The sequence below is a fragment of the Devosia sp. A369 genome (genome assembly GCF_054489345.1).
This window is the reverse complement of the sequence record NZ_JBTMWV010000001.1, coordinates 333,965-443,794: the sequence shown is the minus strand read 5'-3', so window position 1 is coordinate 443,794 and position 109,830 is coordinate 333,965. Positions and strand designations below refer to the sequence as shown.

General features: G+C 62.2%; 118 protein-coding genes, 1 tRNA gene, 2 pseudogenes and 1 riboswitch (2 of these 122 only partly in view). Of the genes and pseudogenes, 61 read left to right on the top strand and 60 right to left on the bottom strand.

Translation table 11 applies throughout. From position 1 onward, the window contains the following. The 3 genes from ACX3OZ_RS02290 to ACX3OZ_RS02280 all read left to right on the top strand — a co-directional run. A protein-coding gene (locus ACX3OZ_RS02290; RefSeq protein WP_459095048.1) for a DUF6468 domain-containing protein crosses the window boundary here: on the top strand, window positions 1–126 show its end. It extends 303 nt beyond the left edge of the window; 126 of the gene's 429 nt are visible here — the last part of the coding sequence; the start codon falls outside the window, past its left edge; it ends in the stop codon at window positions 124–126. Next, window positions 123–1,142, top strand: coding sequence for a MotE family protein (locus ACX3OZ_RS02285; protein WP_459095049.1), 1,020 nt, complete (start codon window positions 123–125; stop codon window positions 1,140–1,142). Before ACX3OZ_RS02290 ends, ACX3OZ_RS02285 begins: the two co-directional genes overlap by 4 nt. Before the next feature lie 107 nt (window positions 1,143–1,249). After that, window positions 1,250–4,627 carry a tetratricopeptide repeat protein gene (locus tag ACX3OZ_RS02280; RefSeq protein WP_459095050.1) on the top strand — a complete coding sequence of 1,126 codons (3,378 nt, stop codon included), beginning with the start codon at window positions 1,250–1,252 and terminating at the stop codon, window positions 4,625–4,627. Here the strand turns inward: ACX3OZ_RS02280 and fliP are convergent. Further along, the gene (gene fliP / locus ACX3OZ_RS02275) at window positions 4,624–5,418 is read right to left on the bottom strand and encodes a flagellar type III secretion system pore protein FliP (protein ID WP_459095051.1); all 795 of its coding nucleotides are present in this window, start codon (window positions 5,416–5,418) and stop codon (window positions 4,624–4,626) included. The genes ACX3OZ_RS02280 and fliP overlap by 4 nt on opposite strands. Continuing rightward, complete coding sequence (locus ACX3OZ_RS02270; RefSeq protein ID WP_459095052.1) at window positions 5,384–6,025, bottom strand: hypothetical protein; 642 nt, start codon at window positions 6,023–6,025, stop codon at window positions 5,384–5,386. Before ACX3OZ_RS02270 ends, fliP begins: the two co-directional genes overlap by 35 nt. 180 nt (window positions 6,026–6,205) lie before the next feature. Here ACX3OZ_RS02270 and flgB point away from each other — a divergent pair, with 180 nt between their 5' ends. The 8 genes from flgB to ACX3OZ_RS02230 all read left to right on the top strand — a co-directional run bounded on the left by flgB (window position 6,206) and on the right by ACX3OZ_RS02230 (window position 13,215). Continuing rightward, a complete protein-coding gene (gene flgB / locus ACX3OZ_RS02265; protein WP_459095053.1) occupies window positions 6,206–6,613 on the top strand; it encodes a flagellar basal body rod protein FlgB in 408 nt (135 codons plus the stop codon). A 12-nt stretch (window positions 6,614–6,625) separates the two neighbouring features. Next, entirely contained in the window at window positions 6,626–7,036 is a 411-nt protein-coding gene (gene flgC / locus ACX3OZ_RS02260; protein ID WP_459103740.1) for a flagellar basal body rod protein FlgC, read from the top strand. Between the two features lie 23 nt (window positions 7,037–7,059). Beyond that, complete coding sequence (gene fliE, locus ACX3OZ_RS02255; protein ID WP_459103833.1) at window positions 7,060–7,392, top strand: flagellar hook-basal body complex protein FliE; 333 nt, start codon at window positions 7,060–7,062, stop codon at window positions 7,390–7,392. A gap of 177 nt (window positions 7,393–7,569) precedes the next feature. Next, complete coding sequence (gene fliQ, locus ACX3OZ_RS02250) at window positions 7,570–7,836, top strand: flagellar biosynthesis protein FliQ (protein WP_459095056.1); 267 nt, start codon at window positions 7,570–7,572, stop codon at window positions 7,834–7,836. A 2-nt stretch (window positions 7,837–7,838) separates the two neighbouring features. Then, on the top strand, window positions 7,839–8,606 hold the full coding sequence (fliR, locus tag ACX3OZ_RS02245; RefSeq protein WP_459095057.1) for a flagellar biosynthetic protein FliR: 768 nt from the start codon (window positions 7,839–7,841) through the stop codon (window positions 8,604–8,606). Window positions 8,607–8,609: 3 nt separating this feature from the next. Beyond that, window positions 8,610–9,692, top strand: coding sequence for a flagellar biosynthesis protein FlhB (flhB, locus tag ACX3OZ_RS02240; RefSeq protein WP_459095058.1), 1,083 nt, complete (start codon window positions 8,610–8,612; stop codon window positions 9,690–9,692). Between the two features lie 563 nt (window positions 9,693–10,255). Continuing rightward, entirely contained in the window at window positions 10,256–12,823 is a 2,568-nt protein-coding gene (gene cckA / locus ACX3OZ_RS02235) for a cell cycle histidine kinase CckA (RefSeq protein WP_459095059.1), read from the top strand. After that, entirely contained in the window at window positions 12,820–13,215 is a 396-nt protein-coding gene (locus tag ACX3OZ_RS02230; RefSeq protein WP_459095060.1) for a DUF2237 family protein, read from the top strand. The genes cckA and ACX3OZ_RS02230 overlap by 4 nt, the downstream gene beginning before the upstream one ends. Window positions 13,216–13,414: 199 nt before the next feature. On the opposite strand, the gene ACX3OZ_RS02225 is transcribed toward ACX3OZ_RS02230, so the two are convergent. The 4 genes from ACX3OZ_RS02225 to araD1 are packed head-to-tail and all read right to left on the bottom strand — an operon-like array spanning window position 13,415 to window position 16,397. After that, on the bottom strand, window positions 13,415–13,903 hold the full coding sequence (locus ACX3OZ_RS02225) for an SRPBCC family protein (protein WP_459095061.1): 489 nt from the start codon (window positions 13,901–13,903) through the stop codon (window positions 13,415–13,417). A 12-nt stretch (window positions 13,904–13,915) separates the two neighbouring features. After that, a complete protein-coding gene (locus tag ACX3OZ_RS02220; protein ID WP_459095062.1) occupies window positions 13,916–14,269 on the bottom strand; it encodes an ArsR/SmtB family transcription factor in 354 nt (117 codons plus the stop codon). 59 nt (window positions 14,270–14,328) lie between these two features. Then, a complete protein-coding gene (locus ACX3OZ_RS02215; RefSeq protein ID WP_459103739.1) occupies window positions 14,329–15,345 on the bottom strand; it encodes an aldo/keto reductase in 1,017 nt (338 codons plus the stop codon). 56 nt (window positions 15,346–15,401) lie between these two features. Next, window positions 15,402–16,397, bottom strand: coding sequence for an AraD1 family protein (araD1, locus tag ACX3OZ_RS02210; RefSeq protein ID WP_459095064.1), 996 nt, complete (start codon window positions 16,395–16,397; stop codon window positions 15,402–15,404). Window positions 16,398–16,686: 289 nt separating this feature from the next. On the opposite strand from araD1, the gene recA reads away from it, so the two are divergent. Together recA and alaS are read left to right on the top strand one after the other, a co-directional pair. After that, a complete protein-coding gene (recA, locus tag ACX3OZ_RS02205) occupies window positions 16,687–17,760 on the top strand; it encodes a recombinase RecA (RefSeq protein WP_459095065.1) in 1,074 nt (357 codons plus the stop codon). A gap of 173 nt (window positions 17,761–17,933) precedes the next feature. Further along, complete coding sequence (alaS, locus tag ACX3OZ_RS02200; RefSeq protein WP_459095066.1) at window positions 17,934–20,582, top strand: alanine--tRNA ligase; 2,649 nt, start codon at window positions 17,934–17,936, stop codon at window positions 20,580–20,582. A 45-nt stretch (window positions 20,583–20,627) separates the two neighbouring features. Here the strand turns inward: alaS and ACX3OZ_RS02195 are convergent, their stop codons facing one another. Continuing rightward, window positions 20,628–21,512, bottom strand: a complete 885-nt coding sequence (locus ACX3OZ_RS02195) for a DMT family transporter (RefSeq protein ID WP_459095067.1) — start codon at window positions 21,510–21,512, stop codon at window positions 20,628–20,630. A gap of 154 nt (window positions 21,513–21,666) precedes the next feature. Then, window positions 21,667–22,053, bottom strand: coding sequence for a PI-PLC domain-containing protein (locus ACX3OZ_RS02190; protein WP_459095068.1), 387 nt, complete (start codon window positions 22,051–22,053; stop codon window positions 21,667–21,669). A gap of 139 nt (window positions 22,054–22,192) precedes the next feature. After that, window positions 22,193–22,406: riboswitch (cobalamin riboswitch) on the top strand. A 110-nt stretch (window positions 22,407–22,516) separates the two neighbouring features. On the opposite strand from ACX3OZ_RS02190, the gene ACX3OZ_RS02185 reads away from it, so the two are divergent. From ACX3OZ_RS02185 to ACX3OZ_RS02175, 3 genes are read left to right on the top strand one after another with little or no spacing between them, the layout of a single operon-like run. Then, window positions 22,517–23,344: an ABC transporter ATP-binding protein gene (locus ACX3OZ_RS02185; protein ID WP_459095069.1), complete on the top strand. Its 828-nt coding sequence runs from the start codon at window positions 22,517–22,519 to the stop codon at window positions 23,342–23,344. Window positions 23,345–23,349: 5 nt separating this feature from the next. Further along, complete coding sequence (locus ACX3OZ_RS02180) at window positions 23,350–24,291, top strand: ABC transporter substrate-binding protein (protein ID WP_459095070.1); 942 nt, start codon at window positions 23,350–23,352, stop codon at window positions 24,289–24,291. 54 nt (window positions 24,292–24,345) lie between these two features. Then, entirely contained in the window at window positions 24,346–25,359 is a 1,014-nt protein-coding gene (locus tag ACX3OZ_RS02175; RefSeq protein WP_459095468.1) for a FecCD family ABC transporter permease, read from the top strand. 56 nt (window positions 25,360–25,415) lie between these two features. Here the strand turns inward: ACX3OZ_RS02175 and ACX3OZ_RS02170 are convergent, their stop codons facing one another. Then, a complete protein-coding gene (locus ACX3OZ_RS02170; RefSeq protein ID WP_459095071.1) occupies window positions 25,416–26,630 on the bottom strand; it encodes an NADP-dependent isocitrate dehydrogenase in 1,215 nt (404 codons plus the stop codon). A gap of 181 nt (window positions 26,631–26,811) precedes the next feature. On the opposite strand from ACX3OZ_RS02170, the gene fabF reads away from it, so the two are divergent. The 10 genes from fabF to ACX3OZ_RS02120 all read left to right on the top strand — a co-directional run bounded on the left by fabF (window position 26,812) and on the right by ACX3OZ_RS02120 (window position 37,710). Beyond that, a complete protein-coding gene (gene fabF, locus ACX3OZ_RS02165) occupies window positions 26,812–28,098 on the top strand; it encodes a beta-ketoacyl-ACP synthase II (protein ID WP_459095072.1) in 1,287 nt (428 codons plus the stop codon). 71 nt (window positions 28,099–28,169) lie between these two features. Then, the gene (locus ACX3OZ_RS02160) at window positions 28,170–28,751 is read left to right on the top strand and encodes a GNAT family N-acetyltransferase (protein ID WP_459095073.1); all 582 of its coding nucleotides are present in this window, start codon (window positions 28,170–28,172) and stop codon (window positions 28,749–28,751) included. Window positions 28,752–28,864: 113 nt separating this feature from the next. Further along, window positions 28,865–29,461, top strand: a complete 597-nt coding sequence (locus tag ACX3OZ_RS02155; RefSeq protein ID WP_459095074.1) for a GNAT family N-acetyltransferase — start codon at window positions 28,865–28,867, stop codon at window positions 29,459–29,461. A gap of 57 nt (window positions 29,462–29,518) precedes the next feature. After that, window positions 29,519–30,325 (top strand): RNA methyltransferase, encoded by an 807-nt coding sequence (locus ACX3OZ_RS02150; RefSeq protein ID WP_459095075.1) that lies wholly within the window; start codon window positions 29,519–29,521, stop codon window positions 30,323–30,325. Between the two features lie 256 nt (window positions 30,326–30,581). Continuing rightward, on the top strand, window positions 30,582–31,820 hold the full coding sequence (locus tag ACX3OZ_RS02145) for an MFS transporter (RefSeq protein WP_459095076.1): 1,239 nt from the start codon (window positions 30,582–30,584) through the stop codon (window positions 31,818–31,820). 171 nt (window positions 31,821–31,991) lie between these two features. Further along, window positions 31,992–32,609, top strand: a complete 618-nt coding sequence (gene rpsD, locus ACX3OZ_RS02140) for a 30S ribosomal protein S4 (RefSeq protein ID WP_459095077.1) — start codon at window positions 31,992–31,994, stop codon at window positions 32,607–32,609. Between the two features lie 173 nt (window positions 32,610–32,782). Next, window positions 32,783–33,859 carry a putative transporter gene (locus ACX3OZ_RS02135; RefSeq protein ID WP_459095078.1) on the top strand — a complete coding sequence of 359 codons (1,077 nt, stop codon included), beginning with the start codon at window positions 32,783–32,785 and terminating at the stop codon, window positions 33,857–33,859. Between the two features lie 66 nt (window positions 33,860–33,925). Next, entirely contained in the window at window positions 33,926–34,792 is an 867-nt protein-coding gene (gene ttcA / locus ACX3OZ_RS02130) for a tRNA 2-thiocytidine(32) synthetase TtcA (protein ID WP_459095079.1), read from the top strand. An 11-nt stretch (window positions 34,793–34,803) separates the two neighbouring features. Then, window positions 34,804–35,607, top strand: a complete 804-nt coding sequence (locus tag ACX3OZ_RS02125) for an inositol monophosphatase family protein (protein ID WP_459095469.1) — start codon at window positions 34,804–34,806, stop codon at window positions 35,605–35,607. Between the two features lie 384 nt (window positions 35,608–35,991). Then, the gene (locus tag ACX3OZ_RS02120; protein ID WP_459103738.1) at window positions 35,992–37,710 is read left to right on the top strand and encodes a DUF6538 domain-containing protein; all 1,719 of its coding nucleotides are present in this window, start codon (window positions 35,992–35,994) and stop codon (window positions 37,708–37,710) included. 576 nt (window positions 37,711–38,286) lie between these two features. Here ACX3OZ_RS02120 and ACX3OZ_RS02115 read toward each other — a convergent pair. The 6 genes and pseudogenes from ACX3OZ_RS02115 to ACX3OZ_RS02090 form a co-directional block, all read right to left on the bottom strand. Further along, window positions 38,287–38,709: pseudogene (locus ACX3OZ_RS02115) on the bottom strand (transposase); the annotation flags it as partial. A gap of 85 nt (window positions 38,710–38,794) precedes the next feature. Continuing rightward, window positions 38,795–39,856, bottom strand: a complete 1,062-nt coding sequence (locus ACX3OZ_RS02110) for an ABC transporter substrate-binding protein (protein ID WP_459103737.1) — start codon at window positions 39,854–39,856, stop codon at window positions 38,795–38,797. Window positions 39,857–39,918: 62 nt separating this feature from the next. Further along, window positions 39,919–41,166, bottom strand: a complete 1,248-nt coding sequence (locus ACX3OZ_RS02105; RefSeq protein WP_459103736.1) for a DUF1501 domain-containing protein — start codon at window positions 41,164–41,166, stop codon at window positions 39,919–39,921. Window positions 41,167–41,189: 23 nt separating this feature from the next. Then, on the bottom strand, window positions 41,190–42,914 hold the full coding sequence (locus tag ACX3OZ_RS02100; protein WP_459103735.1) for a DUF1800 domain-containing protein: 1,725 nt from the start codon (window positions 42,912–42,914) through the stop codon (window positions 41,190–41,192). A gap of 120 nt (window positions 42,915–43,034) precedes the next feature. Further along, window positions 43,035–43,874 carry an ABC transporter ATP-binding protein gene (locus tag ACX3OZ_RS02095; protein ID WP_459103734.1) on the bottom strand — a complete coding sequence of 280 codons (840 nt, stop codon included), beginning with the start codon at window positions 43,872–43,874 and terminating at the stop codon, window positions 43,035–43,037. 2 nt (window positions 43,875–43,876) lie between these two features. Next, complete coding sequence (locus ACX3OZ_RS02090; protein WP_459103733.1) at window positions 43,877–44,758, bottom strand: ABC transporter permease; 882 nt, start codon at window positions 44,756–44,758, stop codon at window positions 43,877–43,879. Window positions 44,759–45,011: 253 nt separating this feature from the next. Between ACX3OZ_RS02090 and ACX3OZ_RS02085 the strand changes: the two are divergent. From ACX3OZ_RS02085 to ACX3OZ_RS02065, 5 genes and pseudogenes are all read left to right on the top strand, one after another. Beyond that, window positions 45,012–45,172, top strand: a pseudogene (locus ACX3OZ_RS02085) (IS481 family transposase); the annotation flags it as partial. A 117-nt stretch (window positions 45,173–45,289) separates the two neighbouring features. Further along, entirely contained in the window at window positions 45,290–45,793 is a 504-nt protein-coding gene (locus ACX3OZ_RS02080; protein WP_459103732.1) for a thermonuclease family protein, read from the top strand. Between the two features lie 20 nt (window positions 45,794–45,813). Then, window positions 45,814–46,572 carry a MotA/TolQ/ExbB proton channel family protein gene (locus tag ACX3OZ_RS02075; RefSeq protein WP_459103731.1) on the top strand — a complete coding sequence of 253 codons (759 nt, stop codon included), beginning with the start codon at window positions 45,814–45,816 and terminating at the stop codon, window positions 46,570–46,572. Beyond that, a complete protein-coding gene (locus ACX3OZ_RS02070) occupies window positions 46,565–47,233 on the top strand; it encodes a hypothetical protein (protein ID WP_459103730.1) in 669 nt (222 codons plus the stop codon). The genes ACX3OZ_RS02075 and ACX3OZ_RS02070 overlap by 8 nt, the downstream gene beginning before the upstream one ends. Continuing rightward, window positions 47,230–47,817 carry a hypothetical protein gene (locus tag ACX3OZ_RS02065; protein WP_459103729.1) on the top strand — a complete coding sequence of 196 codons (588 nt, stop codon included), beginning with the start codon at window positions 47,230–47,232 and terminating at the stop codon, window positions 47,815–47,817. The genes ACX3OZ_RS02070 and ACX3OZ_RS02065 overlap by 4 nt, the downstream gene beginning before the upstream one ends. Before the next feature lie 165 nt (window positions 47,818–47,982). Here the strand turns inward: ACX3OZ_RS02065 and ACX3OZ_RS02060 are convergent, their stop codons facing one another. From ACX3OZ_RS02060 to ACX3OZ_RS02050, 3 genes are read right to left on the bottom strand one after another with little or no spacing between them, the layout of a single operon-like run. Beyond that, entirely contained in the window at window positions 47,983–48,777 is a 795-nt protein-coding gene (locus tag ACX3OZ_RS02060) for a hypothetical protein (RefSeq protein ID WP_459103728.1), read from the bottom strand. Next, window positions 48,774–49,541, bottom strand: coding sequence for a pentapeptide repeat-containing protein (locus tag ACX3OZ_RS02055; RefSeq protein WP_459103727.1), 768 nt, complete (start codon window positions 49,539–49,541; stop codon window positions 48,774–48,776). The genes ACX3OZ_RS02060 and ACX3OZ_RS02055 overlap by 4 nt, the downstream gene beginning before the upstream one ends. Window positions 49,542–49,543: 2 nt before the next feature. Then, window positions 49,544–50,056, bottom strand: a complete 513-nt coding sequence (locus tag ACX3OZ_RS02050; RefSeq protein ID WP_459103726.1) for a c-type cytochrome — start codon at window positions 50,054–50,056, stop codon at window positions 49,544–49,546. Between the two features lie 118 nt (window positions 50,057–50,174). Here ACX3OZ_RS02050 and ACX3OZ_RS02045 point away from each other — a divergent pair, with 118 nt between their 5' ends. Next, window positions 50,175–50,888 carry a hypothetical protein gene (locus tag ACX3OZ_RS02045; protein WP_459103725.1) on the top strand — a complete coding sequence of 238 codons (714 nt, stop codon included), beginning with the start codon at window positions 50,175–50,177 and terminating at the stop codon, window positions 50,886–50,888. A gap of 59 nt (window positions 50,889–50,947) precedes the next feature. Here the strand turns inward: ACX3OZ_RS02045 and ACX3OZ_RS02040 are convergent, their stop codons facing one another. Both ACX3OZ_RS02040 and scpB read right to left on the bottom strand, forming a co-directional pair. Beyond that, the gene (locus ACX3OZ_RS02040; RefSeq protein WP_459103724.1) at window positions 50,948–52,690 is read right to left on the bottom strand and encodes an outer membrane protein assembly factor BamB family protein; all 1,743 of its coding nucleotides are present in this window, start codon (window positions 52,688–52,690) and stop codon (window positions 50,948–50,950) included. A 181-nt stretch (window positions 52,691–52,871) separates the two neighbouring features. Next, the gene (scpB, locus tag ACX3OZ_RS02035) at window positions 52,872–53,318 is read right to left on the bottom strand and encodes an SMC-Scp complex subunit ScpB (RefSeq protein WP_459103723.1); all 447 of its coding nucleotides are present in this window, start codon (window positions 53,316–53,318) and stop codon (window positions 52,872–52,874) included. A 166-nt stretch (window positions 53,319–53,484) separates the two neighbouring features. On the opposite strand from scpB, the gene ACX3OZ_RS02030 reads away from it, so the two are divergent. Continuing rightward, complete coding sequence (locus ACX3OZ_RS02030; protein WP_459103722.1) at window positions 53,485–53,943, top strand: cysteine hydrolase family protein; 459 nt, start codon at window positions 53,485–53,487, stop codon at window positions 53,941–53,943. A 151-nt stretch (window positions 53,944–54,094) separates the two neighbouring features. Then, window positions 54,095–54,781, top strand: coding sequence for a PAQR family membrane homeostasis protein TrhA (gene trhA / locus ACX3OZ_RS02025; RefSeq protein WP_459103721.1), 687 nt, complete (start codon window positions 54,095–54,097; stop codon window positions 54,779–54,781). Window positions 54,782–54,986: 205 nt separating this feature from the next. Here the strand turns inward: trhA and ACX3OZ_RS02020 are convergent, their stop codons facing one another. Continuing rightward, window positions 54,987–55,646 carry an HD domain-containing protein gene (locus ACX3OZ_RS02020; RefSeq protein ID WP_459103720.1) on the bottom strand — a complete coding sequence of 220 codons (660 nt, stop codon included), beginning with the start codon at window positions 55,644–55,646 and terminating at the stop codon, window positions 54,987–54,989. Window positions 55,647–55,778: 132 nt separating this feature from the next. Between ACX3OZ_RS02020 and ACX3OZ_RS02015 the strand changes: the two genes are divergently transcribed. The 6 genes from ACX3OZ_RS02015 (at window position 55,779) to ACX3OZ_RS01990 (ending at window position 61,627) form a co-directional block, all read left to right on the top strand. After that, window positions 55,779–56,837 (top strand): GlxA family transcriptional regulator, encoded by a 1,059-nt coding sequence (locus ACX3OZ_RS02015; RefSeq protein WP_459103719.1) that lies wholly within the window; start codon window positions 55,779–55,781, stop codon window positions 56,835–56,837. Window positions 56,838–57,124: 287 nt separating this feature from the next. Next, window positions 57,125–58,024 carry an ABC transporter substrate-binding protein gene (locus tag ACX3OZ_RS02010; RefSeq protein WP_459103718.1) on the top strand — a complete coding sequence of 300 codons (900 nt, stop codon included), beginning with the start codon at window positions 57,125–57,127 and terminating at the stop codon, window positions 58,022–58,024. A 67-nt stretch (window positions 58,025–58,091) separates the two neighbouring features. After that, window positions 58,092–59,030: an amino acid ABC transporter permease gene (locus ACX3OZ_RS02005; protein ID WP_459103717.1), complete on the top strand. Its 939-nt coding sequence runs from the start codon at window positions 58,092–58,094 to the stop codon at window positions 59,028–59,030. Between the two features lie 44 nt (window positions 59,031–59,074). Continuing rightward, window positions 59,075–59,827, top strand: a complete 753-nt coding sequence (locus tag ACX3OZ_RS02000; protein ID WP_459103832.1) for an amino acid ABC transporter ATP-binding protein — start codon at window positions 59,075–59,077, stop codon at window positions 59,825–59,827. A 58-nt stretch (window positions 59,828–59,885) separates the two neighbouring features. Then, complete coding sequence (locus ACX3OZ_RS01995) at window positions 59,886–61,157, top strand: MalY/PatB family protein (protein WP_459103716.1); 1,272 nt, start codon at window positions 59,886–59,888, stop codon at window positions 61,155–61,157. Then, a complete protein-coding gene (locus ACX3OZ_RS01990) occupies window positions 61,154–61,627 on the top strand; it encodes a RidA family protein (protein WP_459103715.1) in 474 nt (157 codons plus the stop codon). The genes ACX3OZ_RS01995 and ACX3OZ_RS01990 overlap by 4 nt, the downstream gene beginning before the upstream one ends. A 1-nt stretch (window position 61,628) precedes the next feature. Here the strand turns inward: ACX3OZ_RS01990 and ACX3OZ_RS01985 are convergent, their stop codons facing one another. The 16 genes from ACX3OZ_RS01985 to purC all read right to left on the bottom strand — a co-directional run bounded on the left by ACX3OZ_RS01985 (window position 61,629) and on the right by purC (window position 75,304). Further along, window positions 61,629–62,579, bottom strand: a complete 951-nt coding sequence (locus ACX3OZ_RS01985) for a LysR family transcriptional regulator (RefSeq protein WP_459103714.1) — start codon at window positions 62,577–62,579, stop codon at window positions 61,629–61,631. 738 nt (window positions 62,580–63,317) lie between these two features. Beyond that, window positions 63,318–64,571 carry a multidrug effflux MFS transporter gene (locus ACX3OZ_RS01980; RefSeq protein WP_459095080.1) on the bottom strand — a complete coding sequence of 418 codons (1,254 nt, stop codon included), beginning with the start codon at window positions 64,569–64,571 and terminating at the stop codon, window positions 63,318–63,320. A 117-nt stretch (window positions 64,572–64,688) separates the two neighbouring features. After that, a complete protein-coding gene (locus tag ACX3OZ_RS01975; RefSeq protein ID WP_459095081.1) occupies window positions 64,689–65,906 on the bottom strand; it encodes an MFS transporter in 1,218 nt (405 codons plus the stop codon). A gap of 153 nt (window positions 65,907–66,059) precedes the next feature. Beyond that, window positions 66,060–66,395: a Grx4 family monothiol glutaredoxin gene (grxD, locus tag ACX3OZ_RS01970; RefSeq protein WP_459095082.1), complete on the bottom strand. Its 336-nt coding sequence runs from the start codon at window positions 66,393–66,395 to the stop codon at window positions 66,060–66,062. 118 nt (window positions 66,396–66,513) lie between these two features. Then, a complete protein-coding gene (locus tag ACX3OZ_RS01965) occupies window positions 66,514–66,924 on the bottom strand; it encodes an SRPBCC family protein (RefSeq protein ID WP_459095083.1) in 411 nt (136 codons plus the stop codon). Beyond that, window positions 66,921–67,244, bottom strand: coding sequence for an ArsR/SmtB family transcription factor (locus ACX3OZ_RS01960; RefSeq protein WP_459103831.1), 324 nt, complete (start codon window positions 67,242–67,244; stop codon window positions 66,921–66,923). The genes ACX3OZ_RS01965 and ACX3OZ_RS01960 overlap by 4 nt, the downstream gene beginning before the upstream one ends. Before the next feature lie 75 nt (window positions 67,245–67,319). Continuing rightward, window positions 67,320–67,949: an HAD family hydrolase gene (locus ACX3OZ_RS01955; protein WP_459103713.1), complete on the bottom strand. Its 630-nt coding sequence runs from the start codon at window positions 67,947–67,949 to the stop codon at window positions 67,320–67,322. After that, window positions 67,946–68,263, bottom strand: coding sequence for a DUF6665 family protein (locus ACX3OZ_RS01950; RefSeq protein ID WP_459103712.1), 318 nt, complete (start codon window positions 68,261–68,263; stop codon window positions 67,946–67,948). The genes ACX3OZ_RS01955 and ACX3OZ_RS01950 overlap by 4 nt, the downstream gene beginning before the upstream one ends. A gap of 6 nt (window positions 68,264–68,269) precedes the next feature. Beyond that, a complete protein-coding gene (locus ACX3OZ_RS01945) occupies window positions 68,270–68,503 on the bottom strand; it encodes a BolA family protein (RefSeq protein ID WP_459095086.1) in 234 nt (77 codons plus the stop codon). A gap of 87 nt (window positions 68,504–68,590) precedes the next feature. Then, on the bottom strand, window positions 68,591–69,154 hold the full coding sequence (locus ACX3OZ_RS01940) for a hypothetical protein (protein ID WP_459103711.1): 564 nt from the start codon (window positions 69,152–69,154) through the stop codon (window positions 68,591–68,593). A 79-nt stretch (window positions 69,155–69,233) separates the two neighbouring features. Then, on the bottom strand, window positions 69,234–71,471 hold the full coding sequence (purL, locus tag ACX3OZ_RS01935) for a phosphoribosylformylglycinamidine synthase subunit PurL (protein WP_459103710.1): 2,238 nt from the start codon (window positions 71,469–71,471) through the stop codon (window positions 69,234–69,236). After that, window positions 71,468–72,127 carry a Pr6Pr family membrane protein gene (locus ACX3OZ_RS01930; protein ID WP_459095089.1) on the bottom strand — a complete coding sequence of 220 codons (660 nt, stop codon included), beginning with the start codon at window positions 72,125–72,127 and terminating at the stop codon, window positions 71,468–71,470. Before ACX3OZ_RS01930 ends, purL begins: the two co-directional genes overlap by 4 nt. Further along, window positions 72,127–72,795 (bottom strand): phosphoribosylformylglycinamidine synthase subunit PurQ, encoded by a 669-nt coding sequence (gene purQ / locus ACX3OZ_RS01925; protein WP_459095090.1) that lies wholly within the window; start codon window positions 72,793–72,795, stop codon window positions 72,127–72,129. The genes ACX3OZ_RS01930 and purQ overlap by 1 nt, the downstream gene beginning before the upstream one ends. Before the next feature lie 113 nt (window positions 72,796–72,908). Further along, window positions 72,909–73,991 (bottom strand): acyltransferase family protein, encoded by a 1,083-nt coding sequence (locus tag ACX3OZ_RS01920; RefSeq protein ID WP_459103709.1) that lies wholly within the window; start codon window positions 73,989–73,991, stop codon window positions 72,909–72,911. Between the two features lie 284 nt (window positions 73,992–74,275). Next, window positions 74,276–74,518, bottom strand: a complete 243-nt coding sequence (gene purS, locus ACX3OZ_RS01915; protein ID WP_459095092.1) for a phosphoribosylformylglycinamidine synthase subunit PurS — start codon at window positions 74,516–74,518, stop codon at window positions 74,276–74,278. Between the two features lie 21 nt (window positions 74,519–74,539). Continuing rightward, window positions 74,540–75,304: a phosphoribosylaminoimidazolesuccinocarboxamide synthase gene (gene purC / locus ACX3OZ_RS01910; protein WP_459095093.1), complete on the bottom strand. Its 765-nt coding sequence runs from the start codon at window positions 75,302–75,304 to the stop codon at window positions 74,540–74,542. Between the two features lie 222 nt (window positions 75,305–75,526). On the opposite strand from purC, the gene ACX3OZ_RS01905 reads away from it, so the two are divergent. After that, window positions 75,527–75,850: a DUF1476 domain-containing protein gene (locus ACX3OZ_RS01905; RefSeq protein WP_459095094.1), complete on the top strand. Its 324-nt coding sequence runs from the start codon at window positions 75,527–75,529 to the stop codon at window positions 75,848–75,850. Between the two features lie 107 nt (window positions 75,851–75,957). Then, complete coding sequence (locus ACX3OZ_RS01900; protein WP_459095095.1) at window positions 75,958–76,437, top strand: hypothetical protein; 480 nt, start codon at window positions 75,958–75,960, stop codon at window positions 76,435–76,437. Here the strand turns inward: ACX3OZ_RS01900 and ACX3OZ_RS01895 are convergent. From ACX3OZ_RS01895 to rpe, 4 genes are read right to left on the bottom strand one after another with little or no spacing between them, the layout of a single operon-like run. Next, window positions 76,434–76,988 carry an RBBP9/YdeN family alpha/beta hydrolase gene (locus ACX3OZ_RS01895; protein WP_459103708.1) on the bottom strand — a complete coding sequence of 185 codons (555 nt, stop codon included), beginning with the start codon at window positions 76,986–76,988 and terminating at the stop codon, window positions 76,434–76,436. The two genes, ACX3OZ_RS01900 and ACX3OZ_RS01895, sit on opposite strands and share 4 nt — an antisense overlap. Then, entirely contained in the window at window positions 76,985–77,395 is a 411-nt protein-coding gene (locus tag ACX3OZ_RS01890) for a GNAT family N-acetyltransferase (RefSeq protein WP_459103707.1), read from the bottom strand. The genes ACX3OZ_RS01895 and ACX3OZ_RS01890 overlap by 4 nt, the downstream gene beginning before the upstream one ends. Before the next feature lie 4 nt (window positions 77,396–77,399). Beyond that, window positions 77,400–78,731, bottom strand: a complete 1,332-nt coding sequence (gene purB, locus ACX3OZ_RS01885) for an adenylosuccinate lyase (protein WP_459103706.1) — start codon at window positions 78,729–78,731, stop codon at window positions 77,400–77,402. Between the two features lie 30 nt (window positions 78,732–78,761). Further along, window positions 78,762–79,433 (bottom strand): ribulose-phosphate 3-epimerase, encoded by a 672-nt coding sequence (rpe, locus tag ACX3OZ_RS01880; RefSeq protein WP_459103705.1) that lies wholly within the window; start codon window positions 79,431–79,433, stop codon window positions 78,762–78,764. A 631-nt stretch (window positions 79,434–80,064) separates the two neighbouring features. Between rpe and ACX3OZ_RS01875 the strand changes: the two genes are divergently transcribed. Next, the gene (locus ACX3OZ_RS01875) at window positions 80,065–80,799 is read left to right on the top strand and encodes a cytochrome c biogenesis CcdA family protein (protein WP_459103704.1); all 735 of its coding nucleotides are present in this window, start codon (window positions 80,065–80,067) and stop codon (window positions 80,797–80,799) included. A gap of 108 nt (window positions 80,800–80,907) precedes the next feature. Continuing rightward, a complete protein-coding gene (locus ACX3OZ_RS01870) occupies window positions 80,908–82,134 on the top strand; it encodes a GNAT family N-acetyltransferase (RefSeq protein WP_459103703.1) in 1,227 nt (408 codons plus the stop codon). Here ACX3OZ_RS01870 and radC read toward each other — a convergent pair. Both radC and map read right to left on the bottom strand, forming a co-directional pair. Continuing rightward, complete coding sequence (radC, locus tag ACX3OZ_RS01865) at window positions 82,126–82,869, bottom strand: RadC family protein (RefSeq protein WP_459103702.1); 744 nt, start codon at window positions 82,867–82,869, stop codon at window positions 82,126–82,128. The genes ACX3OZ_RS01870 and radC overlap by 9 nt on opposite strands. Then, entirely contained in the window at window positions 82,869–83,702 is an 834-nt protein-coding gene (gene map / locus ACX3OZ_RS01860) for a type I methionyl aminopeptidase (protein ID WP_459103701.1), read from the bottom strand. The genes radC and map overlap by 1 nt, the downstream gene beginning before the upstream one ends. A 127-nt stretch (window positions 83,703–83,829) precedes the next feature. On the opposite strand from map, the gene ACX3OZ_RS01855 reads away from it, so the two are divergent. Both ACX3OZ_RS01855 and gpt read left to right on the top strand, forming a co-directional pair. Further along, a complete protein-coding gene (locus ACX3OZ_RS01855) occupies window positions 83,830–84,606 on the top strand; it encodes a competence/damage-inducible protein A (protein WP_459103700.1) in 777 nt (258 codons plus the stop codon). 118 nt (window positions 84,607–84,724) lie between these two features. Next, window positions 84,725–85,222: a xanthine phosphoribosyltransferase gene (gpt, locus tag ACX3OZ_RS01850; protein WP_459095105.1), complete on the top strand. Its 498-nt coding sequence runs from the start codon at window positions 84,725–84,727 to the stop codon at window positions 85,220–85,222. 10 nt (window positions 85,223–85,232) lie between these two features. Here the strand turns inward: gpt and ACX3OZ_RS01845 are convergent. After that, window positions 85,233–85,316, bottom strand: a tRNA-Leu gene (locus ACX3OZ_RS01845). Between the two features lie 70 nt (window positions 85,317–85,386). On the opposite strand from ACX3OZ_RS01845, the gene ACX3OZ_RS01840 reads away from it, so the two are divergent. Both ACX3OZ_RS01840 and ACX3OZ_RS01835 read left to right on the top strand, forming a co-directional pair. Beyond that, window positions 85,387–85,767, top strand: coding sequence for a RidA family protein (locus ACX3OZ_RS01840; RefSeq protein ID WP_459103699.1), 381 nt, complete (start codon window positions 85,387–85,389; stop codon window positions 85,765–85,767). Then, window positions 85,767–86,057, top strand: a complete 291-nt coding sequence (locus ACX3OZ_RS01835; RefSeq protein WP_459103698.1) for an ASCH domain-containing protein — start codon at window positions 85,767–85,769, stop codon at window positions 86,055–86,057. Before ACX3OZ_RS01840 ends, ACX3OZ_RS01835 begins: the two co-directional genes overlap by 1 nt. On the opposite strand, the gene ACX3OZ_RS01830 is transcribed toward ACX3OZ_RS01835, so the two are convergent. Then, window positions 86,054–86,713 carry an RluA family pseudouridine synthase gene (locus ACX3OZ_RS01830; RefSeq protein ID WP_459103697.1) on the bottom strand — a complete coding sequence of 220 codons (660 nt, stop codon included), beginning with the start codon at window positions 86,711–86,713 and terminating at the stop codon, window positions 86,054–86,056. The genes ACX3OZ_RS01835 and ACX3OZ_RS01830 overlap by 4 nt on opposite strands. Window positions 86,714–86,753: 40 nt before the next feature. Between ACX3OZ_RS01830 and ACX3OZ_RS01825 the strand changes: the two genes are divergently transcribed. Next, entirely contained in the window at window positions 86,754–87,023 is a 270-nt protein-coding gene (locus tag ACX3OZ_RS01825; RefSeq protein ID WP_459103696.1) for a CsbD family protein, read from the top strand. A 55-nt stretch (window positions 87,024–87,078) separates the two neighbouring features. On the opposite strand, the gene ACX3OZ_RS01820 is transcribed toward ACX3OZ_RS01825, so the two are convergent. Continuing rightward, window positions 87,079–87,603, bottom strand: a complete 525-nt coding sequence (locus ACX3OZ_RS01820) for a dihydrofolate reductase family protein (protein WP_459103695.1) — start codon at window positions 87,601–87,603, stop codon at window positions 87,079–87,081. Window positions 87,604–87,659: 56 nt separating this feature from the next. Here ACX3OZ_RS01820 and ACX3OZ_RS01815 point away from each other — a divergent pair, with 56 nt between their 5' ends. The 3 genes from ACX3OZ_RS01815 to ACX3OZ_RS01805 are packed head-to-tail and all read left to right on the top strand — an operon-like array spanning window position 87,660 to window position 89,664. Next, window positions 87,660–88,226: a methylated-DNA--[protein]-cysteine S-methyltransferase gene (locus ACX3OZ_RS01815; RefSeq protein ID WP_459103694.1), complete on the top strand. Its 567-nt coding sequence runs from the start codon at window positions 87,660–87,662 to the stop codon at window positions 88,224–88,226. 2 nt (window positions 88,227–88,228) lie between these two features. Then, the gene (locus tag ACX3OZ_RS01810) at window positions 88,229–88,696 is read left to right on the top strand and encodes a CYTH domain-containing protein (RefSeq protein ID WP_459103693.1); all 468 of its coding nucleotides are present in this window, start codon (window positions 88,229–88,231) and stop codon (window positions 88,694–88,696) included. Window positions 88,697–88,740: 44 nt separating this feature from the next. Next, window positions 88,741–89,664, top strand: a complete 924-nt coding sequence (locus ACX3OZ_RS01805; RefSeq protein WP_459103692.1) for a DMT family transporter — start codon at window positions 88,741–88,743, stop codon at window positions 89,662–89,664. A 5-nt stretch (window positions 89,665–89,669) separates the two neighbouring features. Here ACX3OZ_RS01805 and ACX3OZ_RS01800 read toward each other — a convergent pair whose 3' ends face one another. Further along, entirely contained in the window at window positions 89,670–90,233 is a 564-nt protein-coding gene (locus ACX3OZ_RS01800; RefSeq protein ID WP_459103691.1) for a gluconokinase, read from the bottom strand. Beyond that, the gene (locus ACX3OZ_RS01795; RefSeq protein ID WP_459103690.1) at window positions 90,202–90,972 is read right to left on the bottom strand and encodes an SDR family oxidoreductase; all 771 of its coding nucleotides are present in this window, start codon (window positions 90,970–90,972) and stop codon (window positions 90,202–90,204) included. The genes ACX3OZ_RS01800 and ACX3OZ_RS01795 overlap by 32 nt, the downstream gene beginning before the upstream one ends. Before the next feature lie 197 nt (window positions 90,973–91,169). Here ACX3OZ_RS01795 and gndA point away from each other — a divergent pair, with 197 nt between their 5' ends. After that, on the top strand, window positions 91,170–92,588 hold the full coding sequence (gene gndA / locus ACX3OZ_RS01790; RefSeq protein ID WP_459095116.1) for an NADP-dependent phosphogluconate dehydrogenase: 1,419 nt from the start codon (window positions 91,170–91,172) through the stop codon (window positions 92,586–92,588). Window positions 92,589–92,646: 58 nt separating this feature from the next. Here the strand turns inward: gndA and ACX3OZ_RS01785 are convergent, their stop codons facing one another. The 5 genes from ACX3OZ_RS01785 to ACX3OZ_RS01765 all read right to left on the bottom strand — a co-directional run bounded on the left by ACX3OZ_RS01785 (window position 92,647) and on the right by ACX3OZ_RS01765 (window position 98,568). Then, window positions 92,647–95,061, bottom strand: a complete 2,415-nt coding sequence (locus tag ACX3OZ_RS01785) for an EAL domain-containing protein (protein ID WP_459103689.1) — start codon at window positions 95,059–95,061, stop codon at window positions 92,647–92,649. Between the two features lie 117 nt (window positions 95,062–95,178). Then, complete coding sequence (locus tag ACX3OZ_RS01780; RefSeq protein ID WP_459095118.1) at window positions 95,179–95,661, bottom strand: GNAT family N-acetyltransferase; 483 nt, start codon at window positions 95,659–95,661, stop codon at window positions 95,179–95,181. Beyond that, a complete protein-coding gene (locus ACX3OZ_RS01775) occupies window positions 95,639–96,973 on the bottom strand; it encodes a TCR/Tet family MFS transporter (protein WP_459095119.1) in 1,335 nt (444 codons plus the stop codon). The genes ACX3OZ_RS01780 and ACX3OZ_RS01775 overlap by 23 nt, the downstream gene beginning before the upstream one ends. 134 nt (window positions 96,974–97,107) lie before the next feature. Beyond that, window positions 97,108–98,316, bottom strand: a complete 1,209-nt coding sequence (locus ACX3OZ_RS01770; protein WP_459103688.1) for an FAD-dependent monooxygenase — start codon at window positions 98,314–98,316, stop codon at window positions 97,108–97,110. A 9-nt stretch (window positions 98,317–98,325) separates the two neighbouring features. Then, window positions 98,326–98,568, bottom strand: coding sequence for a zinc-finger domain-containing protein (locus ACX3OZ_RS01765; RefSeq protein ID WP_459095121.1), 243 nt, complete (start codon window positions 98,566–98,568; stop codon window positions 98,326–98,328). A 169-nt stretch (window positions 98,569–98,737) separates the two neighbouring features. On the opposite strand from ACX3OZ_RS01765, the gene ACX3OZ_RS01760 reads away from it, so the two are divergent. The 3 genes from ACX3OZ_RS01760 to ACX3OZ_RS01750 all read left to right on the top strand — a co-directional run bounded on the left by ACX3OZ_RS01760 (window position 98,738) and on the right by ACX3OZ_RS01750 (window position 100,853). Continuing rightward, window positions 98,738–99,496, top strand: coding sequence for an alpha/beta fold hydrolase (locus tag ACX3OZ_RS01760; RefSeq protein ID WP_459095122.1), 759 nt, complete (start codon window positions 98,738–98,740; stop codon window positions 99,494–99,496). Window positions 99,497–99,587: 91 nt separating this feature from the next. Continuing rightward, entirely contained in the window at window positions 99,588–100,424 is an 837-nt protein-coding gene (gene cysE, locus ACX3OZ_RS01755; protein WP_459095123.1) for a serine O-acetyltransferase, read from the top strand. Between the two features lie 210 nt (window positions 100,425–100,634). Continuing rightward, the gene (locus tag ACX3OZ_RS01750; protein WP_459095124.1) at window positions 100,635–100,853 is read left to right on the top strand and encodes a DUF3126 family protein; all 219 of its coding nucleotides are present in this window, start codon (window positions 100,635–100,637) and stop codon (window positions 100,851–100,853) included. A gap of 157 nt (window positions 100,854–101,010) precedes the next feature. On the opposite strand, the gene ACX3OZ_RS01745 is transcribed toward ACX3OZ_RS01750, so the two are convergent. Then, window positions 101,011–101,688, bottom strand: a complete 678-nt coding sequence (locus tag ACX3OZ_RS01745) for a hypothetical protein (RefSeq protein ID WP_459095125.1) — start codon at window positions 101,686–101,688, stop codon at window positions 101,011–101,013. A 120-nt stretch (window positions 101,689–101,808) separates the two neighbouring features. Between ACX3OZ_RS01745 and ACX3OZ_RS01740 the strand changes: the two genes are divergently transcribed. Then, the gene (locus ACX3OZ_RS01740; RefSeq protein ID WP_459095126.1) at window positions 101,809–102,129 is read left to right on the top strand and encodes a DUF6949 family protein; all 321 of its coding nucleotides are present in this window, start codon (window positions 101,809–101,811) and stop codon (window positions 102,127–102,129) included. Between the two features lie 308 nt (window positions 102,130–102,437). Here ACX3OZ_RS01740 and ACX3OZ_RS01735 read toward each other — a convergent pair whose 3' ends face one another. The 4 genes from ACX3OZ_RS01735 to ACX3OZ_RS01720 form a co-directional block, all read right to left on the bottom strand. Continuing rightward, window positions 102,438–103,070 (bottom strand): transglutaminase-like cysteine peptidase, encoded by a 633-nt coding sequence (locus ACX3OZ_RS01735; RefSeq protein ID WP_459103687.1) that lies wholly within the window; start codon window positions 103,068–103,070, stop codon window positions 102,438–102,440. A 142-nt stretch (window positions 103,071–103,212) separates the two neighbouring features. After that, entirely contained in the window at window positions 103,213–103,740 is a 528-nt protein-coding gene (locus tag ACX3OZ_RS01730) for a hypothetical protein (RefSeq protein ID WP_459095128.1), read from the bottom strand. Window positions 103,741–103,794: 54 nt separating this feature from the next. Then, window positions 103,795–104,427: a PilZ domain-containing protein gene (locus ACX3OZ_RS01725; RefSeq protein WP_459095129.1), complete on the bottom strand. Its 633-nt coding sequence runs from the start codon at window positions 104,425–104,427 to the stop codon at window positions 103,795–103,797. 131 nt (window positions 104,428–104,558) lie between these two features. Continuing rightward, on the bottom strand, window positions 104,559–105,212 hold the full coding sequence (locus ACX3OZ_RS01720; RefSeq protein ID WP_459095130.1) for a PAS domain-containing protein: 654 nt from the start codon (window positions 105,210–105,212) through the stop codon (window positions 104,559–104,561). Between the two features lie 179 nt (window positions 105,213–105,391). Between ACX3OZ_RS01720 and ACX3OZ_RS01715 the strand changes: the two genes are divergently transcribed. Beyond that, a complete protein-coding gene (locus tag ACX3OZ_RS01715) occupies window positions 105,392–106,126 on the top strand; it encodes a rhomboid family intramembrane serine protease (RefSeq protein WP_459095131.1) in 735 nt (244 codons plus the stop codon). Between the two features lie 8 nt (window positions 106,127–106,134). On the opposite strand, the gene hisI is transcribed toward ACX3OZ_RS01715, so the two are convergent. Further along, on the bottom strand, window positions 106,135–106,587 hold the full coding sequence (gene hisI / locus ACX3OZ_RS01710) for a phosphoribosyl-AMP cyclohydrolase (protein WP_459095132.1): 453 nt from the start codon (window positions 106,585–106,587) through the stop codon (window positions 106,135–106,137). 35 nt (window positions 106,588–106,622) lie between these two features. Continuing rightward, window positions 106,623–107,246, bottom strand: coding sequence for a GTP cyclohydrolase I FolE (gene folE, locus ACX3OZ_RS01705; RefSeq protein WP_459095133.1), 624 nt, complete (start codon window positions 107,244–107,246; stop codon window positions 106,623–106,625). A 148-nt stretch (window positions 107,247–107,394) separates the two neighbouring features. Between folE and ACX3OZ_RS01700 the strand changes: the two genes are divergently transcribed. The 3 genes from ACX3OZ_RS01700 to thrS form a co-directional block, all read left to right on the top strand. After that, complete coding sequence (locus ACX3OZ_RS01700) at window positions 107,395–107,847, top strand: iron-sulfur cluster assembly scaffold protein (protein WP_459103686.1); 453 nt, start codon at window positions 107,395–107,397, stop codon at window positions 107,845–107,847. Next, window positions 107,847–108,158 (top strand): membrane protein insertion efficiency factor YidD, encoded by a 312-nt coding sequence (gene yidD / locus ACX3OZ_RS01695; RefSeq protein ID WP_459095135.1) that lies wholly within the window; start codon window positions 107,847–107,849, stop codon window positions 108,156–108,158. The genes ACX3OZ_RS01700 and yidD overlap by 1 nt, the downstream gene beginning before the upstream one ends. Window positions 108,159–108,397: 239 nt before the next feature. Then, window positions 108,398–109,830: the 5' portion of a threonine--tRNA ligase gene (gene thrS, locus ACX3OZ_RS01690; protein WP_459103685.1), read on the top strand. 547 nt of this gene lie beyond the right edge of the window; the window shows 1,433 of its 1,980 coding nt (coding positions 1–1,433); it begins with the start codon at window positions 108,398–108,400; the stop codon falls past the right edge of the window.

The window sequence follows — 109,830 nt, the reverse complement described above, 5'->3', positions numbered from 1 at the left end:
ATTGCCAAGATCACCAGCGTCGCCCGCCATAGCCAGACCATCGCGCCGGTCGAGCCGCCCAACAAGGTGCAATCGGCCCTCGAGACGCTGTCGGCCCGCGTTCGCAGCCGTGGAGCTGCCGCGTGACCAAAATTCGCCTGCTGCCGGTCGTCGTCATGGCCATCGCCGCGCTTCTGGTGCTCAAGACTCTGGGTCTGGTCACCAATGGCGGCTATGTGCTGACGGGTGTTGGCGTGGCGCAGGCGGCCGGGGCCAGCACTGACGCCGGGACGACCACCGAGGCCGATCTGACGGTGACCCCGGCGGGCGAGCCCACCATGGAAGACACCAGCCCGACGCTGGCCGATGACGCGCCAACGCTGGGCGCGCCGGCCGAGGCTGGGGAGATTGACGCGGCTTTGGGAGACCTGCCCGCCATCGCCGGGCCCGGGGCTGTGCCGCCGGCGGGGGCGATGAAGGCTTCAGGCGTTTATTGCCGCGAAGCCGATGCCACCCTGACCGAGACCGGCGAACTGATCCTCAAGCCGGTGGCCGGCGAGGATGCGGAGCATGCCGAGCCGGCCGTAGTGCCCGAGGGCAGCTTTGCCAACGCCATGGAAGCCGATTGCCTGCCATCGGGCGATGTGGTGCCGATGCAGCTCGCTGCCAATGGCGGCACCGAGCCGCTGAGCAACGCGTCCGGCACCACCGCGACCGAACAGCAGGTGCTGGAGCGGCTGGCCGCCCGCCGGACCGAATTGCAGCGCTATGAGCAGGATCTGGCACTGCGCTCGTCCATTGTCGATGCTGCCGAGAAGCGCATCGAGGAGCGGGCCGCCACGCTGGCCGCGCTGGAAGCGCAGATTTCGTCTTTGGTCGATCAGCGCACCGAGATGGAGGCGGGCCAGTTCGCCGGCATCGTGGCGATGTATGAAGCGATGAAGCCCAAGGACGCGGCCAAGATTTTCAACAATCTCGACATGGACGTGCTGCTGCGCGTGGCCAAGACCATAGCCCCGCGCAAGATGGCGCCGATCCTGGCGGCAATGGAGCCGGCCCGCGCCCAGGACCTGACGGTCAAGATGGCGGCGCTCGCCGACCGTCCCGCCACGGAGATGACCACGGATGATCTGGCGGCGCTGCCGCAGATCGTGGGTCAGTAAGGCTTTCCCCTTCGGAGTAAGGCGACGTTAAGCCGGGGACGCTAGGGTCGACGCGAGAGTATTGTGTAACCCTCGCGTTTTATGACCCCGGAGCCGAAGGCTTCGCCATGAGACGCGTCAGTGCGTCGGGCGGGCAGAAGCCGGTGAAGACCGCGATCAAGGCTGGTTTGCGGCGCGCGAAGCGGGTCGTGCTGATTGGTGTTGCCTTGGCAACGCTGGGTCTGGTCGTGCCGGCCATGGGCCAGCAGCAGGGCCAGCTCTTTGCCACCCAGGAAGACGGCTATGCTCGGCTGATCCTGAGTTTTCCCGGACGCGACAATCTTCCCAAATATACCATGCGGATCGAAAACGGCGTGCTGTCGCTGGAGTTCGAGGAGCAGGTGGCGGTCATCCTGCCCGATGTCGGCACCACCATGGCGCCGTATCTGTCGGTGGCGCGCATCGACCCCGATGGGAAGGGTCTGCGCATGGGTCTGCGCAAGGCATTCAGTTTCAACCGCATCGAGGCCGGCGAAAAGCTGTTCATCGATCTGCTGCCGAGTGATTGGCAGGGCATGCCGCCGGCGCTGCCGCAGGACATTATCGACGAGCTGGCCGAACGCGCCCGTGTCGCCGCCATTGCCGCCGAACGCCAGCGCAAGGCCGCCGATGTGATCGCGCTCGATCCAAAAGCCGATGTGCGGATCGGGCGCAACCCCACCTTTATCCGCGTGCAGTTCGACTGGACGGTGCCGACCGAGGCCAGTTTTAGCCAGAATGGCGAAACCAGCCAGATCGCCTTTGAATGGCCGGTCGGGGTGGATCTGCGCGATCTGGCGCTGGATCTGCCGCCCGAAGTCGCCGCGGTGGGCAGCACCATCACCGAGGATGGCGCGCTGGTCACGCTGAGCCTGGCCGAAGGGGTGACGCCGCGCTTTTATGAGAATTCGCCGCGCCAATTCGTGCTCGATATCGACATTGCCGGCATCGGCCTGCCCAGCTTCACCGCCGCCAGCCTGGTCGAGGCGCTGGCGGAGGAGCCCGTGCTCGCCAGCAGCGGGCCGGAAAGCGCCGTGGTCGACAAGCTGTTTCCCGGGAGCGCCGCCAAGCCGATCAAGCCCTTTGTCAGCGTGCTCGGCTCGACCGTGCGTGTGGTGTTCCCCTTCGAGCAGGATACGCCCGCCGCCGTGTTCCGCCGGGGCGACACCGTGTGGATGATGTTTGATACCGTGTCCGGCATTCTGCAGCCGGCCGATTCCCAGGAGCTGAATGCACTGGCCAGTGATTTTGCCGTGCTGGCTTCGGGCGATACGCAGGTGGTTCGGGTGGAGCTGTCGCAGGAGCGGCTGGCGACGCTGGGTTCGGAAGGCATGGCCTGGGTGCTCTCGCTCGGCGATATCATGCTGACGCCGACCGAGCCGATCAATCTGAGCCGTCGCCGCGACATGGAAGGCGATTTCGAGATCACGGCGGAAATCATGCGCCCGGCGCGCATCCATGATTTCCGCGACCCGGTGGTGGGTGACCTGCTCAAGGTGGTCACGGCCTATCCGCCGGCGCGTGGCGTGACCCGCTCGCTCGACTATGTCGATTTTTCGGCGTTGCGGAGCGTGCATGGTCTCGTGATCAAGCCGAAATCGCCGGATATCGACATCGCCATCGAAAACGAGCTGGCGGTGATTTCGCAGTCGGGCGGGCTGACGGTCTCGGCCATCGATACGCCACGCAGCATCGGCAGTGGCGTCACCGAAAGCCTGCGGGCCAGCTTTGTCGATCTGCGGGCGCTGGAAGAAAAGGACTATGGTGTCCTCACCAGCCATATCGGGGCGCTGCAGGTGGTGGCCGCCGAAGCCGAGGGGCGCGACCGCGATGTCGCCCGGCTCGAGCTGGCGCAATACTACGTCGCCAATGGCTTTGCCCATGAGGCGCTCGGCGTGCTGGATGTGCTCGAATCCGGCCTCAAGGCCGAGGAACTGACCCGCAAGCTGCGCCTTACCAGGGCGATTGCCGACACGCTGGCCTCACGCCCCGCCGACGCCCTGGGCATCCTCAATGGGACGCTGGGCCAGGAGGTCGATGCCCTGTTGTGGCGGACCATGGCGCGCGCCGATTTCCATGATTTCAAGGGCGCGCGCGCCGACGCGGTCGAGGCTAACAGCATCATCGAGAGCTACCCGCTCTGGGTGCGCAACAAATTCTCCTTTGCCGGTGCCCGTGCCGCCGTCGAGACCAATGACATGGCGCTGGCCGAGCGCTTCATCGACCAGATCGATTTCGCCACGCTCGATCCCGAGCAGGTGAGCCTCTATCATCTGCTCTCCGGGCGGATTGATGAGGGGCGCGAGCGGGTTGCCGAGGCGCTGGACACCTATGGGCAGGTGATCGCCGCCGATATCAGGCCTACCCGCGCCGAAGCCATTTTCCGCACGCTGCGCCTGCTCGACCAGCAGGGCACGCTCGATCTGGCCAAGGCCACCGGCACGCTCTCGGCCGAGGCGCTGTTGTGGCGCGGCAATCCGCTAGAAGCGGAGATGCAGGCGATGCTGGCCGATTTCTATTTCCGCCATGGCGATTATCGGCAGGGCTTTGAAACCGTGCAGCAGGCGGTGGCCAATTACCCGGAAAGCACGCCGGTCAATGCCCTGCGCGACGAAGCGCAGCGTATGTTCGGCGAATTGTTCCTCGATGGCGTCGCCGACTCGCTGGGGCCGGTCGATGCATTGGGCCTGTATTATGATTTCCGCCAGCTGACGCCGCCCGGCGCGCGCGGTGACGAGATGATCCGCAATCTGGCGCGCCGACTGGTGCGGGTGGATTTGCTGGCGCAGGCCGCCGAACTGCTCGAATATCAGCTCGACAACCGGCTGCGCGGTGTGGCCCGTACGCAGATCGCTGCCGATCTGGCCGTCATCTATCTGGCCGACCGCCGGCCGCATGAAGCGATGCGCGTGCTCAATGCCACGCGCCTGCCGGACCTGCCGGAATCGCTGCAGCGCCAGCGCAAAATTCTAGAAGCCCGCGCCATGATCGATGGCGGTCGCGATCAGCTGGCGCTCGACCTGCTGCGCGATATGGATGGCCGCGATACCGCGCTGCTGCGTATCGACGCGCATTGGAAGGCCAAGCGCTATGATCGTGCCGGCGAAATGCTGGAAGCGCTGTTTGCCGACCAGCCGGTCGGCACGCCACTGGCCCAGCCGGTGCGGCTCGGGCTGATCAAGGCGGCGGTTGGTTTCGCCCTGTCAGGCGACAATTTTGGCCTGTCGCGCCTGCGCGCCAAGTTTGGCGACGCCATGGTCGTCACTCCGGAATGGCCGATGTTCGATCTGGTGACCGGGCAGGTCGCCATCACCAGCCTCGAATTCAAGGCGGTGGCCAATCAGGTCGCGGGCGTCGACGGCATCAATGCCTTCCTCGCCTCGTATCGTGACAGCTATGGCGGGGAGGGCGCGCTGGCGCCGCTCAATGCCGCCGAGCCAAAGGCTCGTCTCGCGAGTACCGGCTAACCGCTGACGAAACTGCGCACCAGCGAGCCGGCGACCAGATACCAGCCATCGACCAGCACGAAAAAGATCAGCTTGAACGGCAGTGAAATCACCACTGGCGGCAGCATCATCATGCCCATGCTCATCAGCACCGAGGCGACCACCATGTCGATGACCACAAAGGGCAGGAACAGCAGGAAGCCGATCTCGAAGGCGCGGCGCAGCTCGGAAATCATGAAGGCCGGAATCAGCAGTTGCAGCGGCACCGCCTCGGGGGCGTCCGGCGCCGGGGCGTCGGTCAGGTCGTAGAACAGCGTCAGATCCTGCTCGCGCACATTGTTGCGCATGAATTCATGCAGCGGCGCGCTGCTCAGCTCGAAGGCCTCGGCGATTTCGATTTCGCCGGCCAGCAGTGGGGCGATGCCCTGGTCATAGGATTGCTGCAGCGTTGGCTGCATGACGAAGATGGTGAGAAACAGCGCGAGCGACACCATCACCGAGTTGGGCGGGGCGGTCTGCAGGCCGATGGCGGTGCGCAAGAGGGAGAGCACCACCACGATACGGGTGAAGCTGGTCACCATCACCAGGATGGATGGGGCCAGCGACAGCAGGGTGATCAGGCCGATGATCTGGACGGCGCGCTCGGTGAGCGTGGTGTCGTCACCGAAATCGATCGACACATCCTGCCCCAAGGCAAGGCTTGGAGTCAGCGCCAGCAGGGCCAGCGCAACGAGACCAGCATAGGGTGCCAGCCGCCGCAATCGCGACGGAGCCGCCTCAGTTCCGGTGAGCCTCGTTATTGTCTTCGACAAGGTCGGTGCCTTCTACGTCACGCCGCGCCTTGTCCTCTTTAGCTGAGTCGGCGGCTGGCATGACGGGAGGCGCAGAGTTTTCCGGGGATACTGGCATTTCCGTGTCGCTGACGGGGCGCAGCAGGCCGGTATGGCGCAGCGACAGGTGGGCGCGCTGGTTCAGCGGCTGACCGCGTTCACGCAATTGATCGACCACCGTGCCGGTCGGTTCGACGGGCGCAACAACGGTCGGCGCCGGGGCAGGGCTGGCCTTGACCGGCTTGCGCGTCGCCACCATCGGGATCGGGCGGCGGGTCGGCTGGGCTGCCGGGGCGTCTGCCACGGCAATGCCGGTTTCCACCACCAGATCCTGCGCGCCGCCGGTCAGAATGAGATGCTCCACATTGTCGCGCCGGATGATCAGCAATTGCCGCTTGGGATCGAGCGCCAGCGAATCCACCACCGCCAGCCGCCGGTTGCGGCCGCGCGTAACATTGCCGGAGGCCTTGGCCAGCAGCTTGAGCAGCCACAGCACCAGCACGATGGCGACGACGACGGCGCCAAGGGCAAAGACAGCAGTCAGGACAGTATTGCCCGAACCACCGAAGAGGCTGGTGATGAACGTCATATCGGCTCCAAATTCAGATTCGCCCGACTCCGGGCGGCATATCTTGCCTATCACATCTGGCGAATGTGCAGAATGCGAGGCTGAAACTGCCGTAACCCGCGTCGGTTAACGCTTGATTAACCATAGGTCGGCAAGAATTGCCCATCGCGCACTTATTAGAGACTCGCGGGGAGTTCGGCCATGGGCCTGATGAATATGCCGGTCTTTACCGCGCTTACCGACAAGATGCGCTGGCATCAGACCCGTCAAGGCCTGTTGGCCGAGAACGTGGCCAATGCCGAGACCCCCGGTTATCGCGGCCGCGATCTGGCGCGGTATGATTTTGCCAAGCAGGTCAGCGGCCTGTCCAGCGCCAGCGTCACCACTTCGGCGACCCAGCCGATGCATTTTTCGGTGTCGAGCAGCGAAGGCAGCGCCTTTGGCGCCCAGCGCATGGCCAATTTCGAAATCACCCCGGAAGGCAATGGCGTCACCCTCGAAGACGAGATGATGAAGGTCACCACCAATATGATGGATTATCAGGCCGCCACCACCCTCTACCAGAAGTCGATCAAGATCCTGAGAACCGCCATGGGCAAGCAGGGTTAGAGGTAGCGTCAGATGGATTTCAATTCTTCGCTTCGCATCGCCGCCACCGGGCTGCACGCCCAGACCGCCCGCATGCGCGTCATCGCCGAAAACCTGGCCAATGCCGATTCCACCGGCAAAGCCCCGGGGGACGAGCCCTATCGCCGGCGCATCCCGACCTTCGAGACCACCTTCGATGCCGAAGTGGGCGGCAAGATCGTCGAGGTCGGGCGGTTGGCCTATGACATGAGCGATTTTTCTTCGCGCTACGAGCCTGGCCACCCGGCCGCCGATCCGACCGGCTATGTGCAATATCCCAACGTCAATCCGCTGATTGAAGCGATGGACATGCGCGAGGCCCAGCGCACCTACGAAGCCAATCTCAACGTCGTCACCGTCACGCGGCAGATGCTCGGGCGCACGCTCGACATTTTGCGCGGCTGACCGGATAGGAGCTAGTCGTGGCTATCAACACCCCGTTCAATGCCGCCGCTGCTGCCTATGGCAATGCCAGCCGGCTGGTTACCCAGGCCGCCAAGCCGCAGACCGATCTGACCGCGCTCGCGGGCGGCGGCAGCGGGGGCAATAATTTCGCCGACATGCTGGCTCAGCAGGTGCAGGGCGTGGTCGACACCGGCCGCGCCAGTGACGCCATGGCCATCGACATGGTCAACGGCAAGGCCAATGTGGTCGACATGGTGACCGCCCTCAGCGAGACCGAAATGGCCATCGAATCCATGGTCACCGTCCGCGACCGGGTGATCTCCGCCTATGAAGAAATCATGCGGATGCCGATCTAAGGCGCTCCCCAACCACGGTGTCACCCCGGCCTTGAGCCGGGGCCCATCTCGAGATCTCAGGCTGGGTCCCGGCTCAAGGCCGGGATGACACCGAGTTTGGTCGGGCATACAGCCCTCTCGCAATCTCGTGGCCGGGAGTACAATCACCCCACGGCGATTCGGCCGGCAGGAAGCATCATGAGCGGCGCGGACGTTCTCGACATTGCCAGTGACGGCATCTGGACGTTGATCATCGTCGCGGCGCCGATGATGATTGTCGGGCTGGTGGTCGGCGTCGTCATCGCCTTGTTCCAGGCACTGACCCAGATTCAGGAACAGACCCTGGTCTTCGTCCCCAAGATCATCGCCATTTTCCTCACCATGCTGCTGACCCTGCCGTTTCTCGGCGCCACCATGGGCGGCTATATGAACCGCGTGGTCGACATGATCATCGTGGGCGGCTGACGGTGACGATCGGGCTCGACTGGCTGCCCAATACCGCCTTCGTCTATCTGCTGCTGTTCTCGCGCATCGGCGCCATCCTCATGCTGATGCCGGCGCTGGGCGAGAACATGATCCCGGTGCGGATGCGGCTCAGCTTCGCGCTGGCCTTTACCCTCGTGGTCTATCCGCTACTGAGCGACGCCATGCCGGTCATGCCGCAAGACATGATGGCCATTATCGGCCTGATCTTCCATGAATTGGCGATCGGCATCATTCTGGGGGCGATCGTCCGCATCACCGTGATGGCAACCCAGGTGGCCGGTGCGATCATTGCCTTTCAGGCCGGCTTGTCGGCCGCCATGACCGCCGACCCGACCCAGGCGGGGGTGCAGGGCGCGGTGTTCGGCAGCTTTCTTAGCTTTCTCGGCATGGTGCTGATCTTTGCCACTGATCTGCATCACGTGGCGCTGGCAGCGACCTATGACAGCTATATGGTGTTCCCGCTCGATGCCCCGCTGATGTTCGATGATGCGGCGCAATTGGCCATCCGCACCGTGGCCGGCGCCTTCAGCGTCGGCGTGCAGATGTCGGCGCCGTTCATCGTTTTCGGGCTGGTGTTCAATCTGGGCGCCGGCATTTTGGCCCGGCTGATGCCGGCGATGCAGGTGTATTTCGTGCTGATGCCGGCCAATATCATGATCGGGCTGACGCTGATGGCGCTGCTGCTGACCATGATGATGGGCTGGTATCTCACCTCGTTCGAGAACCATCTGGCGATGTGGAGGGGCTGAGCCATGTCAGACGAAGCCCCGGAACAAGCCAGTAAAACAGAAGACCCGTCCCAGAAAAAATTGGAGGACGCCCACAAGAAGGGCGATGTCGCCAAGAGCCAGGAGGTGACCACCTGGTTCATGCTGCTCGGCTCCGCGGTGATTTTCTCCATGATGGCACCGGCCACGGCGGCCAATCTGGCCGGCTCGCTCAAGCTGCTGCTCATGAATGCCGATCAGTATGAATTGGGCGGCGCGGGCTTCGGCGCCTTCTTCAACGGGCTGGCGCTGACGCTGGTCGGCACCATTCTGGTGCCGCTGGCGGTGCTGTCGACCTGCGCCATCCTGGCCAATCTGATCCAGCACCGGCCGCTGCTATCGGTCGAGCCGATCACGCCGAAGCTGTCCAAGATTTCGCCGTTGGCCGGCGCCAAGCGGCTGTTTTCCAGCGAGTCGCTGGTCAATTTCGGCAAGGGCCTGGCCAAGATCACCATTGTCGGCGTGGTGGTGGTGATGGTGGTGTGGCCCGAGCGCGACCGGCTCGACACCATGATGACGACCGATCCGATGGTGATCCTGATCAACTTCCAGGATATCGGCATCAAGATTTTCATCGCCGTGCTGGCCGTTGTCACCGCCATTGCCGCGGCCGATTTTCTCTATGTCCGCCAGAAATGGTGGAAGAAACAGATGATGACGGTTCAGGAAACCCGCGACGAATACAAGCAGATGGAAGGCGATCCCCATATCAAGGGCAAGCTGCGCCAGCTGCGTCAGGAGCGGGCGCGCCAGCGCATGATGTCGGCGGTGCCCGACGCCACGGTGGTCATCACCAACCCGACCCACTTTGCCGTGGCGCTGAAATACGACAAGGGCATGAAAGCCCCGCTCTGCGTGGCCAAGGGCGTCGACGCCGTGGCCTTGCGCATCCGCGCCGTGGCCGAGGAACACGATGTCACCATCGTCGAAAACCCGCCTTTGGCCCGGGCGCTGTTCGCCAGCGTCGACATCAATGACAGCATCCCCGGCGAGCATTTTCAGGCCGTCGCCGAAGTCATCGGCTTCGTCATGCGGTTGAAGCGCGGGGCAGGGTGGAAGTCGAGTTAGGCGGGGTCGGCCGCCACCCCCTCCCAACCTCCCCCATCAAGGGGGAGGTGCCGCCCGGTGCTTAGGCTAAGGCCGTGCCACATACGGGATCGATACCTCCCCTTGATGGGGGAGGATAGGAGGGGGTGGAGCCACAGGCGCGATCTAGTCGCCTCCAGACTTATCCATCTTATCCCCGCCCCTCATTCCTCCCGCATACTCCCCTCATCGCCCACGCCAGAGCGCGATCATGACGAGTGATGAGCGTGGAGACGGTCGGGGATGGGAGGTCGCTCCCACTACGCAGAGGAAACCGGCAGCTACGCCTGCAACATTGGCGTACCTGAACCAACCTGCGAAAATCCCGACATGGTGGCGAGGCGGCTGTCTCACTATCTAACTATCCATGGAGGCAATCGCCTCGCCATCATCGCTCGAAAACCGCACACAGGCGGCGCTTTGGCACGTCTGCTGCCATCCGTGTTGAAAAGCGTGTTCGCCCTCCCGCTGTGCCGGGTCATTTGCTAGACCTTGGTGTAGCGCCTGATTCGGCCCGACTCACCGGCTACGGAGCAATTAGACCCATGGCAACGACGCCGCTCGGCGAGGACAATTACCCCGACCCGCTCGTGGCCGCAGGGCGCGGCGGCGCCGGGCTGTGGCGCGTGGTCCTGCTTGGCCTGGTGCTGGTGGGCATTGCGGTCGCGGTTTCCTTCTTCAGCGACCATATTCCAGCCGACCTGATCATGACCTTTGTCGGCGTGCTGGCGGTGGTCGGCGTGTTCTGCCTGTTCGGGCTGGCGGCGGGCTTGTTCCGCTTCGCCAATGGCGAAGAGCGGCGCACCATTTCCAATGCCGTGGTCGATAGCCTGCCCTTTGGCGCGGTGGTGTCGGATCGCGATGGCAAGATTTCCTACGTCAATTCGCATTATGGCAGCTTTGCCGGCGCGGTGAGCAGCGGGTTGCCGGTCGGCGTGCCGCGGCTGTTTGCCGGCCAGGCCGATGCCAGTGAGGGCATTTACCGCCTGTCGCGCGCCGCCAAGGATGGCCGCGCGGCGGTGGAGGATATTCGCATTGTCGGCGGGCTGGGCGGCTCGCTGGCCGATAGCGCCAAGCCGTTCTGGTATCGCGTCGGCGTGCGCCCGCTGCCGGAATCCGATGAAACCACCAAGCCGCTGGTGATCTGGTCGGTGGAGGATATCACCCGCGACCGCGACAATAATGAAAGCGCCTTCCGCGACCTGCAGCGCGCCATCGATTATCTCGATCATTCGCCGGCTGGTTTCTTCTCGGCCGATGCGCAGGGGCAGATCCAGTATCTGAACTCCACCCTGACCGATTGGCTCGGCTATGACCTGGCCGAGTTCAATGCCGGCAATCTTAGCCTGTCCGAGCTGATCCGCGGCGATGGCGCGACGCTGCTGATGCGCGGGCGCAGCGACGGCGAAATCCGCACCGAGATCATCGATATCGATCTGGTGCGCCGCAATGGCACGACCTTCCCGGTGCGCCTGCTGCACCGCGCCGCCCGCCTCGCCGATGGCGAACTGGGCGAGACGCGCACGCTGGTGCTCGATAAATCCAATGCGCCCGACACCGAAGAAGAGCTGCGCGCCGCCGAAGTGCGCTTCTCGCGCTTCTTCAACGACACCCCCTTCGCCATCGCCACGCTGGATGCGGAAGGGCGCATCATCCGCACCAACGCCCCGTTTGGCCGTATCTTCAAATGGGCGGGCGAAGAGAAAAGCCTCGAATTGCAGCCGCTGAGCGAGCTGATCGGCGAAGGCAGCCGCGAGAAATTCGCTCGCGCCATTGCCGATGCCACCGGGCATCGCTCCGAAGTCGAGCCGGTCGATGCGCTGCTCAGCGCCGAGGGCGATTATGCCGTGCGGCTCTATCTGTCGGCCTCCGAAATGAGCGCTGGCTCGCCCGAGCAGGTCAATGTCTATGCCCTCGACATGACCGATCAGCGCAAGCTTGAGGCGCAGTTTGCCCAGAGCCAGAAAATGCAGGCCGTGGGCCAGCTGGCCGGCGGGGTGGCGCATGACTTCAACAATCTGCTGACGGCCATTATCGGCTTTTCCGACCTGCTGCTGCTCAAGCACAAGCCGGGCGATCCCTCGTTCAGCGAGCTGATGCAGATCAAGCAGAACGCCAATCGCGCTGCCGGCCTCACCCGCCAGCTGCTGGCCTTCTCGCGCCGCCAGACCCTGCGCCCGCAAGTGCTGGAACTGCCGCTGATCGTCGATGATTTGACCGTGCTGCTTAAGCGCATGATCGGCGAAAAGAACACGCTCAGCGTCGAGCATGGCCGCAATATCTGGCCGGTGCGCGCCGACGTGGTGCAGCTCGAACAGGTGATCATCAATCTGGTGGTCAACGCCCGCGACGCCATGGACAATGGCGGCTCCATCACCCTGCGCACCGCCAATGTCGAGCGCTCCGAGACCGAGCGGCTGAATTTTGACGGCATGGCCCCGGCCGATTATGTGCTGATCGAAGTGCAGGACACCGGCACCGGCATGAGCCAGGAGGTGATCCAGAAGATTTTCGAGCCGTTCTTCACCACCAAGGAATTGGGCAAGGGCACCGGCCTCGGCCTCTCCACGGTCTATGGCATCGTCAAGCAGACCGAGGGCTATATCTACCCGGTCTCGGTGGTGGGCGTCGGCACCACCTTCAAGATTTTCCTGCCGCGCCATGTGCAACTGGCCAGCGAAGTGCAGGCCAAGGCCGCTGCGGCCCCGGCCCGCGACCTCACCGGTCACGAACGGATCCTCTTGGTCGAAGACGAGGAAAGCGTGCGCGCCTTCTCGGCCCAGGCGCTGCGCGCCACCGGCTATGAGGTGTTCGAGGCCGATGGCGGCGAGGAAGCGCTCGAAGTGCTGGAAGAGCTCGACTACAAGATCGACCTGATGATCTCCGACGTGGTGATGCCGGAAATGGACGGCCCAACGCTGCTCAAGCATCTGCGCCAGACCATGCCCGATCTCAAGGTGATCTTCGTCTCCGGCTATGCCGAGGAAAGCGTCCGCCGCGACATCGAGGACGACCAGAGCGTCGAATTCCTGCCCAAGCCGTATTCGCTCGACCAGATCAACACCAAGGTCAAGGAAGTGCTGCAGATGGTCGGCAAGAGCGATCCCCAGTGAACGTCCATGGGCGCTTTGAGGGGCCGGGCGAGTTCAATGTGCTCGGCGAGCCGCTGCAGCCCTGTTCCAGCGACCCGCTGACCGGGTTTTTCCGCACCGGCTATTGCGCCGCCGGACCGGACGGTGCCGCCAATCATCTGGTCTGCATCGAGGCCAGCGCGGCGTTCCTGGCCTATTCCAAATCGGTCGGCAATGATCTGTCGACGCCGATGCCGCAATACGCCTTCTCCGGGCTGGTAGAGGGCAATCGCTGGTGCCTCGTGGCCCAGCGCTGGTTGCAGGCCCATATGGCCAGCCAGGCCCCGCGCGTCTTCCTCCGCGCCACCAATCAAGCCGTGCTCGGACTTATCCCCCTAGACCTGCTCAAGCCCTATGCTCTGGATTTGAACTAAGTCTCCTTCACCTCTCCCTCTGGGGGAGAGGTCGGCGCGCAGCGCCGGGTGAGGGGGCCTTGGTGCAGTGTGTGGGAACGTCGCCATCACCCATCCACGATGTCACCCCGGCCTTGGGCCGGGGCCCATCCTGAGATCTCGAGATGGATCCCGGCTCAAGGCCGGGATGACACCGCGTTTTAAATAGGTGCAGAAGTGCCTAGCCCACCAGTTCCGCCAACACCGCATCCAGCTTGGAATACCCAAACTCCATGCCCTCGGCCATCGGCGTCGCCAGCGCCCCGTCGCGCGCTGCCTTGCTCGAATAGGTGATGGTGTTGACCAGTTCCGTCCGCTCACCCTCCTCGGCGAGGGTCAGTGTCGATATCGTCTCGCCGCCGGTCCAGTCATCCTCGAACAGTTCGGCGCTGACCACGCGGGACACTGGCTCGATCTCGCGGACCACGCCGCTCATGGCCATCACATAGTCGCTGGGGGCTTTCCACTCGTAGCGATATTTGCCGCCGACTTTGGCCTCAAACTCGCACACCGTCATGATCCAGCCTTCGGCGCCATTGAGCCAGCGCCGTATCAACGCCGGCTGGGTATAGCAGGCAAACACCAGATGGCGGGGTGCATCAAACTGTCTGGTGATGACGATCTGCGTATCGCTTGGCGTGGTTACGGTCAGGGGTCCAGCAAAGCCCATCGCGTCGTCTCCTCAGTTATTATTGCCGGCCATGGCCTCAAGTTGCTTCAGCTCATCGAGCAAATTATCGAGGCTCTCGAACCGCGTCTCCCAGAATTTGCGATATTCGATCAGCCAGCCGGTCGCCTCGGCCAGTGGCGCGGCCTCCAGCTTGCAGGGACGACGCTGGGCGTCGCGGCTGCGCGAAATCAGCCCGGCATGCTCCAGCACCTTGAGATGCTTGGAAATCGCCGGCTGGCTCATGGCGAAGGGTTCGGCCAGTTCCATTACCGAAGCCTCGCCCTGCGCCAGCCGCGCCAGAATGGCCCGCCGCGTCGGATCGGCGAGCGCCTGGAAGGTGGCATCAAGATTGGCAGGCGTCGGCATGGCAATAACTTTCAGGTTTCACAACCGTCCGGTTATGGTAGGCGCGACCTAAGATATGGTCAAGCACTGCCGCCGGGGATCGGCGTGCCGGACGCCAGCAGGCCCTTGGCCGCCAGCGCGGTCCACAACTCGTTCGGCACCTTGACGTCCCACCACGCCAAAATGCCATCCAGCTCGGCCGGCGAGCGCGGCCCGGGCAGCACATTGCACACCGCCGGATGAGTCGGCGGGAATTGCAGCGCCGCGGCGGGCAGCGGCACACCAAACTCCTGGCAGACCGCGGTGATGGCTTTGACCTTGGCGACGATCTCGTCGGGGGCCTTGGCATAGTTGAAGGTATCGCCGCCCACCAGAATGCCCGAATTGAACGGCCCGCCGACCACCACCGAGGCGCCGCGTTGCAGGCAGGTGCTCATGAACGGCTCGAGCGAGGTCTGCTCCAGCAGCGTATAGCGACCGGCGAGCAGGAACACGTCCCAGTCGCCCAGCGCAAAGGCGTCCATCAGTACTTGCCATTCATTGACGCCCAGCCCGATGGCCTTGATCAGGCCACTGTCGCGCAATTCGCGCAGTGCCCGATAACCGCCATTGGCCAGTTGTGCCCAATGCGGCTTGTTGCCCTCGACGCCATGGGTGGCTTCGCCAATGTCATGCACATAGAGAATGTCGATGGCGTCGACGCCGAGCCGCTGCAGGCTGTCCTCGAAGGAGCGCATCACCCCGTCATAGGAATAGTCATAGACCTCCCGGAACGGCAGCGGATCGATCCATTCGTCGCGCGACCAGGCTGTGCCATGCACGGGCCGCAGCAAGCGGCCGACCTTGCTGGACAGCACCGCGCCAGCGCGTCTTTCGCGCAGCACGTCGCCAAATAAATGCTCGGAGCGGCCAAAGCCGTAATGGGGGGAGGTATCGAAATGATTTATCCCCGCATCCAGCGCGTGCGCTATCGTTGCACGGGCCTGATCGGCAGGAACGGAGGTATAGTTTCCGGCGAGCGACGCGCCGCCCAGCCCTAGCGTGGTCACCTCCAGATCGGTCTGACCGATCCGGCGTTTCTCGAAACAGCGCGCCATATTATCCCTCCGCCAAGCGGAGGGATAACTGACATGTTAGTGGCGTGGCAGCAAGATCAATAGATGTTGCCGACGATTACCGGATGCTCGGTTTCCACCCGCACCGCATTGCGCAGCGGCGCGCCGAACTGGGGCTCTTCGATCTCGAAGATGTCGTTGGGCTGGGTACTGATGCCGTCGGCAAAGCTCAGCGTGGCAGTGCCGAACATGTGGACGTGAATATCGCCCGGATTGCGGAACAGCTCATATTTGAAGTGGTGATATTCCAGATTGGCGATGGTGTGGCTCATATTATCCTCACCCGACAGGAACGGCTTTTCCCACAGCAGCTTGCCGTCACGCCAGATGCGCGACTTGCCTTCGATATGCGCCGGCAGATCGCCGACCCGCAATTCCGGCCCAAAGGCGCAGGCGCGCAGCTTGGAATGGGCCAGGAACAGGTAGTTGATCCGCTCGGTCACGTGATCGGAAAACTCATTGGCCAGGGCAAAGCCCAGCCGGCGCGGCTGGCCGTTCTGGTCGATGAGATAGATGCCGGCGATTTCCGGCTCCTCGCCGGCGTCGAGGGCAAAGCCGGGCGAGGGAATCGGATGGCCCGGATTGACCACCGAATAGCCATTGCCCTTGTAGAACCACTCCGGCTGTACGCCCTTGAGGCCGTTGGCCGGCTTGCCGCCTTCGACGCCCATGCGGAACATCTTCATCGAGTCGGTGAGGGTCTCTTCGGCTTTGGCGCCGCTGGACTGGTGCATGGCGTCGCGCGTGGCGGCCGAGCCGAGATGGGTGAGGCCGGTGCCGGTCAGATAGAGATGGGCTGGATCGGGATGGTCGACCGGCGCCAGCATGCGGCCTTCGGCCAGGATGGCGGTGCGGTCCACGGTCTCGCCAAGCCCCTGTTCGGCGACCAGCGCCCCCAGCCCGATATTGCGGGCGAGGGCTGCGCTGGCCAGCGCGTAGACACTGGTGGCGCCAGTAACGACGCGGGCCACCCCGTCCTGCACCGCGCCCACGGCGCGTTCGCCGTTTGGATCAAAAAACTGGATCAAATTCATGGCGCGGCTCCTTCGCTAGGCCCTTATGGCGCGATCGCTGGCATAAAGCGCAACATGGAACGGTCAGGCAAGTCAAAAATCATACTTATTGTGCGCGGGCCTGACGGGGCGGTCCGGCATAGACTGTCGCCAGGGCCGGGCGATTCTGTGGCCAGATGCCGATGTTCTCATTTTGTCCCTTGACAGCACAAGAACAAGATGAGAACAAATAGCGTACATTCAATGCATGACCACCTGCGGTGCCCGCGCGTTGCGCAGCCTCCAAGAGCGTGGAATAAGGAGAGAATAGATGGCGAACGCGTCGCTTCGTGTAGTTGAAGGTGGATCGATGGATAAGGACAAGGCACTTGCTGCGGCGCTCAGCCAGATTGAGCGCAATTTCGGCAAGGGCTCAATCATGCGCCTGGGTGAGGCGTCGGCGATCGAAGTGGAGGCAATCTCCACTGGCTCGCTCGGTCTCGACATCGCCCTGGGCATTGGCGGCCTGCCCAAGGGGCGAGTCGTGGAAATCTTCGGGCCGGAAAGCTCGGGCAAGACCACGCTGGCGCTGCATGTCATCGCCGAAGCCCAGAAATCCGGCGGCATCTGCGCCTTTGTCGACGCCGAACATGCGCTCGATCCGATTTATGCCCGCAAGCTCGGCGTCAGCGTCGATGATCTGCTGATCTCCCAGCCCGATACCGGCGAGCAGGCGCTCGAAATCACCGATACGCTGGTGCGCTCCGGTGCCATCGACGTGCTGGTGATCGATTCGGTCGCTGCGCTCACCCCGCGCGCCGAACTCGAAGGCGAAATGGGCGACTCGCTGCCGGGCCTGCAGGCTCGCCTGATGAGCCAGGCCATGCGCAAGCTGACCTCGTCGATCTCCAAGTCGAAATGCCTGGTCATCTTCATCAACCAGATCCGCATGAAGATCGGCGTGATGTATGGTTCGCCCGAAACCACGACCGGCGGCAACGCGCTCAAGTTCTACGCTTCGGTACGCCTTGATATCCGCCGTATCGGCGCCCTCAAGGACCGCGAGGAAATCGTCGGCAACCAGACCCGTGTCAAAGTGGTCAAGAACAAACTGGCCCCGCCATTCCGTCAGGTCGAGTTCGACATCATGTATGGCGAAGGCATTTCCAAGACCGGCGAATTGCTCGATCTGGGCGTCAAGGCGGGCATTATTGAAAAGTCCGGCGCCTGGTTCTCCTGGGACAGCCAGCGTCTGGGACAGGGCCGCGAGAATGCGCGCCAGTTCCTCAAGGATAATCCGGAAGCAGCGGCCACCATTGAGCGTGGCGTGCGCGAAAGCTCGGGTCTGCTGGGCGAAGTGCTGCTGGTATCCGGTGGTGACGACGCGGCGGATGACGGCGAATAAGACGACCTTCCCATGCAGGGATTTTTCGAGGCATCGCGCAAGCGGTGCCTCTTTTTGTTGCCGGCAAGCCCTAATAGGGCAGCAATGCTGGACATTCCTGTTGGCCGCACGATAGAAAGCTGCCGACCTTTTCTGCGGCGCCATCGCGCCAACTCCCGAGTGAAAGTCTCCAGATGACCAGCGTAAACGCCCTCCGTTCGAGCTTTGTCGACTACTTTGCCCGCAATGGTCACGAGGCCGTGGCGTCGAGTCCGCTGGTGCCGCGTAACGATCCGACGCTGATGTTCACCAATTCGGGCATGGTGCAGTTCAAGAACACCTTTACCGGCGTCGAGAAGCGCCCCTATTCGCGGGCCACCACGGCGCAGAAATGCGTCCGCGCCGGCGGCAAACACAATGATCTCGACAATGTCGGCTTCACCGCGCGGCACCACACCTTTTTCGAGATGCTCGGCAATTTCTCCTTTGGCGATTATTTCAAGGATCGGGCCATCGAACTGGCCTGGGACCTGCTGACCAAGGATTGGGGCCTGCCCAAGGACAAGCTTATGGTCACCGTCTACGAGGACGATGACGAGGCGATGGAGCTGTGGAAGAAGATTGCCGGCCTGTCCGAGGATCGCATTGTGCGGCTCGGCGCCAAGTCAAATTTCTGGCAGATGGGCGATACCGGCCCCTGCGGTCCGTGCTCGGAAATCTTCTACGACCATGGCGACAAGGTCTGGGGCGGCCCGCCGGGCTCGCCCGAGGAAGACGGCGACCGCTGGATCGAGATCTGGAACCTGGTGTTCATGCAGTATGAGCAGCAGGGTGATGGGTCGCGCAGCGCCTTGCCGCATCCGTCCATTGATACCGGCATGGGCCTCGAACGCGTCGCTGCGGTGATGCAGGGCGTCCACAACAATTACGATATCGACCTGTTCAAGTCGCTGATCGGCGCTGCCGCTTCGGCGACCGGGGTCGATATTGATGGCGAAGGCAATCGCAGCCTGCGCGTCATTGCCGACCATTTGCGCTCGATGAGCTTCCTCATTGCCGAAGGCGTGCTGCCCTCCAATGAAGGAAGAGGCTATGTGCTGCGCCGCATCATGCGCCGTGCCATGCGCCACGCCACCCTGCTCGGCAGCGACGAACCGGTGATCTACAAGCTGGTGCCGACGCTGGTGCGCGAGATGGGCCAGGCCTATCCCGAACTCAGCCGTGGCGAAGCCCTGATCGCCGAGACCGTGCGCCTCGAAGAAGGCCGCTTCCTCAAGACGCTGGGGCGCGGCCTGCAGATCCTGGCCGACGAGACCAAGGAAATGGGTGAGGGCGCAGTGCTCGACGGCGCCAGCGCCTTCAAGCTCTACGACACCTATGGCTTCCCGCTCGACCTGACCGAGGATGCATTGCGCCTGCGCGGCATTACCGTCGATCAGCCGGGCTTTGATTCCGCCATGGCCGCCCAGAAGGCGGAAGCCCGCAAGAGCTGGTCGGGTTCGGGCGAAGCTGCCACCGACACCGTTTGGTATGGTCTGGCCGACAAGTTCGGTCCCACCGAATTCCTCGGCTACGAGACCGAGACCGCCGAAGGCGAGGTCAAGGCGCTGCTCAGGGACGGCAAGGAAGTCGATGCCCTCGCCACCGGCGAGGAAGGCTTTGTCGTGCTCAATCAGACGCCGTTTTATGGCGAGAGCGGCGGTCAGGTCGGCGATAGCGGCGTGATCCAGGGCGAGGGCGTCACCGCCACCGTCATCGACACGCAGAAATTCCACGGCGTCTTTGCCCATAAGGTTCGTGTCACCGCCGGCAGCCTCAAGCTGGGCCAGCCGTTGACGCTGCTGGTCGATCCGGAGCGCCGCGGCGCCATCCGCAGCAATCACTCGGCCACCCATCTGCTGCATGAGGCGCTGCGCCTGGTGCTGGGCGATCACGTCGCCCAGAAGGGCTCGATGGTTTCGGCCGATCGCCTGCGCTTCGACTTCGTCCACACCAAGCCGGTCACCGAGCAGGAAATGGCGCAGGTGGAAGACATCGCCAACGCCATCGTGCTGCAGAACACCCCGGTCGAAACCCGCCTGATGGGCGTCGAGGAAGCCAAGGAATCGGGCGCGCGCGCCCTGTTCGGCGAAAAATACGGCGATGAAGTGCGCGTTGTCGCCATGGGCCTGCCCACCGGCAACGGGTTGGGCTGGTCGGTGGAATTGTGCGGCGGCACCCATGTGCGCCGCACCGGCGATATCGGGCTGGTCTCCATCGTCGCCGAAAGCGCTGTCGGCGCCGGCGTGCGCCGCATCGAGGCGCTGACCGGCAAGGCAGCGCGCCATCGCGGCAATAACAATGTGGCCATCGTCAATGCGGCGGCGGGCCTGCTGCGCTCCGGCAGCCATGAAGTGCTCGACCGGATTGGGGCACTGCAGGATAATATCAAGAAGATCGAGCGCGAACTGACCGATGCCCGCAAGAAGCTGGCGCTGGGTGGCGGCACCGGTTCGGGCGCCTCGGCCGCAGCCGATGAGACGGTCAACGGGGTGACCTATGTGGGCCGCACCGTCGAAGGCATCCTGGCCAAGGACGTCAAGGGCCTGGTCGATAGCGAAAAGCAGCGCATCGGCTCGGGCGTCGTCACCGTCGTGCTCAAGGGCGACGATGGCAAGGGCACCGTGGCTATCGGCGTCACCGATGATCTGACGTCGCGCTACGCCGCCGGCACGCTGATCAAACTGGCGACGGCAGCTTTGGGTGGGCAGGGCGGCGGCGGTCGTCCAGACATGGCCCAGGGCGGCGGACCGGATGGCTCCAAGGCCGCCGAGGCCATCGCCGCCGTGCGCGACGCGCTCTAGACAACAAAAAAATCCCCGCGAAAGCGGGGATTTTCGTTTCTGGGTCTAAAGCCCGGTGCGGAAGAAGAACAGCCGCGGCTTCCAGACGATCTTCATCTTGTCGGTCAGGACGTTCGCCAGCCCCGCCGCCAGCACGATGAGCATGCCGACCACGGCCACCCAGTCGGGGAATTCGCCATAGAAGGCGGCGCCCAGAATGATTGCCCAGATCAGCTGGCTATATTGCACCGGGGCGATCAGATTGGCCGGGGTGACCTTGGTCGCCTGGATGATCAGCATGCCGCCAATGCCGCCAAACATGCCGATGATCAGGAAGATGGCCAGCTGTTCCCAGCTGGGCCAGACGAAGCTGGGCAGCATCAGCACGAAATTGAACACCAGCGAATAGAGCGCCAAAATTCCCATGATGCTGATCCGCCGCTCGGTCGGCGCGATGTGGCGCAGGATGATCGTGGTCATTGAGCCGAATACGACCCCGGCCGCCGCCGCCAGATGCCCCAGCTCGAGCGCCCGGACCCCGGGCCGGATGACCAGCAGCACGCCGAGAAACCCGACAAGCAGCAGCGCCCAGCGCAGCCGGCGCACATGCTCCTTGAGCACCAGAACCGACAGGGCGGTCACCAGCATCGGGGTCATGAAGGCGATGGCATAGGTATCGGCGAAGGGGATGTGGGTGAAGGCATACATCACGCAGGCGGTGCCGCAGATGGCGGTGACGCAGCGCAGTTGCAACAGGTATTTGTGCTTGAGATGAAACATCTCGCGCCAGCGCTCGTGGCGGTTGATCAACACCAGCGGCACCATCGAAAACGATGTGGTGAAGAACGCGATTTCGAACACCGAAATGCCGGGACCTATGCCCTTGATCAAAGCGTCGGCGAGCGAAAAAATGGCATAGGCCAGAAAGGCGAGCAGGACGCCGGTCGGCATCGCAACATCCAAAATAAGAGAAAATATTCAGGCAGTACATTCTACCATACAAAGCATTTCCGAGTCCGTCGACGCGGTGGGAGCCTCTGGCTGAACTATATTTCAGGCGGTGTATTTCGCTGATCTAGATGGGCACGATAGGCGGCAAGCGGCACTAACGCGCGGCGAAGGCCGGGCCGATGGTTTCGATACGGTTGGTCCACACATAGCCGGCAAAGCTGGCGGGCAGCTGGGCCAGCTGCTCCAGCGTGTCGATGCCGGCCGTGCCGGGATCGCCGGCCGCATAGGGCCCGAGCAGGATCACCTCGCTGCCGGCATCGCGGATGCGCTCAAGGAACAGATTGGGCCAGCCCCAGAGGAATGGCGCGGCGTTGAGCGGCACCATCACCTTGGTGTCGCGGCAGGCAGGGGGCATATAGCCGCTCCAGCCCAGCCCGACATATTGCGCCAGACAATCGACCAGCCCCTTGCGCGACCACACCGCCAGCCCGTCGATCAGGTCAGCAGCGCGGGGCGACGCGCCAACTGGCGTTGAACACATAGATCGCCGCTGCCAGCACCAGCAAAGCCAGCAGAATACGCCGCAACCAACCCATCCAAACTGTCCCTCGAAAGCCCCGCTGCACCCTTGGCAGCTATTGGGGTTGAATTGAGGCACCTTGCCACGTCCCGGCGAATCCCGCATCACTGGCCGCGATGGTTCCCGCTGCCTTCACCGGCAATGGGATTAAAAGGGAACACGGTGCGACGTACCCATTAGGGCGCAAGACCGTGGCTGCCCCCGCAACTGTGAGCGGATAGCGACACCGGGAATACCACTGGCCGTAAGGCTGGGAAGGTCCGGCGCCGCAGTGACCCGCGAGCCAGGAGACCTGCCGTCATCATTTCCTTTCAACCCGGCCGGGGTGTGCCGCGGGAGACGATGATGACCAGTTGCTGCAAAATCGCTGCTTGCCCACTGCTCGGATCGCCCGTGCCCCTTTGCCGTTTGGCGGAGGTTGCCCATGGCATCCGGCGATATTTCGGCTGAGCGCTTCACTGGCAAGCAGCCGGCCCGTCTCGACATCGATAATCTCATTTGGGGCGCGGTCCATGGCCAGCCCATCATCGGCCCGCTGTCGCTGACGGTCGGGGCCGGCGAAATGCTGGCGCTGGTCGGTCCCAATGGCGCCGGCAAATCGAGCCTGCTGCGCTGCCTCTATCGCTATCACCGGCCAAGCAGCGGGATCGTTCGGCTTGATGGTGCCGACATCTGGTCGCTGCCGGCCAAGGGCGTGGCGCGTCGTGTCGCCACCGTGCTGCAGGAACCGGCCAGTGATTTTGGCCTGACCGTCGCGGAAATTGTCGAGCTGGGCCTGTCGCCGCATCGCGGCGGTTGGGGCACCGATCACGGCGATTATGAAGCCGTCGAGGCCGTGCTGGCGCTGATGGAACTGACGCATCTCGCGCCGCGCGATCTGGCCACGCTGTCGGGTGGTGAACGCCAAAGAGTGATGATTGCCCGTGCCTTACTGCAACAGCCTGATCTTCTGATTCTGGACGAGCCGACCAATCACCTCGATATCCGCCACCAGCTCGAAGTGCTCGCGCTGCTGAGCCGGCTGGACTGCACCGTTATCGTCTCGCTGCATGATCTCGCGCTGGCCTCGTCGCATGCCGATCGGGTGCTGCTGCTCGACCACGGCCAAGTCGCCGCCATCGGCGCGCCGACCGAGGTGCTCAGCCAATCCACCATTCGCGCGGCCTTCGCCGTCGAAACCCTGCTCGACGCCCACCCGGCCACCGGCCGGCCGCGGCTCAGCTTCTACCTTCCCAACCAGCTCCAGGAGTGACTCTGATGCGTCTTGTCCTTGCCTTCGCCGCGCTTGCCGCCGCCAGCACGCCGGCCCTTGCTGTCGGCTATCCCGTGACGGTGCAAAGCTGCAATCGCGACGTGACCTTTGAGGCCGCGCCGCAGCGCGCCGTTTCCAACGACGTCAACCTCACCGAGATGATGCTGGCGCTCGGCCTCACCGACCATATGGTCGGCTATACCGGCGTGTCCGGCTGGAAGACGCTGGACGCCAGCCTGCGCGAGGGCGTGGCCGAATTGCCCGAACTGGCGCCGGAATATCCGAGCCGGGAAGTGCTGCTCGGCGCCGATACCGACTTCCTCTTCGCCGGCTGGAATTACGGCATGCGGGTCGGCGGCGAAGTGACCCCGGAGACCTTGGCTCCGTTCGGTATCGCCGTTTACGAACTCACCGAGAGCTGCATCCACATCATGGAGAAGCCCAAGGCGTCGATGGATGATTTCTACGCCGACCTGCTCAATCTCGGCACCATCTTCGACGTTGCCGATCGCGCTGCCGGGCTGGTCACCGGCTACAAGCAGGAATTGGTCGATTTCCAGGCCAGCCTGCCGGCGCTCGCGGCCCCGGTATCGGTGTTCGTCTATGACTCGGGCGAGGACAAGCCCTTCACCGCTGGCCGCTATGGCATGCCCACGGCGCTGATCGAAGCGGCGGGCGGTAGCAATATCATGGCTGATGTGGCCTCAAACTGGGTCGAGATCGGCTGGGAGCCGGTGATCGAGCGCAATCCCGAAGTCATCGTCATCGTCAATTATGGCGAGGTGAGTGCCGAGCAGAAGATCGCCTTCATGCAGTCCAATCCGGCCTTCGCCGCCATTCCTGCGGTCGCCAATAACCGCTTCGTGGTGCTCGAATATGTCGAGGCCACGCCGGGCCCCCGCAATATCGCGGCCATCAAGCGGCTCGCCACCGCGTTCCGGGAGTAGGTCGTGTCGCACCGCCATCTCGTCACCGGCCGCCGCCATGCGGCGATCCACTGGATGCCAGCCCTCATCGTGGGGCTGGTCCTCCTGCTCATCCTCACCATGTCGGTGGCGGTCGGGGCAGGGGCGGTGCCCATTCCCGTCGAAACCGTCTGGCGCATCATCGCCTCGAAAATCATGCCGGGCAGCGTCGTCCCTGACTGGACTTCGGGCCGCGAGAATATCGTCTGGGAGGTGCGCCTGCCGCGTATCGTGCTCGGCGCCATTGTCGGGGCGAGTCTGGCCGTGGTCGGTGCGGCGCTGCAATCGGTGACCCGCAATCCGCTGGCCGATCCGCATCTGCTCGGCATTTCCTCCGGCGCGGCCTTCGGGGCGATCATCGTGCTGCTGCATACCGGCATGTTCCTCGGGCTGATCACCGTGCCGCTCTTCGCCTTTGTCGGGGCGCTAGTGGCCACTGGCCTGGTGTTGGCCGTGTCCAATCTCACCCGGTCGCAAAGCGCCGGCCGGCTGGTGCTGGCCGGGGTCGCCGTCAGCTTCATCATCACCTCGGCGGGGAATCTGTTCATCTTCCTCGGCGACCCGCGCGCTGCCCATACCGTAGTATTCTGGATGCTGGGCGGGCTAGGCCTCGCCCAATGGCCGCAATTGCCATTCCCGCTGGCGGCGCTGGTAGTGTGCGGCGGCTATCTGCTGTTCCGCGCCCGCGATCTCAATGCCATGACGCTGGGTGATGAAAGCGCCACCACGCTGGGCCTGGCGGCAGGTCGCTTCCGGCTCATCGTCTTTGTCGTCTGCGCCCTGCTGACCGGCTCGGCCGTGGCCTTCTCGGGCGTCATCGCCTTTGTCGGGCTGATGATCCCTCATATCGTGCGCATGGGCGTCGGCGGCGACTATCGCCGGGTGCTGCCGCTCTCGGCGCTGGTTGGGGCCATCTTCCTCGTCCTCGCCGACATCGCCGCCCGCACGCTGATGCCGCCGCAGGACATGCCCATCGGCGTGCTCACCGGCGTCATTGGCGGGCTGTTCTTCGTCGGCCTGCTGCGCTGGCGCAAGAGTGGGGCGGAGTAAACAAAAAGGCCGGGTCACATGGACCCGGCCTTTAAATTCTCGGCAGCCAGACGGGCTTAGGCCGACATGGCCTTCTGCAGGTTCAGGTCGATGGCGTCGAGGAAGCCGATGGTCGACAGCCACGGCTGATCCGGGCCGACCAGCAGCGACAGATCCTTGGTCATCTTGCCTTCTTCGATGGTGTCGACGACGACCTTCTCGAGAGTCAGGGCAAACTTGGCCAGCGCCTCGTTGTCGTCCAGCTTGGCGCGGTGGGCGAGGCCACGCGTCCAGGCGAAGATCGACGCGGTCGAGTTGGTGGAGGTTTCCTTGCCCTGCTGATGCTGGCGGTAGTGACGGGTCACCGTGCCGTGGGCGGCTTCGGATTCGACGATCTTGCCATCGGGCGTGGCCAGCACCGAGGTCATCAGGCCGAGCGAGCCAAAACCCTGCGCCACGATGTCGGACTGCACGTCGCCGTCATAGTTCTTGCAGGCCCAGACGTAGCCGCCGGACCACTTGAGGGCGGAAGCGACCATGTCGTCGATCAGGCGGTGCTCGTACCAGATCTTGGCAGCTTCGAACTTTTCCTTGAACTCGGCTTCGTAGATCTCCTGGAAGATATCCTTGAAGCGGCCGTCATAGACCTTGAGGATGGTGTTCTTGGTGGAGAGATACACCGGCACGCCGCGGGCGAGGCCGTAGTTGAAGCTCGAATAGGCGAAGTCGCGGATCGAATCGTCGAGGTTGTACATGGCCATGGCCACGCCAGCGCCCGGCGCCTGGTACACCTCGTGCTCGATGACCTTGCCATCTTCGCCGGTGAACTTGATCGTCAGCGTGCCCTTGCCGGGGAAGGTGAAGTCGGTGGCGCGGTACTGGTCGCCGAAAGCGTGACGGCCGACGATGATCGGCTGGGTCCAGCCGGGCACCAGACGCGGCACGTTCTTGCAGATGATGGGTTCGCGGAAGATCACGCCGCCCAGAATGTTGCGGATGGTGCCGTTGGGCGACTTCCACATCTTCTTGAGGCCGAATTCCTCGACGCGCTGCTCATCGGGGGTGATGGTGGCGCATTTGATGCCGACGCCATATTTCTGGATGGCATGGGCAGCATCGACCGTGATCTGGTCGTTGGTGGCGTCGCGGCTTTCAACGCTCAGGTCGTAATACTCGACCGGCAGGTCGAGATAGGGATGGATGAGCTTGTCCTTGATCGCCTGCCAGATAATCCGGGTCATTTCGTCGCCGTCGAGATCGACGACCGGGTTGGCGACTTTGATCTTGCTCATCGGAAAAATCTCCCTGAATTCCGCATATTGGCCCTCTGGCCAGCTTCGCCGAGCCCTATAGCATTGGCGGGCAAAAGCGCAAAGGCACCAAACGGCAAGGGGTCATGCCAGTTGACGCTGCGGATGGGCGCACCTACCTCTGGCGCAGTCCCTCCCTTTGCGCCGACCCCACAGGAACACCATGCTGAAGCCAGATCCCGCCGATCCCATCGTCGTCACCGGCATGGGCGCCGTTAGCCCGCTCGGCGTTGGCGTGCCCGCCTTGTGGAACGGCCTCGTCGCCGGCCGCAGCGGCATCGTCCAGAATGACCGCTTCGATACCACTGACTTCGTCAGCCACATTGCCGGCCTGGTGCCGTCCAAGGCGTCCAATCCCGATGGCTTTGATCCTGCCGATTTTATCGACGGCAAAGAGATCAAGAAGATGGACCTGTTCATCCAGTATGCCATCGGTGCCGCCACCGAAGCGCTGAACCAGGCCAACTGGCACCCGACCGCGCTGGAAGATCAACTGGCCACCGCCACCATTATCGGCTCAGGCGTCGGCGGTTCGCCGGTGATGGCGCGCGCCGTCGAGATCATCCAGACCAAGGGGCCGCGCCGGCTCTCGCCCTTCACCGTGCCGTCCTTCCTCGCCAATCTGGCCGCCGGCTGGCTGTCGATCCTGCACAGTTTCCGGGGTCCGATCGGCACGCCGGTGACCGCCTGCGCGGCTTCGGCCCAGGCCATTGGCGATGGCATGCGCCTGATCATGACTGGCGAGGCTGAAGTCGCGGTGGTTGGCGGGGCCGAAGGCTCGGTCGATCCGATTTCGCTGGGTGGGTTTGGCGCGTCGCGCGCGCTGACCGCCAGCCATGATGATGCGCCGCACAAGGCGTCGCGCCCGTTCGACAAGGGCCATGACGGCTTCGTGCTGTCCGAAGGCGCTGCGGTGCTGGTCATCGAAAAGCTCAGCCATGCCCATGCCCGTGGCGCCACGCCGCTGGCGGTTCTGGCCGGCTATGGCACCTCGGCCGATGCCTATCATCTGACCGCCGGTTCGCCTGATGGGGCCGGTGCGCAGGTAGCGATGCGCAATGCGCTGACCATGGCCGGCGTCGACCAGAGCCAGATCGGCTATGTCAATGCTCACGCCACCTCCACCGAAGTTGGCGACAACGCCGAAATCGCCGGCATCGCCGCCGTCTTCCCCGGCCGCGGCAAGGATCTGGCGGTGTCGTCCACCAAGTCGGCGACCGGCCATCTGCTCGGCGCCGCCGGCGCGCTCGAAGCCATCATCTCCATCCAGGCGCTGCGCGAAGGCCTGCTGCCACCGACCATCAATCTCGATGATCCGGTCGAGGCGGCCGATGTGTTCGATCTGGTGGCCAATACGGCCAAGCCCAAGGCCATCGATTACGCCCTGTCGAATTCCTTCGGTTTCGGCGGCGTCAATGCGGCGCTGGTGTTCGGGCGGGCTCCGGCATAGCGCAACGCGACCTCACCCTTGCCTTCGGCCGCGCCACTAGCGAAAGTGCGGCCGCTGCAGCGGGGGGAGGCATGCCGCTCTATCCAAACTATCCGATAGCAACGGAACGACTGTCGCTGCGCCCGTTCCGGCGCGGCGATGTCGACGCCGTCTATGGCTATCGGCAGCGCGAGGATGTGGCGCGCTATTTGTTCGACGTGGCGCTCAGCCGCGAGGAATGTGCTTTGGCCGTGCAGCAGCGCATCGGCCAGGTGGCGCTGGCGGCCGAGGGCGACAAGATCATCCTTGCCGTCGAGCTGCAGCAGACCGGTCGGCTGATCGGCGAGGTGTCGCTGATCCTGCGCCAGCTCGATGCGCGGCAGGGTGAGATCGGCTGGATTTTCGATCCCGATTATCAGGGCCATGGCTACGCCACCGAGGCGGCCAATGGGGTACTCGATCTGGCCTTCGGGCAAGGCGACATCCACCGGGTTGCGGCCCGTTGCGACATCCGCAACGAATCCTCCTGGCGGCTGATGGAGCGGCTCGGCATGCGGCGCGAAGCCCATTTCCGCGAACACGCTTTGTTCAAGGGCCGTTGGGACGAGGAGTTCGTCTACGCCATCCTGCGGCAGGAATGGCGGGCCTTGCGGGCGGAAACCGCGCCGCAATAGCGTTTGGCCGCTGGCGCTCATGAGGAAGATTTTTCCAGAGCAGTGCAGGAACTACCCTGAATCCGGTCGCGTTGTGCCTTCGGGTCATCACACGGTTCAGGGAGCAATTTTCTATGTCAGCACTCGCTTTGCCTATCGAGACCGATCGGCTCATTCTGCGCAGTTTTGAACGCAGCGATGTTGAGGGCCTTTGCGCCTATCATGCTCTGCCCTCGATGCAGCGCTATGTCTTCAGTCGGACCCGCGATGCGGCCGAGGTGGCTGATGCGCTCAATATCATGCGTGGCCATGTCAGCCTGCAGCGGCCGGGCGATACGCTGACGCTGGCTATGGTCCGCAAGGGCGACCGGGCGCTGCTGGGGCATGTCTCGCTGCTTTGGGCCGACGCGACGGCGGGGCAGGGCGAGCTGCGCTTTCTCATCAATCCGACCTATGCCGGGCAGGGCTACGCCACCGAGGCGGTGAGCGCGATGTTCGATCTGGCCTTCGAGTATTTCCACATTCACCGTGTCTTTGCGCGCAGCGATGGCCGCAATCACCATTCGATCAAGCTGATGCAGCAATTGGGCATGCGGCTGGAAGCGCATTACCGCGAACACGCGCTGTTTCAGGGCGAATGGGACGAGGAATTGCACTTCGCCATTCTCGACCGCGAGTGGCAGCGTTCGGCCAAGGTCAAGGATTTGCTGCCGCGCCATCGCGTGGCATGAATTGCCTCGGGCCGGCAAATGGGTCTATGAGCGCCTGATCTATCTGGATTGGGCGCCATGGCCGGAACCGACACTTCTATCAAAATCGAGCTGAAGCCATCGCCGGCGGTGATTCTGTGCGAGCCGCAGCTCGGCGAGAATATCGGCACCGCCGCCCGGGCCATGGCCAATTTCGGGCTGTGGGATCTGCGTCTGGTGCGCCCGCGCGATGGCTGGCCCAATGAGCGGGCCGTCGCCGCCGCCTCGCGCGCCGATCACGTCATTGATCGGGTGCGGGTGTTCGACACGCTGGACGAGGCCATTGCCGATCTGACGCTGGTACTGGCCACCACGGCGCGCTCGCGCGATCTGCAAAAGCCGGTGATCGGTCCCGACGAAGCCGCCGAACAGATGGCGGCGCAGATCGGTGCCGGCAAGGGCGTCGGCCTGTTGTTCGGCCGCGAGAAGTGGGGCCTGCTCAATGAGGAGGTGGCGCTAGCCGATAGCATCGTCACCCTGCCGGTAGAACCGGCCTTCGCCTCGCTCAACATCGCCCAGGCGGTGCTGCTGATGGCCTATGAATGGCGCCGGCACAGCGAACTCGGCACCCAGCTGCCGTTTGATCATGCCATGGCCGCAGTAGCGCCGCGCGAAGAACTGGTCGGGTTGTTCGGGCATCTGGAAACCACGCTGGACGGCTCGGGCTTCTTCACCTCGCAGGACAAGCGCCCCACGGTGGTCAATAATCTGCGCACCATGCTGGAGCGCGGCAAGTTCACCAGCCAGGAAATCCGCACCCTGCGCGGCGTCATCTCCTCCATCGACCGCCGCCACCAGCGCCCCAACCCCAACCGGCAGAAAAAGCAGGACCAGGACGAGGCGTAGGCCGCTGAAGTCAGCGAGCCCGGATGCGCTCCCTCCCCCTTGAGGGGAGGGCCGGGGTGGGGGTGTCGTGCTCTCCCCCAGCTCGGCATATTTGGTGGCCACGACACCCCCACCCTAACCCTCCCCTCAAGGGGGAGGGGACAGATCGGGGCGCCCAAGCAATGCGAGCCCGCCAAACCCCATATTTCATCCCGCCCGAACGGTTTGCCGCCATTCCGCCTTTGACTGCCATCGGGCGTCATGCAACCTCCTCGGCATGAGCACCTCGGCCCCAGCAGACAAGTCCCGCCTCGCCTTTACCTATGTCGGTTTCCGCTTCTTCTGGCTGACCACCTTGCTGGTCAGCTTCGCGGTGCAGATCATGTCGGTGTCGATCGCCTGGCAGATCTATGACGTGACCGGCAATGTGTTCCTGCTCGGTCTGGTCGGGCTCAGCCTGTTCCTGCCGGCGCTGCTGCTGATTCTGGTCACCGGCCTCGCCGCCGACCGCTTCAACCGGCGCGGCATCATGGCGATCTGTCTGGTGGTGGAACTGTTCTGTGCGCTGGGCTTCCTCGCCTTCGTCAATGCCGAGGCGCATGAGGTCTGGCCGATTTTTGGCATTCTGGTGGTGCTCGGCACCGCTCGCGCCTTCTGGGGCCCGGCCGCACAGTCGCTGGCGCCCAATCTGGTGCCGCCCGAGGCGCTGTCCAACGCCATCACCGTCAATGCCTCGGCCTGGCAGTTCGCCTCGATCATGGGGCCGGCTGCCGGTGGCTTGCTCTATGGGGTGGCCCCGACCGTGGCCTTCGGCACCGGCGCGGCATTGCTGCTGCTGGCCGTGGTCAGCGTGCTGCTGATTCCCCGTCCGGCTCAGCGCCAGTCGCATCAGGCGACCAATATCGAGACCATTTTCGGCGGCTTCCGCTATATTTTCTCCAACAAGGTGGTGCTGGGCGCCATCTCGCTCGACATGTTCGCCGTATTGATGGGCGGGGCGGTGGCGCTGTTGCCGGTCTATGCCAAGGATATCCTGCATGCCGGGCCGCAGGAGCTGGGCCTGCTGCGCGCCGCGCCGGGCATCGGCGCCATCTGCATGGCGCTGTATCTGACCCGATTCCCGATTCGCGATCATGCCGGCAAGCTGCTGTTCCTGTTTGTCGGGCTGTTTGGCCTGTTCACCCTGGTGTTTGGCCTTTCCACCACGGTGTGGATTTCGGTGCCGGCGCTGGCGCTGGTGGGAGCGGCCGATATGGTCAGCGTCACCATCCGCGAAACCATCATGCAGCTGTGGACTCCCGAGGAGGTCCGTGGCCGCGTCAACGCCGTCAACTCCGTGTTTGTTGGCGCCTCCAACGAGCTGGGCGAGTTCCGGGCTGGCACGGTGGCCCATTTTATCGGCCCGGTCGCTGCCGTGGCCGTGGGCGGCATTGGCGCCATCGGCATTGCCATTCTGTGGAGCCGCATCTTCCCCAGCCTGCGCGACCAGCGCAGCCTCGACAAGAAGATGGCCTGATCGCCCGCTGCGCTTGACATATTTCCGTGCCGCCGATAATAACCGCGAACCTATTCAGGCCTTTGGGCCTATAGGCGCACCCGGGATTTCCTGAATTTTAGGGGTCTGTCGGCCTTCCGCAAGGATGGCAGAGGAGGGCGCGATCCATTCAACTGTTAAGAAGGATACGCGATGTCGAAGCGTCATTCAGCCAAGTACAAAATTGATCGCCGTCTCGGCGAAAACATCTGGGGTCGTCCGAAGTCCCCGCTCAACGCCCGCGCCTATGGCCCCGGCCAGCATGGCCAGCGCCGCAAGGGCAAGCTCTCGGACTACGGTCTGCAGCTCCGCGCCAAGCAGAAGCTCAAGGGCTATTACGGTTCGATCACCGAGAAGAGCTTCAAGCGCCTCTATAGCGAAGCCGCTCGCGTCAAGGGCGACACCGGCGAGAACCTGATCGGCCTGCTCGAGAGCCGTCTTGACGCGATTGTTTACCGCGCCAAGTTCGTCGCCACCGTGTTTGCTGCGCGCCAGTTCGTGTCGCATGGCCACATCCTGATCAACGGCAAGCGGGTCAACATCCCGTCCTACCAGGTCAAGGTCGGCGACAAGGTCGAAGTGCGTGACCGCTCCAAGCAGCTCACCGTGCTGATCGAAGCCACCCAGCTGGCCGAGCGCGACGTTCCTGATTACGTCGAAGTCGACCACAACAAGATGACCGCCACCTTCATCCGCGTTCCCACGCTGTCGGACGTGCCGTATCCGGTCCAGATGGAACCGAACCTGGTCGTCGAATTCTACTCGCGCTAAGCGAAACCGAATTCCAGAATTAAGAAAGGGCCGCTCCATTGGAGCGGCCCTTTTTTTGTTTGCGTCCACGGTAGAAATTAATTCTTGTTAAGGTTCGAAACTAGGACTTGTTGATGCCCAAGTTTCCGTGACTGGTCTGGTTCCATACGGGAACGATCCCAACGGGTGCAGTTATGATTCACGCCTTCTTCAAGAGCCGCCGCTGGGCGCCATGGGCCTATGGCATGGGCACATTGATTGTCCTGATCATCTGGATGCAGGTCGACCTGTCGGTGCAGGTCAATACCTGGTATCGCGGCTTCTACGACCTGTTGCAGACAGCGTCCGAGCACGACGTCGCCGAGTTCTGGCACTCGCTCTTTGGCTGGGAATGGCAATGGGGGCACATCTTCTTCGTGGTGCCGATGCTGGTCCCGACCACGTTTATCTGGATTGCCGTCCCGATCGTATTGACCGGCACGCTTGGCTCGTTCCTCGTTTCGCATTACGGCTTTCGCTGGCGCCAGGCCATTACCGAAAACTACATTCCGCGCTGGCGCCATGTTGAACACGAAATCGAAGGCGCTTCGCAGCGTATTCAGGAAGACGCGAACCGCTTCGCCCGTATCGTGGAAAGTCTCGGCCTGCAGTTGCTGCGGGCGCTGCTGACGTTGATTGCTTTTCTGCCGATCCTGTGGACGCTGAGCGGGCAGGTTGATCTGCCGGTGCTTCGCGATATTCCCGGCTCGCTGGTCTGGGCCGCCCTGCTGGTCAGCGTCGGTGGCATGGCCATTTCCTGGTTCGTCGGCTGGTTCCTGCCGGGGCTGGAATACAAGAACCAGAAGGTCGAAGCGGCATTCCGCAAGGAATTGGTGCTGGGCGAGGATGACAAAATTCATCATGCCCAGCCGGAGACCCTGTTCAGCCTGTTCACGGGGCTGCGGACCAATTATTTCCGCCTCTACCTGCATTATGGCTATTTCAACCTGTGGTCCAACGCCTATGGCCAGATCACCTCGATGACGCCGCTGCTGATGATCGGACCGGCGATGTTTACCGGGGCGGTTTCGGTCGGCCTGCTGTTCCAGGTCAGCAATGCCTATGGGCAGGTCGATGGCGCCTTCTCGGTGGTGCTCAATAACTGGACCACGCTGACCGAGCTGCGCTCCATCTGGAAGCGTCTGCACGAGTTCGAGGATAATCTGGACCGTTATGATATCGGCCATGACGTGGCCGCCACGGCACAGGAAACCAGCCCGCTACCGGTTTAGTGGCGCGAAGCGAGCACCTGCGTTAAGAGGGGGCGGCGACGCCCCCTTTTCCATTTGAGGCCGATGATGAACGAAGCCCTGCCCATCGATGTCGAACAGGCCGACGCCGAGAGCGGCGGCCATTCGATCTATGCCAATGCCCCGCGCAGTGGCGAGTTCAACAAGCTGCGCAAGCGGCTGATCCGCCAGACCCGCGAAGCGCTCGACAAATTCGACATGGTGCGACCCGGCGAGAAGTGGCTGGTGGCGCTGTCGGGCGGCAAGGACAGCTATAGCCTGCTGGCGCTGCTGCTGGACCTCAAATGGCGCGGCATGCTGCCGGTGGAACTGCTGGCCTGCAATCTCGATCAGGGCCAGCCCAATTTCCCCAAGCACATCCTGCCCGAATTCCTCAGCAATCTCGGCATCCCCCATCGCATCGAATACAAGGACACCTATTCTATCGTCACCGACAAGCTGCCGGCCGGAGCGACCTATTGCTCGCTCTGCTCGCGCCTGCGCCGGGGCAATCTCTATCGCATCGCCCGCGAAGAAGGCTGCACCGCGCTGGTGCTGGGCCACCATCGCGACGACAGCCTCGAAACCTTCTTCATGAACATGTTCCATGGCGGGCGGCTGGCCGCCATGCCACCGCGCCTGCTCAATGACGAGGGCGACATGGAAGTGCTGCGCCCGCTGATCTATTGCGCCGAGGAAGATCTGCAGCGATTCTCCGACGCCATGGCTTTCCCGATCATCCCCTGCGATTTGTGCGGCAGCCAGGATGGGCTGGAGCGCAACGCCATGAAGGCGATGCTCAGCGATATCGAGAAGCGCATGCCCGGCCGCAAGGATGTGATGATCCGCGCCTTGGGCAATATCAACGCCAGCCACATGCTGGATACCAAGCTGTTCGACTTCGCCGGCTTGTTCGACAGGAGGACTGAATCGTGACTTTCGACGTGATGGAACTGGCCAATATTCTGCGCGATGCGGCGCGAGCCGAAGCCTTGCCGCGCTTTCGCCGGCTCGACAGTTCGATGGTTCACGTCAAGACCGAAGCGATCGATCTGGTGACCGAGGCCGATATCGCCACCGAGAACGTCATCAAGGCGCGCATGGCCACCTGGATGCCCGAGGCGCTGTTCGTCGGCGAGGAATCGGTCGCGGCCGATCCGGCGCTGCTGACGCGTCTGGCGACGGCTGACCTGGCCGTGGTGGTCGATCCCATCGACGGCACCGCCAATTACGCTGCCGGCCTGCCGCTGTTCGCCACCATGGCTGCCGTGGTCTCCAAGGGCGAGACCATTGCCGGCATCATCTATGATCCGATGGGCGATGATTGGGTGATGGCGGAAAAGGGCGGTGGCGCCTGGCTGCGCCGGCCCAATGGCGAATCCGTGCGCCTGCATGTCGCTGCGCCGCTGCCGCTGGCCGAGATGGTGGGTACTGCCTCGGTCGCCTTCATGCCGAAGGCGTCGCGGGCTCAGGTGCTGGCCAATTTCGACAAGACCCGCATGGTCGCCAATTTCCGCGTCGCCGGCCACGAATACCGCAGCTTCGCCTCCGGCCACACCCAGTTCGTCTGCTTCAACAAGCTGATGCCCTGGGACCATCTGGCCGGTGTGCTGATCAGCCAGGAAGCCGGCGCCTACGCCGCCCGTATCGATGGCTCACCCTATCTGCCCAGCCACACCGCAGGCGGGTTGCTGGTCGCCACCGACCGCGCCAGCTGGGACGAGCTACGCCGGGAAGTGTTTACGTTTTAGAGAAATGGCCCCATCCACCGGGCCCACCCTCTCCCCTTGAGGGAGAGGGACAGACCTGACGCGTTCAGCGGCAGGTCAGGGTGAGGGGTGCTGCGCTCGCCCATGCTTTTGAGTTGAAAGAAAGAGACCCCTCATCCGCCCTTCGGGCACCTTCTCCCTCAAGGGGAGAAAGTATGACAAGGCGGAAGCGAAGAAGTAGGTCGAGACCCAGCTGTCGAAATGCATCCTATGACCAACGTCATATTGCACCAAGAAACTGGTATCACTATATTTTCTTCATTCTCTAAGCCGGCCTATTCATCGTCATCATCAATGTTTTGCGTGCCGCAGCTGCGCTTGTAACAGGCGCGTCTGTCCACCATAGTGCATAACATGGATGACGCAATGAAACTCCCGCCCTACGTCGTGCGCCGTGGCATGGTGCTGCAATATGTCCGCCGGATCCCCGGCGATCTCGCGCATGCTTATCCCATTCAGCGCATTCAACGCACCCTGGCCACCGCCAATGCCTCGGAAGCCTATGCCGCGGCAGCGCGGATCACCACTGACCTTGACGCCCAGTTCGCCGCCCTGCGCCGGGAGAAAGGCTTTGCCATCGGCATCATCCATGTCGATAGCTGGACCTGGCCGGATTGGGAGCAACTGGCCGCATGGTTCAAGGCGACGCTGATCGAAGATGACCTCAAGGGGCTGATCCTGGGCCGCAAGGGCTATGCGGTCGCGGGCAAGCCCGAGCGGCCGGTCGATCTCAGTCTGGCCTATCCCGATGCGCCAGCCCTGATCCAGCACGACAACCGGCTCAAGGATATGACCGTCGGCGCGTATGCCACCGAGCGTTACGCCTTCGTGCAGTCAATCGTACGCCGGCTCGGGGTGCCGGTCTCGCAAGCCAACCCGTATTTTGCCCGCTTCATGGCGGCGGCTCTGGCCGCAGAAATCAAGTTCCTCGATGTGGCGCTGCGCTTTCGCCTGGGTCAGGATGTGCAGCATGCCCATCCCGATACGGTGGCTGGGCCGTGGCAGGCGGAGATCGCCAGCAACACCGATGCGCAGGTGGCCCGGATTATGGGCTCGGCCAACGCCCGGCAGGCGGCGGCCGGCAAGTCCCTGGCCGATTGCCGTGCCGCTTATGCTGCCGAACGGATCCGGACCAACAAGCCAGCGACCGGCAAACAACTGGACGACATGGATAAGACCATCGGCCTGTTCCAGACCCTGGCCGGGGTGAGCGATGTCGGCCTGGTGCAACGTCGCCATATCATCGCCTTTCGCGACCAGATGTATGACAGCGGCCGCTATGCCACCGCCTCGGTCAACAAGCGCACCGGCTACATCACCACCCTGGTCAAGACGGCGGCCAACAAGGGCTGGATTGATGACGCCATCCGTGGTGACATTCGCCTGACGGTGCCGGACGGTGAAGATGCCCGCGAACCCTATTCCAATTCGGACCTGCACACGATCTTCGGCCACCCGCTGTTCACCGAGCGCCAGATCCCGGCGTCGGCCACCGCCCTGGACAGGCTGCTGTTCTGGCTGCCCTTGATCTCCTGTTTGCACGGCATGATTTCCAGTGAGATCCTGCAATTGGGCCCGGACACCGTCCGTTGCTATCCCGGCACCGACATTCTGTGTTTTGTCGTCACCACCAGCGGGGGGCGCCATACCAAAACCGTGGCGCGGCGACGCTGGCTGCCGATCCGCCAGGAGCTCATCGATCTCGGGCTCACCGAACTTGTCGAGGCGGCCAAAGCTAAGGGCTGGAACACCCTGTGGCGGCCGGTAGATGACAAACACGGCGACATTGACGCAATATCGCAGCAGGTCTCGTCTTTCTGGGCCGATTTTGCCCGCAACGAGCTCAAGATCAGTGATCCGCAGAAGACGCTGTATTCGTTTCGGCATAGTTTCAAGGATGCGACGGCAGGCGTCGGCGCTACCGAGGACGAGAAGAAGCAACTGCTCGGTCATGCCGAGACCGGCGCCACCAAGGGCTACGGCACCAAGAAAGAGCCGCGGCCCGTCGATATCCATCGCCTCAATGAAATCGTTCAGGCAATCGGTTGGGATTTCCTAGAAGGCCTAGCTCGTGCCGACCGTTAGACCCGGCGAAGGAAACGAACGCCATCTGTGGGCACCCATATTCCGGCAAGTTTTGTGGATGATTGATTCAACGCGGATTCTTTGGATGTTCGAATCTTATGGCGCGCGCCGGTCAGAATAAAACTACGAACACCTACTGCATTGAAATCCATAGGTAATTACTATGGACTGCCTAGGTTCTGCATCGGAATCGCCCTGGGACATCCCTGGCGCGGCAGCAATGGGGCCCGAGCGGACCGGCAGCTTCTCTATCGCGGTTTGTGTCAAGGGGCGCACGGCGTCATCTGCCGCGAGGGAACGGCATTGACCAGGCTTGGAAGGGCGCCGACGAGGATGCACGTGTAGAGTCAGGCTTCGCTGCTAGGCATGAGGTCGTGCCACACGGGGCTCGCGCTTCTCTTCGGGGTCGGCGCTGTGACCGCCCCATGATGGGGTAAGAAAGGGGAGTGGATCAATCTTTTGGGCGCCCTTGCCGAGTGGCAGGGCTGCTGCCAGTACGATCTCACTCCACCTTCGTCCCCGTGAGGACCTCTTTCCTGCCGAGGCAGAACCACTAAAGCTCCTGTAAGTGGGTAATCAGGCGAGCGCTGCGGCAGGCTCGCTGCCCCAGCGGAAGTCGGTGCCGTCGGTCCACATCCGGTGCAGGATCACCGCCAGGCGATGGGCCACGGCGACAATGGCACGGCGCTGGCCTCGCCGCTGCGCGACCCGCATACCCCAGGCCTTTAGCCATGACCACTTACCGCGCTGGGTGAGCAGGATATGTGCTGCCTCGTACAGCATCGTGCGCAGCATGGTATCACCGGACTTCGAGATGCCGCCATCGTAGTCGATTTCACCTGACTGGTGACGACGAGGCGTCAGCCCGACATGGGCGCCGACCGCCCTGGAATGCACAAAGCGCTGCGGCTGGTCGACAGTCGCGCGGTAGGTCAACGCAACAACAGCGCCGACACCCGGCACCGTCATCAACCGCTGGCAGACGGGATCATGCCGCACGATGTGTGATGACGCGATCAGCTGGCTGCAATCATGATAGTACGAAGCGCGTGATATCCCGGTCGCCACGCGTCCGAGCCATCGCTCAGCGGAGATCGAGACCTTCTCCCTCATGGGCGCCGAGCGTTTCAAATGCCTTTTCAGTGAAACTCAGATCGACGACATCCTCGAATCTGATCACATTCACATCCGCGAAGTCGGGATTATCGTAGACGAACGCCACCGATTTCTCCAGCTGGGCCGCATTCATGCAGCCATAGACGCACCAGCGCGTGGCAATCAGGTTCGAAGTGGTCTGGATATTGTCTGGTTCCAGGTCCGGCCGGGCTTCCACCGCCGCGTCAATCCAGCGTTGCGGGTTGTCCGCCATGGCGCGGGAGGTGTCGATCAGCGCATCGGTGAAGCGCTGCAGAGCCTCGCGCTTGGTTTCGATCGTGCTGTCGAGCGTGGCAACGAACTTGGACAATGCCGGCCCCCGCTCGGAGAATTCGTCGGCGTCGAGCAGCACATGTACGCCGGGCACGTCGACGATGGACATATAGGTGCCGAAGGACACAGTGGTGGCATCGATACGGCCTGCCGCCAGTGCCTGCACACGCACATCGGGGGCGCCGATGGCCACGAAGTTCGGATCGGTGTCGGCCATGCCGAAGCTGCGCAACACCACCCGCGTCAATTGGTGATCCAGACTCCCATTGTCTGCGATGGCATAGGCCCTGCCCTTCAAGTCCGCGATGGTTTCGATCTCGGTCTTGGCTGCCATCAGAAAATTGCCGCCCATCGAGACCCCGACAATGCCGCGCACCGGCAGACCATTGTCGGCGCGCAGGCGAATGGCCGCATCGATGGTGATATCGGCGATATCGACTGCGCCGGAATTGAGCGCAGCAACCGCCTGCGGCGTGCCGTCGAGCGCCACGATGGTGACCTTGACGCCATGCTTTTCATAAAAACCGAAGCTTTCGGCCAGCTTGAAGACCGAGGCATTGGTCGGATTGAAATTGGCATCGATGACGCCCAGGGCAAGCTTGATCTCCAGCATATCACTGGGTTGGCCCAGCGCCTGTCCGCCGGCCAGCAGGGTCATCGTCGCGGCGCTCAGCAGCGTGGCGGTCGCCCGCGCCAGAGGCATCATTTTCATGGTCATGCTCGTCTCCTGCGGAACGCGTCCGCTCTTTAGATAGGGGGTCGGATAGGGTGTTCGCCGCGTCAGGCAGCCTGTCCGAAGAGCGGCAGGGGCCTGAACTCGTCGCGCAGGATGGAAGAGGGGTGTTCATGGCCCATCCAGCCGTTGATCAGCGTCGAGTAGATGCGACGATAGTCGGTGGTGAATTTGAGATTGCCGTCGTCCAGATCGGTCAGGCTGGGAATGCCGCCATATTGACCGCCCGTCACCGGCCGGCCGATGACGAAGGCGGGGCCGGCCGTACCGTGATCGGTGCCCAGGCTGGTATTTTCGGCGACGCGCCGCCCGAACTCGCTGAAGACCATGACCACCACGTCATCGCCGCGGCCCAGCCGCTCCATGTCGCGTACGAAGGCGGATATATGATCGGAGGTGTAGGACCAGAGCCGCGAATGCAGATCGCCCTGATAGACATGAGTGTCGAAGGCATTGTTGCGGTAGGGAACGTAGTAGACCTTGGTCGGGAAATCGGCCGCGACCAGCGCCGCGACGCGTTCCAGACCAAAGGGCGCCAGGCCGTAATCGATGGGAGAAGTGTAGCCTTTCCAGGCGTCGCGCACCAATTGTTCGGACGAATTGGCGCTGGCGGCGATATCGAACAGGAAGTCCTGCGCAGCATTGGCGCTGCCATTGCCACGGCTGTCGATGGCGGCGAACGCCGCCTTCTCCTCGTCGAACATGCGGCGCGCAAAATTATTCGGATTGTCGAACACCAGCGGCACATGGTTCATCGAGCGCACCGCAAGCGACTGGTGGTCATCGATATTGACCAGGAAATTGGTGGTGTGGCCCAGCGGGTCGATGGCATCGGCCATGCGCCCCAGCCAACCATGGGCTTCCCCGCTATTGGGCGCGCCGGTCTGCCAGAACGCCATGGAAGAAAAATGCGAGAACGAGGGCTGGTCATAGCCCACGCCATGCACGACCCCCATCAGCCCGTCCTTGTACAGCCGCTCGAAACCGACCATGGAGTTCTGGAAGCCGAAATGGTCGTCAATACGGAGCAGTTCGTCCTTCCTGATCCCCAGTTGGGGGCGCGCCTGGTAATAGGCGTCATCGGCATAGGGGATGACGGTGTTGAGCCCGTCATTGCCGCCGGACAATTCGACGATGACGAGGATGCGGTCGTTGATGTCGGCCTGCGCTCCCGCCACCTTCGACCAGACGGGCGAGGTGCTGATACCGCCAGCGCCGCCAAGCACCATGCTGCCAAAACCGGATTGGATCAGGCCTGCTTTATCGGCGCCGCTGAGTTTGGGTGTCCTGGCCATTTGTCGTCTCCATTGCCGCCCGCTCAGGCGAGCTGGTATTGGGGTGAACTCATGATGAGATGGCCCACGAGCCGGAGCGCATGTTCCATATAGGTCTCGGCTTCGGCCAGCCGCGTGGTGCCGAGCTGTTCGTCGAGCGTCGCCAGCAAGGCCGCCCGCGCCGGAGGCGTCAGCGGTACGCGCAGCAACTGCCGCGTCAGCACATCCACGGCCTCTGCCGTCGATTGCGCCCCGGCCTGCGTGGCGATTTCAGAGAGGCTGAACTGCGCTGCGGCGCGCGGGGTCGGCTTGAGCCTGCGAAGCGCCTCCTGATAGCCGGTGACGCTGGCATAGCGGGTATTGAAGCTCTCCTGGATTCCCGCGGCAGTGCTGAGGGCCGCGCCCTCTTCCAGCGTTGCCGCCGTGATCTCCATGCCCGCGATGAGGTTCCGGTTCACCCGCCGCACCTCCGCGCCGGGATCATGGTTTGGATCGACGAAATCGATGATGTTGGGGAACATGACCTCGCGGGCGAAATTGCCGCGTTCGAACAGCAGGCCCGGCGTGATCCAGGAACGCCCCTCCCCCCAGCCGGCGACGGTGGGGGGATAGAGCAGCACCTGACCCAGCGTCTTGCTGACCAAATAAGGGTCGGGAATGCCTGGCAATTCAGCCAAGCCGAGCTTGCGATAGGTCGAGACGAGCAGTTCGATCGGCGACTTGATATGGGTGCCGACCGAGGGCTCGCTGTAAAAATCTTCGGAGAGGAAAATCGTCCTCAGAAAGGGAGCGATATCGTAGTGGTTCTGCAGGAACAGCGCCCCCAGTTGCGCGGCGAAGCCAGGCGAAACCTCCTCCCGCACGAAAAAGCGGTAGAGCTTGGTCGCGATATAGATCGCGGTCTGCTGCTGTTCGAGAATGATGCCGAGAATGTCTTCCCCGGTGAAATTGCCGCTACGGCCCAGGAACGTCTTGGTGCCAGCATCATGCTTGTCGGGGTCGACGACAAACTCCAGATCGTCATTGCCCCAGCCAGTAAAGGCCCGCGCCGCCTCGCGGATGTCGTCCTCGGTGTAATTGCCCACGCCCATGGTGAACAATTCCATGACCTCGCGGCCGAAATTCTCGTTGGGTGCGCCTTTCACGTTCTGCGCCGCGTCGAGATAGACCAGCATGGCCGGATCCTTGGCCACGGCCATCAGCAGGTCGCCGAAATTGCCGGTGGCGCCAGCGCGCAGAGTTTCGAGCTGCAGCATGATCTTGCGATAGTCGCGCAGCTTCTCTTCACTGGTCGCGAAGTGGCCGTGCCAGAACAGGGTCATCTTTTCTTCGAGCGGCCGGTTGGTCCGCACCATGCGGTCAACCCACCAGAACGCCAGGCGTCGGGTTTCGAGCACGCTGGCCCGCAGCCAGAAGAAGAAACGATTGGTCACGGGCTGCAGCGGCCGCGCACCGCCGGGCTTGACCCGTACGCCAATGGCTTCGCCGGTGTTTTCCGCCATGTTCGTCGTCGCCGGCCGGCTGACCGGAAAATCCTTGAGCGTCGGATCCCAGAAACCGGATTCCTCGAAGACGGGGAGATAGCTGGCGTCGAGCCCGGCATAGTCGACGAGCGAGGCGACGGCCTGTTCGGGCGTCATCGCCGCCAGGCGCTCGATTTCCGCCGGGGTGCCGCCAAAGCCGGCGCGCTCCAGCAGATGCGCCGCCCGCTCGTACGTCCAGTCGGCGCGCAGCAGCGGCGACAAGGTCTCAGCGCGTAGTCCGTCCATGCAACCATACCTTCCGGCCCGCGATCCTCGCGGCGCCTTTATCTGGAAGGCTAGGATAGCGGGCCGTGCAAAGCTAGGTGCTCGGACCGCCTAAACACCTATCCGTGCTATGAGAAAAGCTTATAGGGCGGCGGAGTCTTCCGCGTCGGCCTTGGGGAACGCCCCCGCCAGTTCCTCGAGTTCGGCGCCATCGCGCACCATATCGTGAATGCGCGACCAGAGATGCTTGCGCATGGCGGCGAAGGCCGGGAGAGTGCGCGGATCGTTCAGCCAACGCGGCTCGGGAAGGTCGACATCGATGATTTCGTCCACCCGGCCGGGCCGGGGCCGCAACAGCACGATGCGCTGCGACAGCATGATGGCTTCATCGATATCATGCGTCACGAAGACGATGGCCATCCGCTGGCGCGACCACATCTGCAGCAGTTCTCCGCGCAGCACTTCGCGCGTCATGGCATCGAGTGCGGCGAAAGGCTCGTCCATCAGCAGCACTTTGGGCTCCACCGCCAGCGCCCGGGCAAGACCAACGCGTTGCTGCATGCCACCCGAGAGTTCATGCGGAAATGCATCGGCAAAATCGCGCAGGCCGACCGCGCCCAGCAGGGCCAGGGCGCGCTGGACCTGCTCCTTGCGGTCGAGGCCACGCAGCGAGAGGGCGAATTCGATATTGCCTGCCACGGTTCGCCAGGGCAGCAGGCGCGCAGATTGGAAGACCATCGCCAGATCCGGCCCCGGCTCGGGCGCCGCGCCCCTCACCCGCACCGTGCCGTCATCCACCGCGATCAGGCCATTGATGAGCCGGAGCAGGGTGGTCTTGCCACATCCGCTTGGGCCAACCAAGCTGATGAATTCACCTGGCCGCACATCGAAGGAAATATCCTCGAGCGCGCGGACCTTTCCATCCTTGAAGGATTTGCCGACATGGCGGAGCGAAATCAGGGGTTCAGGTGCGGGATCCATGGTCAGTGACCGTCCGATAGTGACAGCCGCCAGCGGCCGATGCGGTTTTCCGTGAAACGGAGCAGCGCGGTGATGAGACTGCCCAGCGCCATCAGAACGATGACCACCGCGAAATAGCGGTCCATCTGGAAACGATTGCCAGCGGCGATCAGCAGACCCCCCAGGCCGGACTGGGCCATGGTCAGCTCGGCGATGACGGTGCCCACGATGCAGATGGCCGCCCCGATGCGCAAGCCGCTGAGTATGGACGGCAGGGCATCGGGCACCATGACTTTCCAGAACAGCGTTGCCCGGTCGGCGCCGAAGGCCCGCGCCATTTCCACCAGGTCTTTATTGGCATTGGCAATGCCGGCGGCTGTGTTGATCAGGATCGGAAACAGGGCGGCGTTCCACACCACGACCACCTTGGCTTCGGTATAGAGACCGAACCAGACGATGATGAGCGGGATGAAGGCGGCGCCCGGGGTCGAATTCATCGCATTGACGAAGGGGTCGAACACGCGACCCAGAAAGCGAAAGCCGCCGAGCAGGATGCCCACGGCTATGCCGGTGGTCGCCGAGAGCAGGAAGCCCAGCCCCAGCACGGTGAGTGACTCGCCCAGCGCCCGCAACATGGTGCCGTCCGACCACATCTTAATGCTCTCTCCGACCACATCATAGGGGTGCGGCATGGTCAAATTGCCGGCCGTGGCATTGAGCGCATACATGCCCACCAGCAGCAGCAGCGCGATGGTCACCTGAGCGCCGATCACCGTGTGGCGCTCGCGCCGGCGGCGCGTACTCGCCCGCGCGGCCAGCGTGGCGGCCGACGAAATTTCCGACGCAGGCGAGTCAACAGAGTTTGTTGTCGCGCGACTTAACGGCGGCGGAGCCAGCTCGGCCATGAGCATGTCCTCTCGGCTACAAATATGGCGAATGGCGACCGTTCTCCAACCTGGCGGTCCTCCTCGCGCGTCTGCATCTTGTCCCATGCCTATCTGCCAAACCCCATTTGGCAAACAGATTTTTCTGTTCAGCGGACCCGCATCAAGTAGACTGTGTCGGTCGACAGCGGCACAGATGCGCTGCGAGCAGGAAAGACGACGTACCATGGAAGGTGACCGCGCCAGCCCGGCGTCACGCCCGAAAACCGGTCAACATCGCTCAGACCAGCAGGAATTTTACCAGCTGTTGTCGTACAAGGGTGATGTCGATCTTGAGGCCAAGCTCAACGAGTGGGGAACTTCTAAAACTTCAATCGCCCACACGGAGCGTTCAATGGCAAAACGCCCTATGAAGCCCTCCGCGAACGGCTATAATCACGCACACTCGATGTCCCGAGAAATCGTCGGCCTTACAATGCAAAAAGTTGAAAATTCTGGAACGCCTGCACGATCGAATGTCTCGGCTGCAGTTTGACGCAGAGGAGCAGGAGGATGAAACTACGGGGTTATATAGCTGGCACCTTGTTGCTGCTGGTCAGCCAATCGTCGGCGGATGAGGTGCGGGTCATCCAGGGGCCTGCTGAAGCCCTGAACGCCGACATTGTCAAGATCGGGCAAGACCGTGTGGTCTTGTGGGGGATCGATGCCCCTGAGCCTGACCAAAATTGTCGGGCCAATGGGCGAAACTGGGGATGTTTCGATGCCGCGTTACGCACACTGCAGGCTTTGATTGCCAGTGGACCGGTGACCTGCTTCACCACCACGCAATCCGATCCGTTCAATCGCTTTTACGCAATCTGCGAGGTGGGTGGGGTCGACATCAACGCCCAGATGGTCAAAGCCGGTATGGCCTTGGCGTTTCCAAAAGAGAGCGACGCCTACACGTCAGTCCAGGTGGACGCCATCATGGCTGGCGTCGGGCTTTGGCAGCCGGGAGTGGAGTTCCAGCCTCCTTGGGAATGGCGCGAAATTCAGTCGCCGGGTGGCTATAAATGAGTCTGCGAGGATACTTGACAATGGCGGCTCCGGGAAAGCTGACGGATAAGGTCGGCAACCGAGCGTACGATAAGGTCGCGCTCTGGCTCCTGTTGGCTGGACTGGTCGTTTTGGGTTTGGTGGTCGGCTATGACTATGGGTTCCTACAATATCTTTTTGCAGCGGACAGCAGCCATGTTTCGGTGCTTATCGCCATTCTGTTCGCCGGTTTCAGCCTGTACTGCCTCGCTACCATCGTGCAATTTTCCAGCGAATTGCATGTGGCTAAACTCAGTTCTCACCGACTAGATCTGGGTGAACTGGCAAGCGTGAACGCGGGCGTCACCCGCATTGGGGACTACGTGCTGCCGCGGGGCTGGGTGGGAGAACATCTCTCCGATATTTTGCTCAAGCGGTCCCGCGATCCCAATGCAAGACCGGGCGTGCTATTAGATGCTTTCATCAGCCAGTTTCGTAGCCGAGCCCGGTTTGGCATCTATGGCAGCGACGTGCTCTACAAGTTGGGAATGTTGGGGACAGTGATCGGCTTCATCCAGATGCTGTCAACGATGGATGGAATTGCCCAGTTCGACCCCGAAACCCTGCGCACTGCGCTCCGAGGGATGACCGGGGGTATGGCGACGGCATTGCTGACAACGGTAGCAGGGCTGGTTTGCGGCTTGATCTTGCGAATACAATTCAACCTGCTGGAGGGGGTGGCAGCGGACGTCATCAAGAGCACTGTGCGGATCGGTGATATATATCTCGCGCCCCTGCCGATGACGGACGCCCATGTTTGAACCTGATGTCGAGTCCGAATTCGACACCTTCACGGACTTGCTGTTCAACTCCTGTGTCGCCTTCGCGTTTTTTTTCTTTCTGGCTTTTGCACTGATCAGTCCGTCGAACAAGACCGGTAAAGTTGACACCGAAGTCGAACTGCTGATCACGGTGGGCTGGCCCGACAATCATCCCGATGACGTCGACATTTATGTCCAGGATCCGGCAGGAAATATTGTCTGGTACCACCAGCGCGAGGGCGGCCTGATGCATCTGGATCGGGATGATCGTGGTGAGTACATGGACGTAATTTCGCTCAACGGCGAAGAGATCCGCAACTCGCTTAACCAGGAGATCGTGTCGGTACGGGGCTTGATGGACGGTGAGTATATCGTCAATGTCGTGCACTATATTGCGACGACCACCCAACCGGTACCAGTCACCGCAAAAGTGGAGAAGGTCAATCCTGTTCTCAAGGTGATCTATTATGGGCAGGTCATGCTTGGAGGCACCGGCCAAGAGGACACCGTCGTCCGTTTCACCCTTAACGGTAGTACAATCACTGATGTGAACAACCGACCGACGAGCCTTGTGGCCTTGGTCAAGGACCGAGGCAATGCGCCGAGACAGCCGCCGCAATTGTCCACCGACGGCGGAGGTGGGAGCATATCACCTAAATGACGACGTTCAACATTCTTCTGCTCGCCGCAACCTACGGCTTTGTCGTCGTCATCCTGGTCGTCATCCTGCTGGCTTCCACGGTCCGGCCGGCCTCGCGCATAACCGCAGCTCTGTTGGCCAGTGCCCTGATGTTGACGGGCTATTGGAGCGCTGGCGAATTGCGCGGCTGGGCCAGCGATGCCGCTCTGCCCAGATTGTTCCAGTTGCACTGGTTTCGCATAGTGGAGCCGAACATGCTTACCGAGTATCCAGGGCAAATCTATCTGTGGCTGGAGGCGCTCGACGAACACAACTATCCGTCCGGATTCCCGCGTGCCTACGAAGTGCCCTATGACGAGGCATTGGTGCACAAACTCACCACGGCGCAGACTCAGCTGGCGCAAGGAGAAGATGTCGCCGGCCGCATCTCCGACGAGGATCCTGCAGCGGACACGCCGACCCGGCTGGCTAAAAAAATTGCGGCGGAGACGCGCATCGGTCAGCAGGGCGAGGGCGGTTCCACCGGCCAGCGTGTGCAAGCACTCGATTTTGGAAACCTGACGTTTGGGAGGTTGCCAGCTCCCGTGACACCTCCAAAAATTTAAAGGATGTCTGCCAAAGGTCGGTACCGATTTCAGAAGGAAGAAATACCGAAAATAAGGTTAGAGCGTTTCCCACCGGTTCATTCAGTGGGCCGGCATGACCCTGCGCATTCAGTCCCGAAATGCTCTAAAGCGCAGAGAACGACTCTGCGCCTCAACACCGGCCCATCACGGTCGCGCAGGGTAGACCGCCCGCACCACGAGCCACACAAGCAGCCCCAGTGAGCCTGCTGCGACGCCGATCAGGATAATCCAGGCGGCCCACCGTCCCCAGACGTTGGTTTCGAAAGCCTGCCCAGCCCATTCCTGACGGCCATAGATGACAACAGTGCCGTCAACGCCGGCGGCGCCCACTGTGATCCGGGCGTCCAGCGCGCCTTCGATGTCAAGGCGCCGGTCCTGCCAAGCTTCCAGAACGACGATTTCATTTGGTTGGAGATCCGCCAGAATGATGGTTTGCAAGCCCTCGACCGGGGTCACGATGGTGAGCGGCCCCTCGGCCGTCTCGGCCCTAAGTGTGCCCGGAAGGGTCAATGCCACATCGGTCAGGACAGTGGCGCCCTCATTATGCACCGACACAGTAGCACTGGACCGGTAGTTTTGTACCTCAGTTAGGGTTTTCAGCGGCGGTATGTTGTCCATCATGCGGGCGATGAGGTCGGGATGAACGAGGCGAGGGACAACCACCTCCCGCAACTGGCGCGCACCCTCCGTGCCCAGGATGACGCTCAGCGCCACGTCCTTGTCCACCCGGTCTTTGAGCTGGGTGACCATATGGCCTGCAATCAAAGGAGGGTCGATCCCGAACCCGGCGGGAAGTCGAAACTGTTGCAACTGGACTTCGGCCACGAGAGGTCCAGGGGCCCAGCCTCGCAGCAATCCGGCAAATACCGCGACCCCAGACAGGGAGCCGGCGGCCAAAAGCAATAGCAGGATCATCATGACCCAGGGAAACCGGCTCATTCGTGCAGGTCACCATTGGGCATGATCGTGCCGGACAAATTAACCCCCTCCATTATGGCTCCGGTCAAGCGCGCACGGGTCAACCGAGCGCCTGCGAGGTTGGCGCCAGTCAGGTCACTGCCACTCAGGTCCGCGTTGTAGAGGTCAGCGCCGCTGAGATCGGCGCCGCGCAAATTGGCATTGCGAATCCTGGCATCGATCAGCCCGCTCCCTATCAGGATTGCGTTCTCCAGATCGGCTTTAGATAATACCGCGCCGATCAGATTGCTGCGCTCCAGATTCGCGCGCTGTAGGCTGGCGCCATCCAGGCGCGCTCCTGTCAGAAATGAGCCACTGAGGTCGGCGTTGTCGAACACTGCCGCCAGTAGGCGGGCTCCCTGCATTTTAACACCCGGCAACACAGCGTTGGCGAACTGGGCCTTGCTGCCATCTGCCTCATAAAACAGGGCATCTGTTAGATTGGCGCCGTTGAAATCGGCCTGACTAGCGCGAGACTTGTTCAGATTGGCTTTCGACAGATTGGCCCGGCTAAAGTCGGTCCCCGCCAGGTTAGCGCGATGAAAAACGGCTCCGATCAAGCTCGCTCCCGAGAAATCACTGCCGGCAAGATCCTGCCGTTTGTACCTTGCCCCGTCCAGGTCACACCCTGGACAGGAGGCCTTCTCGAAGCCAGTTGCCATGATCGGCTGCGTTGATGCTGGTGTGACTGCTGCCAGAGTAATACCCAGGCAGCAGGCAAGGATGGCCCAACGGTTTGCGGTCATTGTCAATGCGATTGAGGTGGCGTTGAGGCTGCAGCGGGTGCTGCCGCCGCAGGGCCGACCGGGCCCTTGCCAGCAAAATTGTCAAGGATGTAGTCGGCAACGGCGTCGATATCCCGTTTGGCGAGGAAAGTGGTGAGAGGCCCCTGAGGTTTGTCCGAGCCGATATCCTCGGAAGTCATTCCATAGCAGCGATCATCCGTATAAGAGAATTTTTCGAAGTACGGCATGTTGGTGCCCGGAATGCCGCACGAGATAATCTCCACGAGCAGTTCCTTGTCTAGGCCGGTTTCCCGTAGATTGGCGCCACTTTCCCGTGCGTCGTCGCCAACGCCGTCACCATTTCGGCCGTGGCATTGGTTGCAGCCGCCCTTCTCGAAATAGATGCGTTCCCCGCCAGTCATCTGAGCTTGCGACGCCTGAGTGAGACCCGCGCAGAACAGCGTCCCCAACAACAGGCCGCCTAGCACGCGCATGGCTGGGGGGCGCGCGCGGTGCGCCACTGATGATTTCGCCATTTCTTGGTTCCTTTCAGGGGGTCAATAATCTTGATTGCTATTTGGCGGGCTCGTCTATGCTAGTGTGCGGTCGAACCGAATTTAGCGGCTTTTCGTTCCACAGCACAGGGAAAGCAGAATGACCTCGCAGGGTTTTAGCGTGTTTGGGGCGGGCCTGTGTGCCATTCTTGGCTTGGCAAGCACCGTCATGGCCGCCGAAGAACCGGCGGCAAGCGACGTCTGGAGGATTAGGCTTGGCCAGCCGCTCGCGGCCATCCCCGATAGCTTTGCCGATTTTGCTTGCGGCTCGGATGGGGGGCCGCCATCGCGGCAGCTTGATGGATTTGCAGCATATATGAACTGTCCGCCTGAAGCCAATGGTTGGCGGGAAGTGTATTTTCGCTATGACGATGAACTGGAGTACTGGGCCAAGGCCAACAACATCCCGCTTTTGATCGCAGGGGCCGGGACGAAGGTCTATGATCTGCCAGTCATCATGTCGGTGCTGATTGACGCGTCTGGCATCGTCAAGGGCGTGCGCATGGTCAGCGACCCGCGCGACACCTCCGTCAAGCGCGAAGACGCACGGTTTCTGCAGCCGTTTCTGATGGCGCGATTTCGTCCGAAAAGTGGAGATTGGTCGTGTGTCGACCTGTCGCCGGCTAAAGGAGAAACACCCATGAATGGGGAATTCGTCAAACAGGATTGCTCGCTGACTGTCGACAACGTCGAGTATATGCTGTCGGCCCGTTTTCTGCGCGGGGCCGGCGAGCGGCAGATTGATCCGTACACCGGCAAATTTACCGAGGGGCAGTTCCAGAGCCACGTGCGCTTCGAAATGCATGAGCTTTAGCAGTCTATGCAACAACGGGCATGGGGGCCGCAGAAATTGCGGTCCCCATGCCGACTGACCTACAGACCGAACACGAACAGCATTGCCGCGTTACGCTGCTCGCTGAGTTCTGGAGTCATCCGTAGCTTACCGCGTGCCGGGCCGGACAGGCCAGAGGCAATGGCAACGTATTGCTTGCCATCAACCGAGAACGTCATTGGCGGTGCGGTAAAGCCAATGCCTACATTGATCTTCCAGACTTCTTCCAGTGTCTCGTCATCAAACGCTATGACGCTGCCATCTGTTAGTGCCGTGAATACCAGGCCGCCGGCCGTGCTGAGTGCCCCGGCATAGTTCGGATACTTGAGCTGTACCGTCTTGACAATCTCACCTGTTACCGGATCAGCCGCCACCATTGAGCTCTCAAGCCGCTCGGAGACTACATAGCTGCCGCCAGTGAAACCCGTCTCTACGGAAGGCGGGACGCTGGAATTGGTCGTCACGTCCACACATCCAGTCATTGCGGGGATGTAGATCAAGTTGGTCTTCAGGCTGAGCGTGGACGGCCAGAAGTTGTTGCCACCGGCGATCGAGGGGCATGCCTGCTTGGTGGGTTCGTCCTCGGTACGGAACGCCGTGCCGGCATAGGTCTGCACCTGCTTGGTCGGATCGTAGTCGACCGGGACGCCGGTTTTCGGATCGATGCCCGCCGTCCAGTTGATGCCGTCCATATAGGCATTCGCCTTCAGGAACTGACCATTGTTCGCAGCGAAGGTATAGAGGAAGCCGTTGCGCGCCGAGTGGGTCAGCAGCGTTTTCTCTTCGCCGTCCACTTCGGACTTGAACAGGATGTGGGTGCCTTCCTCGTCATAGTCCCAGGAGTCGTTGGGCGTGTACTGGAAATACCAGTCGAGTGCACCGGTGTCAGGGTTTCGCGCCAGGACGCTGTTGGTAAACAGGTTGTCGCCGGGGCGATAGCTGGGATCAAACATTGGTACGGGGTTGCCGGCGCCCCAGTAGGTCAGGTTGGTTTCCGGGTCGTAGCTGCCGGTCACATACATGCCGCCGCCACCGGTTTCCCAGGCATTGTTATCGTCGGCCCAGGTCTCTGACCCCGGTTCGCCCGGTGCTGGAACATTGTACTCCTTCCAGACCTCCTCGCCGGTTTCGATATCGTAGGCGGCCATCCATGTCCGGGTGCCTGCGTCCCCGCCGGCGGCGCCAACCAGCACGTTGCCGTTGACTAGCAGTGGCGCGCCGGTCATTTCGACGCGCGGAGTATCACCGGTCACGTTGGTTTCCCACATGACTTCGCCAGTCTCCTTGTCCGAGCCAATCACGCGCGCCGGACCGTTGGCCACCGAGATCACCAGATTGCCCGCCAAGGCTACGCCACGATTGGCAATCGAAGCAGCCTCCTGGCCAGGGTCCATGCTCCAGACAATGCGGCCGGTATCGCCTGATGTACCGTCAATCTTGTAAACGACGCCCCAAGTGTCGGTGAGATAGAGAAAACCGTCTTCCGCCAGGGGAGTCGATTCCGTGTAGTTATTGGCCTGATTGTTGAGCGCGACCGAATAGAGCAGCTTTAGGCCCTGGACGTTTTCAGTGTTGATAGTATCGAGCGGAGAGTAGCGTTGGCTCGTATAGTCGCGATTGTTAGACAGCCAGTTCTGTGGCTCGCTATCAGCATTGACAATGCGCTCACCCGTTACCTCCGCTGCAACAGCAAAAGGCATCATGCCGAAGATCGCCAAATTTAAGGTCATGCCACTGGCGACCGATAAAGCCGCGTGACGCGTTAGTGCGAATTTAGATCTCATAGCCTTCTCCCATTTTTTGCACCACCTTAAGCGTGCGGTTCATCCAGCCGCTCCTAGCAGTCGCTTCAATAGGGAGGTGCACGGCGCATCCAGAATGGATATTCGCATTGTGGCCAGTATGATAATGGTGTCAATCGAGCGAACAGCGGTTTTTTGCTTATGCGCGATATAGATTGTTGTCTTAGCTGCGCCCACCCGTGCAAGCCGGCCACAGGCTAACCAACGCAACCGGGTTCACTGCAGTACAAACCAGCGTCCCCCAGCCGCTCGAGATCAGGCAGACCCCGAAGTGTGTCGAGCCCGAATTGCGCAAAGAACCCTTAGTCGTCAAATAGGTGAACGGCGCCCCAGCGGTCGGACTGCGCGGCCCCGTAGTGATCATATTTTTCTCCCGCAGCGCGCCGATGACGTCGCGCGACACTTTGCGCCCGAGGACCTTGGACACCCCCGCCCTTGTGACCGGCTGATGGTAGGCGATCGAGACCAACACCACCGCCTCGTTCTGGCTCAGATCGATGGTTCTGGCCGGGACGGCGGCGGATACAGCGATGGCATCGGCGTAGCTGACCCGGGTGCGAAAGGCCCAGCCGCCGGCGACATTCGCCCAAACCGCATCGTTTGGCGGCACTGCGCTGCCGTTTTGCCCCTGATTGGGACCAGAAACACTCTCAGTGCGTGAGGTGTGGTGGCCCTAGTTTGCTGGTACTTCACTGGTCTTTTTACTGGTACTCACTGGTACTCACTGGGGCTGCTGGTGCTCACTGGACTTTGTGGGATTTGCTCGGCTTGTGGGCTTGTGGGAAAAACTGGCCAGCAGTTTTGTCGAGAGGAAGTGCCCTAGCTATAAACAGAGCTTTGAGAGCGCCGAAGGCGCTCCGTTCTTTGTTGCTGGATCAGCGGGAGCCGAGATCATTCCCGAAGTTAAACCGAAGGCCGGCGAGCAGGTCGTCGTGAAGAACTACCCGAACGCATTTCGGGAAACCGACCTCAAGGCCCAGCTCGATGCAAAGGGCATTCAAGATCTAGTAATCGTCGGGGCGATGACCCACATGTGCATTGACGCGACGGCCAGAGCTGCGGCGGACTACAGCTTCAATGTTACCGTTGTCACGGACGCGACAGCTACGCGAGACGTCGAGTTCAACGGCAAGACCGTTTCAGCTGATCAAGTGCACGCCGCGTTTATGTCAGCGTTGGGCTTCGCATATGCCAAGATTGTTAACGCAGATGATCTGTTGGCACCGACTTCTTGAACAGGGTGCTGGTGCCGACCAAAGGACCAGCACAAGACTTGGTCCCTGTGGGACCAAGTCCACTTTTGGCGGTCGGCTAGGGTGGCAAGGCATTGAATCGTCCGATCACTTAGCTGCGCACTCCATCGCATCGTTGGCCCAGGCTTCCTATATGCAAGAAGAATTATCCAACCCTAGCCGAGGCATTATGGCAGCGCGCCCTCACTATCCTAGCGCCCAGGCGCGCTCCGCCGACCTGTTTGTCCATTTGCTTGGCCTCGGCCTTGCCATCGTCGGCGGTGGCATCCTGCTTTGGATGGGCATTCAGGATCCAGCCACTGGCAAGCTTGCCGTGATCGCAATCTACTCGCTTGGCGCGGTGTGCATGTTCGGGTTCTCCACCGCCTACAACTTCGCGCCGGCTGAATGGAAGCCCATCCTGCGCCGGCTCGACCATGTGGGCATCTTCCTGATGATCGCGGCGACCTATACGCCGTTCACCGCGTATTTGCTCTCGGGCGCCTGGGCCTGGTCGCTGACCACAAGCCTATGGGTGCTGGCCGGCTTGGGAATTGTCGGCAAGATCTTCCTGCCTCCGATCAGCCAGAAGATCTGGGTGCCTATCTATCTGGGCTTGGCCTGGATCGGCGCCATCGCAGCAGTCCCCCTTGCGGACATAACCTCTGAGGTGGTGCTGTGGCTCCTGGCGCTTGGCGGCATATTGTATTCAGCCGGTGTTCTCTTCTACACCAACAAGCGCCTGCAGTTCGCCAAAGCCATCTGGCACGGCCATGTCGTAGCCGCAGCTGCGACGCACTGGGCAGCCGTGCTGGTGGGACTGTTTGTGGTCCGCTCCTGATTGCCACGCTCAATCCGAGTGGCGCAGCGTTGAAGGCTGGGATGCTGGGCTTTGGCGTTTCTCGGAAGCTGCAGGTCCGCTCCGGCCGCCGTAATGTCCATGACGGGGTGGAAACCAGGCCGACAGCTTCTAGGAAAGTTGACAGGCGGTTGCGAAACAATGTTTGTCTCGGAAATACTCGGCATTGCCCCAACTCTCAGCTCGATCAGGCGTGCCAGCGCGAATTGCGGATGACCGAGCAGAAATTGCCGCGGTGGAAATGTGGTTCCTTGTCGGCGATCACATCGGCCTTAACGTTGCCGAAGGTCGTATCAGGCTTGTGCTTAATGCCGTCATAGAAGGCCTGGATGATGTCCTCCTTGAACCGCGGCGTGCGCGGGAAGGCAGAGACCACGGCCTCGCGCGTCGCGTCGTCGTACTCGCCATAGGTGAGGCCGAGTACGTCCATTTCGACACCCGCGGTGGTCAGTGCGATCACCGGATGCATGTGTTCCGGCACGCCGGGTGTGGTGTGCAGCGCGATCCCGGCCCAGACCTTTTCAATATCGCAGGCATCGACGCCGTGGCTCTGAAGAAAATCGCGCGCGGCATTGGCGCCATCCACCTCGAAGCGCAGATCCGGACTGCTATGTGACGGCATCAGGCCGATGTCGTGAAACATCGTCGCTGCATAGAGGAGCTCGGAATTGAACGTGAGGCCGCGCTGCTGCCCAGCAAGCGCCCCGAAGAAATAGACGCGGCTGGAATGATTGAACAGCAAATCAGATTCCGTATCGCGGACGAATTCGGTGATCGCGCGGCCAAGTTTGCTGTCTGGCACTGCAATGCCATTGATGCTGGCTTTCGAGAGGAGCGGATCGGTCATGTTCATATCTCCAGTGAGAGGAAGCTACCGGCATACATCGCTCGCGGAGGGGTTGGCAGCAAACCTACACACCATCGAAAACCTGCCAACCATGTGCGATAAGCTGCCTGAAGCGATACGGGAGGCGATTTGATGACCAAGAGAGAAGTGGCGCTCATCATCCATGAGGGCGTGCAGGCGCTAGACATAGCTGGCCCGCTCGACGTCTTCGCCGAAGCGAATGGGTTTCTCCCATCCGACGAGGCATATAACTGCCTGCTTCTCGCGGCCGACACAAATGCCGTCCGGGCCTCGAACGGCATGTCAGTGGTCCCCCATCTCGCCTTCTCGCAGGCGGGGCGCCGCTTTGACATTGTCCTCGTGGCAGGCGGACCATCACTGCCAGAGGCCCGGCCGGATGTCGCCATGTTGGACTGGCTGCGGAATTGGGGCACGCTGGCCGAGCGCTATGGATCGATCTGCACCGGTGCGTTCGTGCTCGGCCACGCTGGGCTGCTCGATGGTCGTGTCGCGACGACGCATTGGCAGAATGCCGCGCAGCTTGCCGCAAGCTTCCCTGCCTGCCGGGTGGAGTACGACCGCATCCATGCTCGTGACGGTGCGTTGGTGACATCGGCGGGCGTGACCGCGGGCATCGACCTCGCGCTCGCGCTGGTGAGCGAGGATCATGGCGAGGCGCTGGCGCTGGCCTGCGCCAAGCGGTTGGTGGTCGTCGCCCAGCGCCAGGGCGGCCAGTCGCAGTTCAGCCCATTGTTGGTGCCACGAGGCGATCCGAATTCGCCGATCGGCAAGGTCCAGGCCTATGTCGTCAACCACCTCGAGGAGCCGTTTTCCGTAGCACGACTGGCCCACATTGCTGGCACGAGCGAACGGACGGTGGCGCGCCTGTTCGTCAAGGAATTGGGACAAACACCACACGACTTTGTGGAAAGCGTCCGCATCGATCAGGCGCGCAACCTGCTCGAAGCAAAGGATTATGCGATAAAGGCCATCGCTTTCGATTGCGGCTTCGCCAGCCCTCAGCAAATGAGAGCCGCGTTTCAGCGTCGGCTCGGGTTGAGCCCATTAAGATACCGAGAAAGCTTCCAGTCTTCCCATCCTGCTGACGGATGGCTGCGGGAGAGTGAACGATGGGACCGATCTGCGGATCGGCAGCTTACAAGCGATGCGGTGCAAAGCACAGATGACTAAAATGTGGTCGATTGCTGCCGTCTGACCTGACAAAGCGCAGAATGGCGTCTACGGGGTGGGTTTCGGACAGTCTGCTGTCAAGTAGCCTCCCGGGAAAGCGGACGGTGCTTGCTTGGCAAAGTTGGGGCCGATTGACCTTGCGGGTTGAGACGCCGACCCATTGTTGGGATGCGCCAGGTCACACCACATTTCGCTCATCACAGCTGGACAGGGCGCATGAACGAAATTCATTTCTTCATGACGAGCATCAATTTGATGCAGGTTGCCCTCGGGTCTAGCATGACCAGGTGATCAAGGGAGATCAGGTCACCGATACGAGGGAACGAAGCAAAATGATGAGACTGTCGAATAAACTCGCTGCCTGTTTGTTGTCAGGCGTGCTTTTGGCGCCTTTGGCGACCTATGCACAAGATATTCCGGTAACCGCAGACGTTCAGAGCAGTGGGAAATTTGCCATTGCTAGTTCGCTGGGCTACGCGCCCTTCGAATTCCTGGATGAGAATGGAAAACCGGCTGGTCTTGATATCGACCTTGCCAATGCCGTCGCGAAACTTCTCGGCGCGGAACTCAATATCGAAACCGCGCCTTTCGCTTCGCAGATACCAGGGCTGGCTTCGGGACGCTACAAGGTCGGCTGGGCAACATTTTCCGTGACGGGAGAGCGTCTGGCTCAGGTGGATTTCGTCACGTTCCTCCAAGCAGGCAGCGTGGCTGTCACCAGCCCTGACAAGAAGGATCGCTTTGCGGATAAAGCAAATCTGTGCGACGCAACCGTCGCTGTCCAGTCAGGCACAGCGGCAGATTTTGCGGCGGACAAGCTGAGCGAAGAGTGTACGGCGGCCGGCAAGGGTGGCCTGAAGAAGGCAATTTACCCCGAACAAAAGGACGTCATTCAGGCTGTGACCTCAGGTCGGGCGGACGCCTACCTCGATGACTCCACCTCGGCTGGTTATTATGAAACCACCAGCGGTGGTCAACTCGTGGTGGCCGGCAATTCCTTCTATCCGACTCCGCTTGGCGTCGCGATTGCCAAAGGCGACACTGCGACCGCCGACATGATGAAGGCGGCTTTCGAGAAGCTGATCGCCGACGGCACCTATGCGGAAATCCTGACGAAATACAACATGCAGACGTCTGCCGCTACGGATGTGACGGTCTATACCGAGGCATCGCAGCTGACTCCATGACATGTGCGGGCCGCGCTATCTTGACGCGACCCGACCGCAATCAGCTCAAAATTGACAGGAGGGTCAGTTGAGAACCACATCGCGAGACCCGGCATTCGTTCCGCCAGAGATTGCAGAGCTAACGGTCGTTCCATTGCCCCATGTGTGGCGATGGATTGCCGTTGCCATCGCCGGCCTTTGCCTCGTTGGCCTGGCCGTCGCCATGGTCACCAATTCAGCATTTCAGTGGCACGTCGTTGGCACCTACCTTTTCCATCCACGGATACTTTCGGGGCTTGGAACCACCATCATACTGACCGTTGTCGTTATGATACTAGCCAGTGTCGGCGGCACCATCCTTGCATTGATGCTGCTCTCGGACAGCAGGTTCCTTTCCGCCCCTGCGGCGATGTTCGTGTGGATTTTTCGAGGGGCTCCGGCCCTCGTGCAGTTGATGCTGTGGTACAATCTGTCGCTCATTTTCAAGACGATCGGTCTTTGGATACCCGGCGTCGGGATGGTGTTTTCCGTCGACACCAATTCCATCATGACGCCGTTCGTCGCAGCGGTGATCGCCCTGTCATTGCATGAGTCAGGCTACATGGCAGAGATCGTCCGTGGTGGTCTGAAGTCCGTCCCACGGGGGCAAACCGAGGCGGCAGCATGTCTGGGCATAGCACCAGGAAAGCTTCTGCGCCGGATCATTCTGCCGCAAGCCATGCGGGTGATCATTCCGCCTACCGGTAATGAGACGATCAACTTGCTAAAGACCACATCGCTGGTCAGCATCATCGCGGTTGGGGATCTGCTCTATACAGCGCAGTCCATCTATGCCCGCACATTCGAGACGATCCCGCTGCTTCTGGTGGTGACCGTCTGGTACCTTGTGGTCGTATCCATCATGTCCATCGGGCAGTTCTTTCTCGAACGACATTTCTCCAAGGACCAGCAGCCCTCACGCGTTGCGTTGGGGACCCAAATTCGCCGAAATCTATTTCGTTTCCGGACAAAGGCGGTGGCACCATGAACCACGTAAATGGCAACGACCCGTTCAGCGCTCCGGAAGGCATCATGGTCTATGCCCGCGGTGTGAAAAAATCCTTCGGTCCTCTGGAGGTCCTCAAAGGCGTCGACGTGAGTGTAAAGACCGGCACCGTCACCTGCATTATCGGACCGTCGGGTTCGGGAAAGAGCACTTTTCTCAGGTGCATCAACCACCTCGAGGAAATCAACGGTGGGCTTCTGTTGGTTGATGGCGACTACGTCGGCTACAAACGCGTTGGAAACAAGCTTCACGAGCTTTCACCTGCGGCGATATGCAAGCGCCGCGCTGAGATCGGCATGGTTTTTCAGCAGTTCAACCTGTTTCCACACATGACAGTGTTGGAAAATCTGATCGAGGCACCAATCAACGTGCGTGGCGAGCGACCGGCACAGGCCAAAGCCAAGGCGCTGGACCTTTTGCGCCGGGTCGGGCTTGCCGAGAAGCATGACGCCTATTCGTCGAGCCTCTCGGGTGGTCAGCAGCAGCGCGTGGCGATCGCCCGGGCACTGGCCATGAACCCGAAGGTCATTCTCTTTGATGAGCCGACTTCGGCTTTGGATCCCGAACTTGTCGGCGAAGTCCTTTCGGTTATGAAAGACCTCGCTCGTGACGGCATTACGATGGTTGTCGTCACGCACGAGATATCATTCGCTCGGGACGTCGCTGATCAATTGATCTTCATGGACGGTGGCGTCGTGGTCGAAGCTGGTGATCCCGTTGAGATTACGACCAACCCGAAGAGCGCCCGTACTCGCGAGTTCCTGGCCCGGGTCCTCTGATCTAACCCACTCGAAAAACTTGGATGAGCCGGCGCAAACCGGCCAGGGAGGTGTCTGCATGTCCAGCACATTGGAGAACTTTGTCAAAAAAACTGGCGCTGAGTTGGCTACAAGGAAAGGTGAATTCGTCGCCCATGACTTTGATGAGCCACTGGATCGTACAAATTTCAGCTCGATGAAGTGGGAGGCCGAAATTGCCCGCAAGAATGATCCCTCGCTGTTATGCGTTGGCACGGCAGAGATGGACTTCAAGGCGGCGCCAGCTGTGTTGGCTGCCATTGAGACCGTCGCGAAACGGGGGCATTTTGGCTACCCCTACAAGCGCAATTCCTACTATGACGCAATCATCGGCCACCTGACGCGACACTTCGATTGGCGCCCAGAGCGCGAGCATATCTTGAGCAATGTCGGGATTTATCCCTCGATGCAGCCCATCATCGAGGAACTGACGTTGCCCGGGGACGAGATAATCTTCCAGCCGCCAGTCCACCACATTTTCCCAGAAGTGATCGCTGCGGCCAATCGTGTCGCGCTGGCCAATCCGCTTCGCAAGATCGGCAACAAGTACGAGTTCGATTTCGAGCATCTTGAGAGCGCGATCACGCCGAAAACGAAGATGCTGCTCCTTTGCAGTCCGCACAACCCCGTGGGTCGGGTTTGGACCAAGGAGGAATTGACCAGACTCGAGGGCATCTGCTCCCGTCACAACATCATCGTCATCGCGGACGAGGTGTATTTCGGATTGGTCCTGCCCGGCTCGCAGTTCACACCCTATGCGAAGGTGTCGAAAGCCGCCGCCTCAAGGTCTATCTCCCTTATTTCGGCGAGCAAGTCATTCAATCTGACGGGGCTGAAGCACTCCCTGGTCATCACGAATAATCCCGACTTTCAGCGGGCCTACATGACGGGGCTCAGGCGCAACAATCTGTATTTTGGCGGAGACATATTTGGACAAGCGGCCACTGAAGCGGCGTTCCGCGACGCCGACGACTGGAGCCTGGCCCTTGTTCAATACATCGCCGCCAACCAGAATTTTCTCTTGGAATTTATCCAGACACGCCTCCCCTGGGTCGGGGTGACCGTTGCCGAAGGCACGTATTTCTCTTGGTTGGACTTTGGCTCGCTGGGCGGGTCGGAGGACTGGCTCAAGCACATCCTCGAAGAGGAAGCACATGTTGTCGCAACAATGGGTGTGAACCTGGGATCCGGTGGCGCCGGGCATGTTCGCATCAACATGGCGACCCAGCGCGAAATATTGCACCAAGTCCTCAATCGGATAGCAGACGCGATTGACCGCACTTCAAATCGATCTGCACGGAACTCCAAATGAGCAACACCGCAAACGTCGAAGACCGCCTTAAGAAACTGGGCATCGAGCTTCCTATTTCGCCTCGCTCCGTCGCCAATTATGTCGGCACCAGTCCGTTCGGAAAATTGCTGTTTGTTTCGGGGCAACTCTGCCTCGGCTCTGATGGTAGCTTGCTAGCAAAGGGTCGAGTTGGAGCGGAAGTATCAGCCGAACGGGCCATCGCGGCAGCCAGAGCGTCTGCGATTAACGTGCTGGCTCAGGTCAAAGCCCAACTTGGCAGCCTTGACAGGGTACGGAAAGTTCGTCGCCTCGGCGGTTTTATCGCTGCCACGGATGATTTTGCCGAACACCCACGGGTGATGAATGGCGCATCGGACCTCTTCGTAGAAGTTTTCGGCGAAGCGGGCCGCCATGCCCGGAGCACGATTGGCGTCTCGTCCTTGCCGTTACAGGCCACCGTCGAAATCGAAGCCATCATCGAGTTTGAATGACCTAGCCAGCCGTAAGCAGCTTTTCGTAGAGTACCTCTTTTTGTGTTCTTTGCTGATCAGCCACACGCCGAACCAGCGCGCGAAGCCATCGATGCGCTGGATCGGTTTCAAGGTAGCCTTCGTAGAGCATCTTCAGGATAACGTCTGGAAACGGAATGGGCGGTCTCACGACCAACGTCTCGCTTGCGTCCGAGATAGCGAAGAGCACACTTTCGCCAAAGGCCGTAACCAGTCGGCTTCCCTTGAGGATCCAAGGCGCGACAAGGTAGTGGGGCTCGGTGACGACCACGCGACGCGTAAGATTCATGTCGGCCAGGACGGTGTCGGCGACCCCAGGTGCCGCGCCGTCGGCAGATATCTGCAAATGGGGGAGTGACACGTATTTTTCTACGGTCATATCCTTGAGATCGGGGTTTCCTCGCCATCCAGCACAGACCATTCGATCCACGCCAAGGTCCACGCCGACGATCCCAGGCTCGTCAATTGTGGGGTTTCCCAAGATCGCGCATTCGAATTCCCGAGCTCTCATCCTGACCGGTACTTCAGCCTCCTTGGCGTGAAGGATATTGAGTGTCGCGTTCGGCGCTTCGTCGGCAAACATCTGGACGAGCAGGGGAAGGAAGGCCACGCCCGTGTAATCCGTTAGTCCAATGCGAAAATTTCGCGTACTTTGCAACGGCTCGAATGATCGACCACCTTCGACGACGGCCTGAAGCTCCGAAAGTACGCTGGTGACGACCACAGCGACCTGCTGTGCTCGCAGAGTGGGTCTCAAGCGGCCATTGTCCTTCAGGAACAGCTCGTCGTCGAAAATGCGCCTGAGTTTCGAAAGCGAGTGACTCACCGCCGACTGGGTTCTGCCAATTCTGCTTGCTGCCCGCGTGACGCTGAGTTCCCTCATCAGGGCGTCGAAGACCCGCAAGAGATTGAGATCCATGTTATTCAGGTTCACGATTGCTCTCTCGACAACTGGAGCAGCCCACCTGCAACCAAGCTTAGCGATGGTAACGGTTTGGGTATGCGGGTGCAAAGTTTGCATCGCTCTGTGACGACAAACGGCAGCTTTCGGAATTTCGAAATTTGACCGCGAACGGCCGATATGGGGTCGGTAGCTGCCATGCGGCAACTCGCTATCAATGTCCGCTAACGTTGGGTTGCCGAATGAAGCAGCCGGTCCGTATCAAGCTTCAAAGCTCTTCGAAGAGGCGCTCAGCGAGGTGATCAAACCTGACGTTATTGAGATCAGCCGATTGGCCATCATCTGGCTTGTTTCGATACCCACTGTCAGTATAGCGCCATTGCCGCGCATTGAAGCTTCCTGGCAGGTACCAACAATTGGTAGGGAACGCAGCCCGGCGTCAACCCGCCCCCTGTCCCAAATCCCGAAAGGACGCAGCCGCTGCACATGGGTGAGGTCCGATTCCAGGATTTGGCCGTTGATCCCATTCCTACTTGGCAGATAATCCAGGCGCGCGGGGGTCGCAGCAGTACATCTCAAATCGACGGTGGCCGCCGGCCTCAACTTTGATCGCTCGCTTGGCGTTCCCAACGCCAAAGCGTGCCTCACTTGTGCATAACTAGGTGCAGTGCTATGACTTTATTCAGCAGCGTAACCTATTGATATTGCTTAGGTGAATGGCGAAATTTCTCCCTCAAGGGGAGAAGGTGAATCCGTGGATGAAGCGAGCCCTCAGTGCCCGACCTCTACCACTGCGCCCTCATGGGCATATTGCTCGCCGACGCCGAATAGCCGGCCCTTTTCCGCCACCAGAATGCAGATCAGCGCCAGCGTGCCCATGGCGAAATAGCCGACCGCTGTCGGCAGCGTGGTGCCGTTGAACATCTGGCCGGTATAGCTGCCGATCAGCGCGCCGCCCACGGTCTGGATGAAGCCGAACACCGCCGAGGCCGTGCCGGCCACAGCGCCGAGCGGCTCCATGGACAGCGAGTTCATGTTGGAGGCGGCCCAGCCAAAGCTGAACATGATGATCAACAGCAGGACGAAGAACAGCCACAGCGGCAAAAATCCGGTCAGCGCGAAGATGACCCAGATGCCGCTGACGCTGGAGAATACCAGCATGGCGCCATGCGACAGCCGGCGCATGCCGAAGCGACGCACGATCTGCGAGTTGGTGAAGGAGGAGACCGCCATCAGCCCGGCCATCGTGGCGAAGGCAACGGGAAAATACACGCCCAGGCCATAGACATCGACGAAGATCTGCTGCGACGAGCTGATGAAACCAAAAAGCGCGCCGAACAGGAACATGCCGGCCAGGCCATAGGAAATCGCCATGCGGTTGGTGAAGACGATGGCGAAGCCGCTGAATACGGCCCTGAAGCTCAATGGACGCCGCGCGCTGAGCGGCAGCGTCTCGGGCAGGCGGAAATAGGTCCACAGCCAGAAGGCGGCGGCCAGCAGGCCCATGAAGATGAAGATGGTCTGCCACGGTCCGGTCAGCAGCAGAATCTGGCCGATGCCCGGGGCGATGATCGGGATCGCCATGAACACCATGAAGGTCAGCGACATCACTTCGGCCATCTCGCGGCCCGAATACCGGTCGCGCACGACGGCGGTGGCGATGACGCGCACGCTGGCGGCGCCCATGCCCTGGATGAAGCGCAGCAGCAGCAGCACGACGAAATTGGGAGCAAAAATGGCGGCGATGGCGGCGACGATATAGATAGCCATGCCTACCAGCAGCGGCGCGCGGCGGCCGAAGCGGTCGGTCAGCGGGCCAAAGCCCAGCACGGCGATGCCCATGCCCAGCATATAGGCGGTAATGACGAATTGCCGCTCGTTCTCGCTCGCCACGCCGAGCGCCTCGCCCATATAGGGCAGGGCGGGCAGCATGACGTCGATGGCCAGGGCGTTGAGGGCCATTAACGCGGCGATGAGAGCAATAAATTCGGGGCGCGAAAGCACCCGCGTGAAATGATCGGACATCAGTGGAACCTGGAATAGGGGCGCCGTCAGCGGCGGGCACCAGCAATATGGCTCGGGACCATGAACCTGCAGAGCGTCATTTGCAAGACTTTATCGGTAATAGCCGATGGATCGAATTCAGGCCGGCTTGAGGGCGAAATTGCTGACCGAGCGCTCGTTGATCGGCAGGTGAATGGCGGCTGATGCCAGGCCGAGCAGGATGCCGAGATACCAGACCAGATCATAATGCCCGGTCAGGTCGAACACGGCACCACCCAGCCAGACGCCCATGAAGGAGCCGAGCTGGTGGCTGAAAAATGCCACGCCATAGAGCATGCCCATATAGCGCGCGCCGAAGAACAGGGTAACGAGGCCGGCGGTCAGCGGCACCGTCGACAGCCAGAGCAGGCCCATGACAGCGGCGAAGGTATAGGCGGTCAGTTCGGTGACCGGGAACAGCATGAACAGCCCGATGGCCAGCGCGCGCAGGAAATAGATGGTCGCCAGCAGCAACTGCTTGGGCAGGCGGCCGCCGAAATAGCCGGCCAGTAGCGAGCCGACGATGTTGAACAGGCCAATGACGGCGATGGTCCAGCTGCCCACTTCCGGCGACAACCCGCATTGCACCAGATAGGCCGGCATGTGGACGTTGATGAACGCCAGATGGAAGCCGCAGACGAAAAAGCCGATCACCAGCAGCCGATAGGAGCCGTGGCCCCAGGCCCGCGACAGCGCTTCCATGAAGGGCAGGTCGGCATGGCCCACCGGGTTCTCGGTGCGGCCACGCAGGGCGTAGCTCAGCGGAATGATCAGCAGCAGCGCCATGCCCAGATAGATCAATGCCGACTGCCAGCCAAAGGCATTGATGAAGCCCTGGCTGATCGGGGCGAAGGCGAATTGGCCGAAAGACGATGCGGCAGTGGCGATGCCGAAGATCATCGGGCGCTTTTCCTGAGGCACCGAGCGGCCAAAGGCCGCCATGACCACGCTGAACGAGCAGATGGCGATACCGACACCGGTGATGACGCCGGCAGTGATGATCATCCAGCCGGCGTCCGGCGAGAAAGCCATGCCCAGCATGCCGAGCGCAAAGATGACGCCACCCAAGGCCACGGTTCGTCCGGTGCCGACACGGTCGGCATAGGCGCCGGCGAAGGGCTGGGCGATGCCCCAGGCGAGGTTCTGGATGGCCATGGCCATGCCCCACTGTTCGCGCGTGAGGCCCAGATCGGCGGTCATCGGCAGGGTGAACAGGCCAAAACTGCTGCGAATGCCATTGCCGACGGCGGCAATGACGCAGCCGGCGATGATCAGTACGAGCAGCGGAACCGCAGGGCGGAGAGCGGACGAGTTCATGAGGCGCATCCAGAGTGGACGCCTTGTCTACCCCTGCGCCGCCATCACGCAAAGCGATATTGCTGAATGGGCGCCATCAATGCTGGTGATGACCCCAGTAACAGCAACGCCGGGCACGAGGCCCGGCGCTGCTGTCGTTTTGCTGGCGTTGGATCAGGCGGTCTGCTTGACCGCGATGCCGGCGGTCTGCAGATGGGTCTGCAATTCGCCCGCCTGGAACATCTCGCGCACGATGTCGGCGCCGCCGACGAATTCGCCCTTGATGTAGAGCTGGGGAATGGTCGGCCAGTTGCTGTAGGCCTTGATGCCGTCACGCAGCTCTTCGCTTTCCAGCACATTGGCGCTGCCATACTCGACCCCGAGATAGCTCAGGATCTGCACGACCTGGCCGGAAAAGCCGCATTGCGGAAAATCCGGCGAGCCCTTCATGAACAGGAAGATGTCGTTGTTCTTTACCTTGTCGTCGATGAAGGCGTTGATGTCGGTCATGGGAAGAGCCTTTCGATAGCCGGGGTCAAGGCCCGGTTGCTGCTGCCCCTTAAATAGGACAGCCAAAGGGCGCTGTCGAGATGGTCGCCGGCGCGTTACTGCGTCGCGCCGGCAGATTTTACGCGAGGCCGGCGAGTACCTTTTCCATCGCGGCGAAGTATTCCGGCCAGGCCTGCATGGCGCCCTGGTAGGCCTGTTCCTGATCCGGGCGGAAGCCGGACTGTTCCAGACGCAGGCGGGTGCCGGTGCTGGTGGCGGTGAGCGTCCAGGTGACGACGCTTTCAAGGCCAAAGGCGTCCCATTTATATGACAGCATCTTGTTCGGCTCGACCTCCTGGACCTGGCAGTCGACCCCGCCCCAATCGGCAGTGAACTTGAAGCTGTGGCCGGCGACGGGCTTGAAATCGCTCTGCATCAGCCATTCTGCGATCAGCTCTGGCTGGGTCAAAGCGCGCCAGATTTTCTCCGGCGGGAAGGCGACCTCACGTTCGACAATAATAGTGCGGGTCTCGGTGGCGGTGGTGCTCATTGGTCCATCCTTTTGAGTAGGTCTTCGAGGTGGTCGATCCGGGTTTCCCAGAACCCGGCCATCTGGCTGGTCCAGTCGACCAGTGGGGCGAGCGCATCGGGCTGGGCGCTGTAATGCGTCTGCCGTCCGTCCTGCCGATCCCGCACCAGCCCAGCCTGCTTCAGCACGCCCAGATGGCGGGACACCACGGGCTGCGACACCCCGGCGCGTGCCGTCAGCGCCCCGACCGTCTTCTCCCCTTCGCGGCACAGCCGCTCGAACAGCGCCCGGCGAGTCGGATCGGCAAGCGAACGAAAGATCACATCATGGGTGCTCGACATCACGATCCATACCTCGCTGGCTATGAATTGATGTATAGCTGCGCAGCTATGAATTGGTCAAGAAAAATGCGCGGGTCAGCGTAGCCGCTGCGCGGTCCAGGGGTGACCGACGCAATCCTCGACCGTGTCGAACTGCACCGCCTCCCAACCATGCCGCCGCGCCCCATCGATCACCTTGGGCGTATCGTCAAACAACAGGGGAGGCTCGGACTGCGGGCCGATGCGGTGCTCGATAAACTCGAAGAAGCCCTTTTCGGGCTTCCGCACCCCGGCACGGGCCGAATAGAAAATGTCCTCGAACAATTCACTCAGCCCCAGCGACTGCCACAGCCAGAGCGCCCGCATATGATCCTGGTTGGTGGCGATATAGAGCCGCAAATCATCACGCGCCTTGAGCTGGCGCACGACATCGAGCAGCGGCTGGTTCAATGCGCTGTCCCGACTCAGCCAATACTGGGCGAAGACCATGGTCGAGCCCCGATAGCCAAGCGCGGGCAGGCGGCGGTCCAGTGCCTCGACCAGCGACATCTCGCCGACCACCACCTTCTTGATGAAAATGTCGAAGATGAATTCGGCACGGAACCGCTCGGGATCGACCCCGAGGTCGGCCAGCAAATTGGCATCCCAGTGGCGCTGCAATTCGGGCCGCGCGTGATAGCCATGCACCAGCACGCCATCGACATCGAAAAATACCGCGCGGGTCACCGTCGCGCCGGCATTGCGCCAAGCCCGACAAGGACTTCGCCGGGAATACTCAATTCCTGAATCACGTCGGTGTGCCGCCGAAAGCCGATCAGTTCGCGCTGCACGAAATAGGCCCAGACGGCGCTGCGGGCCTGCGCCAGCTTTTCGGCGCGGTCAGTGTCGGCATTGGCCAAAGCCGCAATGGTGGCGATCACCTTGCGTTCCGCCGCGCTGAGCGAGGAGGCGCGCTCCGCGAGTATCTCATGCTCGATTGCCGCCGTGCCGGCATCTGGCCGGACGGTGCGGATCAAATCGAGAGAATCGCGGAGCGACACGCTCGCTTAGTCCGGTACGCTGGTCTGCAACGCCAGCGCGTGCAGGGCTCCGCCCATGTCGCCCTGCAGGGCGGCATAGACGAGTTGATGCTGCTGCACCCGCGACTTGCCGCGGAACTGCTCGGAAATCACCGTGGCAGCATAGTGATCGCCGTCTCCGGCGAGGTCACGGATCTCGATTTGAGCATCGGGCAGAGCTGCCTTGATCCGGCGTTCAATTTCGCTGGCATCCATGGCCATGGCTCTTGCTCCTGCAAACAGGCCGGCAAACGGGCCGGCGACCCCCATGATATGGCATGGGGGTGCGGCACCTTCAATACGGCGCGGCTATTGGGCGCCGAGCGGGGTTGCGTCCTGCTCGGTGGAGAAGTTGGCGATGATGGAATCGACCATCGGGCGCGCCTCGCCGGCGACCTCGGTGGCGAAAATGCAGTCCAGCGTATAGCCGTTGTCGTTGGCCACGGTTTCGGTATGGACCAGGGTCAGCGGCCCGCCCTGCGGCGACTCGGTGCTGGTGCCCTCATACATCAGGGCGGCATTGCTCTGGTAATTGGTGATCGAGCGAGCGCCGAGCACAAAGCCGGGGAAGGTGTCGCTCCAGCCGGCGGTCACGGTGGCCTCGTCCAGCGCCGCCAGGGCGCCCTCGGCGGTCCAGCCGGTGTCTTCCACCGGCACCACGGTCAGCACGCATTGCAGCGGCGCGCCGGGGTGGTTGATGGTCAGCGGGCCGCCTGGTTCGCCACTCGCCACCATCATCTCGGGATAGATCAGCGTATAGGGCTGGTCCGGCAGCGGCGAGCCGGTGACGGTGAGATTCTGAGCAAAGGCGGACACCGGCACGAGGCTAACGAAAATGGCTGCAAGGCAGCCGATTGCCGGGCTAAAACGCATCGTAATCTCCAGAAAAAAAGAACGCCGCCCCTGGAGCAAAGCACTCCAAAGAGCGGCGATCATAAGGCAGAGGTGCTGATTATGCAGCCGCGCCGTCCATGAAGCTGGGGAACCAGCCTTCATGCGCCGCTTTGAGTGCGGCGACGGCGACCGGCTTGGCGGCGCCAAGCACCAGATCGCTGCCGCCGGTGGTGCCGATCCAGGGCGCGAACACGCCCAGGGCTTCGGCTTCTTTCCACAGCGCCGCCAGCTCGTCGCCCTGCGGGTCGAGCTTGACCGTCAGCAGATAGCGTCCCTGATCCTCGCCGAAATACTGCAGCACCGGGTCCTGATCCTCGAGATCGGTCACGGTGGCGCCAATGCCCGAGGCAACGGCCATTTCGGCCAGACCAACCGCCAGCCCGCCATCCGACAAATCGTGGCAAGCGGTGGCGACGCCCGAGCGGATCAGCTTGCGGACGAAATCGCCGGTGCGCTTCTCATGGGCGAGGTCGACATGGGGTGCGGGACCATCCTTGCGGCCAAACAGGTCGCGCAGATAGATCGACTGGCCCTGATGCGTGCCGCGATTGGGCGGTGCGCCGACCAGCAGGATCACCTGATTTTCGGCGGCAAAGCCGATGCGGGCCATCTGGCTCCAGTCGGGCAGCAGGCCAACGCCGCCAATGGTCGGGGTCGGCAGGATGCCGCGGCCATTGGTTTCGTTGTAGAGCGAGACGTTGCCCGAGACGATGGGGAAGTCCAGCGCCGTGCAGGCTTCGCCGATGCCCTTGATGGCATGGACCAGCTGGCCCATGATTTCGGGGCGTTCGGGATTGCCGAAATTGAGGTTGTCGGTGGCCGCCAGCGGCTCGGCGCCGGTTGCCGTCAGATTGCGCCAGGCTTCGGCCACGGCCTGCTTGCCACCCTCATAGGGGTCGGCTTCGCAATAGCGCGGCGTCACGTCGGAGGTGAAGGCCAGGCCCTTGGTGGGGTGGCCTTCGACGCGGATCACGCCGGCATCGCCGCCGGGGCGCTGCAGCGAATTGCCCTGGATCAGCGTGTCATATTGCTCATAGACCCAGCGCCGCGAGGACGCCTGATGGCCGCCCATCAGCTTGAGCAGGGCGTCGGCCACGTCCATCTGCGGCACGTCGTCGGCGGCCAGCGGGGCCGGCGTGGTCGGCGCAATCCAGGGGCGATCATATTCGGGGGCTTCGTCGCCGAGATCCTTGATCGGCAGATTGGCCATTTCGGCGCCCTGCCACATCACGCGGAAGCGCAAATCGTCGGTGGTGATGCCGACAGTGGCGAAATCGAGCTCCCACTTGACGAATACGGCGCGGGCTTCGGCTTCCTTGGCCGGATGCAGCACCATGAGCATGCGCTCCTGGCTTTCGCTGAGCATCATCTCGTAAGGCGTCATGTGGGTTTCGCGCACCGGCACCATGTCGAGGTTCAGCTCGATGCCAAGGTCGCCCTTGGCGCCCATTTCGACGGCCGAGCAGGTGAGGCCCGCCGCGCCCATGTCCTGAATGGCGATCACCGCACCGGTGGCCATCAGTTCGAGGCAGGCTTCCAGCAGGCGCTTTTCGGTGAACGGGTCGCCAACCTGCACGGTGGGGCGCTTTTCCTCGATATCGTCGCCGAATTCGGCCGAGGCCATGGTGGCGCCACCGACGCCGTCGCGACCGGTCTTGGCCCCAAGATAGACGACGGGCAGGCCGACGCCTTCGGCCTTGGAGTAGAAAATCTTGTCGGTATCGGCCAGGCCCGCCGCGAAGGCGTTGACCAGGATATTGCCATTATAGCGCTCGTCGAATTCGACCTCGCCGCCCACAGTGGGCACGCCGAAAGCGTTGGCATAGCCACCGATGCCGGAGACCACACCCGACACCAGATGGCGGGTCTTTTCATGGTCGGGCGAACCAAAGCGCAGCGCGTTCATCGCCGCCACCGGGCGGGCGCCCATGGTGAAGACGTCGCGCAGAATGCCGCCTATGCCGGTGCCGGCGCCCTGATAGGGCTCGATGAAGCTGGGGTGGTTGTGCGATTCCATCTTGAAGACGATGGCCTGGCCGTCGCCGATGTCGACCACGCCGGCATTTTCGCCGGGGCCCTGGATGACGCGCGGCCCGGTGGTCGGCAGCGTCTTGAGCCACTTCTTGGAGGACTTGTACGAGCAATGCTCGTTCCACATCGCCGAGAAGATGCCCAGCTCGGTATAGGTCGGCTGCCGGCCGATCAGCGCCACGATCTTGTCGAACTCGTCCGGCTTGAGGCCATGGTCGGCAACGAGCTGGGGGGTGATGGTGATGTCGTTCTGATAGGGGGTCATGAGCGAATTGTCCGAGAGGGGCGGGCAAGCCATTGGTCGAGACCAATGATGATGAGGCACAGCACCGCGAGCAGCGCTGTCATGTAAACGGCATTGAGCGCGACCTGGGGGTAGCCCAGCTTAATCGCGTTCAGAATGGGATAGGGATATTCCTGCACCCAGGCGCCGCGCGCCATGGCGTAGACGAAATACACCAGCGTCGGCACCAGCATCAGCGGCAGATTGCGCCACACCAGCCGGCCATGGCGCTGCGCTACGCCCCACCACAGCAGATAGAGCAGGGGGCAGAGGTAATGCAGCAGATTGTCGGCCAGCAACCAGAGGTCAGTCAGCACCGACAAATGCCGCAGCACGAAGAATACGAAAATGCTGACCAGCGCGATATTGGCGGCCATCAGGCCGCGCAGCAGCGGGCTGCGGAACAGCTCCAGCCAGCGGGCGGGCAGGATTTCGGAGAGATAGATCAGCACCAGCGCGATGTTGGTGAGGATCGTATAATACGAAAAAAAGCTGCCGAGCGAGCCGGGCAGATCGCGGCCACTGCTCAGCATGTTCGACATGGACAGGCTGAATTGCAGCCCCAGCCCGCCCACGCCAAAGATCAGGCCAAGCCCCAGCAGCAAGCGGGCTGGGGCGATTGGCGCACGCACATTCATCAGGCGGCCTGACCCAGCAGCCCCGAGAACAGGGCCCGTCCATCATTGCCGCCATGCGCGGCTTCGATGAGGTTTTCCGGGTGCGGCATCAGCCCGAGCACGTTCTTCTGCTCATTGAAAATGCCGGCGATGTTGTTGATCGAGCCATTGGGATTGGTGCCTTCCGCATAGCGGAACGCCACCTGGCCATTGCCTTCGATCTGCGCCACGGTCTCGGCGTCGGCAAAGTAATTGCCATCGTGATGCGCTACCGGGCAGCGGATGATCTGGCCCTGCGTATAGCCACGAGTGAACTCGGTGCTCGCATTGGCGACCTCGAGCTTGACCTCGCGGCAGACAAATTTCAGGCTCATATTGCGCATCAGCGCCCCGGGCAGCAGCCCGGCTTCGATCAGGATCTGGAAGCCATTGCAGACGCCAAGCACCTTGACGCCCTTGGCGGCGCGTTCGCGGACCTTGTCCATGATCGGGGAGCGCGCGGCGATAGCGCCACAGCGCAGGTAATCGCCGTAGGAAAAACCGCCCGGAATGACGATCAGATCGACATCGGGAAGCTCGGCGTCCTGATGCCAGACCGTCTGGGGGGCGGTACCGGAAACCTTGGTCAGCGCCGCGATCATGTCGCGGTCGCGATTGAGACCGGGGAAGACGATGACTGCGGATTTCATCGGCTGGTCCTCGCTAAAATGGGGGTAGCGAGGCCCTTGTGATGAGTCTTGCAGGAAAAGGCAAGGGCCGGAACTGCATATCCCGGCCCCGTTGGGGGAATGGCGCTTTGGCGCTACTCGGCGGGCGTCACCACGGCGCCATCGCGGCCCCGGCGCGCGCCCTGCGTGCCCGGCAGATGGGCCCAGGCGGGACGCTCGAACAGGAACTTGCCAAAGCCGATCCGCTCGACGATCCACAGCAGCACCAGCGGCGAGACGATGGAAATCGCCATGATGGCCACACTCAACACACTTGCGTCATCGACGCCCAGCTTGATCAGCAGGGTGCGCGCAATCCCCATCGGCAGCACGAAGGCCACATAGACCACCAGCGATTTGGAACCCATCCAGCGCAGCCAGTCCATAAAGGGCAAGCGGGCCAACAGGGCAGCCAAGACGCAGAGCGCCGCCGTGCCCACCAGCGCCAGCGCCAGATGCAGGCCGGGAAGGCCGGCCAGCCCCATCACCGGATGGATCGGGTGCATCTCGAAGCCCGGCGAGAATACCAGTGCCGCATTGAGCACGGCCCAGACGACCAGCCCCGCGACCGCCAGCAGCGGACGCTCCACAGCGCGGCCGACCAGCTCGAACAGTTTTGGCGCCAGCACGAAGCCGGCATAGAAGAACACGAAATATTCGGCGAACTGGTCGACCAGATAGCTGCCGGTATGGATGTTGGCCATCTGCAGGATCGCCGTTACGGCAAACACCGCCCAGACCGGGGCGCGCAGATCGCGCAGCAGCTTGGTGGCGGCGCTGACCACGGCCAGCATGTAGATGAACCACAGCACGCCATAGGGCTGGATCACCGCCCAGGCGATCTGCTCGGCGGCGCCGACCGGATCGGTACTCAGCAGGCCGACCTTGAAGATGATGTGGATCAGCGCCCACAGCGCGTAAGAATACAGATAATGCACCACGCGGCGATCGGCATAGGCGCGCCAGGGGCGGTCGATGACTCGGGACAGAAACAGCCCGGAGATCAGGAAGAATTCCGGCATCCGGAACGGGGTGGCAAAGGCGATGGCCCAATGCAGCACGCCGACGCCGCCGGTATCCTCGCCGACGCTCGACGCCGCATACATCATGACGACGAGGAAAATCGACAGGCCCTTAGCCATGTCGACCCAATCGAGTCGCTTGTCAGTTTCGGCCATCTGCCGCCCTCCGCAATTATTGCGGCGCATTATACGGCCAGGGGCGATGCTGAGAGGTTACGACTTGCCGACAGGATTAAGCCAAATGGTGAACTGGTAAGCATTTAGCTAAATGCCGTCAGTCGATCCGGCAGGGCGGCTAAATTTACAGCGGCACCGAGGCATAGGCTGCGAATAGCAGGCCCATGGTGGCGACGAACATGACCGACAGCGAAATGGTTTTGAGCATGGCAAAATGGTCCTGCGCCAAGAGGCGGCGCGGAAAGAGTAAGCGCCTGAAGGCGTTAATTTGAGATTTCGACCGCGTAGTTTTCGATCACGGTGTTGGCCAACAGCTTTTCACACATGCTGGTAAGCGCAGAACGCGCCGCTTCCACGTCGGTTCCCTCCAGCACCAGATCGAAGACCTTGCCCTGCCGCACGGAGGACACTCCGTCAAAGCCGAGGCTCTTCAGCGAGCCTTCAATGGCCTGGCCCTGGGGATCCAGGACGCCGGCCTTGAGGGTGACGGTGACACGCGCTTTCATCTCAATACCCTAATGCTATGCCTATTGAACCAGACGCGGACCAGTGGTCAGCGCATTGTCCGTTTCGACCAGAATGCCAAGCCGCTGGGCGACTTCGCGGTAATTCTCGATCAGCCCGCCAAGGTTTTCGCGGAAGCGGTCCTTGTCCATCTTGTTGCGGGTCTTGATGTCCCACAGACGGCAGCTGTCCGGGCTGATTTCGTCAGCCAGCACGATGCGCATCAGGTCGCCTTCATACAGGCGCCCGCATTCGATCTTGAAATCGACGAGCTGGATGCCAACGCCCATGAACAGACCGGTCAGGAAGTCGTTGACTCGGATGGCGAGGCTCATGATGTCGTCGAGTTCGGCAGGGGTTGCCCAGCCGAAAGCGGTGATGTGCTCTTCGCTGACCATCGGGTCATGCAAAGCATCGTCCTTGTAGCAGAATTCGATGATCGAACGCGGCAGCTGGGTGCCGGGCTCGAGCCCGAGGCGCTTGACCAGCGAGCCGGCCGCATAATTGCGCACGATGATCTCGAGTGGGATGATTTCCACTTCCTTGATCAGCTGCTCGCGCATGTTGATGCGCTTGATGAAGTGAGTCGGGATACCCAGGCCGTTGAGCTTGGTGAACACAAATTCCGAGATTCGGTTGTTCAGCACGCCCTTGCCATCGATGATCTCGTGGCGCGCGCCGTCACCGGCGGTCGTGTCGTCCTTGAAATACTGCACCAGAGTGCCCGGCTCAGGACCTTCAAAAAGGATCTTGGCCTTGCCCTCGTAGATTTTGCGACGACGGTTCATTGGCAAATCCAACCATTGGCAGGAGGGGGGAGATTTGGCCGCTTCATGCGCCAGATCATGGCGCAAAGGCAAGCCCTTTTGCATTATGGCTGGGGATGGCGGCTGCGCGCCCCCTGCATAAGGTCGCAGCATCCGCGCAAGTTGATTTGGCAGGCCGAACCACTTATGTCGAGGGACACGCGCCGGAGCGGCGGTAATGTCTATGCGCAGCGGGAGAGTTACATGAGTAATTTCGACGATCGGCAGAAGGGCCAGGAGGCCAAGTTCGCCTTCGACGCCGAAAAGAAGTTCAAGGCGGAAGCCCGCCGCAACAAGCTGGTCGGCATCTGGGCCGCCGAGCTGCTGGGCCTCACCGGCGATGCTGCCAATGCCTATGCCGCCGAAGTGGTGGCTGCCGATTTCGAGGAAGCCGGCGACGAGGACGTGTTCCGCAAGGTCGCGGGCGACCTCAAGGCCAAGAATATCGACATTGGCGAAGACGTGATTCGCCAGAAGATGGCGCAGCTGGTGCAGGTCGCCAACGAGCAGATCGCCGCCGAAGGCTAAGCGCAGCCAGTCTAACCAGTTTGCCAGGGGGAGCTGATCGCATGATCGGCTCCCCTTTGCTTTGTGCCGTTCCGGGTACATAGTATCGCGCCAGCAGGGGGGGACACATGCGCGGCGCTATTCGGTATCTTGGTCTGATCGTCGCCATTCTGGGCGGCATGTTGATAGGCGGCACGGCCTTTGCCCAGGGCAATGACACGCGGGTGATCGTGCCCGACCTGCCCGGCGGGGCCATCGTTTCCGGCTGCTATCGCAGCACCGGGCACATCTACGGCAAATATCGCTTCGAGTTCTGCCTGCAGCAGCGCGGCAGCTATGCCGTTTCCGGCGGCGGCGTGCGTTGCGCCGGTCGACTGGACTGGAGCGGACGCGGCGCCGAGGTCAGCGTGCAATTGCGACGCACCTCCTGCGGCAATGGCGTCGCCTGGAGCGCCGACACCATGACCTGCCGGCCCAATCTGCTGCTGGGTCTGCTCGGCCTGATCCTCAATCCGGAGCGGCCATTCCTGTCCAGCCTTACCTGCAATTATCGACCGGTAGCCGGTTCGGAAGCGCCGACGCGCTTCACCGTGCGGCGGATCAACTAAGCCTGCAGTCGCTGCATCAGCCGGGTAAACATCAGCAGACCCTCGGGCCAGGGACCGTGGCCCGAGGCGAGATCGATGCGCCCGGCCTCACCGGTCTGATGGAAGTCCGAACCCCAGCAGGTGGCAAATTCCACCGCGCGGTCGAGCGAACAGAGCGGGTCATTGCTCGACGCCACCAGCATGGAGGGGAAGGGCAGGGGATCGCGCGGAATCGGGCGGAACCCGAAACTGGCTTCGGGCGCATCCGGGTTGAGTTCGATATCGGGTGCCGCCACGAGAAACGCACCGCGCACATTGTCGGGCAGGCGCGGCGCGGCATGCACCAGGGCAATGACGGCTAGCGAATGCGCCACCAGCACCACCGGGCGCGTGGTCAGCCTCGCCGCCTGATTGATGGTCTCGGCCCAGTCATCGAGGTCGGGCTCGTGCCAATCTGCCTGGTCGACAATGGCGGCGCTGGCGATGCGGTCAGCCCAGCGCAATTGCCAGTGGCCGGGCAGGCAGTCGCCCAGATCGGGCAGGATCAGCAGGTCGCATTCCGAGATTTTCATGTTCGGTCCGTCCTTGGGCGCATGAAGGCCGCCATCGGCTCCGTCATGCCGATGTGGCGATAAAAGCCCTCGGCGTCGGGCTTGGAGAGCAGCACGACGCTGACCTTGGGGCCGAGCAGTTCCGCCGCCGTGTCGAGCAGGGTCTGGCCGATATGGTTGCCCTGCTGTCCTTCGACAACGGCCAGATCAATGCAATAGCAGACCCAGTGCCAGTCGGTGATGGCGCGGAACAGGCCCAGCAGGGCGCCGGTCTCGTCGCGCGCGGTCACCAGCAGATCGGAGTGATCCAGCATGGCCTGCAGCCGCTCTGGATTGGCCAGGGGACGTCCCTGGCCAAGCGTGGTGGCACCGACGCAGGCGACATAGTCAGCAGCACTAAGGCTGGTTTCGCGTGCGTAGGTGATCATGGCGTCAGGCGTCGAAGACGCGCTGGAAGATCGTGTCGACATGCTTGAGATGATAGCCATCATCGAACATGGCGTCGATTTGCTCATCCGACAGAGTCACTTCGGGGTCGGATTTGAGGTTCTGGGCAAACAGCCCGGCGCGGTCGCCGCGATGTTCCCACACCTTCATGGCGTTGCGCTGCACGGCGGCATAGCTGTCCTCGCGGCTATAGCCGGCCTGGGTCAGCGCCAGCAGCACGCGCTGGCTATTGTGCAACCCGCCGAGCAGGTCGAGATTCTTGCGCATGTTCTCGGGATAGACCACCAGCTTGTCGATGACGCCGGTGAGGCGAGCCAAAGCGAAGTCCAGCGTAACGGTGGCGTCGGGGCCGATCATGCGTTCCACCGAGGAGTGCGAAATATCGCGCTCATGCCACAGCGCCACGTTTTCCAGCGCCGGAACCACCATGCCACGCACCAGCCGGGCCAGACCGGTGAGGTTTTCGGTGAGCACCGGGTTGCGCTTATGCGGCATGGCCGAAGAGCCCTTCTGGCCGGGGGAGAAGAACTCCTCGGCTTCCAGAACTTCGGTGCGCTGCAAATGGCGGATTTCAACGGCAACCCGCTCGATGGAGCTGGCGACGACGCCGAGCGTGGCGAAGAACATGGCGTGACGGTCGCGCGGGATCACCTGCGTCGACACCGGCTCGATGGCCAGCCCGAGCTTTTCAGCGACATATTCTTCGACCTGCGGGTCGATATTGGCAAAGCTGCCAATAGCGCCGGAAATCGCGGCGGTGGCAATTTCGGCCCGCGCTGCGACGAGACGCGCACGGTTGCGGGTGAACTCGGCATAGGCTTCGGCCAGTTTGACGCCAAAGGTGGTCGGCTCGGCATGGATGCCATGGCTGCGGCCGATGGTGATGGTGTCCTTGTGCTCATAGGCGCGGCGCTTGAGCGCGGCGAGCAGGGCATCGACATCGGCGATCAGCAGGTCAGCGGCACGGGCCATCTGCACCGATAGCGTGGTGTCCAGAATATCCGAGCTGGTCATGCCCTGATGCACGAAGCGGGCGTCGGGACCGACGATCTCGCTGAGATGGGTCAGGAAGGCGATGACGTCATGCTTGGTGGTGCGCTCGATTTCGTCGATCCGCGCCACGTCGAAGCCATAGTCGCCGGTGGCTTCCTTGCGGGCATTCATCACGTCCCAGATATTCTGGGCGGCTTGCTTGGGCACCACGCCGAGTTCGCCCAGCTTGGTGGTGGCATGGGCCTCGATCTCGAACCAGATGGCGAAGCGGGTCTCGGCCGACCAGATGGAGACCATTTCGGGGCGAGAGTAACGCGGGATCATGGGCTTAGGCTTTCGGGTTCAGATTTTGATTCAGGCGGATGCAGCAGCGCGCAGCGCCGCAATCCGGGGAGCGTAGGTGGCGGCATCATTGCCACCATAGACCGACGAGCCGGCCACGAACACATTGCAGCCGGCCTTGGCGATGGCGCCGATATTGTCGGCGGTGACGCCACCATCGACCTCAAGGTCGATGTCGCGGTCGCCGATCAGCGCCTTGGCCTGCGCCAGCTTGGTGAGGGCTTCGGGAATGAAGCTCTGCCCGCCAAAGCCGGGATTGACCGACATCACCAGCAGCAGGTCGATATCGCCGATCACATGCTCCAGCGCCGAAACCGGGGTCGCCGGATTGAGCGCGACGCCGGCCTTCTTGCCCTCGGCACGAATGGCCTGCAGCGTGCGATGCAGATGCGGTCCGGCCTCGGCATGCACGGTGATGATATCGGCGCCGGCCTTGGCAAAGGCGGAAATATAGGGGTCCACCGGCGCGATCATCAGATGCACATCAAACAGCTTGGTGGTGAGCTTGCGCACCGAGGCCATCACCAGCGGGCCAAAACTGATATTGGGCACGAAATGGCCATCCATGACGTCGACATGGATGTAATCGGCGCCCGCCGCGTCGATGGCGGTGATTTCTGCGCCAAGGCGCGAAAAATCGGCCGACAGGATCGATGGGGCGATGCGGATAGGACGGGCGGTCATGGATGAGGCACCTCAGCCGGAGGGGGTGAGGCTGCTATAGGGCGGGAGCGCCCGTGGAGCAAGCGTGCGCTCAGCGTGTGCGGCCCCACCCCCTCCCGACCTCCCCCATCATGGGGGAGGTGTCAGATCGCGTTTGGGGCACGATCGCGCCCACTAGTGGCGCGATACCTCCCCCTTGATGGGGGAGGCTAGGAGGGGGTGGAGCCCCACGCTCCACACCCCCAACTTATCCATCTTATCCCCGCCCCCAAAACCTCCTGTATTGTCTCCCCATCTCTCCGGGATACAGGCGGCGCTGCAGCGACCAGTGTCCGGAGGGACTGTCGGAGGGAGGGGAGGTCGCGCTCCCCTCCGGGCTGCGCGGAGAACATGAGTTGGGATGCTTCGGCTGAAATCTCATGGCTTAGGTTTCGCCTTCCCAAAAAATCCCGGCGCCCCGAGGCGACTATCACCTCACTTTTTACTACTCTACTTCAGAGGCGGCAGTCGCCTCGGGGCTTCCGCCTGTTCTTTCGAAACCGCGCCCGGCGGCGCATGGTCACGCCCATCACAAACCGGCGATGCGACACCCTGCGCATTGCTTTGCCGGGCCGAGCGGCTAGAACCGGACCCAACAAGGAGCGTCAGTCAGTTGGAATTTTCTTGGCTATTGGTGTTCGGCGCGGGCGTGCTCAGTTTTCTGTCGCCCTGCGTGCTGCCGCTGGTACCGCCCTATCTCACCTATATGAGCGGGGCGAGTTTCGAACAGTTGCGGGCCGATGACAAAGGCGCGGCGGCGTTGCAGCGGCGCGTGGCCGTCACCTCGCTGTTCTTCATCCTCGGCTTTTCCGTGGTGTTCATCACCCTGGGCGCCACCGCCACGGCGTTCGGCCAGGCGTTCCGGCAGGCGCTGCCGATCCTGACGCCGATTGCCGGCGTGATGATCATCGCCATGGGCCTGCATTTCCTCGGCGTCTATCGCATCGGGTTGCTCGACCGGCAGGTACGGCACCAGGGGCCGGGCATGGCCAGTGGGCCGCTGGGCGGGTTCCTGCTTGGCCTGGCCTTCGCCATTGGCTGGACGCCCTGCATCGGGCCGGTGCTGGCCGCCGTGCTCTCGGTCTCGGCCAGCAAGAATACTGCCTGGGAAGGCGCTGGCCTGCTCGGGATCTATTCGCTGGGGCTGGGCGTGCCGTTCTTCCTCGCCGGCATTGCCATCGGGCCGTTCCTCGCCTTCTTCCAGGGCTTCAAGAAGCATTTGCAGACTGTCGAGCGCGTCATGGGCGGGCTGCTGGTGGTAACCGGCGTGTTGTTCCTCACCGGCAATTTCACCCGGCTGTCCTACTGGTTCCTCGAAACCTTCCCCGTGCTGGCCAATTTCGGCTGACAAGTAAGCAGGACTTAACCCTGCATCGAGTTTGCCGGCATCATCACGCCGAGATTCAGCACTGGTTTACCCCGCCGCGGCACAGTGTGGCTGCGATACGAGGGAACGATGCTGACACTCGACACGGCGGACACAGGCCCTTACCGGTCCAGCGCGCTCGCCGGAACCCACGGCGAGCTCAGCGCAACCGTGACCAGCCGGATTGAAGATGTCGAAGCGCTATGGCGGACGCTGACCGCTACCAGCATCGAATCTCCCGGCCAGGGCTATGATTTCATCCGGCTGTGGATCGCCGACCGCAAAATCCCGCCGGCGCAGCAATGCTATGTCGTCGGGCGGGTCGATGGCCGGGCCATCGTCCTGCTGCCGCTCCATCGCAAGCGCGTCTATGGCTTGCCGGTGCTCACCTGGTTTCCCGGCTCCAACGCCGGTTGCTACGCTCCCATCGCCGATCATGACGCGCTGGCCGCGCTCAGTCCTGAACAGCGCGACGCCTTGTGGGCGGCGATGTCGCGAGAGCTGGGCGGCGCCGATCTGATCTATCTGCGCTCGATACCCATCGAGGTCGGGGGGCATGCCGGCCTGTTCGATAGTTTGGGCAGCACGCTGGCCGTCGAGGCAATCCATCGCTCGCAATATTCCAGCTGGACCGAATGTGACACGCTGCAACGCAGCAAGTCGCGGCGCAAGCATGACCGCCAGCAAGGCGACCGGCTGACGGCGCTGGGCGCGGTCGACTTCGAAGAAATCCGCAATGGCGGCGACACCGCTTGCGCCATCGAGATCATGTTTCGGCAGCGCTCCGCCCGCTTCAAGGTGATGGGCATCCGCGACAGCTTCATCCTCGACCGGCTGGTCGGCTTCTATCAAAGCATGGCCGAAGCCGGTTCGGGCGTCGATGTACGGCTCCACATCCTGCGGCTCAATGGTGAGATCGTCGCGGTGCGCTACAATATCGTGCATCACGACCGCATGTTCTGCCTGATTTCCTCAATGAGCGACGATCCGGCGATCCAGGGGGGCTCGCCCGGCAAGCAGTGCCTGCTGCGGGTGATGCAGACCGTGTTCGATGACGGCATCACCATTTTCGACATGGGCAGCGGCTTCACCGACGAAAAACGGCATTGGTGCAATGTGCAGATGCCGTTGCGCCAGCACTATATCGCCCTGACGCTGCGGGGCGCGGTGATCGTCAAAGCGCATCAGGCGTTCCAGAAGACGCGGGCAGCGATCAAGGGCAACAAGCAGCTCAAGGCGGCGGTGCGCGGCCTGCAGCAGGCTATGAACCGGGCACTTCGAGTCGGGCAGCCCGCAGCGCCAGAGCGCTCAGAGTAGCTTGAGGGCACGCAGCGAAGCGTGGCCGGATTTCCCGATGATGATGTGATCGTGCAAAGTTATCCCCAGGGGCTTGGCGATGTCCGATATTTCCTTGGTCATCCGCACGTCTGCCGATGACGGGGCAGGGTCGCCCGAGGGATGGTTATGCACCAGGATCAGCGCCGTGGCCGACAGCTCAAGCGTGCGCCGGATGACTTCGCGCGGATAGACCGGGGTATGGTCGACGGTGCCGGTCTGCTGCACCTCGTCGGCGATCAGCCGGTTCTTTTTATCGAGGAACAGAATGCGGAACTGCTCGATCGATTCGAACGCCATCTGGCTGCGGCAATAGTCGATCAACTGGTTCCACGAGCCGAGGATCGGCTTCTCCCGGTCGATCCGGTCACGCCCGAAGCGGGCGGCGACCGATTGGATCACCTTGATATGGGCGACCGAGGTCGGGCCCAGCCCGTCGATTTTTTCCAGCCTTGCCTGGCTGGCGTTGAACACGCCGGAGAACGAGCCGAATTCGCGCAGCAGGGTTTTCGCCAGCGCCTTGGTGTCGCGACGGGGAATCGCCAGCTGCAACGCCAGTTCGAGCAGTTCGTAATCTTCCAGCGCGTCGCCGCCGATTTTGAGGAAGCGCTCGCGCACCCGCTGGCGGTGTCCGGCCCGATCGTCAGGGGCTGGCCGCAGCGGCGCGAAGGCCTCTTCTGCCAGGCTGCCCGGTGATTCCTCAGGCTGGTCCGCCATCAGGCAACCCGTGCGGCCATGGCATTGAACAGGCCTCCGGGCGAGAGGGTGAAGATCTCGCAGCCGGCTTCGGTGATGCCGATGGAATGCTCGCACTGCGCCGACAGCGTCCGGTCGCGGGTAACGGCGGTCCAGCCATCGGAGAGGATTTTCACATGCGGACGGCCGAGATTGATCATCGGCTCGATGGTGAAAATCATCCCAGGCTTCAGCGGTACGCCGGTGCCGGCGGTGCCGAAATGGAGGATATTGGGCTCGTCATGGAACAGCTGACCCAGCCCATGCCCGACGAAGTCGCGCACCACGCTCATCCGCTCGTTCTCGGCCAGCGTCTGGATGGCAGCGCCGATATCGCCGGTGGTGTTGCCGGGCTTGGCCACGGCGAGGCCGGCTTCGAGGCTGGCATAGGTCACTTCGATCAGCCGCTCGGCCTTGCGGGAAATTTCGCCGACCGGATACATCCGGCTCGAATCGCCGTGCCAGCCATCAACCACCAGCGTCAGGTCGATATTGACGATATCGCCTTCGCGCATCGGCCGCTCATCGGGAATGCCGTGGCAGACCACATGGTTGATCGAGGTGCAGAGCGAGTGGCGATAGCCCTTGTAGAAGATCGTCGCCGGCACTGCGCCATTATCGCGGGCGAACTCATAGGCAATCTTGTCGAGGGTCGAGGTGGGCACGCCCGGCTCGACATATTCGGTGAGAATGTCGAGCGCCTTGGCCGTCAACGCGCCGGCTTTGCGCATGCCGGCAAAACCCTCGCTGCCATGCAGCGGGATGACACCGGGGGTGCGGCGGGCTTTGGCGGGGGCATCGACGAAGGTAATCATGCAGGACTCCGGAGAACTACAGTCAAATTAGTCGCTTGGGACCGGGATTGGAAGGGCAAGGCGGTTCGCTTGACGCCGATATCATGCGGGGGCATTGCTGGCGGAGAGCAAGCCACGGAATCGCCTCATGTCCAGCCCTGATACCATCACCGCCGCACTCCTCGTCATCGGCGACGAAATCCTCTCGGGCCGGACCAAGGACGTCAATATTGGCGCCACCGCCGATTTCTGCACCGATCTGGGGATCGAGTTGCAGGAAGTCCGCGTCGTGAGCGACGAAACCGACGATATCGTCGCCGCCGTCAACGCGCTGCGCGCCCGCTATACCTATGTGTTCACCACCGGCGGCATCGGGCCGACGCATGACGACATCACCGCCGACGCCATCGCCAAGGCGTTCGGCGTAAAGCTGCCGATCAATCCGGAAGCCCGCGCCATGCTGGAAACGCGCTGGAAGCAGACCGGCACCGAGGTCAACGAGGCCCGCCTGCGCATGGCGCGTATTCCCGAAGGGGCCGCGCTGATCGTCAATTCGGTCAGCGCTGCGCCCGGCTTCCGCATCGGCAATGTGCATGTGATGGCCGGGGTACCGCTCATCATGCGGGCCATGCTCGAGGCGCTGGTGCCGGTGCTCAAGGGCGGCAAGAAGATCATGTCGGTCACCATCAAGGCGGCGGTGGGCGAGGGGACCATTGGCGGCCCGCTCGGCGCCTTGCAGGAGCAATATCCGGACGTCAAAATGGGCAGCTACCCGCAGATGGGCAATGACCGCATCATGACCGAACTGGTGTTGCGCTCGTCCGACGCCGACCGGCTGCAGGAAGCCGCCGGCAAGGTGCGGGCGATGGTGACGGAGGTCCACAACAAGGCCGGAGTCGCCATGCCCGAGCAGGAGGTCTATTGAGGCCATGCGCAGGCTGGGCATAATCACGCTGAGTTGTTGGCTCCGCCGTCCTTGTTTGCTAAGCACGATCCTCTGAATTTTCCGCGGCAATGCACAGCGCCGGCGCAGGAGACATGAATTGAACAACCCGAACCAGAAGTCGTTCCCGGTCTCCTGGGACCAGTTTCACCGCGACAGCCGCGCCCTGGCCTGGCGCTTGGCCGGGATGGGCACCTTCGATGCCGTGATCGCCATTGCCCGTGGCGGGCTGGTGCCGGCGGCCATCGTGGCCCGCGAACTCAATATCCGCACGGTCGAAACCGTCGCGGTCAAGAGCTATGACCATCAGAGCCAGAGCGGCATTCAGGTGCTCAAGACCATCAGCCAGCCGATCCTCGATATGGCGCGGAATGGTGGCAAGGTGCTGATCGTCGATGATCTGGTCGACACCGGCTCTACCGCCCGCGTGGTCCGCGAAATGCTGCCCGGCGCCCATTTCGCCACCGTCTATGCCAAGCCCAAGGGCCGCGAGATGGTGGATACCTTCATCACCGAAGTCAGCCAGGACACCTGGATCTTCTTCCCCTGGGATCTGGACGTGGCCTATGCCGCCCCAATTTCCGGCGGCACAGACTGAGGATAAGTCCTGGTGCGGGCGGCGGGACTCGAACCCGCACGGCTAGCGCCGAGGGATTTTAAGTCCCTTGTGTCTACCATTCCACCACGCCCGCTTGCGGATCGTGTTTGTCACAAGGCGGCGGACAAGACAATTGCGCGCCGCAATTCTTCCCCGGAGACCAGATGATCGAGAAAATCGAAACCGGCATTGCCCCCTCATCCTCCCCCATCAATGATGCGGTGCGGGCGGGCAAGCAGGTCTGGCTGGTGGCGATTGCCGAAGATCCGGTGACCGGCGAGATCGTCGAGGGCGGTATCGAGGCGCAGGCGCGGCGCTGCATCCAGAATCTCGAGATCGGCATCAAGGCAGCCGGTGGTTCGCTGGCCAATCTGGTGATGCTGCAGATTTTCCTCATCGACAGCGCCGATGCCAAAGGCATGAACGTCGTCTATCGCGAGTTCTTCACCCAGCAGCCCTATCCGGTGCGCGCCACAGTCGTGGTCAAGGAATTGCTGGCCAAGGGCCTGCGCATCGAGATCACCGCGCAGGGGGTCTTGGACTGATGCTGCTCAAGCGCGACCTGCTCGAAGACATCAAGACCGGCAAGGTCGATCTGGTGTTCCGTCGCTGGAGCCGCCCGAGTGTGAAAGCCGGCGGCACGCTCAAGACCAAGGTCGGCCTGCTGTCGATCGGGGCGATTGACGATATCAGCCCCGACGATGTGACCAATGCCGAAGCCCAGCGCGCCGGCTTTGCCGATGTCCCCGCCTTCCGCAAATGGCTCGACACGATGAAGCCGGGCCATTTGTTCCAGCGCATCGAAGTCAGCTATCTCGGCGAATTTCAGGACTAAAATGGCGTCGGGGCCACGAAGGTCATGAACTCGTCAGTCGTCGGGTGGGTGAAGCCCAGTTCAGCGGCGTGCAGCTGCAACCGATCGGCCGCAGCAAAAGTTTCTGCATCGGCATAAAACGCATCTCCCAGAATCACATGGCCGATAGCCTTCATGTGAACTCTGAGCTGATGGGTGCGCCCGGTGAGCGGATGCAGCCGCACCCGAGTAGCGTTGGCCTCGCGCTCCAGCACCGTCCATTCGGTCTGCGATGGCCGCCCGTTTTCATGATCGACGCGCTGGCGCGGCTTGTTCTCCCAATCGGTCGCCAGGGGCAGATCGACCAGGCCGGTATCGGCCTCGATGATGCCAGCGACGCGGGCAATATAGGATTTGGTGGTCTTGCGATGCTCGAACTGGCTGCCGATGCGGCCATGGGCGCGCTTGTTCAGCGCCAGCACCAGCACTCCGGACGTATCCTTGTCGAGGCGGTGGCACATGCCGGCCGTGGGCCATTGCTGGCGGGCGCGATGCTCGATGCAGTCCCACAGGGACGGGTCCTTGCCCGGAACACTCAGCAGACCGCTCTGCTTGTCGACGACCAGAATGTCATCATCGACGTGCAACACGTTCAGATAGGGCTCAAGCGGCGGGAAATAGTCGAGCAATGTGGGCATGGGACCGGGCATGGCGCGCCGTGTAGCAGACGGGAGCCGTTTGACCAACACCGGCAATGTGATCGGCGGTTGGCGGAACGACTGCTCGGCGGGTCCGTTATTGGTCTGCAACTTAGAGGAACTTCCCATGCACAAAGATGAAGTCAAAGGCGTTGGCAAACAGGTTAAAGGCGCCGTCAAGGACGCCGTCGGCGGCCTGACCGGCAATGAGAAGCTGCAGGCCGAGGGCAAGCTCGACAAGGCTGCTGGCAAAATTCAGCAGAAGGTCGGCGAAGTCAAAGATGCCGGCCGCGACGCGCTCAAGCGCTGAGCCAACACTTCCGGCTAAACGAAAGGGCCGTCCTGCCGGGCGGCCCTTTGCTTGTTCAGAAGCGATAGTGCAGGCGGGCACAAACCGGGTGCAGCATCTTGGCCGAGATCAGCTTTGGCGAAGCGCGCAGGCCGGTGGCGGGAAATAGCGGAATGCCGCTGCCGATGATTTCCGACATGACATAAATCTCGATTTCATCAAGCGCGCCGCGTTCCATGAACGCCATCTGCAGCTTGCCACCACCGAGCATCCACACGTCGCCATCGTCCAGCGCCCGCAATTCGGTGATGAGACTGTCGATATCGGTGCGGGTCTCCAGTGGTCCCTTGGGCTGGTCGATAGGGCGTGAGGTGACGACGATCACCCGCTTGCCATCATATTCCCAGGCGCCGGGATAACGCGCGATCCAGTCATAGGTCGCGCGGCCCATGACCAGGGTGGCAATGGTCTTGATGAAATTGTGATAGTCATGCTCACCGAGGTTGAGGTCGGGCTGCTGGGTCAGCCAGTCGAGATTCTCGTCCGGCGTGGCAATGAAGCCATCGAGACTGGTGGCAATATAGCCAACGATTCTGGCCATGGCGGTGCTCCTGTGTTGGCGGTGCCATCGGGATTAGAGCGCGATGATGACAGGACGTGTCAGCAGGATTGGGGCAGGGTCAGGCGATGGAAACGGCGATTTTCGATACAGCGCTGGGCGAATTCGGCATCGGCTGGACCGATGTCGGGATCGCGCGCGTCCAATTGCCGGGGCTGGAGCGTGCCGAACTGCTGCAGCGGATCAATCGCGATGGGGCACAACCCGGTGAACCGACCCGGCTGGTCGAGGCCGTGATCAACAGCATTGAGGACTATGCCGAGGGTGAGGCGGTGGATTTCACGGCCATTGCGCTCGATCTCACCGGACTGCCCACATTCCATCAGCGCGCCTATGCCTTGCTATGCACGATTGGCTGGGGCCAGACCACCAGCTATGGCGCGCTTGCCCGGCAGTTGGGCGATGTGACGCTGTCGCGGGCCGTTGGGGCGGCGATGGGCGCCAATCCCATTCCACTGATCATTCCCTGCCACCGGGTGCTGGCCAGCGATGGCAAACCGGGCGGATTCTCGGCGCCGGGGGGCGCTATCTCCAAGGTGAAAATGCTGGCCCTCGAAGGCGTTGCGGTCGGCACGCCGGCGGGCCAGATGAATTTCGGATTTTAGGCATGGGTCTCGAGATTGAGCGCAAATTCCTGGTGACCTCGGATGCGTGGCGCGCCGCCGCCACCGGCAGTGCCCTGCTGCGGCAGGGCTATCTGTCGTCCAACGCCAAGGCGACAGTGCGGGTGCGGAGCAAGGACGACGCGCGGGCGGTGCTGACCCTGAAAGGGGCCATGGAGGGGATTTCTCGGGCGGAATATGAGTATGAAATCCCGATCGATGAGGCGCGCGAACTGCTGATGCTGGCCGAGCCGCATGTCATCGTGAAGCGGCGCTATCTGGTGCCGTTCGGTGGGCTGGTCTGGGAAGTCGATGAATTTGCCGGCCGGCATCGAGGCCTGATCCTCGCCGAGGTGGAACTGAGCGATGAGAACCAGTCGGTGCCGCTACCGGCCTGGGTTGGCGTCGAGGTCACCTACGACGACCGCTACAACAACGCCAGCCTGTCGCGGGCAGAGACCGTTCCGGGCTAGGCCGCCGGCGTGACAGGCCGGAACTCTAACGTTATGGCTGGCGCATGACCGCGCCCCAAATCTCGACTCGCCGCAGCAACTCTGTCACCGCCCTGTGGCTCTACACCTTCGCGCTCATCATCATGGCTGCGATGAGCGCCACGATTCACGAGGCGGCAAAGGTCGCGCCGGTGGGGCAATTGGTATTCTGGCGCAGCTTCGTCGCGCTCGGGCCGATCCTGATTTACCTGTGGGTGCGCGGCGAGTTGCGCACTTCCATGCGGACAAAATACCCCCACAAGCATCTTATTCGCGGCATTCTTGGCTCGACCGTGATGGTCTGCAGCTTCATTTCGCTGGCCTATCTGTCGGTCGGTATCGCCACCGCGATCACCTATCTGACGCCCATCCTCTCCATCGGCGCGGCGATGGTCTTTCTGCGCGAAAGGCCGGGGGCCACCGTGGTCGCGGGCGTGGTGGTGGGGCTGCTCGGTATCGTGCTGATGCTGTTCCCGGCGCTGGTGGGGGCGGAATTGCGCGACGGCACCTTGATCGGCGTGCTCGCTGGCGTCGCCATGGCGGCGACCAATGCGCTGTCGCGCGTACAGGTCAAGGATCTGACCCGCACGGATCCGCCCGCCAGCATCGCGCTGTCCTTTGCGGTGGTGGCGAGCCTGGTTGGTCTGGTGACGGCGCTGTTCGGCTGGGCCGAACTGGATACATATACCTACGCGCTGCTGATTGGCGCCGGCCTGTGCGGTGGTGTTGGCCATGTGCTGATCACCGAAGCGGTGGCGCGCGCGCCGGTGTCACTGCTGGCCGGCTATGAATATACCGGCATCATCTGGGCATTCCTGTTCGACTTTGCCCTATTGGGCATCGTGCTCGATGCCTGGGCGGTCAGCGGAGCGCTCGTCGTGGTGGGCGCCGCTGCCGTGGTGACCTATGGCCAGGGGCGGCGCGCCGTGCGGCTCAAGCCGGCCGAATAGTTGCCCTACTGCCAGCGCTTGAAGCTCTTGAGGTGGTCGAGGCCCTTGACCACGCTCATGGTCAGCTTTTCGACGCTATCGGTCACCGGCAGCACCAGCACATTCTCGCTCTCGGGATCGGGCACTTCCAGCGTCGCAAACTGGCTGTCGAGCAGGCTGGCCGGCATATATTCGTGGTGGCGCTTGGCCATGCGCTCGGCGATCACCGACTTGTCGCCCTCTAGATAGACGAACAGGATCGGCTCGCCGGCCTGTTCAACCAGATAATCGCGATAAGCCCGTTTCAGCGCCGAACAGGCGCCCACCGCCGCGCCCTTGCGGTCGGCGGCTTCATGCAGGGCTTGCGCCAGCCGCTCCAGCCACGGCCAGCGGTCCTCGTCGGTCAGCGGCGTGCCGGCGCGCATTTTTTCGACATTGGCTGGCGGGTGATAGCCATCGCCATCGAGAAACGGCACATGCAGCCGCCGCGCCACGGACTGGCCGATGGTGGATTTGCCCGATGAGCTGACGCCCATCACGATGATGATGCGCGCGGCTTCAAACCGTCGCGGTGAAGGCGCCGTCGACATAGAGGATGTGTCCATTCACAAATCTTGCGGCCTCTGAGGCCAGGAATACTGCCGCGCCGCCGAGTTCCTCGGGCTGGCCCCAGCGACCCATTGGGGTCCTGGTTTCGATCCAGGCGTTGAACTTGTCGTCCTTGAGCAGGGCTTCGTTGAGTTCGGTGGCGAAAAAGCCGGGCGCGATGCCGTTGATGTTGAGGCCGTGCTTGGCCCAGTCGACGGCCATCCCGCGCGTGAGATTGGCCACCGCCGCCTTGGTCGCCGCATAGGGGGCGATGGATGTCCGGGAAAGTTCGGACATCAGCGAGCAGATATTGATGATCTTGCCGGCGCCGCGCGAAATCATATGCCGCGCCACCGGCTGGCTGACATTGAACACCGAGGTCAGATTGGTGGTGATGATCTGGTCGAATTTTTCCGGCGGAAAACCTTCCAGGCTAGAGCGAAACTGCATGCCCGCATTGTTGACCAGAATGTCGATTGGGCCGATGGCGTCCTCTATATAGGTCACGGCCTCGTTGATGCTGTCGCGGCTGGTGACGTCAAAGGCGACGGCATTGACCGTGGCGCCGGTGGCGGCAAGACGCTGCGCTGCTGCGCCCAAAGCCTCGGTGTCACGCGCATTGAGAATGACGGCGGCGCCAGCGGCAGCGAGGGCTTCGGCCATTGCATAGCCGAGGCCACGGCTGGAGCCGGTGACCAGGGCGCGCTTGCCGGTGAGATCGAAAGGGTTAGGGGGCGTCACGCGAGTCTCCACTTTGGGCGGGACCCTACGCAGCGGGGCTTGCCCAGACAAGTCATACTACCATACAAGGCGCTGCATCGGGCCAAAAATTCCCGAAATACGACTTCCGTAGTGGTCAGGTTTGTGGTCAGTTCGCCACCGTAAGCCATGCACTGCGGACATGGACAAGACGATAGAATTCTCGGAAGGACGTTTGTATGTCGACTGCGGATATCGGCCTGATCGGCCTGGCGGTGATGGGTTCCAATCTGGCCCTGAACATTGCCGAAAAAGGCTATACTATCGCGGTCCATAATCGCTCTGCCGGCCGCATCGATGAATTCGTGGCCGAAGCCAAGGCCCAGGGTCTCGACGGCAAGACCATCCCCAAATACGAGCTGGCCGATTTCGTTGCTGCGGTGAAGGCACCGCGCTCGATCATCATCATGGTCAAGGCCGGCAAGCCGGTCGACGACATGATCGAGCAGCTGCTGCCGCATCTGGAACAGGGCGACGCCATCATCGAGTGCGGCAATTCGCTGTTCACCGATACCCAGAGGCGCTTCGACTACCTCACCCCCAAGGGCATCGGCTATCTCGGTGCCGGCGTGTCCGGTGGTGAAGAGGGCGCGCGCCATGGTCCGTCGATCATGGTCGGCGGCTCCAAGGAACAGTGGCACAATGCCGAAGCGGTGCTGACCGCCATCGCCGCCAAATTCGACGGCGAAAGCTGCTGCGCCTATCTGGGCGAGGGCGGCGCTGGCCACTTCGTCAAGACCATTCATAACGGCATCGAATATGGCGACATGCAGATGATCGCCGAAGTCTATGGCGTGATGCGCGACGGCCTGGGCATGAACCCGACGGCTTGCGCCGAAGTGTTCAAGGAGTGGAACAAGGGTCCGCTCAATTCCTATCTGATCGAAATCACCGGCCACGTGCTGGCCGCCGTCGATGACCAGAGCGGCAAGCCGCTGGTCGACCTGATCCTCGACAAGGCCGGGCAAAAGGGCACTGGCGTCTGGTCCGCCATCGTGGCGCAGCAGATGGGCGTGCCGGCAACGGCCATCGAAGGGGCCGTCGCTGCCCGGTCGATCTCGTCGCGCAAGGATGAGCGCGTGGCGGCTGAGGCCATCTATGGCAAGCCCAACCGCGCCAAGACCGATGTGACGCTGGCCGATCTCGAGAAGGCCCTGCTGGCCGGCAAGATCGTGTCCTACGCACAGGGCTTTGCGGTGATCGCCAAGGCTTCGGAAGAAAATGGCTGGGCGCTGCCGCTGGCGACCATCGCCAAGATCTGGCGCGCCGGCTGCATCATCCGCTCGCGCTTCCTCGACCAGATGTCGGCCGCCTATGCCAAGGGCGGCAATGTCAACCTGCTGGTGGTGCCGGACTTCGTGACGCTGATGAAGGATGCCCATCCGAGCTTGCGCAAGGTGGTGGCTGCCGCCGCCGTCGGCGAATTCCCGATGATCTGTCTGTCCGCTGCGCTGAGCTATTTCGACAGCTACCGCCAGGCCCAGGGCACGGCCAATCTGATTCAGGGCCAGCGCGACTTCTTCGGCGCGCATGGCTTCGAGATCGTCGGTCGCGGCACCGATTTGCACGGCACCTGGCCCAGCACGCTGGGCAAGTAAGCGTTGAAGCATCAATAACGGAAAAGGGCCCCGCAATCGCGGGGCCCTTTTTCGTTGGTCAGCTGACGCGCTTGAAATCGAGCAGCAGCGGATCACCGCTGGGCAGGCTCCTGGTTTCGCCGCTGGTGATGGCCAAGAAGGTGTCGATATCGGCCGGGCGGCTGAGCAGGAAGCCCTGGGCCTCGGCACAGGTTTCGCCGCGCAGGAAGTCCAATTCCTCGATCCGTTCAATGCCTTCGGCCACCACCGGCAGGTTGAGCCCGGCGCCAAGACCCAGCACGGCGCGGACGATAGCGGCCGATTGTTCGTTGCTGTCGACCGACTTGATAAATGAACGGTCGATCTTGATCTTGTCGAACGCAAACGCCCGCAGATTGGCCAGCGACGAATAGCCGGTGCCGAAATCATCCATGGCGACCCGCACGCCGAGCGCCTTGATCTGGCGCAGACTATGGATGGCGCGCTTGATGTCGCGCACCAGGGCCGTCTCGGTGATCTCGATCTCGATCTCGAGCCGCGCCGGCGACAGGCCGGTCTGAAGCAGCGTCTGCATGATCATGTCGGGCAGGCCGGCATTCTGCATCTGCACGGCGGAGACGTTAACGGCGATGGAGAGCGGGTTCGTCCATAGGGCTGCGTCGGCACAGGCCTTGCGCATGACCCATTCGCCGATCTGCAGGATCAGCCCGCTTTCCTCGGCGATCGGAATGAAGTCGCTGGGCGGGATGTCGCCATTGACCGGATGCTCCCAGCGCACCAGGGCTTCGAAGCCGCTGACTTCGCCGCTCTTGATGTCGATCTGGGGCTGATAGACCAGCCGCAACTGGTTGCGCGAAATGGCGTGACGCAGGTCGTTTTCCAGCAGGCGGCGCTCGCGGATCTTGACGCCCATTTCGGCCTCGAAGAAGCGGTAGATGCCGCGGCCGTCATGCTTGGCGCGGTAGAGCGCGGTATCGGCATGGGTCATCAAATGCTGGGCGTCGAGCGCATCGTCGGGATAGAGCGCGATGCCGATGCTGGCCGAGATGGCGGCGCTTTCGGGGCTCTCATTGTTGGCAATGCGGAAGCCATCGAGGATGGTTTCGGCGACCCGACCGGCCCGTTCCGGGCTGCCGGTGTCGGGAATGATGACGGCGAATTCATCGCCACCGAGGCGAGCCGCGATGCAATCGGGGGACAGGGATTTTTGCAGCGACTGCGCCACGCGTTGCAGCAACACGTCGCCGACCGGATGGCCGAACAGGTCGTTGACCTCCTTGAAGCGGTCGAGATCGAGGCAGAGTACGGCAAAGCTCTGGCCCTGGCGGGCGGCGTGGGCAATCTCGCTATCGAGTTGGCGACCAAAGCTGGCGCGGTTGGGCAGGCCGGTCAGTGCGTCGTGATGGGCCAGAAAGCGGATGTGCTGCTCGGCCAGGCGACGGGCGCTGAGATCGCGCACGGCGATGGCGTGATGCGGACGGCCGCCGAAATCGACCTGCCGCAGGATGACTTCCACCGGGATGGATTTGTGGTCACCGACCATGAGATCGGCTTCGATGGAAACGCCGGGGCGTGCCGCGAGATTGGCGCAGGTGCTGAGGCCGAAAAAGCGCGATAGCGGCTCGCCGCTGAGGTCGGAGCCGTGACGGTCGACCAGCTCGAGAAAGCTGGCATTGACGGTCACGATGGCCTGGTCGTCACAAACCAGCAGGCCTTCGACGGCGGCATCGGCCAGGCCCCGCATGCGGTCGCCTTCAAGGACGCTGCGGCGCTGCTCGCGCAGGTCGAGATAGAGCCCGCCCAGGGCGGCCACCAGGATCAGGATGCTGGCGAGGGCGACACCGATGGAGAGGTTTTCCGGGGTGGCGTCGGTGGCGCTGACGATGGGGTAGCAATTGTCGAAGCCGGCGGCGCCCATGCCGGTGAAGTGCATCGAGCAGATCGCCAGGGTCAGGATGCCGGCACCGGCCAGACGCCAGCGCAGGCCGGGGCGATGGGAGCCGACATAGAGCGCCAGTGCGCCCAGCGAAATACCGAGCACCAGCGAGGACGAGACGAGGGCACTGTCCCAGGCGATATCGCCACCGATCTGCAGGGCAGACATGCCGACATAATGCATGGCCGCGATGCCGATGCCGGCGATGGCGCCGCCCAGGGCGCTGTCGGAGCGCCGAGTGCCCAGGACAGCCCACCAGAAGCCGCCGCCAACGATGGCAATGGCGATCAGCAGTGACAGCAGCGTCCTGCCGATTTCGTAGCCGGTCGGCATGCCGGCCGAGAAGGACAACATGGCAACAAAATGGGTAGCCCAGATGCCGAACCCGACCGAGACGGCCGCAACGGCGAGCCAGATCTTCTGTGTTGGACCGGAGGATTTGCGGGCATGGCTGAGCAAGCTCACGCCGGCGAAGGAAGAGAGAGCACAGATCAGGGCGGCAAGCGCGACCAGGCCAAGATTATGCTGGTAAAACAGGGTTTCGAGGACGGTCTGCATCAGTGGGACTCGGGGCGTAGCAATTGCCCCTGTGTCGGACGCCGCTGGTAAAAGTGCGATGAACGGTTCCACGAGTTGATCGGCAGCGTGGCGTTTGTTGGCCACAAGGTAAAGAAATTAGAGAGAGCGGAACATCACGTAGCTGTCCACATAGCCGTGGACGGGATGATTGAAGGCCAAGGGCAGGGTGCCGACGATGTCGAAGCCCAGCTTCTGCCACAGCGCCACGGCGCGGGTGTTGCTCGACACCACGTGATTGAACTGCATGGCGCGGAAACCACGTTCCTTGGCGCGGACCAGCGAGTGTTCACACATGGCGCGGGCTACGCCCTTGCCCTGCGCGGCCGGCGCGGTCATGTAGCCGCAATTGGCAACATGGGCGCCGCCGCCCTGCTGGTTGGCCATCACATAATAGGTGCCCAGGATGACGCCGTCTTCTTCGGCTACAAACACCTCGTGGCTGGGGGCGAACCAGTAGGCGCTGACCCCAGCCGCGTCGAGATCACGGGCAATAGCGTAGGTGTCGCCGGCCGCCAGCACCGGGGTGACGATGGCGAGGATGGCAGGGTGATCGGCGTCAGCGGCTGGGCGTATCTGCATCTTCGTCGTCATCTATCGGGGGAACCCTGATCTGGCCGGGTGGTGCCATATCCGGCACGATCGGCTTATTGGCGATGGAGGGGCGGTGGCTGAGTTCGAACCGCCACGCCGCCGCCGCGAACAGCACCAGGGCGACCACTACCGAGATGGAGGCGGCGAGGAATGGCGCGCCGGGGAAGTAGCCCGGCGAGCTGGGTGAACTGGTGAAATAGGAAAAAATCTGTGTGGCGGCGAGCGGACCGATAATGGTCGCCAGCGAATTGGCGGCGTTGACGGCGCCCTGCAATTCGCCCTGGGCATTGTCGGGCACCTGGCGCGACAGCACGCCATTGATGGCAGGAGCGGCGAGGCCGCTGACGGCGCCCACCATGATGAACAGATAGAGGTAGAACACCTCATCGGTGAAGGCGACGCCGGCAAAGGCCACGATGGCGGCCAGCAGGCCGATGAAAACCACCGGCGTTTCGCCCAGACGCTTGACCATGGGACCGACCAGAAAGGCCTGACAGATGGCAAAGCCGATGCCGAAGGCGCCCAGCGAACGGCCGATATTGGAGGAGGTGAACTGGAACACTTCCACCGTGAAATAGCTGTAAACCGACGGCAGTGACTGCGCGGCCAGCGAGAAGGCGAACAGGATCGCCAGCAGCCACAATACCACTGGATATTTGCGCAAGGCGGCGACGGCGCCGAAGGGGTTGGCGCGGCGGATGTCGAATTTGCGGCGCGAGGTCTTGGGCAGGCTCTCGGGCAGCACCAAGAGGCCAAACAGGAAATTGGCGAAGGCCAGGCCCGCTGCGGCAAAGAACGGCACGCGGGGGCCGAACTCACCGAGTTCGCCCCCGATCACCGGGCCGATGATGAAGCCGAGCCCGAAGGCGGCGCCGATCAGGCCGAAGCGGTGGGTGCGCTTATGCGGCGGGGTGATGTCGGCCATGTAGGCGGTGGCGGTGGCCACGGCAGCGCCAGCGATACCGGCGATGATGCGGCCGATGAACAGATACCAGACCACCGGGGCAATCGACATCATCAGGTAATCGAAGGTGAGGCCCAGCAGGGAGCACAGCAGCACCGGGCGACGGCCGAAACGGTCGGACAGATTGCCCAGCACCGGCGAGAACACGAACTGCATGAAGGCATAGGCGAAGACCAGATAACCGCCGATCACGGCGGCGTCGGCAACGCTGCCGCCGGTCAAATCTTCCAGCAGTTCGGGGAGTACCGGCACGATGATGCCGACACCGATCATATCAAGCAGGATCGTCACCAGAATGCAGGTGAGAGTCAGGCGTGAGCGGGTCGCTGCTTGCATACTGGGGCGCTAACCTTCTGAAGTTTCGACCGGGCTCAATGATGCCGGGCAGTTGACACAGGCGGACCTTCCAACGCAAGGCCGGAGGGTGGGGCAAGGTTCCATCGGAATGCGCCAAAGGCGCTCGAACGGGGTCAATGCGAACCGGGTTTGGCCGCAGCCGGCGGCTGGGCGTCGTGACCGTAAAGCCAGGCCAGCCGGCGCAGATGAGCACGGGGCCCCCCAGCCGCAATCACCAGATTGCGGGCGCTGCTCAAGGGCCAGGGCAGGTGGAAAATGCGGCCATTGCTGGCGGAGATCCGGGCCACGCGGGTGACGCGGCGGCGGCGGATCTGCTCGTATTTCTCGAAGGCTGTCGCGGCGCTTGGCTCTGCCACCAGTAGGGGCGCCAGAACGGCCGCATCTTCGATGCCCATGGCCGCGCCCTGGGCCTGGAATGGCACCATGGCATGGGCCGCGTCGCCAATGATGCCGACATTGCCTTCATGCCATTTGGGAGCGTCCACGGTGTAGAGCGGCCAGGGAGTCCAGCTGTCTCCGGCGGCGGAGAGCAATACGTCGATGCGTGGGCTGTGGTTGGGTGCGCCCGGCAGCATGGGGCTGGTGCCGAGGTCGGCGGTGGCCTGCGGGACCTTGGCGAATAGCGCCAGATTGACCTGCCGACGGTGCGGCAGGGGATAGCAGACCATGTGGTAGGCGGGGCCGAACAGCACGGAAACCCGGTCCAGCGCGAGCTGTCCGGCGACGAAGTCGAAGGGCAGCAGCGTCCGCCAGGCGACGCGCTGGCGGTACTGCGCCGCTGGGCCGCCGAGCAGGGCGATGCGGGTGTGGGAGTGGACACCATCGGCACCGATGAAAGCGTGGCCGCGGCCATTGCGGGTCTGGCCATTGGCTTCGTTGATCGAGATGGTGACGCCGCTTGCATGCGACACCACGTCCCAGGACCGAACGCCGAACAGGATGTCGATATTGGCGAAGCGCCGGCAGGCTGTGTGGAGGATGTCGGCGAGGTCGGCGCGGTGCATCACGGCATAGGGGGCGCCGAAGCGTTCGCGGATGATATCGCCCAGTTCCAGCGTCACCAGCGGAGTGTGGCGGCGGTAGGGGATGATGTCGATGCCGACCGGCTCAAGGCTTTGGGCGGTAAGGGCTTTTTCGAGGCCGAGGCGGTCGAGAATGCGGCGGGCATTGGGGCTGATCTGCAGGCCGGCGCCGAATTCGGAGAGAGTTGCGCTGCGCTCCAGTACCACGACTTTCGCGCCGAATTTGGCGAGCGTCAGGGCGAGCGTCAGCCCGGCGATACCAGCGCCGGCAATATAGAAAGTGCGGCCTTTGCCGGGCATGGCCCGGACTTAAGCGGCGTCGTGGAACAGGGCGGAAAGCGGGTTGGCGGTGCCGGCGGCCAGACGCGAATTGAACACGTAATGCGTTGAACAATAAGGGCAAACCGCCTCATTGTCCTTGCCCATGTCGATATAGATATGGGGATGGTCAAACGGGGGCAGGGCGCCGACGCACTTAAATTCCTTGGACCCGACCTCGATCTGGCGGAGACCTTCGGTGTTGTGGAAATGGGGCGTGGTGCCGTGAGCCATGGAGAAAAGACCTGTTTGATTTTGCCGGACCATATGCCAAGGACGGGGCGATTGGAAGGTTCAAAACCCGATCGGGAACTTGCAGCATGCTGCAAGCAGGCTGGCAGTTTTCTGTCAGCTTTCTTGTGATTTTCTGGTGGTTTGCTGCCTAGCAACAGGATTTTCGAAATTGCCCGTTTTTCAGTCCGACGGTTTGACGCTGGCCTATGAATCGTTTGGCGAGGGGACGCCGGTGTTGTGCATCCATGGCTTCGCCTCCAGCGGCAAGGTCAACTGGATCGACACCGGCTGGGTCGAGACGCTGGTCGATGCCGGCTACCGCGCCGTCGTGCTGGACAATCGCGGACATGGCGGATCGGACAAGCCCTATGATCCGGAGCGCTACTATCCCCGCGACATGGCGAATGACGCCGTGGCCTTGCTCGATCATCTGGGAATCGAACGGGCGGCGGTGCTGGGCTATTCGATGGGCGCGCGAATCGCTGCCTTCATGGCGTTCGAGCATGAGGAGCGGGTTGCCTGCGCCATTTTCGGCGGCATGGGGATGAATCTGCTCAACGGGCTGAGCGACAGCAATGACATTATCGCCGGGCTGCTGGCGCCGTCGCTGGAGGGGCTGACCCATCCCACGGCCCGCCAGTTCCGCATTTTTGCCGACCATACCGGCGCTGACCGGGAGGCGCTGGCCGCCTGCATGGAAACCTCGCGCCAGCCGATGGCGCGGGCGGATGTGCGGCGCATCGCGGTGCCGGTGCTCGTGGCGGTCGGCGAGGCCGACGTGATGGCCGGAGCGCCCGAGCCGCTGGCCGAGCTCATGCCGCAGGCCGAAGCCTTCGTCATTCCCAAGCGCGACCATATGCGGGCCACCGGCGACAAGGCGTTCAAGACCGCCGCATTGGCGTTTCTGAGCAGGACATTCGCTGCCTAGAGGCAAAAATAACGCAAATAATGCGTCAAGGCTTTGTCTTGGAGCATCACATGGCTTATATCGGTGTTTGTCGATGAAGCGGAGACGCACCATGTCCACGAGCGTCAAGAAGTCACTGGAAATCAAGTCGCTCGATCCCGTCTGGGATGCGGTGCGGGCTGGCGCGCGCCAGATCGTGGCGGATGAACCGTCGCTGGCCGGTATGGCGGTTTCCGCGATTCTCAATCACGACAGTTTCGAAGCGGCGCTGGCGCATCGTCTGGCGGCGCGACTCGATCACGACGACGTCTCCGCCGACCTCATTCGGCAGGCCTTTGCCGAGACGCTGATCGACGCTCCCGAAATCGGGGATTTTGCGCGGGCGGATCTGGCGGCAACGCTGGAACGCGACCCGGCCTGCCATCGGGCGATCGAGCCGCTGCTGTTCTTCAAGGGCTATCAGGCGATCCAGACGCATCGCTTTGCCCATGCCATGTTCAAGGCCGGGCGGCGGGATTTCGCGCTCTATCTGCAGAGCCGCGCCAGCCAGGTGTTCCAGGTCGATATCAATCCGGCGGTCCGGATCGGTCGGGGCATCATGCTCGATCACGGCACCGGGCTGGTGATCGGCGAGACGGCGGTGGTCGGCGACAATGTGTCGATGCTGCAGAATGTGACGCTGGGCGGCACCGGCAAATCGGATCAGGACCGCCACCCCAAGATCGGCAATGGCGTGCTGATCGGGGCCGGGGCCAAGGTGCTGGGCAATATCATCATCGGCGAGTGCTCGCGCATCGGGGCCGGTTCGGTGGTGCTCAAGGAAGTGCCGCCGCGGGTGACGGTGGCCGGCGTTCCGGCCAAGGTCATCGGCGAAGCGGGCTGTGCGCAGCCGGCACTGGTGATGGACCAGATGGTGCTGGTGTATGATGTGGCTTCGCCAACTGAGTGAGGACGGCCTGCAAATGGCCGGCTTCTGCGCTTTCGGTGCTCACGTACTTTAGAGTAGGCTCATTTTCGGCTCGCCCTGACCCGGTTGGCTTCGCAAGCGGGCAAGCCCGGGCTGGCGGTTGTCACCGTTAAAATGCCATCGTTCAGGGGTTGTATGCGGGGCGAGGGTGACTAGATTGCCGGCTCAACGCAAATCAGCAGGACATCGACAGTGAACCATCCCGAGATCATCAAACTGCAGAAGTTCCTGCAGCTGAAGTTCAACAACAAGAATATCGACGTGCGTCCGCGCCATAAGCTCAACGATTCCGTCGAGGTGTTCATTGGGGATGAATCGATCGGGCTGATCCATGCCGACGACGAGGACGGCGACAAGTCCTACATCTTCAACATGTCGATCCTCGATATCGATCTGGAAGACGTCGAGTAAGCCAGATTTTGCCGCCATCATCTGGCGGTACCACCACGATGTCACCCCGGCCCTTGAGCCGGGGCCCATCCCCAGATCATGCCGTTGAAGCCATCTCAGGATGGGTCCCGGCTCAAGGCCGGGATGACACCGCGTTTTTTGTGCTTAAGCGCCCTGGCTACCAGGCGCCGATGGGCGCCAGCCAGCGTTCCATTTCACTATCGAACTGACGCCAGGATTGCAGGATGGCGGCGTCGAAGGTGTAGATCGCCGCGATGCCGCTGGAGAGATAGACGGTGCGGACGCATTGCGCGGCGCCGTCGGTCGCAACCGGCTCAAGACATTTCGCCACGAACGGATTGGGAGCGATCGCGTCATACCAGACGCTTTCGCCAGCATAGCCGTTGCCGGACTGCATCGGCTTGCCGACGAGGCCGGGGACGCCGCTGAGCATGTCCGGGCCGAACTGGTGCAGATAGACACTGTCGAGCAGGCTGGCGCTGGTGCGGGCGCGGCTGCGCGGCAGCAGGGTGATGTCGACCGGCAGCGCCGGGCGCGCCGCGTCGGGGGCGAACTGGATGCGCAGGTCGATCTGGCTGGTGAAGCCGTCGCGCAATTGTTCGCCATAGCGGAACCAGGCGGTAGGGATGGATAATTCATGCCCCGACAGCGTCTGCACAATCGGATCTGGATCGGTGAGCGAGGGGGCTGTCGCGGCGTTGGCGCGGCCGAGCTGGTCGATCAGATAGGCCGATCCCACCGCCAGCAGTAGCACCAGAACGCCGATACCGGCGAGGTTATAGGCAAGCGACGCGCGGGCCTGATGGCGGTCGGCCAGGGCCGATTGCGAACTCATCTCCAGCATTAACCAGTTTCGCCGAGGGGACGTGACAGGTCATCAAGCGGCCAATATGCTTAATGAACGGTTAATAAGGGCGCGTAATGCGTCTGGATATCGGCAGCGGGGATGATGGGCATGACCAAGGAATTGCTGCTGGCGGGTTTTCTGATTGGCGTTGGTCTCTGCGTGGCGGGGGCGGGGACCCATCTTTACCAGTGGCTCGCAAGGCAACAGGCGATGTTGCGCTATGATGGCCGGAGTTTCGTCACCTCCATGGGCAATCTGGCGATGAGCTTCATCTGCGGCCCTTACATCATGCTGCAGCTGGGCTGGCAGCATGAAGAGGACGGCACCATTTCCATGACTTCGGCGCTGGTTTCGGCGGTAGTGGCCTTTGGCTGGGCCTTCGTCACCGGGCTGTTATTCGTCGGCGCCTACGTCGCCATCCGTTTCTAAGCGGCCGTTTCCCAGGAACGCTGCTGGCCCAATGCGCCGTCGGACGTCACCCGACTATGGCGCAAGGCCAAAGCAATGAGGCCAGCTTCGGATTGCGAAGCTGGCCTCATTCATCAGACCCCTATCAGGGATAGGCTTGGGGCGGGGTCTGGAAACTCTCAGAGCTCGGTATCCAGGGGAGGCCGGTCTGCAAATACCGGCCTACTGCGCTTCCGGTGCTCACGTACCGATGTACGCTCCGCTCCGGTTCTCGAAGGCCGCCATTTTCGACTCGGCCTGCCCTGGATTCCTTCGCTCCGCGGTTGGCGCTAGTTGATGGCTGCCGTGGCCACGACGATCTCGCGGTTGTCGATCATGTCGACCCATTTGCCGGAATCGGCCTGCGACTGGCGCTTGATGTACTGGTAGGGCGTGCTGTGCCACAGGTCGATCGAGCCGACCTGGTTGTCGAGCACGAGGTCACCGCGATCGGTGCGGACCATCAGTACGGCATGACCTTCGCCATTGGCCTGCTTGACCACGGCCATCAGCAGCGTGCTGGCAGGCCAGCCGGCATTGATCAGCTCGCGGCGCTTGGCCAGGGCATAATCTTCACAATCGCCATAGCCGTTCGGATAGGTCCAGAATTCGGCGACCTGATAGAGGTCCTGGTCGGTGACCGGGACAACGCTCTGGTTGACGCCGGCATTGACGTTGAGCAGCTGCTGCCAGAGGCCCTCGTTCAGCGACACTGCGGTCACCGGATTGGGATTGGCGCGGCATTCGTCGGGACGGCTGGCGCAGAATTCGGCATGGCCAACGGGGATGCTGGTGGTGCCGCCAGCGGTCTGCACGAAGGCGACGTTGGTGACGTCGAGCGCCTGTGCCGAACCGGTGAGCGCAGCGAGTGCCATAAAGGCCCCGATAAGCGCGGCTCCCAGTGCCTTTTTGTTGGTGTGCATTTGTGTGATCTCCCTGATGGAGACCACGTTAGGGGGGCCGACTTGCGCCGGTCCGAAAACTACCACGCAGTTTTTATGCGTGTTTTATCGATTGTATTTTGGAAGAATTAACCATGCAGGCCAAGGGCTTGGCTGCTGGGGCTCAGGAAGGGATTCCAGCGAGGACACGGGCATAGAGCGCGTCGTCCTGATTTGCGCCGTCACGGCATTGCTTGGAGCCGATATGGATGGCGGTGACGCTGGCCAGTTGGTCGCTGGCGTAGCTGAAGGCGGCCTCGCGCGTGGTGCCCGATTTCATATGCCAGTTCTGATGGTGGGCAACCACGTCCCGGCCACCGTCATCGACCGCCAGCGCGGTGACGCAGACATGGTCATCGTCACGCGGATCATTATCGGTGAGCTGCTGGGTGAGGCGGAGCGTGCCGGTGGCGAGATCGAGCGTGATGGCGATGTCGACCCACTGGTCGCGCTTCCAGTCCCATTTCTGGTGGTAGGGCGGGCAAGCCAGCGTGGTCCCCACGGCGGCGCAGCTGGCGACCTTGATCTGCTGCCAGGCGTAGCCGTTCCAGTCGCCACGGCCGTCGGCAAAGGCGCCCTGGGGGGAGCCAAACGAAAGCAGGGTGGCGGCGATGGTCGCCAGTGACGAGGCGCGAAGCAGGCTTGCGGTCATGATGGCAGCATAAACAGGTTGGCGCGACCGCACCACTCACGGCTGCGCGTGGCGTCAGTTCATGCGCAGATTCTGCTGGATGACGGTCAGCATTTCCTGGGCGGAGGCGAACTCGACCGCCACGCCATTCTGGAAATGGCGGACGACCCGGGCGCGCATGCGGCCCAGGGTGACCGGCGTGCCCATGGCCGGGCGGACATCGAGTTCGATGGCGGCGCCGGACAGGGAAATGTCGATGATCTTGCAATTGTAGCGCCGGCCATCGTCGAGCACGACGGTGGAATGGCGGATATCGGGCACCACGCGTTCGTGGCGGCGATCCTCGGGCAGGTTGAGGATGTCCTTATTGGCCAGCCAGGTCAGCTGGGCCGCCATCTTGTCGCGCTTGCGCGGCGAGGCGGCTATATCCATCAGGAAGCCGCCTTCCATCTGATTGAGCAGGGTGCCTTCGATGCGACCGATATGGTCGACATAGGCAATGACCTTTTCGCCCGCCACGCCGGCCACCGGCGCGATCACCACGGCATCGCCGGGCGACATCTCCAGAATCTGGCATGGAAACTCGCGCCGGTCGGCCAGCATGTAGCGGCCGAGCACAGAAACCTGCACGCGCTGATACCTGCTCGACTCGGCACGGGTGCGGATCGGGGCAATGAATTGCGGGGAAGGAAGGTCGTCGCTGAGCATTCGCCTGACCAATGCAGCCTATTGTGTTTCCACAACAAGCTAACCGGTCTTGGTTAACGCAAAGTATTGCCATCCGTGGATTTGCGCACACCAAAGCGGCGCAAATTGTGCCTATTAACTAGAGGAAATACTTACTGTCGGCCGCCATCGATCACCGCGAGGTGGGCATAGCGGCGGGCGGAGCGGCCATAGACCACGGCGGGAATCGCTGCCGGGGCGTTGGCACTGGAAAACGCCAGGTCGCTGCCGACATTGGTGGCGACTTCGCGCACCGAATCCTCAAACGCGACATCGTCGGGCCAGATCAGGCGCAGGCCGGTGATGCGCTGCTCCATGATGGGCTGCACGCCGAGCCAATAGGGCTCGTCCAGCGCGGTCATGGCGCCGAGCAGGCGGGTGTGGGTCGAGCCATTGTGGCGCAGCGGCATCAGGATGGTTTCGAAGGTGACCTTGGTGTGCACGGCGGTGCTGCCCTGGAAGGTTACCAGCGCGACGGCATGATCCTCGGTGACGGCGCGGATCAGGGTTTCCATCGCATCGTTGTCGCGCTCATGCCACAGTCCCGAGAACGAACGGCCCTTGAGTTCGCGGCAATAGCTGGTGCACAGATGGCTGCCGGCGAGGCGGAAGGAGAATTTCTCGCTCTCGTCGAGTTCGAGAATGAAGGTGTTGGCCAGGGCCTCGCGGATGCGCGTGGGGTCGATATCCTTGCGGTCGGGTGCGCTGCGGGCGCCCCGAATGGAGTTCCAGTAATCGTAGAGCGTTCTGGTGCTCGTCTTTTGCATAGTGTCTGACCCGCCAACCCTCGCGGTCGCTCCTGGTTGGAACGCGGCCGCCGCAAATCAGACATTGGCAAAACGGGAAGGCAAAAGCGCTCTTAAAGGATAGTTAAGGTTAACGGCGGCGGGCCGGTGTGGAAAAGAAGAGTGTAAGGCGCAGGGCGTCGGCGAGTCGGAGCGAAGTGATGAATGAACAAGACCGGGTACCAGCAAATCCCCAAGGGCCGGGGCGCGAGCCGGTATTCCTGCTGCCGGGAGCGGTAACAGCGGTGATTGGCCTGCTGGTGGCTGTTCACCTGGCGGCAACCCTGATTCTTAACCCTGCCGGGCAGCTGCAGCTGGTGTTCTGGTTCGCCTTCCAGCCGCTGCGCATCCTGGCGGCAGCGGAGGATCTGGCGCTGGCGGTGCCGCTGATCTGGACGCCGTTCACCCATGCCCTGCTGCATGGCGGGTGGGAGCATCTGCTGGTCAATGTCGCCTGGTTCGCGATTTTCGCGACGCCGGTGGCGCGGCGTTACGGGGCAGGGCCGATGCTGGCGATTTTCTTTATTTCGGCGGCGGCCGGGGCGGCCCTGTTCGCGGCGACAACGCTGTATTCAGGCTCTTACCTGATCGGCGCCTCTGGTGGCGTGGCCGGGCTGACCGGCGCGGCGATTCGCTTCATCTTCCAGCCGGTGATCGTGGCGACGAATCCCGATACCGGCGAGCGCAGGGTGGTCGGGCGCCGGCTGGCCTCGTTTGGCGAGCTGTGGCGCGACAGCCGGGCGCGATTTTTTACGCTGATCTGGATCGTGCTGAATGCCGCCGTGCCGCTGCTGCCGCTGGTGACCGGCGTGGAGATGGCCGTGGCCTGGCAGGCGCATCTGGGCGGGTTTTTCGCCGGCATCATGATGGTGGGGCTGTTCGAGCGGGAGAGCTGAGGAGGGCCTCAGCTCTTGTAAACGTCAGCCGGGTCGAACAGCTTCGGCAGGCCGCGATCTTCGAGTATCACGGTCCCATCTACGGTCACCGTGCGGCGGTAGAAGCAGGTTTTGCGGCCGGTATGGCAGGCGGCGCCGCGGCCGGTCTGGTTGACCAGCATCACGATGGCGTCCTGGTCGCAGTCTGTGCGGAGTTCGACCACTTGCTGGAGTTCGCCGGAAGTTTCGCCCTTTTTCCAGAGCTTGCCGCGCGAGCGCGACCAGTAATGGGCGATGCCAGTCTCCAGCGTCAGCGATAGCGCTTCGGCGTTCATATGCGCCAGCATCAGCACGTCATTGCTGCCGGCTTCAATGGTCACCACGGTGACGAGGCCGGCCGCGTCAAAGCGCGGTGCGAAGGCAGTGCCTTCTTCAAGCTGGTCGTGGGTGAGGGCGGCTGGGTCGGTGAAGGTCAGGGTCATGCCGCCTTTTAGCCCCAGCCGCTGCGTTGATCCAGTCAGCGCTTGCCGATCAGGGCAAAGAAGCGATCCTGTTCCACCCGGTCCTCGGCAAAGACGCCGGTGAAGCGATGGGTGATGGTGGAGGCGCCGTGCGAATGCACACCGCGCATCGACATGCACATATGCTCGGCTTCGAGCAGCACCGCCGCGCCGCGCGGACCCAGATGCTCATTGATCGAGTCGACGATCTGCGCGGTGAGGTTTTCCTGGGTCTGCAGGCGCCGGGCGAAGACTTCCACCAGCCGCGCCAGCTTGGACAGACCGACCACGCCATCATGGGGCAGATAGGCGATATGCGCCTTGCCGACGAAGGGCACCATGTGATGCTCGCAATGCGAGCTGAACGGGATGTCCTTGATCAGCACGATATCGTCGTAGCCGCCGACTTCCTTGAAGGTCTTGGACAGCACGGTTTCGGCGTCCTGCTCGTAGCCGGCATAGAATTCGCCATAGGCGCGAGCGACGCGGGCGGGGGTCTCCAGCAGGCCCTCGCGGCTCGGATCGTCACCGGCCCAGGCGATCAAGGTGCGCACTGCGGCCTCGGCCTCGGCCTGGCTGGGCCGGCGGGGCGTGGTGGTCTCGACGGGCAAGCCGTTCAGCGGGTTGACGCGGGCGTCCATTGGCGGTTCCTTTTCGCTCTCATGCGCATTGGATGCGCCAAGCGTGGATTGGTTCCTCAAGGCCGTGTTACTGTGCGTGGCGGCCCGCTCTGGAGCCCCTATATAAGGGGCCGAGGCGAGGCCGACAAGAAACAGAATTGTGCGTTTTATGGAACTAAGCGATCTCTATTCCCAGAAGATCCTCGATCTGGCCGGAAATGCCCGTTCGCCGGGACGTCTGGCGGAGCCCGGTGCCAGTGCGCGCAAGGTGAGCCGGGTCTGCGGTTCGGCCATCGATGTCGACCTGGTGGTGCGGGACGGGATTATCGCTGCCTATGGCCACGAAGTGTCGGCCTGTGCGCTGGGGCAGACCTCGGCGGCGGTGGTGGCGCGCGAGATTGTCGGCACACCGGTGGGCGAGTTTCGCCAGCTGCGCGAGCAGATGCACGCCATGCTCAAGCAGGATGGACCGCCGCCGACGGGAAAATGGGACGATCTGCGGTTTCTGGAGCCGGTGCGCGACTATCGGGCGCGGCATATGTCGACGCTGCTGGTGTTTGATGCGGTGGTTGAGGCGCTGGAAAAAATCGAATCCGCAGAATCGGTTGCGGCGGTTCGCTGATGGATCGAGTCATTGCGCTGTTCTGGCAGGTGGTGGATCTGCCGTTCAAATTTGTCGCGGTGGGGCTGATCACGCTCTACCGCTATACGATCTCGGCGTTTATCGGGCGGAACTGCCGGCATGCGCCGAGCTGCTCGGAATATACCGGCAACGCGATCTGGAAATTCGGCTTCTGGCCGGGCGGTTGGATGGGATTGGCGCGGATTGTGCGCTGTCGACCGGGCGGGACGCATGGCTATGATCCGGTGCCCGAGGCGCTGCCGGCGGTGGCGCGGTGGTATCGGCCGTGGCGTTATGGGCGGTGGAAGTAGGCCCACCCACCGGAGGATACCTCCCCCTTGACGAGGGAGGCTAGGAGGGGGGGCGAGAGCCCCGATGATTGGGGCCAAACTACCCCCACCCTTGATCCCTCCCCGCAAGGGGGAGGGTGTCGACTGCGGCTTTCGCGTTATGGCGTCACCTTTTTGCAGCCCAGAGCGGCTGGAATTGCGCGGAAAGCGTGCTAGACAAGCCGCTTGGCCGCTTCTGGCCGATTTTGGAGTGCTAAAAAATGACGATCAAGGTGACGTTTCCCGACGGTGCAGCTCGCGACTATGCGCGTGGCACCACTGGGACCACCATCGTCGAAGGCATCTCCAAGAGCCTGGCCAAGAAGACCGTGGCCATGCGCTGGAACGGTGTGCTCAGCGATCTTAGCGATGCGCTGGAGACCGACGGCAAAATTGAATTCGTGACGCGCGACAGCGGCTCCAAGGATGCGCTGGAGCTGATCCGCCACGATGCGGCGCACGTGCTGGCCGAAGCGGTGCAGGAACTGTGGCCGACGACGCAGGTCACTATCGGTCCGGTGATCGAGAACGGTTTTTATTACGACTTCAAGCGCGACGAGCCCTTCTCCGAGGAAGATTTCCCCGCCATCGAAAAGAAGATGGCTGAGATCATCGATCGTGGCGCCGCCTTCACCAAGGAAATCTGGAGCCGCGACCAGGCCAAGGAATTTTTTGCCGCGCGTGGCGAGAATTTCAAGGTGGAGCTGGTCGATGCGATTCCGGCTGACCAATCGCTCAAGATGTATAAGCAGGGCCAGTGGATCGATCTGTGCCGTGGCCCGCATATGCGCTCGGTCAAGGATGTCGGCGCTGCGTTCAAGCTGACCAAGGTGGCCGGCGCCTATTGGCGCGGCGACAGCAATAATCCGGTGCTGAGCCGCATTTACGGCACGGCCTTCGCCACGCGCGAAGAGCTGGACGCGTATCTGCATATGGTGGCCGAAGCCGAAAAGCGCGACCATCGCAAGATCGGCCAGGAAATGGACCTCTATCACTTCCAGCCGGAAGCGCAGGGGTCGGTGTTCTGGCACGCCAAGGGCTATGTGCTGTACAACCAGATGGAGACCTATATCCGTCGCCGGTTGAATTCGTCGGGCTATGTCGAGGTGAAAACCCCGCAGCTGATGAGCTCCAAGTTCTGGGAGGCCTCGGGCCACTGGGGCAAGTATCGCGAAAACATGTTCGTGGTGCCGGACGAAGTGCCGGGGACGGAAGAAGAAGGTCCGGTGCTGAGCGGCAAGGGCGACCTGATGGCGCTCAAGCCGATGAACTGCCCAGCCCATATCCAGATCTTCAATCAGGGCATTAAATCTTACCGCGATCTGCCTCTGCGGATGGCAGAATTTGGTTGCTGCCACCGCAATGAAGCGCATGGCGCGCTGCATGGGCTGATGCGCGTGCGCCAGATGACCCAGGACGACGCGCATATCTTCTGCCGCGAGGACCAGATCCAGTCCGAGACCGAGCATTTCGTGCATCTGCTGTATTCGGTCTATGCCCATATGGGCTTCGACAATGTGGTCATCAAACTGGCGACCCGCCCGGAAAATTTTGGCGGCACCATCGAGCGCTGGGATGCGGCGGAAAAGGCGCTGGGCGATGCGCTGCGCGCCACCGGCTATAACTTCGAGATTGCCGAGGGCGAGGGCGCGTT

Excerpts from the sequence above, each read along its gene's own strand:
- ACX3OZ_RS01920 (WP_459103709.1), bottom strand. The coding sequence starts at position 73,991 with ATGGCCGAAACTGACAAGCGACTCGATTGGGTCGACATGGCTAAGGGC.
- ACX3OZ_RS02170 (WP_459095071.1), bottom strand. The coding sequence starts at position 26,630 with ATGAGCAAGATCAAAGTCGCCAACCCGGTCGTCGATCTCGACGGCGAC.
- ACX3OZ_RS01930 (WP_459095089.1), bottom strand. The coding sequence starts at position 72,127 with ATGAATGTGCGTGCGCCAATCGCCCCAGCCCGCTTGCTGCTGGGGCTT.
- grxD (WP_459095082.1), bottom strand. The coding sequence starts at position 66,395 with ATGACCGACATCAACGCCTTCATCGACGACAAGGTAAAGAACAACGAC.
- ACX3OZ_RS01730 (WP_459095128.1), bottom strand. The coding sequence starts at position 103,740 with ATGACCGCAAGCCTGCTTCGCGCCTCGTCACTGGCGACCATCGCCGCC.
- ACX3OZ_RS01835 (WP_459103698.1), top strand. The coding sequence starts at position 85,767 with ATGCTGCTCAAGCGCGACCTGCTCGAAGACATCAAGACCGGCAAGGTC.
- ACX3OZ_RS02090 (WP_459103733.1), bottom strand. The coding sequence starts at position 44,758 with ATGGCCGAGCTGGCTCCGCCGCCGTTAAGTCGCGCGACAACAAACTCT.
- ACX3OZ_RS01785 (WP_459103689.1), bottom strand. The coding sequence starts at position 95,061 with ATGCAGACCGTCCTCGAAACCCTGTTTTACCAGCATAATCTTGGCCTG.
- ACX3OZ_RS01810 (WP_459103693.1), top strand. The coding sequence starts at position 88,229 with ATGGGTCTCGAGATTGAGCGCAAATTCCTGGTGACCTCGGATGCGTGG.
- ACX3OZ_RS02000 (WP_459103832.1), top strand. The coding sequence starts at position 59,075 with ATGGTCTATGCCCGCGGTGTGAAAAAATCCTTCGGTCCTCTGGAGGTC.
- ACX3OZ_RS01840 (WP_459103699.1), top strand. The coding sequence starts at position 85,387 with ATGATCGAGAAAATCGAAACCGGCATTGCCCCCTCATCCTCCCCCATC.
- ACX3OZ_RS02095 (WP_459103734.1), bottom strand. The coding sequence starts at position 43,874 with ATGGATCCCGCACCTGAACCCCTGATTTCGCTCCGCCATGTCGGCAAA.
- ACX3OZ_RS01720 (WP_459095130.1), bottom strand. The coding sequence starts at position 105,212 with ATGCAAAAGACGAGCACCAGAACGCTCTACGATTACTGGAACTCCATT.
- ACX3OZ_RS01725 (WP_459095129.1), bottom strand. The coding sequence starts at position 104,427 with ATGCTCAGCGACGACCTTCCTTCCCCGCAATTCATTGCCCCGATCCGC.
- flgB (WP_459095053.1), top strand. The coding sequence starts at position 6,206 with ATGGGCCTGATGAATATGCCGGTCTTTACCGCGCTTACCGACAAGATG.
- ACX3OZ_RS01775 (WP_459095119.1), bottom strand. The coding sequence starts at position 96,973 with ATGCAAGCAGCGACCCGCTCACGCCTGACTCTCACCTGCATTCTGGTG.
- fliQ (WP_459095056.1), top strand. The coding sequence starts at position 7,570 with ATGAGCGGCGCGGACGTTCTCGACATTGCCAGTGACGGCATCTGGACG.
- ACX3OZ_RS01780 (WP_459095118.1), bottom strand. The coding sequence starts at position 95,661 with ATGCAGATACGCCCAGCCGCTGACGCCGATCACCCTGCCATCCTCGCC.
- ACX3OZ_RS02075 (WP_459103731.1), top strand. The coding sequence starts at position 45,814 with ATGGCGGCTCCGGGAAAGCTGACGGATAAGGTCGGCAACCGAGCGTAC.
- ACX3OZ_RS01945 (WP_459095086.1), bottom strand. The coding sequence starts at position 68,503 with ATGGCCATGGATGCCAGCGAAATTGAACGCCGGATCAAGGCAGCTCTG.
- ACX3OZ_RS02160 (WP_459095073.1), top strand. The coding sequence starts at position 28,170 with ATGCCGCTCTATCCAAACTATCCGATAGCAACGGAACGACTGTCGCTG.
- ACX3OZ_RS02150 (WP_459095075.1), top strand. The coding sequence starts at position 29,519 with ATGGCCGGAACCGACACTTCTATCAAAATCGAGCTGAAGCCATCGCCG.
- ACX3OZ_RS01820 (WP_459103695.1), bottom strand. The coding sequence starts at position 87,603 with ATGGCCAGAATCGTTGGCTATATTGCCACCAGTCTCGATGGCTTCATT.
- purC (WP_459095093.1), bottom strand. The coding sequence starts at position 75,304 with ATGAACCGTCGTCGCAAAATCTACGAGGGCAAGGCCAAGATCCTTTTT.
- rpsD (WP_459095077.1), top strand. The coding sequence starts at position 31,992 with ATGTCGAAGCGTCATTCAGCCAAGTACAAAATTGATCGCCGTCTCGGC.
- ACX3OZ_RS01700 (WP_459103686.1), top strand. The coding sequence starts at position 107,395 with ATGGAACTAAGCGATCTCTATTCCCAGAAGATCCTCGATCTGGCCGGA.
- yidD (WP_459095135.1), top strand. The coding sequence starts at position 107,847 with ATGGATCGAGTCATTGCGCTGTTCTGGCAGGTGGTGGATCTGCCGTTC.
- ACX3OZ_RS02015 (WP_459103719.1), top strand. The coding sequence starts at position 55,779 with ATGACCAAGAGAGAAGTGGCGCTCATCATCCATGAGGGCGTGCAGGCG.
- ACX3OZ_RS01740 (WP_459095126.1), top strand. The coding sequence starts at position 101,809 with ATGACCAAGGAATTGCTGCTGGCGGGTTTTCTGATTGGCGTTGGTCTC.
- ACX3OZ_RS01800 (WP_459103691.1), bottom strand. The coding sequence starts at position 90,233 with ATGTCGACGGCGCCTTCACCGCGACGGTTTGAAGCCGCGCGCATCATC.
- ACX3OZ_RS01965 (WP_459095083.1), bottom strand. The coding sequence starts at position 66,924 with ATGAGCACCACCGCCACCGAGACCCGCACTATTATTGTCGAACGTGAG.
- ACX3OZ_RS01715 (WP_459095131.1), top strand. The coding sequence starts at position 105,392 with ATGAATGAACAAGACCGGGTACCAGCAAATCCCCAAGGGCCGGGGCGC.
- cysE (WP_459095123.1), top strand. The coding sequence starts at position 99,588 with ATGTCCACGAGCGTCAAGAAGTCACTGGAAATCAAGTCGCTCGATCCC.
- trhA (WP_459103721.1), top strand. The coding sequence starts at position 54,095 with ATGCAAGAAGAATTATCCAACCCTAGCCGAGGCATTATGGCAGCGCGC.
- ACX3OZ_RS02215 (WP_459103739.1), bottom strand. The coding sequence starts at position 15,345 with ATGGCGCGCTGTTTCGAGAAACGCCGGATCGGTCAGACCGATCTGGAG.
- recA (WP_459095065.1), top strand. The coding sequence starts at position 16,687 with ATGGCGAACGCGTCGCTTCGTGTAGTTGAAGGTGGATCGATGGATAAG.
- ACX3OZ_RS02110 (WP_459103737.1), bottom strand. The coding sequence starts at position 39,856 with ATGACCATGAAAATGATGCCTCTGGCGCGGGCGACCGCCACGCTGCTG.
- ACX3OZ_RS02190 (WP_459095068.1), bottom strand. The coding sequence starts at position 22,053 with ATGTGTTCAACGCCAGTTGGCGCGTCGCCCCGCGCTGCTGACCTGATC.
- ACX3OZ_RS01745 (WP_459095125.1), bottom strand. The coding sequence starts at position 101,688 with ATGAGTTCGCAATCGGCCCTGGCCGACCGCCATCAGGCCCGCGCGTCG.
- hisI (WP_459095132.1), bottom strand. The coding sequence starts at position 106,587 with ATGACCCTGACCTTCACCGACCCAGCCGCCCTCACCCACGACCAGCTT.
- ACX3OZ_RS01905 (WP_459095094.1), top strand. The coding sequence starts at position 75,527 with ATGAGTAATTTCGACGATCGGCAGAAGGGCCAGGAGGCCAAGTTCGCC.
- ACX3OZ_RS01870 (WP_459103703.1), top strand. The coding sequence starts at position 80,908 with ATGCTGACACTCGACACGGCGGACACAGGCCCTTACCGGTCCAGCGCG.
- ACX3OZ_RS01805 (WP_459103692.1), top strand. The coding sequence starts at position 88,741 with ATGACCGCGCCCCAAATCTCGACTCGCCGCAGCAACTCTGTCACCGCC.
- ACX3OZ_RS02195 (WP_459095067.1), bottom strand. The coding sequence starts at position 21,512 with ATGCCGACCGGCGTCCTGCTCGCCTTTCTGGCCTATGCCATTTTTTCG.
- ACX3OZ_RS01960 (WP_459103831.1), bottom strand. The coding sequence starts at position 67,244 with ATGTCGAGCACCCATGATGTGATCTTTCGTTCGCTTGCCGATCCGACT.
- gndA (WP_459095116.1), top strand. The coding sequence starts at position 91,170 with ATGTCGACTGCGGATATCGGCCTGATCGGCCTGGCGGTGATGGGTTCC.
- fabF (WP_459095072.1), top strand. The coding sequence starts at position 26,812 with ATGCTGAAGCCAGATCCCGCCGATCCCATCGTCGTCACCGGCATGGGC.
- ACX3OZ_RS01895 (WP_459103708.1), bottom strand. The coding sequence starts at position 76,988 with ATGAAAATCTCGGAATGCGACCTGCTGATCCTGCCCGATCTGGGCGAC.
- ACX3OZ_RS02135 (WP_459095078.1), top strand. The coding sequence starts at position 32,783 with ATGATTCACGCCTTCTTCAAGAGCCGCCGCTGGGCGCCATGGGCCTAT.
- ACX3OZ_RS02040 (WP_459103724.1), bottom strand. The coding sequence starts at position 52,690 with ATGAGATCTAAATTCGCACTAACGCGTCACGCGGCTTTATCGGTCGCC.
- ACX3OZ_RS02020 (WP_459103720.1), bottom strand. The coding sequence starts at position 55,646 with ATGACCGATCCGCTCCTCTCGAAAGCCAGCATCAATGGCATTGCAGTG.
- ACX3OZ_RS02220 (WP_459095062.1), bottom strand. The coding sequence starts at position 14,269 with ATGCCGACGCCTGCCAATCTTGATGCCACCTTCCAGGCGCTCGCCGAT.
- ACX3OZ_RS02050 (WP_459103726.1), bottom strand. The coding sequence starts at position 50,056 with ATGGCGAAATCATCAGTGGCGCACCGCGCGCGCCCCCCAGCCATGCGC.
- radC (WP_459103702.1), bottom strand. The coding sequence starts at position 82,869 with ATGGCGGACCAGCCTGAGGAATCACCGGGCAGCCTGGCAGAAGAGGCC.
- flhB (WP_459095058.1), top strand. The coding sequence starts at position 8,610 with ATGTCAGACGAAGCCCCGGAACAAGCCAGTAAAACAGAAGACCCGTCC.
- ACX3OZ_RS02045 (WP_459103725.1), top strand. The coding sequence starts at position 50,175 with ATGACCTCGCAGGGTTTTAGCGTGTTTGGGGCGGGCCTGTGTGCCATT.
- ACX3OZ_RS02175 (WP_459095468.1), top strand. The coding sequence starts at position 24,346 with ATGCCAGCCCTCATCGTGGGGCTGGTCCTCCTGCTCATCCTCACCATG.
- ACX3OZ_RS01735 (WP_459103687.1), bottom strand. The coding sequence starts at position 103,070 with ATGCACACCAACAAAAAGGCACTGGGAGCCGCGCTTATCGGGGCCTTT.
- ACX3OZ_RS02225 (WP_459095061.1), bottom strand. The coding sequence starts at position 13,903 with ATGGGCTTTGCTGGACCCCTGACCGTAACCACGCCAAGCGATACGCAG.
- ACX3OZ_RS01770 (WP_459103688.1), bottom strand. The coding sequence starts at position 98,316 with ATGCCCGGCAAAGGCCGCACTTTCTATATTGCCGGCGCTGGTATCGCC.
- ACX3OZ_RS02100 (WP_459103735.1), bottom strand. The coding sequence starts at position 42,914 with ATGGACGGACTACGCGCTGAGACCTTGTCGCCGCTGCTGCGCGCCGAC.
- alaS (WP_459095066.1), top strand. The coding sequence starts at position 17,934 with ATGACCAGCGTAAACGCCCTCCGTTCGAGCTTTGTCGACTACTTTGCC.
- ACX3OZ_RS02145 (WP_459095076.1), top strand. The coding sequence starts at position 30,582 with ATGAGCACCTCGGCCCCAGCAGACAAGTCCCGCCTCGCCTTTACCTAT.
- ACX3OZ_RS01990 (WP_459103715.1), top strand. The coding sequence starts at position 61,154 with ATGAGCAACACCGCAAACGTCGAAGACCGCCTTAAGAAACTGGGCATC.
- ACX3OZ_RS02105 (WP_459103736.1), bottom strand. The coding sequence starts at position 41,166 with ATGGCCAGGACACCCAAACTCAGCGGCGCCGATAAAGCAGGCCTGATC.
- purL (WP_459103710.1), bottom strand. The coding sequence starts at position 71,471 with ATGACCCCCTATCAGAACGACATCACCATCACCCCCCAGCTCGTTGCC.
- ACX3OZ_RS01980 (WP_459095080.1), bottom strand. The coding sequence starts at position 64,571 with ATGTCCGATCATTTCACGCGGGTGCTTTCGCGCCCCGAATTTATTGCT.
- ACX3OZ_RS02120 (WP_459103738.1), top strand. The coding sequence starts at position 35,992 with ATGAAACTCCCGCCCTACGTCGTGCGCCGTGGCATGGTGCTGCAATAT.
- ACX3OZ_RS01830 (WP_459103697.1), bottom strand. The coding sequence starts at position 86,713 with ATGCCCACATTGCTCGACTATTTCCCGCCGCTTGAGCCCTATCTGAAC.
- ACX3OZ_RS01995 (WP_459103716.1), top strand. The coding sequence starts at position 59,886 with ATGTCCAGCACATTGGAGAACTTTGTCAAAAAAACTGGCGCTGAGTTG.
- ACX3OZ_RS02280 (WP_459095050.1), top strand. The coding sequence starts at position 1,250 with ATGAGACGCGTCAGTGCGTCGGGCGGGCAGAAGCCGGTGAAGACCGCG.
- ACX3OZ_RS02070 (WP_459103730.1), top strand. The coding sequence starts at position 46,565 with ATGTTTGAACCTGATGTCGAGTCCGAATTCGACACCTTCACGGACTTG.
- ACX3OZ_RS02185 (WP_459095069.1), top strand. The coding sequence starts at position 22,517 with ATGGCATCCGGCGATATTTCGGCTGAGCGCTTCACTGGCAAGCAGCCG.
- purB (WP_459103706.1), bottom strand. The coding sequence starts at position 78,731 with ATGATCCCGCGTTACTCTCGCCCCGAAATGGTCTCCATCTGGTCGGCC.
- ACX3OZ_RS02270 (WP_459095052.1), bottom strand. The coding sequence starts at position 6,025 with ATGACGTTCATCACCAGCCTCTTCGGTGGTTCGGGCAATACTGTCCTG.
- ACX3OZ_RS02080 (WP_459103732.1), top strand. The coding sequence starts at position 45,290 with ATGAAACTACGGGGTTATATAGCTGGCACCTTGTTGCTGCTGGTCAGC.
- folE (WP_459095133.1), bottom strand. The coding sequence starts at position 107,246 with ATGGACGCCCGCGTCAACCCGCTGAACGGCTTGCCCGTCGAGACCACC.
- purQ (WP_459095090.1), bottom strand. The coding sequence starts at position 72,795 with ATGAAATCCGCAGTCATCGTCTTCCCCGGTCTCAATCGCGACCGCGAC.
- ACX3OZ_RS02065 (WP_459103729.1), top strand. The coding sequence starts at position 47,230 with ATGACGACGTTCAACATTCTTCTGCTCGCCGCAACCTACGGCTTTGTC.
- map (WP_459103701.1), bottom strand. The coding sequence starts at position 83,702 with ATGATTACCTTCGTCGATGCCCCCGCCAAAGCCCGCCGCACCCCCGGT.
- purS (WP_459095092.1), bottom strand. The coding sequence starts at position 74,518 with ATGAAAGCGCGTGTCACCGTCACCCTCAAGGCCGGCGTCCTGGATCCC.
- cckA (WP_459095059.1), top strand. The coding sequence starts at position 10,256 with ATGGCAACGACGCCGCTCGGCGAGGACAATTACCCCGACCCGCTCGTG.
- ACX3OZ_RS02055 (WP_459103727.1), bottom strand. The coding sequence starts at position 49,541 with ATGACCGCAAACCGTTGGGCCATCCTTGCCTGCTGCCTGGGTATTACT.
- ACX3OZ_RS02125 (WP_459095469.1), top strand. The coding sequence starts at position 34,804 with ATGGAACTGGCCAATATTCTGCGCGATGCGGCGCGAGCCGAAGCCTTG.
- ttcA (WP_459095079.1), top strand. The coding sequence starts at position 33,926 with ATGAACGAAGCCCTGCCCATCGATGTCGAACAGGCCGACGCCGAGAGC.
- ACX3OZ_RS01940 (WP_459103711.1), bottom strand. The coding sequence starts at position 69,154 with ATGCGTTTTAGCCCGGCAATCGGCTGCCTTGCAGCCATTTTCGTTAGC.
- ACX3OZ_RS01975 (WP_459095081.1), bottom strand. The coding sequence starts at position 65,906 with ATGAACTCGTCCGCTCTCCGCCCTGCGGTTCCGCTGCTCGTACTGATC.
- ACX3OZ_RS02180 (WP_459095070.1), top strand. The coding sequence starts at position 23,350 with ATGCGTCTTGTCCTTGCCTTCGCCGCGCTTGCCGCCGCCAGCACGCCG.
- ACX3OZ_RS01855 (WP_459103700.1), top strand. The coding sequence starts at position 83,830 with ATGTCCAGCCCTGATACCATCACCGCCGCACTCCTCGTCATCGGCGAC.
- ACX3OZ_RS02060 (WP_459103728.1), bottom strand. The coding sequence starts at position 48,777 with ATGAGCCGGTTTCCCTGGGTCATGATGATCCTGCTATTGCTTTTGGCC.
- ACX3OZ_RS01900 (WP_459095095.1), top strand. The coding sequence starts at position 75,958 with ATGCGCGGCGCTATTCGGTATCTTGGTCTGATCGTCGCCATTCTGGGC.
- ACX3OZ_RS02155 (WP_459095074.1), top strand. The coding sequence starts at position 28,865 with ATGTCAGCACTCGCTTTGCCTATCGAGACCGATCGGCTCATTCTGCGC.
- ACX3OZ_RS01890 (WP_459103707.1), bottom strand. The coding sequence starts at position 77,395 with ATGATCACCTACGCACGCGAAACCAGCCTTAGTGCTGCTGACTATGTC.
- rpe (WP_459103705.1), bottom strand. The coding sequence starts at position 79,433 with ATGACCGCCCGTCCTATCCGCATCGCCCCATCGATCCTGTCGGCCGAT.
- ACX3OZ_RS01765 (WP_459095121.1), bottom strand. The coding sequence starts at position 98,568 with ATGGCTCACGGCACCACGCCCCATTTCCACAACACCGAAGGTCTCCGC.
- flgC (WP_459103740.1), top strand. The coding sequence starts at position 6,626 with ATGGATTTCAATTCTTCGCTTCGCATCGCCGCCACCGGGCTGCACGCC.
- araD1 (WP_459095064.1), bottom strand. The coding sequence starts at position 16,397 with ATGAATTTGATCCAGTTTTTTGATCCAAACGGCGAACGCGCCGTGGGC.